This window comes from Pseudomonas sp. FW215-R2 (assembly GCF_058789255.1).
In genome coordinates, this window is record NZ_JBYTBO010000006.1 from 165,935 (window position 1) to 277,355 (window position 111,421).

The following is a 111,421-nucleotide window of genomic DNA, read 5'->3' on the forward strand; positions in this document are numbered from 1 at the left end:
GCGTGCTGCGTGCTGAGCGTCAGCGCAAGGTTGGCGAACTGATCCTCAGCCGCGAACCGCTGACCGGTCTCGACGAAAACGCCCGCAGTCAGGCACTGGTCAATCTGGTGCGGCGCAAGGGTCTGGAACTGCTGCCGTGGACCCCGGAGCTGCGCCAATGGCAGGCGCGAGTCGCGTTGCTGCGCCAGCTCGATCTGGACACCAAGGGCGACAGCCAATGGCCGGACGTCAGCGACGCCACACTACTGAAAACCCTTGAAGACTGGCTGATGCCTTATCTGGGCAAGGTCTCGCGGCTCAGCCATTTCGCCAACCTCGACCTGTCGAGCATCGTGCGCAATCTGCTGCCGTGGCCACTGCCGCAACAACTTGACGAACAGGCACCGCATCACCTGAGCGTGCCGTCGGGCTCGTCGATTCGCCTCGACTACAGCGAGCAGCCACCGATTCTCGCCGTGCGTTTGCAGGAGTTGTTCGGCCTCGCCGACACACCGCGCATTGCCGGCGGGCGGCAAGTGGTCAAGTTGCATCTTCTATCGCCAGCACGGCGGCCGGTGCAGGTGACGCAGGATCTGGCCAACTTCTGGCGCAGCACCTATGCGGAAGTGAAGAGGGATTTGAAGGGGCGGTATCCGAAGCATTACTGGCCGGATGATCCGCTGGTGGCTGAAGCCACTGCGCGGGCCAAACCGCGCGGTACGTGAGGTTCAGCGACTGGCCTTGGCGGTCAATTGTTCCCGGCAATAATCGGCAAACAACTGCGCAGGTTTGGTCAGTTGTCCGCGCTTGAGCCACGCCGCTACCAGCCCTGAACCGGTGACGTCTTCGACGATGTCCACGCACACGACTTTCTTGCCGTCGTAGGTGCATTCCGAGTGCGGGCGGGTGACCAGGATCGAGAAGCCGAAACCCTGGCCGACCATGCCGCGCACCATTTCGATCGACGGCGAGCTGAACTCGATGCGCGGCGAAAGCCCGAGCTCTTCGAACAGGCTGACGAAGTAGGTGCGGCTCGGTTGTACGTCGAGCAGGATCATCGGCTCCAGGCACAAGTCCCGCAGCGAAACCTGCTTGAGCTGGGCGAAGCGATGATCTGCCGGCAGCAAGGCGTAAGGCCGCTGGGCCGGCATCAAGGGTTCGGTTTCGATGGTGGCGTCGAGGTCGTGCTTGTACAGGATCGCGAGGTCGAAGGTGCCCGAGGTCAGGCCTTGCACCAGTTCCTGTTGTTCGCCGTCGCGGATGCGGATCTTCACCCCCGGATACAGCGCCGAGAAGCCGGCAATCAGTTGTGGCAAGTACAGCGGCGCGACGGTTTCGAAACAGCCGATATCGATCTGCCCGGCCACCACGTCGTTGTCGGCGAGGGCGTTCTGTTCGAACTCCTTGGCCATGCGCAGCAGTTCCTGGGCCTTGCGGAAGAACCGCGCGCCGCTCGGCGTCAGGGACACGCCCTGAGCGTGATGGCGGATCAACAGTTGCACGCCGAAGCTGTCTTCCAGCCCCTTGATCGCCGTGGAAATCGCCGGTTGCGCGATGTACAGCTTGCGCGAGGCTTCGGCGACGCTGCCGCATTCGACGGTGGTGATGAAGTATTTCAACTGACGCAGGTTGTAAGCGGCCACGGTGAACCTCAAAGCGAACGGATTCCACATCCAAGCAATTTGTACGCCGCCGGCCTCCGTTCTGTCGGCAGTTTTTTTGTCCCTGAACAATAGCCCCATACGCGCGCGAGGGGGCTATCGGCTGGTTACCTTTTTTATTGTCTGCGAAGACATTTTTACTGGTTTTAGCTCGCACGGGCCTGAGCGACTATCACTGCGCACTGTTCTCAAAAGAATAAAAGTCCAAGGAGCAACCACCGTGTTCGAGCTTGCAGACTGGCAGCGCAAGGCCGCTGAATTGAGTTTTCCTGATCAGGCCGTGATCGACGGCAAGTTGCGTTCAGCTCAGTTGGGGCAGACCTTTGCCGCGATCAACCCGGCCACCGGCCAGCTTCTGGCAAACGTCGCCGCGTGCGGTGAAGAAGATGTCGACGCGGCGGTGCGCAATGCGCGGCAGGTATTCGAGGCCGGCACCTGGGCCGGGCGTTCACCGACCGAGCGCAAGCAAGTCTTGTTGCGTCTGGCGGATCTGATTCTGGCCAATCGCGAAGAGCTGGCGCTGCTCGATTCGCTGAACATGGGCAAACCGGTGATGGACGCTTACAACATCGACGTGCCGGGCGCCGCCGGGGTGTTTCGCTGGTACGCCGAAAGCCTCGACAAACTCTACGATCAAGTCGCGCCGAGCGCTTCGAATGTGCTGGCGACCATCACCCGCGAAGCGCTGGGCGTGGTCGCCGCCGTGGTGCCTTGGAACTTCCCGCTGGACATGGCCGCGTGGAAACTCGCCCCGGCGCTGGCGGCGGGCAACTCGGTCATTCTCAAACCCGCCGAGCAATCACCTTTTTCCGCATTGCGTCTGGCCGAACTGGCGCTTGAAGCCGGGCTGCCGGCCGGTGTGTTGAACGTGCTGCCGGGGCTCGGCGAACAAACCGGTAAAGCCCTGGGCCTGCACCCGGATGTCGATTGCCTGGTGTTCACCGGCTCGACGCAGGTCGGCAAATATTTCATGCAGTACTCCGCGCAGTCGAACCTCAAGCAGGTGTGGCTGGAGTGCGGCGGCAAGAGCGCCAACCTAGTGTTCGCCGACTGCAAGGATCTGGATCTGGCGGCGCAGAAAGCCGCATTCGGGATCTTCTTCAATCAGGGCGAAGTCTGCTCGGCCAACTCGCGATTGCTGGTGGAGCGCTCGATTCATGATGAGTTCGTCGAGCGACTGAAGGCCCAGGCCGAACGCTGGCAGCCGGGCGATCCGCTGGATCCGGCGAGTGCGGCCGGGGCGATTGTCGAGACTCGTCAGACCGAAAGTATTCTGCGCTTCATCCATCAGGCAGAGCGCGAAGGTGCGACCCTCGTCTGCGGCGGGCGACAACTGAGTTTCAACGGTTCGGACAACTACGTTCAGCCGACGATTTTCACCGACGTGCAGCCGCACATGACCCTGTTTCGCGAAGAAGTGTTCGGCCCGGTGCTGGCGGTGATGCCGTTCGATGACGAGGCCCACGCCTTGCAACTGGCCAACGACAGCGTCTACGGTCTGGCGGCGTCGCTGTGGACGGATGATCTGCATCGCGCGCACCGGGTGGCGCGGCAATTGCGAGCCGGTACGGTGTCGGTCAACAGCGTCGATGCGCTGGACGTGACCGTGCCGTTCGGCGGCGGCAAGCAATCCGGTTTCGGCCGCGATCTGTCGCTGCACTCGTTCGACAAATACACCCAGTTGAAAACCACCTGGTTTCAACTGCGCTCATGACAGCCGCTCACAACAAAAAAGGAGATCCGGCGATGACCACCTCACGTGAAACCCGCGACTACCAGGCCGCCGATGCAGCGCACCACATTCATGCGTTCGTCGACCAGAAGGCCCTCAACGACGAGGGCCCACGGGTGATGGTGCGCGGCGACCGCCTGCACCTGTGGGACAACGACGGTCGGCGTTACCTCGACGGCATGTCCGGGCTGTGGTGCACCAACCTCGGCTACGGGCGCAAGGACCTGAACGCGGCGGCGAGTCGGCAACTGGAGCAGTTGCCGTACTACAACATGTTTTTCCACACCACTCACCCGCAGGTGATCGAGCTCTCCGAGCTACTGTTCAGCCTGCTGCCGGGGCACTACAGCCACGCGATCTACACCAACTCCGGCTCCGAGGCCAACGAGGTGTTGATCCGTACCGTGCGCCGTTACTGGCAGGTGCTGGGCAAGCCCGAGAAGAAAATCATGATCGGCCGCTGGAACGGCTACCACGGTTCGACCCTGGCCGCGACGGCGCTCGGCGGCATGAAGTTCATGCACGAAATGGGCGGGATGATTCCCGACATCGCGCACATCGACGAGCCGTACTTCTTCGCTCATGAAGGCAACCTGACCCCGGCGGAATTCGGCCTGCGGGCGGCGCAGCAACTGGAAGCGAAGATCCTCGAACTGGGCGCGGACAAGGTCGCAGGTTTCATCGCCGAGCCGTTCCAGGGCGCGGGCGGGATGATCTTCCCGCCGGAAAGCTACTGGCCGGAAATCCAGCGCATCTGCCGCAAATACGATGTGCTGTTGTGCGCCGATGAAGTGATCGGCGGCTTCGGTCGCACCGGCGAATGGTTTGCCCACGAATACTTCGGTTTCGAGCCGGACACTCTGTCCATCGCCAAGGGTTTGACCTCCGGTTACATCCCGATGGGTGGCCTGATCCTGTCGAAGAAAATGGCCGACGTGCTGGTGGAGCAGGGCGGCGTATTCGCCCACGGCCTGACCTATTCCGGGCACCCGGTGGCGGCGGCGGTGGCGATTGCCAACCTCAAGGCATTGCGCGATGAAGGCGTGGTGACGCGGGTCAAGGATGACATCGGGCCGTACCTGCAGCAGTGTCTGCGCGAGGTGTTCGGCAATCACCCGTTGGTGGGCGATATCCAGGGCACGGGCATGGTCGCGGCGCTGCAACTGGCCGAAGACGAGGCGACACGCAAGCGCTTCGCCAACGAGAACGACATCGCCTGGCGCTGCCGCACGATCGGTTTTGAAGAGGGGGTGATCATTCGCTCGACCCTGGGGCGAATGATCATGGCGCCGGCGCTGATTGCCAGCCGTGAAGAGATAGACGAGCTGGTGGGCAAGACGTTGAAAGCGCTGGATCGTACGGCGCAGGAATACGGCCGGCTCTAACTCCCAATATCGTTCCCACGTCGAGGCGTCGAACCGTCTGCGTGGGAACGCCTCAAGGGACGCTCCGCGTTCCAGCTCTCGAATGGGACGCAGAGCGTCCCGGGCTGCATTCCCACGCGGAGCGTGGGAACGATCTCCGCCAGACTTTTCCCAATCTGCACCCACCTCGGGCACCCCCGCCCGACGCGCCCTTTCGCGGTGCGCACTACCCAGTTTTTTCATCGTTCGCGTCTAACTATTTCCTCGTTTTCCTGACGCCAAGCCTGGGTCAACATCGATTTCGCCAGCCAAGGCATTGCCCGCCAGAGTCCAGCAGAGACCGCAGCGTGCAATCGCGACACCACGGCTGGCCGTACTGCCCATGACAACTAAATCAACAGCGTTGGGAGTGCTCCATGAACAAGTCCTTGTTTACCCGTCTTGCATGTCCTCTGGCGATTTCCGCCCTTTCAGTCACCGGCGCCCAGGCCGGCACCTTGTCGATCGGCCACACCACGTGGGTCGGTTACGGCACCCTGTATCTGGCCCAGGATCTGGGCTACTTCAAGGAAAACGGCCTGACCGTCGAATTGCCGGTGGTCGAAGAAGCCTCGATGTACATGGCCGCCCAGGCGTCCGGGCAATTGTCCGGCTCGGCCTCGACCATCGACGAAGTGCTCAAGTACCGCCCGCAGTTCTGCTTCAAGGCCGTGGCCGCGCTGGATGACAGCCATGGCGGCGACGGCGTGCTGGTCGGCAAGAACGTGAAGAGCCTGCAGGAACTCAAGGGCCAGGCCGTGGCCGTCAATGAAGGTTCGACCTCGCAGTTCTGGCTGTCGTACCTGCTGAAAAAGAACGGCATGAGCATGAGCGACATCACCGTGCAGAACATGACTGCCGACGATGCCGCCACGGCGTTCATCGCCGGTCGTGTGCCGGCCGCCGTGACTTGGGAACCGCATCTGTCGATGGTGCGCGACAAGCAGCAGGGCAAGGTGCTGATCGACAGCAGCAGTACGCCGGGGGTGATCGTCGATGTGGTGGCGCTCAACTGCACGGTGATCGAGAAGCAGCCGGAAGACGTCAAGGCGCTGGTCGCCGGCCTCTACAAAGCGGTGCAGTACACCAAGGACCATCCACAGAAAGCCTACGAAATCATGGCCAAGGGCGTCGGCGGTTACCTGTCCGATCCGAAGGAACTGGCCGCCGCCGCGCAAGGCGTGCGCTTCTACGATCAGGCCATGAGCGAGAAGCTGCTGGGCAAACCCGGCGCGCCGGGTGACAGCGCACCGCTGATCAAACTGGCCAACGAAACCGCCAGCGAATTGCAGGGCAAGCCCTACAACGTCAGCAACGACGATCTGGTGGATAACCGTTTCGTCAGCCCGCTCTAGGAGATTGGTCATGTTCAAGCGCAATTCATGGCTGAGCCGCTGCATCACGCCGAAGACCGGATTGCCGGTGCCGGTGGTGTGGAGCGCCAGCGGTCTGGCCTGGGTGTTGCTGGTCGGCCTGTGGGCCGGGTTGTCCTACGGCGGCATCGTGCCGGGGATGTTCCTGCCGACGCCCGGCGCGGTGGTTGAAGCCGCCGTGCGCCTGAGCCGCGACGGCACCCTCGGCCAGCATGTCTGGGCCAGTGTCGAAGTGGTGATGGTGGGCTTCATCGTGTCGTCGCTGGTGGCAGTGCCTCTGGGCTTGCTGATGGGCAGCTTCCGTATCGTCCAGGCGTTCCTCGAACCGCTGGTGAATTTCATCCGTTACCTGCCGGTGACCTCGTTCGTGCCGCTGTTCATCCTGTGGATCGGTATCGGTCTGGAGCAGCGGGTGTCGGTGATCATTTTCGGCGTGTTCTTCCAGCAACTGGTGATGGTCGCGGACGTGTCCAAAGGCATTTCCAAGGATTTGATCAACGCCTCTTACACCCTCGGTTCCAACCGGCGTGACGCGGTGCTGCATGTGATCGCCCCGGCGTCGTTGCCGGGTGTGCTCGACACCTTGCGGGTGACCATGGGCTGGGCCTGGACCTATCTGGTGGTCGCCGAACTGGTCGCCGCATCGAGTGGCCTCGGCTACTTGAGCCTCAAGGCCATGCGCGGCTTTCAGGTGGATGTGATTTTTCTCGCCATCGCGATCATCGGCCTGCTCGGCCTGGTCACCGATCAACTGTTCCGCTTCTTGCGTTTGAGGATTGCCGCATGGGCTCAGTAACCGCTGCCAACCGTCGTTTCATCGAGCCGGTCGCCGCACCGGCACTCGCCGCGCCAAGGTTGCAGGTGGACAAGGTCAGCCTGCGCTACAGCAAACCCGGCGGCGGAACATTCACTGCGCTTGAAGAAGTGTCGTTCGAAGTGCCGGATCAGCAATTCGCGGTGCTGGTCGGGCCGTCAGGCTGCGGCAAGTCGAGCCTGCTGTACCTCACCGCCGGCCTGGCCGAGCCGACATCCGGCGAGATCTACGTCGGCGGCCAGCAAGTGCAGGGCCCCGGCGCGGATCGCGGGATGGTGTTCCAGAGCTACACGCTGTTCCCATGGCTGACCGTGCGGCAAAACGTCGAGTTCGGCCTCAAGCGTCGGGGCATGCCGGCGGCGCGGCGCAAGGAGATCGTCGATCACTATGTGCATGAAGTCGGGCTGTCCGGGTTCGCCGACAACTACGCCAAGCAGTTGTCCGGCGGCATGATGCAGCGGGTGGCGATTGCCCGGGCGCTGGCCAACGACCCGCAGATCCTGCTGATGGACGAACCCTTCGGCGCCCTCGATAGCCAGACGCGCCTGCAAATGCAGCAGCTGTTGTTACGGGTGTGGGGCAACAGCAAGAAAACCGTGCTGTTCGTCACTCACGACATCGACGAAGCGATCCTGCTCGGCGATCGGGTGTATGTGATGGGCGCGCGGCCCGGGCGGATCAAGCAGATTCTCGATGTGCCGATCGAACGCCCGCGCACGCTGGACATGGTCATGGAGCGCTCGTTCATCGACATGAAACGGCAGATCTTCGGGCTGTTGCACGACGATCTCGAAGAGGCTCACTGAGATCAGTTGGGTGGCAGGAGGAACTTCGCAATCACCGGCAAATGATCGGAAATGCGCAACGTATCGTCCTGCCGCACTGTGGCTTCGACCCGTTTGATCTTCGGGCTGTAGAACAGGTAATCGACCGTGCGGTCCGGGCCGTTGAGGCCGGGGTCGTTGGGGTAATGGGTCAGCCACTTGGCGCGGTCGATGCCGCTGGCTTCGTTGTTGGTCGGGATCATCGGGTACTTGTCCCACAACAGATGCAGCGCACTGTCCACGGAGTAGGGCGTGCGCTGTTCGGTGGGCAGGCGCCGGTACTGGCCGAGCGGCAAGAGGTTGAAGTCACCCCCGATCAGCCACGGCGTGCCGTGGCTTTCGTGTTTGTCGAGAACCTTGGCCACCGCCGTCACTTGCGCCTGCAAGGTTTCGTCCGGCTGCATGGCGCGATCCAGATGCGTGTTGAACACCACCAGTTGCCCGCCATCGCTGAACGGCAGGGTGGTGGCGAGTAGGGCGTTTTTCGGCTGGAACTGACGGCTGATGATATTCAGCGGCTGCACCGGCAATTGCAGGCGTTCAGCGTGTTCGATGCGCAAGCGACTGAGGGTCGCGAGTTGCCGGCCGACGCTGCCGAAGACATGCGGATCCGGGACGAAATCGGCCTTCCAGTCGAAGGCATGGGCACTGCACGGGTAGAGGTCGGCGAGGCGTTCCTGCAGCAGTTTGAGCTGGTTCTGATAGTCGCTGGCCTTGGCGCCGTCATCCAGTTCCTGCAACAGCACCACGTCTGGCTGTTCGTCGCGGATCACCCGGGCCACTTCATCGAGGCTGAACGCCATGTCTTCCGGGGTGGGTGCTTCGTCGTCGCCTTGCGCCAGGTCATTCCAGAACACATAACGCTTGCCGGCCAGGTATTGCACGTTCCAGGTCATGACCTTCAGCGCCTGGCCGGGCACCAGCGTCGGCGGCTGCCCGGTGCAACTGACCGGCAGGGTCTCCCGGGCGTCGGGGCGCCAGGTCAGGCTGAAAATCATCACGCCGATCAGGGCGACGGCCAGCAGCACGGAGAGCAGGATGTAGCGCAGTAGACGGGTCATGGCTCGGCTTATAGCGATACGGAAGTGGTCCCGAGCATACCCGAGACCCGTCGCTCAGCCCAAGCGCAGAGCGGTCAGGCTATTCCGTCACGTTTGTCGGGTAATTCGCTGATCAACATGAACAGGCGGAACAGCACCACGCTGGTGAACAGTTGCAGGAAGCTGTGGCCACTGTCGATCAGCACGGCGATCAACGGATTCTGCGGATCGGGATAGACCTGCAAGGTCAGGCCCTTGAGCAGCCACAACGGCCCCATCACACAGAGGATGCACGCCAGAATCCGCAGGAAGTGCCCACGGCTCAGGCGCAGGCTTTCCTTCATCGCCTGCAACGGGCCGTAGCCGCGCAGCACCAGCAGGTATTCACCGAAGGCCAGGGTGACCATCAGCCACAGGCCTGGCAGGAAATACAGGGACAGGCCCAGCAGGATCAACATCGTGTTGAGCGCAGTGAGCACGGCGAAACGCGGCCACAGGCGCGCCGACATCGCCAGCAGATCGAGGGTTTGCGGGGATTCGCCGCGGGTGCGGGCGTCGAGAAACAGGATCAGCGCGGCGGTGTACAGCGGATAGACCAGCAGGCCGACGATCACGCTGATGGCCGAATAACCGTCCGGGTCGCTGGCACGATCGACCACTTGTTGCAGCGCGGCTTCGAAGATCACCAGCGGCAGACACAGCTGGACGATCCGCACCAGATTGCGTTTAAAGAAATACAGCGAGTCACGCAGCACATCGAAGGCATTCATCAGTCGGTATCGCAGGTCAAAAACAGTGGCTCACTTTAACCGATGATGTGCTGCCGGGCGCAAACGTAAACGTTCGGTAAAGACCATTGAAACATTCTGTCACTGCCTCCATTACAGAGCTGCGCCTCCTCCACTGTGGAGGAGGGCAACGTTATCCCCGGCAATCTACGAGGTCGCCATGAACAGCGAAGAGCAAACCCTGATCGATGGACTGTTTTCCCGGCTGCAGCAGGCCGAAACGGAGGCAGCCCCGCGTGACGCCCAGGCCGAGGCGCGGATCAAGGAACACCTGACGCGCCAGCCGGCCGCAGGCTATTTCATGACCCAGGCGATTCTGGTGCAGGAGGCCGCGATCAAGAGCCTCGACGAACAGAACAAACAACTGACTCAACAGGTTCAGCAACTGCAGGCCGAACTGCAATCGGCCAAGGCGCAAAGTGCTGCCTCGGCGCCGAGCGGTGGTGGTTTCCTGTCGAGCATCTTCGGTGGCAGCAGCCCGCGCCCGGCGCCGACCCAGAGCGCCCCGGCTTCTACTGGCGGCTGGCGTGAGCCGGCACCGCAGCAGAACTTCGCTGCACCCGCGCCACAACAGAACTTTGGCGCGCCACCACCGGGTTATGGCCAACAGCAAGCGGCCCCGGCGGCGGGCAGCAGCTTCCTCGGCGGCGCCCTGAAAACCGCGGCCGGTGTGGCCGGTGGCGTGATGCTGGCCCAAGGCATCAGCAGCCTGTTCCATCACAACCAGCAGCCGGAAGAAATCGTCGAAGTGATCAAGGAAGAGCCTGCGCAAGTGGCCGATCAGGGTAATAACGGTTGGGGCGATGACCAGCGCATGGCCAACAACGATTCCTTCGGCAACAACCAGGGTGGCTTCACCGACACCGACTACAGCGATGATAACTCATCGTTCTTCGATGACGACGATTCCTTCGTCTGATTCACCATTCGTCCGGGGCGCCTGAGCGCCCCGGGCCGATTATTCGCGGAACCTTCCTTCGGGCTGGCATACTGAGCGCCTTTTTCGGGCCTGGTGCCTGATCCGGCTCATGCGCGTCAGCGCTCACAGGAACTCCGGTGAAAAAAATCGCAGTGTTCGCCGATGTGCAGAACCTCTACTACACCGTCCGCCAGGCCTATGGTTGCCACTTCAACTACGCGGCGCTGTGGGCGGATGTCAGCCAGCACGGGCAGATCGTCGAGGCTTATGCCTATGCGATCGACCGGGGCGACAGCAAACAGCAGCAATTCCAGCAGATCCTGCGCAACCTCGGTTTCACCGTGAAACTCAAACCCTACATCCAGCGCAGCGACGGCTCGGCCAAGGGCGACTGGGACGTGGGCATCACCCTCGACATCATGGACGCCGCCGACCACGTCGACGAAATCGTCCTGGCCTCCGGTGATGGCGACTTCGACATGCTGCTCGAACGCATCATCAACAAACACGGCGTGCAAGCGGTGGCCTATGGCGTTCCCGGCTTGACCGCCAACTCGCTGATCCGCGCCGCCAGCCGTTATGTGCCGATTGAAGGCACGCTGTTGCTCAAGAATTGAACGGAGTTGAACCCGGTTTGGAACGCATTGCAGTCATCGACTTTGAAACCACCGGCATCTCGCCGAGCAGCAGCTGCCGGGCCACGGAAATCGCCGTGGTCATGCTGGAAAACGGCCGCATCGTCGAGCGTTACCAGAGCCTGATGAACGCCGGCGTACGCGTCCCGGCCTTCATCGAACAACTCACCGGCATCAGCAACGCCATGCTGCGCACCGCGCCCTCGGCCGAGCAAGTGATGAACGAAGTCAACGAATTCGTCGGCTGCACGCCCCTGCTGGCGCACAACGCCGCGTTCGACCAGAAGTTCTGGGACTTTGAACTGGGCCGGATCAAACGCACCCGCCTGCAGAACTTCGCTTGCTCGCTGCTGCTGGCCCGCCGCCTGATGCCAGCGGCGCCGAACCACAAGCTCGGCACGCTCACGACCTTCGCCCAACTGCCGCATACCGGCCAGGCCCACCGGGCGATGGCGGATGCGGAGATGGCGGCGAATTTGCTGGCGCATCTGGCGGATGAATTGCGGCGCAAGCACGGTGTGCGCGAGCTATCGCACGACCTGCTGTGCAAATTGCAGAAAGTCCCGGCTGCCAAGGTCGGCGAGCACCTGCAACGCTATCGCTGAATAAGCGTGGGAACGATCGGCGGTAGGTGTTAATGCTTCAGGGTTTTCCGTTGCCTTCGATATGCCCCAACGGCACCCGCTTCTCTATCGCACTCGACAACACGATCGACGTCTTGCTGAACCCGAATTTCGCCACCCGGTTGATCAGCTCTTCCAGCTCGGTCATCGAGCCCACGGCGGCCTGCATGATCACGCACGGGTCGCCGGTGACGCGGTGGCATTCGGTGAGTTGCGGAATTCTGATCAGTTCGTCGTACACCTTCGGGTTGCCGTGCTGGTTCAGGCGCAGTTCGATGACGCACTGGATCGGCAGGCCGAGCTTGGCCATGTCGACCTTGGCCGAGTAGCCGGTGATGACGCCGCTGGCCTCCAGTTTGGCCACGCGCTCGGCGACGGCGGGGGCGGAGAGGTTCACTTTGCGGGCGAGATCGGCGTAGGACGCGCGACCGTTTTCGAGCAGGGCGCTGAGCAGCATGCGGTCATATTTGTCCAAGGTCGGACTCCTGAAATTGCCAGACTTTCGAAATCGCGGTTTTGGCCGTCGATCTCCGTGTTTTCAAAAGTGTACCGGCGCTATAAACAGGTTTTGTAACTTATTTTTAGCGGTTGGCCTTTCTAGAATAACCAGTCTCCCTGCCTTGATGTCGAGTCGTCTCATGTCTGCCGTGCGCCGTTTTTCCTTGCCGCTGATCGCCGCGTTTTTTGCGTTGTACGTGATTTGGGGATCGACCTATCTGGTGATCCGCATCGGCGTCGAATACTGGCCGCCGCTGATGCTCGGCGGCGTGCGCTTCGTGATCGCCGGCAGCCTGATGTACGCGTTCCTGCGCTGGCGCGGGGCACCGGCGCCGACCTGGGCGCAGTGGAAAGCGGCGGGGATCATCGGGATTCTGTTGCTCAGTTTCGGCAATGGTGCGGTGACCCTGGCCGAACACAGCGGTGTGGCGTCGGGTGTTGCCGCACTGGCAGTGGCGACGGTGCCGCTGTTTACCTTGCTCTGCGGTTATTTCTGGGGCGCTCGCAACACGCGTCTGGAATGGGCCGGGGTGGCGATGGGGATTATCGGCATCGCGATGCTCAACATGGGTTCCAACCTGCAATCGAGCCCGCTGGGCGCGGCGTTGCTGATTTTCGCGGCGGCGAGCTGGGCGTTTGGTTCGGTGTGGAGCAAGCACCTGCCGTTGCCCCAGGGCGCAATGGCCAGTGCCGTGGAAATGCTGGTGGGCGGCGTGGTGCTGTTGATCGGCAGCGCGGCGAGCGGTGAACACCTGCAGGCCATGCCGCCACTGGAAGGCTGGCTGGCGCTGGCGTACCTGATCTTCTTCGGCTCGATCATCGCTTTCAACGCCTACATGTATCTGTTGAAAAACGTTCGCCCGGCGGCGGCCACCAGTTATGCCTATGTGAACCCGGCGGTGGCGGTGTTGCTGGGGATCGTGTTTGTCGGCGAGACCATCGGGATCGAAGAGGCGTTGGCGATGCTGGTGATCATCGGCGCGGTGGTGCTGATCGGTCTGCCGCAGTGGCGCCGCCCACGGCAGCTGCCGGTGGTCACCGAGCCGGCTGCCGCAACGAAGGCCATAGCGACGGAGCAGCGTGCGAATTAGGGTAAACTGCGCGCCATCGCACACTTTGCTCTGATTTTTCCTACGGTACTCCCATGACTTTCGCCACCCTTGGCCTGATCGAACCCTTGCTGCGCTCCCTCGAGAAGCTCGGCTACCAGACCCCGACGCCGGTGCAGGCGCAAGCCATTCCGGCCGTGCTGGCCGGTCGCGACCTGATGGCCGCAGCCCAGACCGGCACCGGCAAGACCGCCGGTTTCGCCTTGCCGCTGTTGCAGCTGCTGAGCATGGAAGGGCCGAAAGTCGCTGCCAACTCGGTCCGTGCATTGATCCTGGTACCGACCCGCGAGCTGGCCGAGCAAGTCCACGAAGCCGTGCGCCAGTACGCCGAAAACCTGCCGTTGCGCACTTACGCGGTGTACGGCGGCGTCAGCATCAACCCGCAGATGATGAAGCTGCGCGGCGGCGTCGATCTGCTGGTGGCAACCCCGGGCCGTTTGCTCGACCTGTTCCGCCAGAAGGCGCTGAAATTCAATCAGCTGCAAACCCTGGTGCTGGACGAAGCCGACCGCATGCTCGACCTGGGCTTTTCCGAGGAGCTGGCGAACATTTACCGCGCGCTGCCGAAGAAACGTCAGACGCTGCTGTTCTCCGCGACCTTCTCCGATGACATCCGCCTGCTGGCCGGGCAGATGCTCAACGATCCGCTGAGCATCGAAGTCAGCCCGCGCAACGTCGCCGCCAACACCGTCAAGCAATGGGTGGTGACGGTGGACAAGAAGCGCAAGCCGGAACTGTTCGTGCACCTGATGCGCAAGAACAAGTGGAAGCAGGTGCTGGTGTTCGCCAAGACCCGTAATGGTGTGGACGCGCTGGTCGAGAAGCTCCAGGGCCTGGGCGTGAATGCCGACGGCATCCACGGCGACAAGCCGCAAGCGACTCGGCAGCGGGCGCTGGACCGTTTCAAAATGAGCGAAGTGCAGATTCTGGTGGCCACCGACGTCGCCGCCCGTGGTCTGGATATCGAAGACCTGCCGTTGGTGGTCAACTTTGATCTGCCGATCGTTGCCGAGGATTACATCCACCGTATCGGCCGGACTGGCCGCGCAGGTGCGACCGGTGAGGCGATTTCGTTGGTGTGTGCCGATGAAGTGAACATGTTGTCGGCGATTGAAATGCTGACCCGCAGCACGTTGAAGCGCGAGATTGAGCCGGACTTCGTGCCGGAGCACCGTGTGCCAGACACCGATGCCAGTGGCCAGGTGATCAAGAAGCCGAAGAAACCGAAAAAGCCCAAGGCTTCCGGTGGCGGTGGCAAGCGCAATCTGGGCAAGTGGGTGGACAGCGGGGATACCCCGGCGCCGGAGGTGGCGATCAAGCCTGTGCGCAAGGTGCCGGTATTCAATACCGGGCCGCGCAAGCGTAAGCCTTAAGCGTCAGACAGGGTCGTTCCCGCGCAATGCGGGAACGATCAGTTACGCTGTTTCAACCAGTCCAGCATTCCAGCTCCGGCCGCCCGGCCACTGGCAAAACACGCCGTCAGCAAATACCCGCCAGTCGGCGCTTCCCAATCCAGCATCTCACCGGCACAGAACACCCCCGGCAACGCCTTGAGCATCAGCCGCTCATCCATCGCCTCGAACGTCACGCCACCGGCACTGCTGATCGCTTCGTCCAGCGGACGGGTTTTCACCAGCGTCAGCGGCAAGGCCTTGATCGCCCGGGCCAACAGCGCCGGATCGGCAAACGTCGCAGCATCAGTGAGTTCCCGCAACAGCGCCGCTTTCACCCCATCAATCCCGACCTGACTGTGCAGATGCTTGGCCATCGAGCGCGAACCCCGTGTTTTGCTCAATGCCGCCTGCAATTTATCCACAGGCCGGCCGGGCAGCAGGTCGATGTGAATTGTCGCTGCACCGTGCACATTGATCGCCTCACGAATCGGCGCCGACAGCGCATAGATCAGGCTGCCCTCGATCCCGGTCGCGGTGATCACGCATTCACCCAGACGCGGAACATCGTCGTTCAAACCGATGGAGATATTTTTCAGCGGCGCGCCGGCGAATTTGCTGACCAGCACTTCGCTCCAGGCCTGCACCTCGAAGCCGCAATTGCTCGGCTGCAACGGCGCCAGTCCTACACCGCGTTGCTCCAGCGGCAGCATCCACGCACCGTCGGAGCCCAGCCGCGACCAACTGCCACCGCCGAGGGCGAGCAGGGTGGCGTCGGGGTTGAGGGTTTTCTCGCCCTCCGGGCTGTCGATGCGCAACGCACCCTTTTCATCCCAGCCGAGCCAGCGGTGGCGGGTGTGGATAACCACGCCGCTGTCGCGCAGGCGCTTGAGCCAGGCACGGAGCAACGGCGCGGCTTTCATGTCGGTGGGGAATACCCGGCCGGAGCTGCCGATGAAGGTTTCAATGCCCAGTTCGTGAATCCAGCGGCACAGTGCATCGGCGTCGAACGCGCGCAGCAACGGGGCGATGTTCGGGGCGCGTTCGGCGTAGCGCGAGAGGAACGCCGGGTAGGCTTCGGAGTGAGTGATGTTCATGCCGCCGACCCCGGCCAGCAGGAACTTGCGGCCCACCGAGGGCATGCCGTCGTACAAATCGACGCGGACTCCGGCCTGGCTCAGCACTTCGGCGGCCATCAGGCCGGCGGGGCCACCGCCGATGATGGCGACGTGAGCGGAAGGGGCGGCGGAAGTCTGAGTCATGGCAGCGGCAATAGCGTGGCGGAATAAGCCGCGCATTCTAGCAGCAGCGGCCATCGTCAGGCCTGATCAAAAAACAACCAGCTTGCTGCAGGCCATGTTCAGCGTGGGCTGTAGTCCGTTTCGCTCAGGTTATCCACAGGCCGTTCCACAGCCATTGTGGGTAACGCAGCACAACTCAATGACAACCCGATGACTGCCAGACGCGCTGCGCACTGTGATGAAGGATGCCGTGACGGCGGGCCAAGGCCTGGCGATCCTTGCTGTAACCGCCGCCGATCACCCCGACCACCGGGATGTCGCGGCCCAGACAGTGGCGCATCACGCTTTCGTCGCGGGCGGCGACACCTTCGTCAGTCAGTTGCAGATAACCGAGGGCGTCGTCCTTGTGTACGTCGACACCGGCGTCGTACAGCACCAGATCCGGTTGATACAGCGGCAGCAGGTAGTTGAGCGCATCGTCGACCACTTTCAGGTAATCGGTATCGCCCATGCCGTTGGGCAGCGGAATGTCCCAGTCGCTTTCGGCTTTGCGTGCGGGAAAGTTCTTTTCGCAGTGCAGGGAAACGGTGATCGCTTCCGGGGTGTTGTGCAGAATCCGTGCAGTTCCGTCGCCCTGATGCACGTCGCAATCGAAGATCAGCACCCGGTTCACCCGGCCGCTTTGCAGCAGATAGTGGCTGATGATCGCCAGGTCATTGAAGATGCAGAACCCGGCGGGGTAGTCGTAGTGGGCGTGATGGGTGCCGCCGGCGAGGTGACAGGCCAGGCCATGCTCCAGCGCTTTCTCTGCCGCCAGAATCGAACCGCCGACGGCCCGCACCGTGCGCCGGGCCAGTGCTTCGTTCCATGGCAGGCCGAGACGCCGCTGGTCTTCACGGGACAACTCGCCACTCATGTAGCGTTCGATATAACCGCGGTCATGGGCCAGGGCGAGGATGTCGGCAGGGCACAGTTCAGGGCGCAGCAGGTCTTCGTCGCGGGTCAGACCGCTGTCCACCAGGTGATCGCGCAGCAGGCGGAACTTGTCCATGGGAAAGCGGTGATCCGCCGGAAACTCGGGGCTGTAGTCTTCGTGGTAGATCAACGGCAATGGCATGGCGGACTATTCATAAAGGCTGTAGGAAAGAGTGCAAAGCCTACCAGCGATGTAGACTTGCGGCATGGAAACGGAGGGGCACGATGGAGCCGATACTTGAGCTGGAAAGCGCGCGACTGCTGATGCGTCAGTGGCAGGACGCGGATTTGCCGGCATTTGCGGCGATGTGCGCCGATCCGCAGGTGATGCGCTACTTTCCCGCCCCCTTGAGTCGGCTGGAAAGCGCCGCGCTGATCGGCCGTGTACGCGGTCATTTCGCCGAACACGGCTTTGGCTTGTGGGCGCTGGAACGCAAGGACACCGGCGAATTCATCGGTTTTACCGGGCTCGGCGTGGTCGGTTTCGACGCGCCGTTCACCCCGGCGGTGGAAATCGGCTGGCGCCTGGCGAAAGAACACTGGGGCCTGGGATATGCCAGCGAGGCGGCGTGGACTGCGCTGCGTTGCGGCTTTGACCGGTTGGCCCTGAAGGAAATTGTGGCGTTCACTGCGCAGAGCAATCTGCCGTCGGAAAAGGTCATGCAGGCCATCGGCATGCATCACGACCCGGCCCATGATTTCGATCACCCGAAAGTGGCTGTCGATCACCCGTTGCGTCGACATCTGTTGTACCGCATCACCAGGGAGCAATGGCTGCAGACCCTGCATGGCTAAGCCGACACGGACGTTTACAATGGCGCGATCATGGCTCGCGCCAGAACCTGAATTGGCCGCCGCAGCCAAGACTGCGCGGCATAGCGTTGTGTGAGGAGAGTCTGAATGAGCCAAGTGTTGGAAGATCTGGTGGATCTGCTGACCCTCGAACCGATCGAGGAAAACCTGTTCCGTGGTCGCAGTCAGGATCTGGGCTTTCGCCAGTTGTTCGGCGGCCAGGTGCTCGGCCAGTCGCTGTCGGCGGCCAGTCAGACCGTTGAAGAAACGCGTCATGTACATTCGATGCACGGTTATTTCCTGCGCCCGGGCGATGCCAAGTTGCCGGTGGTCTACTCGGTTGATCGCGTACGCGACGGCGGCAGCTTCAGCACCCGTCGCGTGACCGCGATCCAGAAGGGCCACCCGATTTTCACTTGCAGCGCTTCGTTCCAGTACGACGAAGAAGGCTTCGAACACCAGAGTCAGATGCCGCAAGTGGTCGGCCCGGAAAACCTGCCGTCGGAGCTGGAACTGACCCAGCAACGCGCGCACCTGATCCCGGAACACATGCGTGAAAAGCTGTTGTGCCCGAAACCGATCGAAGTGCGCCCGGTCACTGAAAAAGACCCGTACAACCCGCAACCGGCGGACCCGATCAAGTACGTGTGGTTCCGTGCCGACGGTGCATTGGCCGACATCCCGGCGCTGCACAAATACCTGCTGGCCTACGCCTCGGACTTCGGTCTGCTGACCACGTCGATGCTGCCGCACGGCAAATCGGTCTGGCAGAAAGACATGCAGGTCGCCAGCCTCGACCACGCGCTGTGGTTCCACAACGACCTGCGCGCCGATGACTGGTTGCTCTACGCCATGGACAGCCCTTGGGCCGGCAACTCTCGCGGGTTCTCCCGTGGCAGCGTGTTCAACCGCGCCGGACAACTGGTGGCGTCGGTGACTCAGGAAGGCCTGATCCGTCATCGCAAGGATTGGGCATGAGTCTGGCGGATGTGCGGCACTGGGTGTTCGACATGGACGGCACCCTGACCGTCGCCGTGCATGATTTCGCGGCGATCCGCGTGGCACTGGCGATCCCGCCGGAGGACGACATCCTTACCCACCTCGCGGCGTTACCCGCCGAAGAAGCAGCGGCGAAGCATGCGTGGCTGCTGGAGCATGAGCGGGATCTGGCGCTTGGCTCGACCCCGGCAGTCGGCGCGGTGGAGCTGGTGCGTGATCTGCACGCGCGGGGCTATCGCCTCGGCATCCTGACCCGCAATGCGCGGGAGCTGGCCCATGTGACGCTGGAGGCCATCGGCCTTGCGGACTGCTTCGCGGTAGACGATGTACTGGGCCGCGATGAGGCGCCGCCGAAACCGCACCCGGGCGGTTTGCTGAAACTGGCCAAGGCCTGGCAAGTGCCGGCGAGCGAGATGGTGATGGTCGGTGATTACCGCTTCGACCTCGACTGCGGTCGGGCAGCGGGCACCCACACGGTGCTGGTGAACCTGCCGGATAATCCTTGGCCGGAGCTGACCGACTGGCATGCGAAGGATTGTGTGGAATTGCGGCGGATGTTGTTCGCTTGAAAAAAAAACGGGGGCTTCGGCCCCCGTTTTTTATTGGTCGAATATCGCTTTCTGGCCTTCCGGCGAGGTCAGCATGCCGTCGCCGTTGTGCCCGACGCCGGGCACTTCCACCAGCCGCTGATTCACCCCTTCCGGATGCCGACGCAGCAGATAGCTGAAGAACATTTTTCCGCGCACCAGGCGATAGGCGCCTTGCGCTTCGGCGGCGCAGCTCTTGTCCAGCGCCGGGTGTTGCGGGTCGGTGTCCTGCTGGCCGAGCAGATAAATCACCTCGCGTTTGACGTAACTGCCTTCAAGCTGCGCAGGCGTTTGCCCACCGGAGTAGATCGGCGGATCCACCAGACCGTACTTCCAGCGGTTGAAACCCGGGCACTGCGCGTGATCGAACGCCACCGGCCGTTGTTCATTGAAGTAGGCGTACGAGGACGGGTTAGCCACCACATAACGCAAGCGAATGCCTTCGGCCTTGAGCGCCGGTTGTTCGCGGGCGAGCAAGGCATAGCGCTGCACGACTTGGCCACCGCCGGAGTGGCCGAAGATCACGATCTGCTTCACGTCCGGAAACTGCTTGCGATCACTCAGCCGACCAATGATCTCGTCGAGAGCGGCATAGGAGCTGAGCGGGTTCGGCCCTGTGGATAAACCGCCGCCCATCCACTCATTGCCTTTCCAGCGCAGGACGCTGGCGGGCAACGAGTAGAGAGCGACATCGCTTTCGTTGAGAAACTGCGGGGCGATCACCAGGGTGTTGGCGGTTTGCCCGGCCAGTTCGGCGGCGCTCTCGCCACTCTTGCGATAGGTCTCGGCGTTGCGCAGCTTGCCATGAATGACGATCAGCACCCGCTCGATTTTCGCGGGTGCCGGGCCGATGCCCACCGCCATTTCGCCGGCCTGCAATTGCAGGCGTCCGGGGCTGATCGCGTCGACGCCGGCCGCTTGTGCGGTGCCGCCGATGAACAGTAAAGCCAACAGCCATTTATGCATTTACAGGTTTTTCGCCGCAAAGGTATCGCACTGGCCGACCTGGCCCTGGGCGAATCCGGTTTTGAACCAGCGCACCCTTTGCGCCGACGTACCGTGAGTGAACGAGTCCGGCACTACACGGCCCTGACCCTGTTGTTGCAAGCGATCATCACCGATGGCGTTCGCCGCGTTCAAGGCCTCTTCGATATCGCCCGGCTCCAGCCAGTTCAGACGTTTCTGGGCGTTGTAGGCCCAGACACCGGCCAGGCAATCCGCTTGCAGTTCCTGGCGCACCAGCAGACCGCCGTCGCCTTGCATCTGCCGACCTTGCTGGCGGGCGGCCTGGATTTTCGCCGAGACGCCCAGCAGCGTCTGCACATGGTGTCCGACTTCGTGAGCGATCACGTAGGCCTGGGCAAAGTCGCCAGCGGCTTTGAAGCGTTGCGACATTTCCTGGAAGAACGCCATGTCCAGATAGACCTTCTGGTCTGCCGGGCAATAGAACGGGCCGGTGGCCGAGGTGGCCATGCCGCAGGCCGAATTGACCCGGTTGCTGAACAGCACCAGGGTGGGGTCCTTATATTGGCGACCGGCCTGCTGGAAAATCGCGCCCCAAGTGTCTTCGGTGTCGCCGAGAATCGAGCGCACGAATTCAGCCTGTTCATCGTTGGCCGGTGGTGCCTGACGGGTTTGCGAAGTCGGTGCGGCTTGCTGGGTGCCTTGGCCGGTGAGCTGGCCGAGAATCTGTAGCGGGTCTTGCCCGGTGATCCAGCCGATACCGACTATCAACAGGATCGCCCCGAGGCTCAGGCCTTTGCCGCCACCGAAGCGCATGCCTCCACCGCCACCGCCCATGTCATCGCCACGGGCATCGACGACGTTGTCACTGCGTCGACCTTTTCTCCATAGCATGTGGGATTCCTCGTCTGTTCAGGTGGAAAGTGTGTGGTGATGAGTGTTGCTGGTGTGTGAGTGTGGCGCCAGTCCGGTCGTCCGTCCATTCGCACACAGACAAACAGGCCCGACCTCGCGTGATGAGGTCGGGCCTGTTATTGACGAGCGCGGGCGCCGGGAATTCAATCTGCTGGCGGATTTCTTTCGCCGGGTCAGGTATCAGCGGTCAAAGGCGTCCCACACCGGCGCGAAATCCGGGCTGACCTGACGTTCGCGCTTGGACAATGCGGCAATCAGTGCGCGGTCGTAATCGTCCAGTTCCACATTCAGTGAGGCCAGGTTGGCCAGTTGATTGGTCTTGCTGCTGGCCTTGGGAATCGCTGCGACATTGTCCTGATCCAGCAACCACTTCAGTGCGACCTGAGTCGGCAGCACGCCGTGTTTCTCGGCGATCTGTTGAATCTGCGCAATCTCAGAGACCTTGTTACGCGCCAATGGCGTGTAGGCCGTCAGCGCCAGATCGTGTTGACGGGCGTAGTCGAGCAAAGCGTTTTGTCCGAGCAGGACGTGGTACTCGACCTGAATGGCTGACAGAGGAATGCCATAGTCCTCGACGACTTTGCGCAGCAACGGCAGCGGAAAATTCGCCACACCGATGTTGCGAGCCAGACCTTGCTCCTTGAACGATGCGAGGGTTTCAAGAGTGCGCGGCAAGTCCCAGTCAGTAGTCGGCCAATGGATCATGAACAGGTCGACGTACTCACTGCGCAACGCCTTGAGGCTGCGATCCAGCGAGTGACGCATGGCATCCGGTTGCAACTGGTCCCACCAGACCTTGGTGGTGACGTGGATCTGCTCGCGGGGTGTCGGCGTATTCGCCAGTGCCTGTCCGACCGCGTCTTCATTGTTGTAGGCCGCCGCCGTGTCGATATGTCGGTAACCGAGTTCCAGCGCTTGCTCCACGGCGCGGGTGCATTCGTCGCCGAGCATCGGCCAGGTGCCGAGGCCGAGTTTGGGCAGGTTCAGTCCTTGTCTGTTGACGATGTGCTGCATGGTCGGCGCTTCCTGCATTGATGTAGTTTCGGAATTAGATTCCGAAAACTAAACAACGTCGGCCTGCATCAGCAACTCGTCAGCCGAGAAAGAGGGCGATTATCGAGCGGTCGGTTCCAGATTTCGCAATCGCTGATATGTATTTTAGAATCGGCAAAATTTCACTGGGATCGCACCATGGCCGGCAGTCAGATCGAACGGGTTTTCAGCGTACTGGAGAGCCTCACCCACGAGCCGCGCGGACTGCCGCTGCAAACCCTCGCCGAACAAATCGACATTCCGAAAAGTGCGACACATCGCTTGCTCGCCGAATTGTCCCGGCTGGGCTATGTCCGGCAGAACCCGGAAACCCTGCGTTATCACTTGTCGACCAAATTGGTGGCGATGGGTTTTCGTTACCTGTCGAGCAGCGGCGCCGACATCGTGCAGCCGGTGCTTGATCGACTGGCGCAGGAAACCGGCGAGCTGGTACGACTGGGCGTCACCGACGGCGAGCGCCAGACCTGGATCGCCAAGTCACAGGGCGCGCGCAGCGGATTGCGCTACGACCCGGACATGGGCCGCGATGCGCCGCTGTTCTACACCGCGTCCGGCCATGCGTGGCTGGCGAGCATGAGTGATGCCGAGGCCTTGTCGCGGGTTGAACGTCAGGCCGCCGAAATGCCGGCGGATATCGGGCCGAATGCACCGCGAACCAACATTGAATTGCTCGAGCATCTGCGCGTGGCGCGGGAGCAGGGTTACGCCTGTGTCGAAGAGAGTTCGGCGGTAGGCACATCGGCCATTGCCGCCGTGGTGCGGCATCCGGCAGATGGTCGAGTGATCGGGGTATTGAGCATTGCCGGACCGAGTGCGCGGATGCCGGGGGCGAGGTTGCATGAACTGGCGCCGCTGTTGTTGAGGTTTACCGAGGAGTTGTCGGCGGCGAGCCTGGCTTCGGAGCTGTTCGTCTAGCCGCGCAACGGAAGACGGGATCGGGTTGTCTGTAAAACTGTGCGTTGATCGCACAGAATTTGGCTTGAAGGGTGTGAGAATTTGGAACCTGGTTCTAAATTATCGCTGGAGGCTTTTTCCTCATTTTGATTTCCAGAGATCACCAATGACTGTCAGCACCCCGCTTTCCGGCATCAACCAACCCTTCAAGGGGATCTTGCTGATTGTCGTGGCGACGTTCCTGTTCTCCAGCCACGATGCGCTGTCGAAATACCTCTCGGGTTTTTATCCGATCATCATGGTGGTGTGGGCGCGATATCTGGTGCACACGCTGCTGATGGCGGGGATTTTTCTGCCGCAGTCCGGGTTGCGTGTTTTGCGCACCAAACGCCCGTTGTGGCAGTTGGCGCGGGCGTTGTGCCTGCTGGGCACCAGCCTGTTTTTCACTACGGCGCTGCTGTACATCCCGCTGGCCGAGGCCACAGCGGTCAACTTTCTCGCGCCGGTGCTGGTGACGGCGCTGTCGGTGCCGTTGCTCAAGGAGCGGGTGACCCGGGGCCAGTGGATCGCGGTGATCTGCGGGTTTATCGGCGTGCTGATCATCGTCCACCCCGGTGGTGAATTGTTCACCCCGGCGATTCTGTTGCCGTTCTGCTCGGCGCTGTTTTTCTGCTTCTATCAACTGCTCACCCGCAAGCTCAGCGAGATCGACAGCCCGACCACCAGCAACTTTTTCGCCGGGTTGTGCAACACGCTGGTGATGAGTGCGCTGGTGCCGTTCTTCTGGCAGGTGCCGAGCCTTGGGCACGCTTTCTTGATGCTGGCGCTGGGCACGTGCGGGATGACGGCGCACCTGTTTCTGACCCAGGCGTTTCGCCATGCCGCGCCAGCGTTGCTGGCGCCTTTCGGCTATTGCCAGATCGTGTTTGCGGGGTTGCTGGGCTGGCTGCTGTTTGCCCACACGCCGACCCTGATGACGGTGATCGGGATCGCGGTGATCTGTTGCAGCGGACTGGCGGCAGCGTGGCAGCAGAGCCGACGCTGAAGTCGTGACCGGCCTGAAATCAGGCCGGTCAGTGCAGGACGGTTATTCGGTGACGGTAGGAATCTTGCGCGGTGCCATGAAGTACATCCAGGTCAGTGCGATGAAGTACATCGCCGGAATCAGGGTGAACAGCACGGTGTAGTTGTTGTTGGTGACGGTGAGGATGTGGCCGACGATCTGGGTCATGAACATCCCGCCGATCGCCGCGCACATGCCGCCGAAACCGAACACCGTGCTCATCATGTGCTTGGGCGTGTAGTCCATCACCAGGCTCCAGATGTTCGCCGTCCAGGCCTGGTGCGCGCCGATGGCCAGGGAGATGGCCGCTACCGCAACCCACAGGTTGGCGGAACCGGCCGCCATGACCACACCGATGATGCAGCAGGCGAACAGGAACATCGACAGCAGCCGTGCCTTGATCGAATTCATGCCGCGACCGATCAGGAACGAAGACAGAATCCCGCCGCCCACGCTGCCGAAGTCGGCGGTGACGTAGATGATGATCAGCGGAATGCCCATCTGGGTGACGTTGATGCCCAGGTTGTATTGCTGATTGAGAAACGGCGGCAGCCAGTACAGGTAGAACCAGAACACCGGCGCAGTCAGCGAGTAGGCGAGGGCGAAGGCCCAGGTGCCGCGCATGCGCAGGATTCGCGAGAACGGTACGCGGGCCTGTTCCGGTTCGACTTCTTTCTGGATGTAGTCCAGCTCCGACTGTTTCACGCTCGGGTGATCTTCCGGGTTGAAATACTTCAGGCCCCAGAACAGCAACCAGATCCCGCCCAGTGCCGACATGCACAGGAACGCGGCCTGCCAGCCCCACACATGAAGAATCAGTGGCAGCAGCATCGGAGTGAACATCGCGCCGACGTTGGTGCCGGCGTTGAAGATGCCAGTGGCGACAGCACGTTCGCCGGCCGGGAACCACAGGCGCGTGGTTTTCACGCAGGCCGGGTAGTTGGCCGCTTCGGTCAGACCGAGGATGAACCGGCAGACCATGAAGCCCACCGCCGAGGTCGCCAGACCGTGGGCGCCGGTGGCCAGGCTCCAGAGCAGCACGGCGCAGAAGAACACCCGTTTTACGCCGACCCGGTCGATCAGTCGTCCTTGCAGCACGAAGCCGATGGCGTAGCCGACCTGAAACCAGAAGTTGATGTTGGCGTAGTCCATCGCCGTCCAGCTCATTTCCTTGGCGAGGATGGGCTGCATGACGCCGAGGGCCGCGCGGTCAATGTAATTGAGGGTGGTGGCGAAAAACACCAGCGCCAGCATGCCCCAACGGGTCTTGCCGACGGCCATGGCGCCGCGGATCTTGTCGCCGATGCCACCCGTGGCAGTGCTCATGGCCGGGGCCATGCGGGAAGTCTGTGAAGGAATCATGTGTTCCACCCGTTTTTGGATTTGTTATTTGGTGTGCTTTTTTTGTGCACGCTGCGACCGGTGGTTCAGATCCGGACTCAAGGTGAAAGGGATGTTGGGCAGTGGGCGAAAAATCGTCAATTCGCCAAACCGGCATTGTGTTCGATAATCGCACGCAAAACTAACCGGGTAGTACAGTTTAAATTGCTCAATGAAAAACCGGGACCAATAATTCGCTCACCTTATAAAAGCGGCGCAATCCTCGTAGCCGAAGTCTCCACCGGGAGTTGAAACATGCAGCGATCCATTGCCACCGTTTCCTTGAGCGGAACCCTGCCGGAAAAACTCGAAGCCATTGCCGCGGCCGGGTTCGACGGGGTGGAGATTTTCGAGAACGACCTTCTGTACTACGACGGCAGTCCCCGGGAAATCCGGCAGATGTGCGCCGACCTCGGGATTGCCATCACCCTGTTCCAGCCGTTTCGCGATTTCGAAGGCTGCCGCCGCGATCGTCTGGAGCGCAATCTGGAGCGGGCCGAACGCAAGTTCGACCTGATGCAGGAACTGGGCACCGACCTGGTGCTGGTGTGCAGCAACGCCTCCCCTGACAGTATCGGCGATCAACAGATCCTCATCGATGACCTGCGCCTGCTGGCCGAACACGCCGGCGCCCGTGGCTTGCGCATCGGTTATGAAGCGCTGGCCTGGGGTCGTCACGTCAATACTTATCAACAGGTCTGGGACATCGTGCGCCAAGCCGATCACCCAAGCCTCGGCGTGTTGCTCGACAGCTTTCACACCTTGTCGCTCAAGGGCGATCCACGGGCGATTGCCGAGATTCCCGGCGACAAGATTTTCTTCGTGCAAATGGCCGACGCGCCGATCCTGGCGATGGATGTGCTGGAGTGGAGCCGGCATTTCCGCTGCTTCCCGGGACAGGGTGAATTCGATCTGCCGGGCTTCCTCGCGCCAATCATCCAGAGCGGCTACACCGGGCCGCTGTCGCTGGAAATCTTCAACGACGGCTTCCGTGCCGCGCCGCCTCGGGCCAATGCGGCTGACGGTCTGCGTTCGCTGCTGTATCTGGAGGAGAAAACCCGCCAGCGTCTGGAGCAGGACATCCGCCCTGTGGATAACCGCGAAATCCTCTTCGAGACGCCGAAGGCCAGCGCCTACAACGGCATCGAGTTTCTTGAGTTTGCCGTCGACGAAGCGCTCGGCGCCAAACTGTCGAACTGGCTTGAGCGACTGGGTTTCGTCAAGGCCGGGCAGCATCGCTCCAAGAGCGTCAGCCTGCTGCGCCAGGGCGATATCAACCTGATCCTCAACTCCGAACCTTACTCGTTCGCCCACAGTTTCTTCGAGTCCCACGGCCCGTCGCTCTGCGCCACCGCCGTGCGGGTCAAGGACAGCGCCAGTGCGCTGGCCCGCGCCGTCGCCTATAAAGGTCAGCCGTATCGCGGACTGGTCGGCCCCAACGAGCTGGAACTGGCAGCGGTGCGTGCGCCGGATGGCAGCCTGATTTATCTGGTGGATGAAGAGGCGGATGTCTACGGCACCGACTTCAATCTGCTGCCGGATGCGGTGGCTCGCGGCGGCCTCAAGCGCATCGATCACATGGCCATGGCGCTGCCGGCAGACAGCCTCGACAGTTGGGTGCTGTTCTACAAAAGCCTGCTGGATTTCGAGGCCGACGACGAAGTGGTGCTGCCGGATCCGTACGGTCTGGTGAAGAGTCGCGCGCTGCGCAGTCGCGACAGTTCGATCCGCTTGCCGCTGAACATTTCCGAGAACCGCAACACCGCGATCTCACACGCGCTGTCGAGTTATCGCGGTTCCGGGGTGCATCACATCGCCTTCGACTGCGACGACATCTTTGATCAGGTCAGCCGTGCCAAAGAGGCGGGCGTACCGCTGCTGGATATCCCGCTCAACTATTACGATGATCTCGCGGCGCGTTTCGATTTCGATGACGAGTTTCTCAGCGAACTGGCGTACTACAACGTGCTCTACGACCGTGATGCCCAGGGCGGCGAGTTGTTCCACGTCTACACCGAGCCGTTCGAAGGGCGCTTCTTCTTCGAGATCATTCAGCGCAAGAACGGTTACGCCGGTTATGGCGCGGCCAACGTCGCGGTGCGACTGGCGGCAATGGCCAAAGCACGCAGTGGCGCTGTTCGCCAGGCGAAGTTGTAGGAAATTCGTAAACGCGGGATTAAACACGGGTCGCGCGGCTTCCTTCGCTGGGGCGCGCGGCCCATAATCGCCAGCCTGTGCAGTGATGGCCGTGAGCCCGCAATGACAATGACTTCAGAACTTTCCGCAGCCCCCGTTTTACCAGCGGTAGAGCCGCGCAAGAGTCGCAAGAACAACCCGGAAAAAACCCGCGAAAACATCCTCCAGGAAGCGATCGTCGAGTTCGTCCAGCAGGGCCTGTCGGGTGCTCGCGTGGACGCGATCGCCGAGCGTATCCACACCTCGAAGCGCATGATCTATTACTACTTCGGCAGCAAGGAGCAGTTGTACGTCGAGGTGCTGGAGAAGCTCTACGGCGATATCCGCAGCACCGAAAGCCGTCTGCACCTGGCCGAGCTGCCGCCGGTGGAAGCGATCCGGCGCCTGGTGGAATTCACCTTCGATCACCACGATCGCAACGTCGATTTCGTGCGCATCGTCTGCATCGAAAACATCCACAACGCTGAATACGTGAAGCGTTCCGATGCGATCAAGGCGATGAACAACACGATCCTCGATTCGCTGGGCGAGATCCTGGCGCGCGGTGCCGCTGAAGGTGTGTTCCGCGCCGGGCTCGACGCGCTGGACGTGCATCTGCTGATCAGTTCGTTCTGCTTCTATCGCGTGTCGAACCGCCACACGTTCGGTGAGATCTTTCAGATCGACCTGCCGGACGAAACCATCAAGCAGCGTCATCGCGAAATGATTTGCGAGTCGGTGCTGCGTTACCTGCAGGCCTGATCGGTATCGAGGGGGCGTCGCCCCCTCACGGTTTTATCCTTTCATGCTTTGAAAATGCGCCAGCATTCGCTGCGCATCCGGCGCTACGCCGCTGAACAGTTCAAACGCCTTCACGGCCTGAAACACCGCCATGTTGCCGCCATCCAGGGTTCGGCACCCCAGGGCGCGGGCATTGCGCAGCAGTTCGGTTTCCAGCGGGAAATACACGATCTCCGCCACCCACAACTCTGGGCGTAGCAATGCTGCCGGCACTGGCATGCCCGGTAGTTTGGCCATGCCCATTGGCGTGGTGTTCACCAGCCCGTCAGCGTGACTCAACGCACTCGGCAGATCATGTCCGGCCACGGCGCGGCCCGCGCCAAAATGCTGATTGAGGTTGTTGGCCAGGCTTTCGGCCCGCTCAATGTCCACATCAAAAATGCTCAGTTTTTGTACGCCTTCGCTCAACAAGGCGTGGGCCACCGCCGCACCGGCGCCACCGGCGCCCATCTGGACGACGTGCTCGCGGGCGACGTCTGGCAGGCCGCGACGAAATCCTTCGGCGAACCCCAGGCAGTCGGTGTTGTGGCCGACGCGTTTGCCGTCCTTCAACACCACGGTGTTGACCGCTCCGATGCCTCGGGCCTCGGGTGACAGTTCATCGAGCAGCGGGATGATTGCCTGCTTGCACGGGAAGGTGATGTTCAGTCCGGTGTAATTCATCCGCTCGGCGGCCAGCAGCAGGTCGGGCAGGGCGTTGCTGTCCAGTTGCAGTTGATCGAGATCGATCAAGCGGTACAGGTAACGCAGGCCCTGTTCGTCGCCTTCGTGTTCATGCAGCGCCGGGGTGCGAGACGCCTGGATGCCGGCGCCGATCAGCCCGGCCAGTATCACGTTGTTGCGGATCATGCGGTTCACCCCTTCAGACGCTGGCTGAAATGTTCCAGGGCCAGGCGATAACCGTGGCTGCCGAAGCCGCACATCACGGCCGTGGCGATGGCCGAGACGAACGAGTGATGACGGAACGGCTCGCGAGCGTGGACGTTGGACAGGTGGACTTCGATCACCGGCAATTCGCTGGCGACCAAGGCATCGCGGATCGCTACCGAAGTGTGGGTCCAGGCGGCCGGGTTGATCACGATGCCGGCGCAGCGCTGGCGGGCGCCGTGAATCCAGTCGAGCAGTTCGCCTTCGTGGTTGGTCTGGCGAAACTCCACGGCCAGGCCGAATTCTTCGGCGGCGCGCCCGCACAGGGCAGAGATGTCGGCCAGGGTTTCGTGACCGTAGGTCGCCGGTTCACGGGTGCCGAGCAGGTTCAGGTTCGGGCCGTTGAGCACCAGAACGATAGGGGGCATGGGGGCAAACTCCACTTATTGTTTTTGGCTTGGGTCGAGGGTTTCGACCTGTGGAGTTAAATTGTACTAGCTGGTTACTTTAATCAATTGCTCTACATCGACAGTCCTGTTTTGTGTGCGGTGATCGCACACTGGCAAGAATCAACGCGGCAATTGCTCCACCAGAAAATCAATGAAAGCCCTGACGCGCAGCGGCATGTGGCGATTCTGCGGGTACAGCAGGGTGAATGGCCGCGAGCGTCCGCTGTAGGGTTTGAGCACTTCCACCAGCGAGCCGTCGGCCAGTTCCTTTTCCACAATGAAGCGATAAGTCTGGAACAACCCGGCGCCATGTCTGGCCAGGGTCACGCCACCGAGTACGTCATCGGAACAGCAGAAATTGCCCTCGGCGAGGATTTCCCGTGGCGCGTCTTCGTCGTAAAACAGCCAGGTGATTCGCCGCCCGCTGCTGGGCAATTCGTACTGGATGCATTCGTGCTGTTCGAGGTCTTCGAGGGTCTGCGGCGTACCGGCGCGTTTCAGGTAATCGGGGCTGGCGACCATCACCAGCGCCGCATCTTCCAGGTGTCGGGCGATCAGGCCTGAGTCGGGAATGGCCCGCACGCGGATCGCCATGTCGTAACCCTCGCCGACGAAGTCGATGTTGCGATTGCTGATGTGCATGTCGACCTTCACCTGAGGAAAGCGCGCGCGAAACGCCGGCAGCAGCGGCAGGATCCGATGATGGGCGTAGGTTGTAGGAATACTGATGCGCAGGGTGCCGGACGGTTCCTGCTGCTGGCCCATGACTTCCCGTTGCGCCTCGACCAGTTGCGCCAGTGCCTGACGGCATTCTTCGTAGTAGCGCCGGCCGCTGTCGGTCAATTTCACACTGCGGGTGGTGCGCGCGAACAGCCGCACGCCCAGGCGTTCCTCCATGCGTGACACCGAGCGGCTCACGGCAGCCGGCGTCACCGAAGCCGCCTGCGCCGCGCCGGTGAAACTGCCGCACTCGGCGGCCAGGCAAAACAACTCGATGCTGCCCAGCTGAAGATCGTCGAAGTGTCGCTGCATGATTGATTACACCGGGGAATGAGTCTTCGTATGTAGCAAATGCGCGGCCGCTGCGAAAGAACTGCTTACCATTTTGCGCGGGGCTTTCCTGAATCCCGCACTAGGCTCGAAAACGTAATGACCATTGAAGGCAACAATGCCGATGGTCGGAATTGTCAGGGAATGGCAGTTTTCGAAACTCTTTAACCTAACGGATGGGTTAGCATGAAAGTGTGCAGTTACAAGGGATTGTCGGTGGTGATCATGCTGCGAGACGAACATTGTCCGCCCCATGCGCACGTAGATTCAGGTGCATGGAGTGCCCGCTTCAAATTCAGCTTCTGGCACAACGGCGTGGAGTTATGGGATGTGCTGCCGCTGTCGCGTCGGCCACCGATTGCAGTGCTTGAGGGGCTGCGCCAATCGCTCCGTGAAACCGTTCATCTGCGGCGGGCTCGCCGAATCTGGTGGACTCGTTTGCAGACGGCGTGTCTCGATAATCAATGGTGGGACGGGGACTCGAACGAAGTGGCCGTCATGCGCGAAGTCACCAATGCAACCTTCAGAATCGGATCGGCGTATTACGAGCCAGAAGAAAACAAAACCTTGCTGGCCCTGGTCGGTGCTCAGGAAGGTGTGGAGATCGAACTATGAAAACAGTAAAGGCCGGTTTGCATGCTGATCGACCGGTAACGGAAAAGCGCCTCGATGAAGCTGTCGATCGTGGGGGGCTGCGCCGACGCAGCAGCCTGCAAGCCGTATCGGTGTCCTTTCAGAAACCGTGCCTGGTCATTCACTTTGAAGACGACAGCGGCGTACTGCTGCCGGTGAATCTCTACCGGGAATTCGATGATTTCGAACCGGAAGACTTCACTGGGTTGAATGTCGGTTTTGCCGGCACTGCCCTTTGCCACGATGGCAAGGACCTGCAGGTTTCCATCGCCGGCATGATCTCGGCCAGTCAGCCATTGATGGCGATGGCGGCTTCAGTGATCGCCTCGCGCAACGGTCGCCAGAGCAGCGCTGCCAAGGCCGAGGCTGCCCGGGCCAACGGCAGGAAGGGCGGGCGCCCGCGCAAGATCGATCCCGTGTCATGAACAGGCACAAAAAAGCCGTCGGTCAGGACGGCTTTCTTGTTTCTGGCACCTGCGATCAACGCCGGGTCAACAGCACGCCGGATTCCATGTGGTGGGTCCACGGGAACTGGTCGAACAGCGCACAGCGGGTAATGCGATGCGTGTCGTGCAGTTGGGCGATGTTGGCCGCCAGGGTCTCCGGGTTGCAGGAGATGTACAGGATGTTGTCGAAGCGACGGGTCAGTTCGCAGGTGTCCGGGTCCATGCCGGCCCGTGGCGGGTCGACGAACACGCTGCCGAACTCGTAGCTCTTCAGGTCGATGCCGTGCAGGCGACGGAACGGGCGAACTTCGTTCAGGGCTTCGGTCAGCTCTTCGGCGGACAGACGCACCAGGGTGACGTTATCCACAGCGTTTTCGGCCAGATTGCTCAACGCAGCGTTGACCGACGTCTTGCTGATTTCCGTGGCCAGCACTTTGCGCACGCGGGTCGCCAGCGGCAGGGTGAAGTTGCCGTTGCCGCAGTACAGCTCCAGCAGATCGTCGCTGCGATCGCCCAGTGCTTCGTATGCCCAGTTGAGCATCTTCTGGTTCACGGTGCCGTTGGGCTGGGTGAACGCGCCTTCCGGCTGGCGATAGCTGAAAGTGCGACCGCCGACGTCGAGTTTCTCGACCACGTAATCGAGGCCGAGTACTTCGCGCTTGCCCTTGGAGCGACCGATGATGCTGACACCCAGGTCCGCCGAAAGCTTGGTGGCCGCCGCATGCCAGTGCTCGTCCAGCGGACGGTGATAGCACAGGGTGATCATCGCGTCGCCGGCCAGGGTGGTCAGAAACTCCACCTGGAACAGCTTGTGGCTCAGCGCCGCGCTGGCCTGCCATGCCGCTTTCAACTGTGGCATCAACTGGTTGATGCGCAGGCTGGCGATCGGGAACTCTTCGATCAGGATCGGCGTGCGTTTGTCATCCTGCGAGAACATCGCGTAATGCCGCTCACCGCCCTCGCGCCACAGGCGGAATTCGGCGCGCAGGCGGAAGTTCTGCAGCGGCGAGTCGAACACCGCTGGCTCCGGTGCGTCGAACGGGGCCAGCAGGTCACGCAGGCGCGTGACCTTGTCTTCGAGTTGTGCGGCGTAGGCCTGGGAATCAAAAGTCATGCGTTGAACCAACCCAGCTTGATCACGAACAGAATCGACAGGATCACCAGCGCCGGGTTCAGCTCACGGGCGCGGCCGGACAGCAGTTTGATTGCAGTCCAGGCGATGAAGCCGAAGGCGATGCCGTTGGCGATGGAATAGGTGAAGGGCATCGCCAGTGCGGTGACCACGACCGGCGCGGCGACGGTGATGTCGTCCCAGTCTATTTCCGCCAGGCCCGAAGTCATCAGCACGGCGACGAACAGCAGCGCTGGCGCGGTGGCGAAGGCCGGCACGCTGGCGGCCAGCGGCGAGAAGAACAGCGCCAGCAGGAACAGGATCGCGACGACGATGGCGGTCAGGCCGGTGCGGCCGCCGGCGCTCACGCCTGCAGCGGATTCGATGTAGCTGGTGGTGGTCGAGGTGCCCAGTAGCGAACCGGCCATTGCCGCCGTACTGTCGGCGATCAGTGCACGGCCCATTTTCGGCATGTGGCCGTCCTTGCCCATCAGGCCGGCGCGCTTGGCGACGCCGATCAGGGTGCCGGAGTTGTCGAACAGGTCAACGAACAGGAAGGCGAAGATCACGCTGACCAGACCGATGTCCAGTGCGCCCTTGATGTCCAGTTGCAGGAAGGTCGGGGCCAGCGAAGGTGGCATCGAAGTCACGCCGCCGAACGGGGTGAAGCCCATCACGATCGAGACGATGGTCACTGCCAGAATGCCGATCAGCACTGCGCCGCGTACTTTCAGGGCTTCAAGGGCGACGATCAGGGCGAAACCGAGGGTGGCGAGGATCGGTGCCGGTTGCTTCAGGTCACCGAGGCCGACCATGGTCGCCTGGTTACTGACCACGATACCGGCGTTGTGCAGGGCGATCAGTGCCAGGAACAGGCCGATACCGGCGGCAATCGCCGAACGCAGCGGCAGCGGGATACTGTTGATGATCCATTCACGGATGCGGAAGATCGACAGCAGGAAGAAGCACACGGCCGAGATGAACACTGCACCCAACGCCACTTGCCAGGTGTGGCCCATGTGCAGCACGACGGTGTAGGTGAAGAAGGCGTTCAGGCCCATGCCCGGCGCGAGGGCGATCGGGTAGTTGGCGATCAGGCCCATCACCGTGGAGCCGATGGCAGCCGCAAGGCACGTGGCGACGAACACCGCGCCTTTGTCCATGCCGGTCTCGCCGAGGATGCTCGGGTTGACGAACAGAATGTAGGCCATGGCCAGGAAGGTCGTGACGCCCGCCAGAATCTCGGTCCGCACGTTGGTGTTGTGTGCCTTGAGTTGAAACAGCCTTTCCAGCATGTCTGCTCCCCGTGGCGCGCGTGGCGCCGTGAATGTATCGACCTCAACAGCAAAGCACAGACCGTCGCAAGCGCCTGGAAAATTGTGGTGGGCCGGAAAAAGCCGCGCATCATACCAGCAGCGTGAGGAATATGGCGGATGTTGGTATCGATCGTCGGCGAAGTTTTGTGTCGCGGCCAAACCGGCCATACTGCGCGCTGATTTTTCGGGAATGGATCGCATGAACAAGCATTGGATGAAGGCCTGCGGGTTGATCGCACTGTTGCTGACCGGGGCACCCGCTGCATTCGCCGCATCGGCACCGCCGCTGAGCGAGGTGAAAGTCATCAAGGTTCAGTCGGCGTCCTGCGGGCTCGAAGACATTACCGATGGTCAGGTGCAGACCCGGTGCGATCACAGCGCGCCGGGCATCAAGGTTTATGTGCTGGAAATCGGCTATGGCCAGAGCCAGCCCCAGGCCGCACTGGACGGTTTTGAAGTGAACGGCACGCGAAGCCCGGTGTGTGCCTTTGATAACGGCAATCTGACCGAGTGCACGCCCGGCAGTAAAACCGTTGGTTCTCTCTATACCTTCGATCTGGCAGGCCGGCAGGAGGGCACTTTCACGTTCAGCAACACATCGATCAACGCCCCGCGCAACACGATGTCCACCCAGCTTTACATCAAGTAACGGCTGTCGCCGAACAGGGCAGGTCAAAGCTGACTACGCTTTAAAGATCACCCAGCGGATTGCACCCATGACCTTTAGAGCCCTGATTACCCTCGCCGAGGGCATCGATGATCTGCAATGCGTGACCCTGATCGACGTGCTGCGCCGCGCCGGCGTCGAAGTGGTGGCCGCCAGCATCGAAGGCCGGCGCATGCTGACCTGTGCCCGAGGCACGCGACTGACCGCCGACGGGATGCTCATTGATGTGCTGGCCCAGACCTTCGACCTGATCGTCCTGCCCGGTGGCATCGTCGGCGCTCAACATTTGGCGGCCCACCAGCCTTTACAGCAACTGCTCAAGGATCAGGCCAGCGCCGGGCGACTGTTCGCCGCCATCGCCGAATCCCCGGCGGTCGCACTGCAAAGCTTTGGTGTTTTGCGCCAAAGACGCATGACCTGTTTGCCCGCCACCAGCCATAACCTCTCCGGATGCACGTTTGTCGATCAAGCGGTGGTGGTCGACGGCAATTGCATCACTGCCCAGGGTTCCGGCGCAGCACTGGAGTTCGCCCTGACACTGGTTGAGCAACTGGCGGGCAAGGCCGCCAGATCGAAGGTGGCGGGAGAGTTACTGGCCTGAGATCGTCAGGCGTGAGCGGCGATTCGCTGGATGGCTGGCTGCTCACGATGCTCCGCTTGCCAAAGATCGTAATCGGTTTGAACCCCTAGCCACATGCGAGCCTTGCCAATCCCCGCTCGCTCCAGACGGACGGCCAGATCCGGGCTGATCGGTGCATGTCCGTGCAATACACGAGAAAGGTGAGGGCGGGCGAATCCGAGATGCCGAGCCAATTCGGTGACACTGATACCAAGCTCCGGCAATACATCCATCAGCAGCGTTTCACCGGGGTGTGGCGGGTTGTGCATGGGCATGAGCCTGCCTCCTGTCAGTGGTAATCCAGATAATCAACCAGTTCGATGTCCGACCCTGCAAATCGAAAGATAACCCGCCAGTTCCCGGACACGCTCAGTGACCAGTACTCGCAAAGTTCCCCTTTCAGTGGATGCAGACGCCAACCGGGAAGGTCCAGATCCCCGGGAACCGCTGCCCGATCCATGAACTGCAGCATACGCGACAGCCGTTTAGCGTGATCGGCGCGAATCCCGCGAGTCGAACCGTTTTCATAGAAGCCACGAAGGCCTTTGTGCTGAAAGGATTTGATCATGGGGCGAGTGTAAGGCGATACATTACACTCAATGCGGTATCTATGTACCGCATCTTTTCGAGCTGATTGTGCTTGGCGGGTTTATTCCGCAGGTGACAGCGGTGCAGCTAGGCCTTCACCTCTTCCACCGGCACATGCATCCGGTCGCGATTGGCCAGGGTCGGGAACAGTTTGATCCAGGTTCCGGTCACCACCAGCGTACCGATCCCGCCCATCACCACTGCCGGTACGGTGCCGAACCAGTGGGCGGTGAGGCCGGATTCGAATTCGCCCAACTGGTTCGAGGCGCCGATGAACAGGCCGTTCACCGCGCTGACCCGGCCGCGCATTTCGTCCGGGGTTTCCAGCTGCACGAACGAGGCGCGGATCACCATGCTGATCATGTCCGCCGCGCCCAGCACTACCAGTACCGCCAGCGAGAACCAGAAAGACGTCGACAGACCGAAGGCGATGGTGGCCACGCCGAATACACCGACGGCGGTGAACATCACCCGGCCGACGTTGCGTTCGACGGCGAAGCGCGCCAGGAACAGCGACATCATCAACGCCCCGACCGCCGGCGCCGAACGCAGCAACCCCAGGCCCCACGGCCCGGTCAGCAGGATGTCCTTGGCGAACACCGGCAACAATGCCGTGGCACCGCCGAGCAGTACGGCGAACAGGTCCAGCGAGATCGCCCCGAGGATGTCCGGGCGGCTGCGGATGAAACGAATCCCCGCCAGCAACGAGTCCAGCGTCGCCTTGCCCTTGTTCAGCGGGGTTTGTCGGGCAGGCAGGTTGAGCATCAAGGTGCAGGCGATGACGTACAGAATGACCGTCGGGCCATAGACCCACACGCTGCCGAAGGCGTAGAGCAGACCGCCCATCGCCGGGGCGACGATAGTGGCTGATTGCTGCGCCGATTGCGCGGCGGCGACCGCCCGCGGGAACAAAGCGCTGGGCACGATACTCGGCAGCAGCGCCTGGGTGGTCGGCATCTCGAAGGAGCGTGCTGCACCGAGCAGGAACGCGAGGATAAAGATCATTTCCCGGGTGACATGGTCGGTGGCGCTGCCGATGGCCAGTGCCAGGGCGATCAAGGCCTGCAACGACTGACAGATCGCCGCGACCTTGCGCCGGTCGTAGCGGTCGGCAACGTGGCCGGTGTGCAGCATGAACAACACGCGTGGGGCGAACTCCACCAAACCGACCAAGCCAAGATCGAGCACGTTGCCGGTCAGTTGATAGAGATTCCAGCCGATCGCCACGGTGAGCATCTGGAAACCGCTGGCGGTGAAGATCCGGGCAAACCAGAACGCAAGAAAGGGACGGTGGTGGCGTAACAGCAAGGGCTCTTGGCTGGGCATCTGCGGGCCGGTCTTGAACGAGGGGAACCGCGAGATTATCACCAGTCTGTAACAGGAAGTTGCTATGACAAAAAATTTAGTTAGCCAGACATCGATTTTTTGGCACCCCGACACCGAACCCGGCCAAGGATGTATTTCAGGGCTTTACCAAGACTCTGAGGCAACTTGTCACGCGGCAAAAGACCACGCGGTTCCCCGTCGGAAATGGGACTACTCTTTCAACGTTGATTGATCCAGATCAAGACCCTTCGCGGAACTGATCCGGGACCCGTCGGCAGACTCCCTGCGTCGCGATGCCTGTAAAAAGAAGAACGAATCCGAGTTCGCCGCACTCCATACCCGTGGGGGCAGTGGTTCAAGGCCGCCAGCCTTGGAACCGTTATCTGATAGAGGAAAGCTTATGTTCGGTTTAGAGGCACTAGATCTCGCCCGAATTCAGTTCGCGTTCACCATCTCGTTCCACATCCTGTTCCCGGCGATCACCATCGGTCTTGCGAGTTATCTCGCGGTGCTGGAAGGCCTGTGGCTGAAAACCGGCAACGACACCTACCGCGATCTCTACCATTTCTGGTCGAAGATCTTTGCCGTCAACTTCGGCATGGGGGTGGTCTCGGGCCTGGTCATGGCCTATCAGTTCGGCACCAACTGGAGCCGCTTCTCGGACTTCGCCGGTTCCGTCACCGGGCCTTTGCTCACGTATGAAGTGCTTACGGCTTTCTTCCTCGAAGCCGGTTTCCTGGGCGTCATGCTGTTCGGCTGGAACAAGGTCGGACGCAAGCTGCACTTCTTCGCCACGGTCATGGTGGCCATCGGCACGTTGATTTCGACGTTCTGGATTCTGGCTTCCAACAGCTGGATGCAGACCCCGCAGGGTTTCGAGATCGTCAACGGTCAGGTCATCCCGACCGACTGGCTGGCGATCATCTTCAACCCGTCGTTCCCGTATCGCCTGATGCACATGGCGACGGCGGCGTTCGTGGCGACTGCATTCTTCGTCGGCTCCTCTGCGGCCTGGCACCTGCTGCGCGGCAAGGACAACCCGGCGATCCGCACCATGTTGTCGATGGCGATGTGGATGGCGTTGATCGTTGCGCCGATCCAGGCGGTCATCGGCGACTTCCACGGCCTCAACACCCTCAAGCATCAGCCGGCGAAAATTGCCGCGATCGAAGGCCACTGGGAAAACCACGGCAATGAGGCGACGCCGCTGATCCTGTTCGGCTGGCCGGACATGAAGGAAGAGAAAACCAAGTACGCGGTGGAGATCCCGTACCTCGGCAGCCTGATCCTGACGCACTCGCTGGACAAGCAAGTTCCGGCGCTCAAGGAGTTTCCACCGGAAGACCGGCCGAATTCGACCATCGTGTTCTGGTCGTTCCGGATCATGGTCGGCCTCGGTTTCCTGATGATCTTCACCGGTCTCTGGAGCCTGTGGCTGCGCAAACGCGACACGCTCTACACCTCGCGGCCGTTCCTGTACCTGGCGTTGTGGATGGGCCCGTCCGGCCTGATCGCGATCCTGGCGGGCTGGTTCACCACTGAAATCGGTCGTCAGCCGTGGGTGGTCTACGGGCTGATGCGCACGGCGGATGCGTCCTCCAACCACAGCTTCATGCAGATGAGCATCACACTGATCATGTTCGTGGTGGTGTATTTCGCGCTGTTCGGTGCGGGTCTGGGCTACATGATGCGCCTGGTGCGCAAAGGGCCGAAGACCGACGAAGGCAAGGAAACCAACGACGGTGGTCCTGGCCAGAAACGCACACCGGCCCGTCCGTTGTCCGCTGCCGACGACGATGGCGCCGAACACGATCGCAGCCTGACCAAGGAGATTTGAATCATGGGTATTGATCTTCCGCTGATCTGGGCCGTGATCATCATCTTCGGCATCATGATGTACGTGGTCATGGACGGTTTCGACCTGGGGATCGGGATTCTTTTCCCGTTCATCCCCGGCAAGACTGACCGCGACGTGATGATGAACACTGTCGCCCCGGTATGGGACGGCAACGAAACGTGGCTGGTATTGGGGGGCGCTGCGTTGTTCGGCGCCTTCCCGCTGGCCTATTCGGTGGTGCTGTCGGCGCTGTACCTGCCGCTGATCTTCATGCTGATCGGGCTGATTTTCCGTGGCGTGGCGTTCGAGTTCCGCTTCAAGGCCAAGGACGACAAGCGTCACCTGTGGGACAAGGCGTTCATCGGTGGTTCGGTGGCGGCGACGTTCTTCCAGGGCGTGGCGCTTGGCGCATTCATCGATGGGCTGCCGGTGGTCAACCGGCAATACGCCGGCGGTTCACTGGACTGGCTGACGCCGTTCACGCTGTTCTGCGGCGCTGCGCTGGTGGTGGCGTATGCCTTGCTCGGTTGCACGTGGCTGATCATGAAGACCGAAGGCAAGCTTCAGGAGCAGATGCATGACCTGGCGCGCCCTCTGGCCTTCGTGCTGTTGGCGGTGATCGGCATCGTCAGTCTGTGGACGCCGCTGGCCCATCCGGAAATCGCGACGCGCTGGTTCAGCATGCCGAACCTGTTCTGGTTCATGCCGGTGCCGATTCTGGTGCTGGTGACGATGTACGGTCTGATCCGCGCGGTGGCGCGCAATGCCAACTACATGCCGTTCCTGCTGACCCTGGTGCTGATCTTCCTCGGCTACAGCGGACTGGGTATCAGCCTGTGGCCGAACATCGTGCCGCCGTCGATCTCGATCTGGGACGCCGCCGCACCGCCGCAAAGCCAGGGCTTCATGCTGGTCGGCACGCTGTTCATCATCCCGTTCATCCTGGGTTACACCTTCTGGAGCTATTACGTGTTCCGCGGCAAGGTCACCCATGAAGACGGCTATCACTAGGGGGGATCACGATGGCGCCGACAGCGGCGCCATCTCCCTCAACCGGAGGATGCAAGCATGACCGGCAAACATTCCCTGCACGACATTGAAGAAGCCGAAAAAAAGCCGCTGTGGCAGCGGCTCGGCTGGTTGGCCATGATCTGGGTCGGCAGCGTCGGTGCATTGTTCATCGTCGCCAGCCTGATGCGCATGTTCATGAACGCCGCAGGCCTGACTACACACTGAAACTTCCCATCCCGTCGCCTTGCGGCACGGATTTTTGACCCTCCGACCGGAGGGTTTTTTTTGCCCGGATTATTTACGCGCCTTGAGGATGACGAACTTCGGCGTGGCCGCGACTTGCTCGACGCCCCGGAACAGCCGCGCCAGTTTGCTGTGATAACCCAGGTGACGGTTGCCGACGATGTACAACGCACCGCCGACGACCAGCGCTTCACGAGCCTGCTGGAACATGCGCCAGGCGAGGAAGTCGCCGACCACCTGTTGTTGATGGAACGGCGGGTTGCACAGCACCACGTCGAGCGATTGCGCTTCCTGCCCGGCCAGACCGTCGCCGGCGCGAACGATCACCTCACGTTCACCCAACGCCGCGCGCCAGTTCTCGGCCGCCGATTGCACGGCCATGAACGACTCGTCCACCAGCGTGTAATGCGCATCAGGGTTTTGCAGGGCGCTGGCGATGGCCAGTACGCCGTTACCGCAACCGAGATCGGCAACCCGCGCCGCGCCGAGATTCTTCGGCAAGTGCGGAAGAAAGGCGCGAGTACCGATATCCAGCCCTTCGCGGCAGAACACGTTGGCGTGGTTGAGCAGTTCGATGGCCGGTTCGTCGAGGCGATAGCGGGTCGGATAAGGCGAGACGGCCGCAGCCTTGGCCTCAGGCGTGGCGATCAACAAGCGCGCCTTCTTCACGGCCAGCGAAGCCTGAACCGGGCCGATGTAGCGTTCCAGCAGATCACCGGCAGCGCGGGGCAAGTGTTTGACCATGGCTGCGGCTATCACCTGGGCACCGGGCGCCAATTGGCCTTGCAGGCGAATCAGTTGTTCTTCCAGCAGCGCCAGGGTTTTTGGAACGCGGATCAGTACCCGGTCGAATGGCCCGACCAACGGCTCGCTGGCCGGCGTGCCGCGCAGCGCATCGAATACCCGGCCATTGCGCAGCAGGTTTTTTTCAAGACCCTGAAACGCCAGGAACGAATCGCCGCTGCTGCTGACCTGCACTTTGCCGCAGAGGCTGATGGCCAGCGCGCCGAAGCTGTCGTTGAGCACCAATACCCGAGTGTTTGCCGCCGGGTTCTGCTCGGCCAGATGATTGAGCAGGTATTCGTCGGCCGCATCGAAAGCTTGCAGCGGTTCGTTCTGCTGTTCGGGCTGGCGGATCAGATCAAGCTGGGCGAAGGGCGTATCGAGCAAAGGCATGGGGCGGGGGACTCTGGGTAATCAACGGGTGTCCCGCGGCCCAGGGTGTTGTGCGGCGGAACCGTCCGAGTGGACAGCGGCGCGAAGTTTCGCGGCATCACTCAGGAAGGTCGCAAATGGTACTTTTTTTTCGACTGCATTACTTGCCTGATTTCGGGGATGCCGACTAGATGATCCCGGCCTTGGCGGCGGCGATGACTGCGGAGACCTTGTTGCAGACATTCAATTTCAGAATCACGTTTTGCACATGATAGTTAACGGTGCGTTCGCTAAGGCTCAGGATTCGGGCGGTTTCATAGGCGGTTTTACCGGATGCACACAGCTTCAACACCTCGACCTCCCGAGCGGACAGGCGAGGCGGTCGGGCCTTGGCCGGTCGCGTGGGAAGCGCTTGCGCGAACAACTCGGCCAGATGGCTGGTGACGTAAAACATGTAGCCAAAATGTTCATACAACTCGATTGCGCTGATCGGACAGTGAGGCCGAGCCAGGCTGAGAATGCTGCACAGGCCACTTTCTTCGTGATGAAACGATTGCGACCATCCGTATTGCAGTCCTTGTTCCTGTAACGCTTCCCACAACTTCGGAGTTTTTGAGAAGAGTTCCTTGTTCCAAGTAATTGGCAGCATTGACTGATTGCAGTGTGCTACTACCGGATCATCTTTGCAGTAACATTCCTCTTCGTATTGTTTGTTCCATGCTTCGGGGTAGTTATTGATATTCAAGGCTTTGGGTAGTATCTCTCGTTCAGTCGATGTGACTGAAATCCCACAGAATTTGAAGCCTATGTTTTTGGCAAATGTCAGCAGAATCGGGTAGGCGGTTTCAATTCTTGTGGCGAATGTCACCTGCTGTATCTGCCGCTCCTTCCACAGTTCCATTTGAAGAGTCTCCGAGAGTGTTTCGCTGGGGTGCGATCTTGGATCCAAGAGTCAGGCACGGAAACGAGTGTAGGACGCTTCTTGTATGGGTGTTTGGATTTTTTTGTTCTTAGAGGCTGCTCTGGATAGGAATATCGGATTTCAAGATAGGTAAAAGTTCAGGCCTTGAAGTGGGGTGAGTTGTACTCAAGGCGTCATTCAAAGTTTTGACTCAAAGGCTGTTTGGTCGTTGTTAACAATTCTGTTTTTCTTGAAAAATGATGGTGTTAAATACCACTACAAAACGTCGGTGTTTCAAAGCCTCTAATTGAGTGACACTGAAGCTCTTTGTCGAGGGAGCGCCGCATGACCGCCAGCGCAGAAAAATTCAGCCGCCAGACGCTGCTTGACGTGCAGCCTTTGACTCCAAGCCTGTTCACTTTGCGTACGACCCGTGACGCAGGCTTTCGCTTTCGCGCCGGGCAATTTGCCCGCCTTGGGGTGACCAAAGCCGACGGAAGCACGGTGTGGCGGGCCTATTCCATGGTGTCGTCACCGTTCGATGAGTTTCTTGAGTTCTTTTCCATCGTGGTACCCGGGGGTGAGTTCACCAGTGAGCTGAGCCGTCTGAAGGCAGGTGACACCTTGCTGGTGGATCGCCAGGCCTTCGGGTATCTGACGCTGGATCGTTTTGTCGAGGGTCGGGATCTCTGGCTGTTATCCACAGGCACCGGCGTGGCGCCGTTTCTGTCGATCCTGCAGGACTTTGAAGTGTGGGAGAAATTCGAGCGAATCATCCTCGTCTACAGCGTGCGTGAGGCGCGGGAGCTGGCTTATCAACAGTTGATTGCCGAGTTGACGCAGCGTGACTATCTGGCCGAGTACGCTCACAAGTTCCAGTTCATTCCTGTGGTGACGCGTGAGCCCTGTTTGGGGGCCCTCAACGGGCGCATTACCACGCTCATCGAAAACGGGGAGCTGGAGCAGACGGCAGGTGTTGAACTTGATCCGGCCCATTCGCGGGTGATGCTCTGCGGTAATCCGCAGATGATCGACGACACCCGGGCCCTGCTCAAGCAGCGGGGCATGAGCCTCAGCCTGACGCGGCGGCCAGGGCAGGTGGCGGTGGAAAACTACTGGTGAAGAAACGGCGCCTTCAGGCGCCGTTCATGGGGTTCAGGACCGATTGTTCTGGGCCTTGAGCAGATCGCGGATCTCACCCAGCAGTTCTTCTTCCTTGGTTGGCACTGGTGGCAAGGTCGGAGCGACGGCTTCTTCGCGTTTCAGGCGGTTGATGGCTTTGACGCCCATGAAAATCGCGAAGGCGACGATGATGAAGTCCAGAATGCTCTGGATGAACTTGCCGTAGGCCATCACGACCGCAGGGGCGCTGCCCTCGGCGGCTTTCAGGGTTATCGCCAGGTCACTGAAGTCCACCCCGCCGATCAGCAGGCCGATTGGCGGCATGATGACGTCCCCGACAAACGACGAAACGATTTTGCCGAAGGCCGCACCGATGATGATACCGACGGCCATGTCGACCACATTGCCTTTGACCGCGAAGGCCTTGAACTCGCTGAGCACGCCCATAGTTATTTCCTTGTTACAGATGAGTTTGGTGTACGCAGTGTAAATCAGCAAAACGCGTCCTGCGCGAAACACCTTCTTACAATGCTCGTTTTTATCGACACATCAATTCGCGATTAGTTTGCAAAGTGCCACTAATCGCGCGCGAATTACTCCGCAAGGCTCTGATCGAGAAGCTATTTTTCTCAATCGATGGAGTGTGGATTTTCTATTTATGTTCGCCGTCGTGACTCTCTAGCCTCTGGTTGGCGCACCTGGATGCGCCTCAAACAACAGAGGAACCTGAAATGAATTCCACACTTGGTTCAGGGGTATTGCCCCTTCGCCGTACCGTCGGCGTATTGGCCGCCAGCCTGCTGACCTTTTCCGTGAACGCCGCGCCCCTGACCCGGGATAACGGTGCGGCGGTTGGCGACAACCAGAACTCGCAAACCGCCGGCGCCAATGGCCCGGTGCTGTTGCAGGACGTGCAACTGATCCAGAAACTGCAGCGCTTCGACCGCGAGCGTATTCCCGAGCGCGTCGTGCATGCCCGTGGCACCGGTGCTCATGGCACGTTCACCGTCACCAACGATCTCAGTGATCTGAGCAAAGCCAAGGTGTTCGCTGCCGGTCAGGTCACACCGGTGTTCGTACGTTTCTCCGCTGTGGTTCATGGCAATCATTCCCCGGAAACGTTGCGTGACCCACGGGGCTTCGCGACCAAGTTCTACACCGCTGACGGTAACTGGGATCTGGTCGGTAACAACTTCCCGACGTTCTTCATCCGCGACGCCATCAAGTTCCCGGACATGGTGCATGCTTTCAAGCCTGATCCGCGCACTAACCTGGACGACGACTCGCGCCGTTTCGACTTCTTCTCTCATGTACCGGAAGCCACTCGTACATTGACCGAGCTGTATTCCAACTCAGGGACACCCGCCAGTTATCGGGAGATGGATGGCAACGGTGTGCACGCCTACAAGTTGGTCAACGACAAGGGTGAAGTGCACTATGTGAAGTTTCACTGGAAAAGTTTGCAGGGGATCAAGAATCTCGATCCTGAACAAGTCGCAAAAGTTCAGGGTCGTGACTACAGTCACATGACCAATGACTTGGTAACTAATATCAACAAGGGCAATTTTCCGAAGTGGGACTTGTACATTCAGGTCCTGAATCCGCAAGATTTGTCCAAGTTTGATTTCGATCCATTGGACGCAACCAAGATCTGGCCCAATGTTCCCGAACGGAAAGTTGGACAAATGGTCTTGAACCGCAATCCGGCAAATGTCTTCCAGGAAACTGAACAGGTGGCCATGGCGCCGGCCAATATTGTTCCCGGTATCGAACCTTCGGAAGATCGCTTGTTACAAGGCCGAGTGTTCTCCTATGCCGATACTCAAATGTATCGCCTGGGTGCCAATGCCCTGCAACTCCCCATCAACGCTCCAAAAGTTGCGGTGAACAATGGTAATCAGGATGGCGCGATGAACTTCGGCGCCAGCAATACGGGCGTGAACTACCAGCCGAGTCGCTTGCACCCGCGTGAGGAGCCACAAGGCGCACGGTACAGCCAGACGTCCCTGCAAGGCAGCACTCAGCAGGCGAAAATCCAGCGTGAGCAGAACTTCAAGCAAGCCGGTGATCTGTATCGATCCTTCAGCAAGAAGGAACGTCAGGACCTGATCGAGAGCTTTGGCGGTTCGCTGGCGAGCACCGATGACGAGAGCAAGCACATCATCCTGTCCTTCCTCTATAAGGCCGATCCGGAGTACGGCGCCGGCGTGACCAAGGTGGCCAAGGGTGACCTGGATCGGGTCAAGGCCCTGGCGGCCAAACTGGTCGACTAAGAACGATCGCGGGGCCCGAAAGGGCTCCGTTTCCCTTCAAGGAGGTGACTCATGCGGTTCTATCTTTCGCTGTTGCTGGGCTGTCTGTCGTTCGCGACCATGGCTGCACCGGCCGAACAGGACCCTGATGTGCTCAAGGCGCAATTGCAGGACTACTACTTCAATGCCGCCCGTGAGGGCGATATCGCCGTACTCGACACCTTCATCGAGGCGGGCTATTCCCTGGATACCCGAGATGCCAAGGGTTACACCGCGCTGATGCTCGCGGCCTACCACGGCGAAGGTGACGCGGTGGACAAGTTGCTGGCTGCCGGGGCGAATGCCTGTGCCCAGGATCAGCGCGGAAACACCGCCCTGATGGGGGCCATATTCAAAGGGGAATTGCAGATCGCCCGTCGACTCATGGCTACCGACTGCAACCCGGACCAACGCAACGGGGCGGGTCAGACCGCTGCGATGTACGCAGGGCTGTTCAAGCGTGAGGCCTTGCTCGACGCCCTCAAGGCCAGGGGCGCCGATCTGAACGCGCAAGATCCGTTGGGCAACAGCGCCGCGCGTCTGGCCAGCGGGGAAATCCGTACCGCCGCGCCGCGCTGATCGGCGACGGCTGCGTTATCATCGCGGTTTTTGCCGGGGGTTCAGATGGCCAAGGCCAAGCGCATGTACGGCTGCACCGAGTGCGGCGCAACCTTTCCCAAGTGGGCCGGGCAGTGCGGCGAATGCGGCGCGTGGAACACCCTGACCGAAACCATGGTCGAGAGCGGTGGTGCCGCCGCCCCGAGCGGGCGCACCGGCTGGGCCGGACAGCAGGCGCAGATCAAGACCCTGGCCGAAGTCAGCATCGAAGAGATTCCGCGTTTTTCCACGGCCTCCGGCGAGCTGGACCGAGTGCTCGGCGGCGGTCTGGTGGACGGCTCGGTGGTGCTGATCGGCGGCGATCCGGGTATCGGCAAGTCGACGATTCTGTTGCAGACCCTGTGCAACCTCGCCAAGACCATGCCGGCGCTGTACGTCACCGGTGAGGAATCCCAGCAACAAGTGGCGATGCGTGCACGCCGCCTGGGGTTGCCACAGGATCAACTGCGGGTCATGACCGAAACCTGCATCGAAACCATCATCGCCACCGCCCGCCAGGAAAAACCCAAGGTGATGGTGATCGACTCGATCCAGACGATTTTCACCGAACAACTGCAATCGGCACCGGGCGGCGTGTCCCAGGTACGCGAAAGTGCGGCGTTGCTGGTGCGTTACGCCAAGCAAAGCGGCACGGCGATTTTCCTGGTCGGCCACGTCACCAAGGAAGGCGCACTGGCCGGCCCGCGCGTTCTGGAGCACATGGTCGACACTGTGCTGTATTTCGAAGGCGAGTCCGATGGCCGGTTGCGCCTGCTACGGGCGGTGAAAAACCGTTTCGGCGCCGTCAACGAGCTGGGCGTGTTCGGCATGACCGACAAGGGCCTGAAAGAAGTCTCCAACCCTTCGGCTATTTTTCTCACACGCGCTCAGGAAGAAGTCCCGGGCAGTGTGGTAATGGCAACGTGGGAAGGCACCCGGCCGATGCTGGTGGAAGTCCAGGCGCTGGTGGATGACAGTCATCTGGCCAACCCGCGTCGGGTCACCCTTGGCCTGGATCAGAACCGTCTGGCGATGTTGCTGGCGGTGTTGCACCGGCATGGCGGCATTCCGACTCACGATCAGGACGTGTTCCTCAACGTGGTCGGCGGGGTGAAGGTGCTGGAAACCGCATCCGACCTGGCGCTGATGGCCGCCGTCATGTCGAGCCTGCGCAACCGTCCGTTGCCCCACGATCTGCTGGTGTTCGGCGAAGTCGGCCTGTCCGGCGAAGTGCGTCCAGTGCCGAGCGGTCAGGAGCGTTTGAAGGAAGCGGCCAAGCACGGCTTCAAGCGCGCGATCGTGCCCAAGGGCAACGCGCCGAAGGAAGCGCCTCCAGGCTTGCAGATCATTGCAGTGACGCGTCTGGAACAGGCGCTGGATTCACTCTTCGAGTAATCAGAGCTCCATCAACGCGCCAAGCTCTCGTTCGAGCTCGGCCTCATCCCCGAGGTTGAGCTCGATCAGGCGGCGCAGGCGCTGGATCGATTCCAGGCTGATGTGCCGGCACTGGAAACCCAGTTGGCCATGATCGTCGTGCGCCAGTTGCACATCCATCTGGATGTCGGTGTCGTCGCTCAGGTGAATGTCGACGTTGAAGTCCTGCGTTTCATCCCCCAGCCACGGCTCCGGCCGCTCGATCAACAATCCCTTGAGCGACAGGTCGATCAGCTTCACCGGCCAGATGTATTCACCCTGGCTCAATTCGGTTCTGGCATCGAACGCGATACGTTTGAAGCGGCGACGCTCGGACGGGTGCTCGCTCATGGCGCAATCCTCTGGACGGTTCGCTGACTATAGACCCGCCACGTCGAGTGTTGCCAGTCAGGCAGGGCGTCCGACCAATGTCGGGGTATGGCCTTTGCCGCCAGTAGCGCTAAACTCGGGGTGGCTGTCTTTCTTGTCCACCCTGGCTGGAATAATAAAATGAAAAATAATAATAGCCTGCTGCGCCACTTACCCTGGCTAGTGCTGGCAATCGTAGGAGCGTGCGCCCTGGGCGTAGTGGCATTGCGCCGAGGCGAGGCGATCAACGCCTTGTGGATCGTGGTCGCCGCCGTGGCCATTTATCTGGTTGCGTACCGTTACTACAGTCTGTTCATCGCTAACAATGTGATGCAACTCGATCCACGCCGGGCCACCCCCGCCGTGCTCAACAACGACGGTCTGGACTACGTTCCGACCAACAAACACATTCTCTTCGGACACCACTTCGCGGCCATCGCCGGCGCGGGGCCTCTGGTCGGTCCGGTACTGGCTGCGCAGATGGGCTACCTGCCCGGCACGCTGTGGCTGATTGCCGGCGTAGTGCTGGCGGGCGCGGTGCAGGACTTCATGGTCCTGTTCATGTCTACCCGTCGCAACGGCCGCTCCCTGGGCGACATGGTGCGTGAAGAAATGGGCCGTATCCCCGGCACCATCGCGCTGTTCGGCTGCTTCCTGATCATGATCATCATCCTCGCGGTGCTGGCGCTGATCGTCGTCAAAGCCTTGGCCGAGAGCCCTTGGGGCATCTTCACCGTGATGGCGACCATCCCGATCGCGATGTTCATGGGCATCTACATGCGCTACATCCGTCCGGGCCGCATCGGCGAGATCTCGGTGATCGGCGTGATTCTGCTGCTCGGTTCGATCTGGCTGGGCGGGCAGATTGCCGCTGACCCGGTGTGGGCCAAGGCCTTCAGCTTCACCGGCGTGCAAATCACCTGGATGCTGATCGGTTACGGCTTCGTTGCCGCTGTGTTGCCGGTCTGGCTGATCCTCGCGCCACGTGACTATCTGTCCACGTTCCTCAAGATCGGTACCATCATCGCCCTGGCGATCGGCATTTTGGTCACCATGCCCGAGCTGAAAATGCCGGCCCTGACCCAGTTCGTCGACGGCACCGGCCCGGTGTGGAAGGGCGGCCTGTTCCCGTTCCTGTTCATCACCATCGCTTGCGGTGCGGTATCGGGCTTCCACGCACTGATCTCGTCCGGCACCACGCCGAAACTGCTGGATAACGAAACCAACGCCCGCTACATCGGTTACGGCGGCATGCTGATGGAATCGTTCGTGGCCATCATGGCCATGGTTGCCGCTTCGGTGATCGAGCCTGGCGTGTACTTCGCCATGAACAGCCCGGCCGCAGTGGTGGGTGGTGATGTGGTGGCTGTTGCGACCGCTGTCAGCAACTGGGGCTTTGCGATTACGCCTGAGGCGCTGCAAGCCGTGGCGCATGACATCGGCGAAACCACCATCCTGGCCCGTGCCGGTGGTGCACCGACCCTGGCGGTCGGTATCGCGCAGATCCTGCACAGTGTCCTGCCGGGTGAAAACACCATGGCGTTCTGGTACCACTTCGCGATCCTGTTCGAAGCGCTGTTCATCCTGACCGCTGTGGACGCCGGCACCCGTGCCGGGCGCTTCATGCTGCAGGATCTGCTCGGCTCCTTCGTGCCGGCGCTGAAACGTACCGAATCCTGGACCGCCAACCTGATCGCCACCGCCGGTTGTGTGGCGATGTGGGGCTGGTTGCTGTATCAGGGCGTGATCGATCCGCTGGGTGGCATCAACACCTTGTGGCCGCTGTTCGGTATCTCCAACCAGATGCTGGCCGGTATCGCGCTGATGCTCGGCACCGTGGTCCTGATCAAGATGAAGCGTCAGCGCTACATCTGGGTCACTCTGCTGCCGGCTGCCTGGCTACTGATCTGCACCACGACTGCAGGCTTCATCAAGTTGTTCGACGCCAACCCGGCTGTCGGCTTCCTGTCGCTGGCCAAGAAGTACAGCGATGCACTGGCCGCAGGCCAGGTGATCGCACCGGCCAAGAGCGTCGAGCAGATGCAGCACGTGATCTTCAACGCTTACACCAACGCAACGCTGACCGCGCTGTTCCTGTTCGTGGTATTCAGCATCCTGTTCTATGCGCTCAAGGTCGGCATCGCCGCCTGGGGCAAAAAAGAGCGTACGGATAAAGAATCGCCGTTCCAGGCCCTGCCGGACGCGTAACCAGAGGATTGCACCATGTTCAATGACCTGAGTCGCCTCGGTAAATACCTCGGTCAGGCCGCGCGCCTGATGGTCGGCATGCCCGACTACGACACGTACGTCGAGCATATGCAAACCAAACACCCGGACAAACCGGTGATGAGCTACGAGATGTTCTTTCGCGAACGTCAGGAAGCCCGTTACGGTGGCAAGGGTGGGCCGAAGTGCTGTTGAGCCGCTGATCGCGGTTCATCAGAGGTGAGGTGGGAGCAGGTCTTTCGGCCTGCTCCCATTTTTATTTGTGCAATTGAAGGAGATCGAGTTTGTCTTCTCCCATCCCGGTCACGGTGCTCAGCGGTTTCCTCGGCGCCGGCAAGACCACCTTGCTGCGCCATCTGTTGAAAGCCGAGCACGGCCTGAAAATCGCCGTGATCGAAAACGAATTCAGCGACGCCGGTATCGACACCCAGTTGCTGGGCGACGAGCCGGTGCAAGTCATGACCCTGGCCAACGGCTGCGTCTGCTGCACCATCCACACCGACCTGACCAAAGCCCTGTACTTGCTGCTCGAACGGCTGGACAGCGGCGAAATCGCCTTCGATCGGCTGGTCATCGAGTGCACTGGTCTGGCCGACCCGGCGCCAGTGGCACAGACCTTTTTCATCGACGAAGAACTGCGTGAGCGTTACCTGCTGGACGGCATCATCACCCTCGTCGACGCGGCCCACGCCGAGCTGCACCTGACCCAGACCATCGCCCAGGCGCAGATCGGTTTCGCCGACCGCTTGCTGGTGAGCAAGACCGATCTGGTGGACGAGGCTGCGTTCACCGCACTCAGCGAACGCCTGACCCGTATCAACCGCCGTGCGCCGATTCGCGTGGTCGAACACGGCAACATCGATCTGGCTGAATTGCTAGATGTGCGTGGCTTCAACCTGAATGCCGATCTCGGTGGCGGGGTGAGTCTGCGCCCGGTCAGCAAGGCGCCGTCCATCGACCGGATTTCCAGTCTGGTGCTGCGTACCGATCAGCCACTGGATATCGATCAGCTCAGCGAGTTCATGAACGAATTGCTGGAAGAGCACGGCAAGCAATTGCTGCGTTATAAGGGCGTGCTGAACATTGCGGGCGAAGATCGTCGGTTGGTGTTCCAGGGCGTGCTGAAACTCTACGGCTTCGATTGGGACACCGAGTGGGCCGAGGGCGAGGCGCGGGAGAGCGTGATCGTGTTTATCGCCGATGATCTGCCGGAAGAGAAGATCCGGGCGGGGTTTGCCAAGGTGGCGGCGAACTGAGTTCGCCGCTGTCTCAGTGTGTGGAACCGCTGAGAATCGTCTGTTCCAGATGATCCAGATGACGGTTCATCAGCGACACGGCCTCGGCGGCGTCATCACGCTCGATCGCCTCGACGATCCGGGCGTGATCCTGCCAGCCGCAACAGCTGTGCGTGCTTTCAGTGCAACGCGCAATCGCTAGTGAGGTCAGCGGCACCAGCGTGCCGAGAAAATGCGCCAACGGTGCATTCCCGGCCATTTTCGCCAACTGCAAATGAAACTCCCCGGACAGGCGAATCGCCGCGCCGCGTCGATCTTTATCCACAGCCTGGCGTTCACGTTCGATCAAGGCGCGCAGGCGTTTCAAGTCTTCAGCCTGCGCATGCTGGCAAGCCAGTCGCACCAGCGTGTTCTCGGCCAGGCGCCGGGCGTGCAAGGCCTGACGTGTCTGCTCGGCGTCCGGCGCGGCTATGCGCGGTCGATGGTTGGCCCGCAGCACGATGATCTGTTCGTGGGACAGTTGGGTCAGCGCCCGACGCACATCCGCGCGGCTGACACCGAACATGTGCTTGAGACTCTCTTCGGTGAAGCGGCTGGCGGCATCGAGGCGTTGTTCGAGGATTGCGTCGAACAGTCGCGGATACAGCTCGTCCACCGGCGTCTGCAGGCGGGAGAAGGGCAGGGCCGCCGAGGTCTGGCGAGGGTGCGACGGCGTGGCAAGACTGTTCATGGCCGGTCTCCAGTGTGAGGCGTTTCAGTGGCTCAGGTTGTCATCCGGGATATTCAGCTCGATCCCCATGCGTTGGCCTTCACGCAGGATGTGCCGGCGCATTTCGGCACTGGCCTGAGCGCTGTTCTTGCTGCGGATTGCGCGCACCACGGCCTCGTTTTCCTCAAGGCGTTCGGCCAGGTGCTCCGGCGAATTGCGCAGCACTTCGGCGCTCTGTTTGAGGGCGTTGCTGGTCTGTTGCACCACGCTCTGGAAAATCGGGTTCGAGGTCAGGGTGAACAGCTCTTCGTGAAACGCGATGTAAGCGCTGACGCCGGCCTCGCTGTCACCTGCCTCGAGGGCTTCGCGCATGTCCATCAAGGTCAGGCGCAGTTGCCCGACTTCCTTGCTGCTGATCGACTGCGCCACCAGACCTACGATGAACGGTTCGAGGGTGTAGCGCAGTTGCAGCACGTCTTCGAGGCTGGCGCCGGCCACTGCGCTGTCGTGGCTTTGGCTGTCACTGGCCTGGGCGTCGAGCACCACCACACCTTTGCCCGGCATCGAACGCACCAGACCGAGGGTTTCCAGCACGATCACCGCTTCGCGCAGGCTCGGGCGGCTGATGCCCAGTTGCTCGGCCAGTTCGCGCTGGCCCGGCAGCATCTCGCCGGAGCGCCACTGGCCACGGGCGAGGGCGGCCCGGAGTTTTTCTACCACTGAGTTGACGACGGTGGATGTAGTAATCACGTGTTCGCTCCATGAGCCGTGCCTGCATGTGCGCAGGCACGGCGGTCATTCAGAATTCTTTGGCCGCCGCTTGAGCGACCGTTTTTCTCGGCTGAAAGTTATAGCCCTGCTCGCCGTTGAGCACCTTGTTCGCCCGTTGCACATCGATATCCTTTTCCCAGCGGGCGATGGCTACGGTAGCGACGCAGTTGCCGATCAGGTTGGTCAGCGCCCGGCCGATGCCCATGAACCAGTCCACCGCCAGCACCAGCACCAGACCCACAACCGGAATCGCCGGGATGGCCGTCAGCGTGGCCGCCAGAATCACCAGCGCCGATCCCGGAATGCCGTGGGCACCTTTGGAGGTAATCAGCGACACCAGCAAAATCGTCAAGAGATCGGTCATGGCCAGCGGTGTGCCGGTGGCGTTGGCAATGAACACGATGGCCAGGGTCAGGTAGATCGAAAAACCATCGAGGTTGAACGAGTAACCGGTGGGAATCACCAGCCCGACGGTCGAGCTGCCGATGCCCAGATGTTCCAGCTTGCGCATGATCTGCGGCAACACGGCGTCGGAGGAGGCGGTGCCCATGACGATCAGCAGTTCTTCGCGCAGGTACTTGAGCAGCGGCCACATACGCAGGCCGGACAGACGCATTACCAGACCGAGAATCAGCGCGACGAAGGCGATGCAGGTCAGGTAGAACAAGCCGACCAGACTGCCCAGGTGTTGCAGCGAATCCAGGCCGTATTTGCTGGTGGTGAAGGCGATGGCACCGAACACGCCGATCGGCGCCAGACGCACGATCATGCCCATGATGCGGAAGATCACATGGCTCAATTCGTTGATCAGCCGCGAGATCCCGGAAGCCGCTTCGCCCACCAGATTCAACGCACTGCCGAACAGCACCGAGAACAACAGAACTTGCAGGATGTTGTTGTCGGCAAAGGCGCCGAGTACCGAGGTCGGGATCAGGTCCATCAGGAACTGGGTGGTGGTGTGCATGTGCTGGCCGCGCTCGGCGATGTCGCCCATGTCGGCGGCGGACAGCTGCTCCAGATGGATGTTGGCGCCGCTGCCGATTCCGGTGCTGAACGCGAATACCAGACCGATCACCAGGGCGATGGTGGTCAGCACTTCGAAGTAGATCACTGACTTGAGGCCGATGCGCCCGACCTTCTTCAGGTCGCCGGCGCCGCTGATGCCGCTGACCACCACGCAGAACACGATCAGGCCGATGAGCATCTTGATCAGTTTGATGAAACCGTCGCCGAGCGGTTTGAGCTGGGCCGAGTATTCAGGAAGGGTCAGCCCGCAGACGATGCCGAGCACCAGTCCGAGAACCACTTGGAGGAAGATTGAACGCGAGCACCATCTGAGCATGGGAGGAATCCTGGTCGGTGTCCTGGCTGCCGTACGCGGGGCGTATCAGATTCAGGACTTAATTATTGTGGTCTTACCGGTATGTCCAGTGCGGGTGCAGTCTAGGCGCTGATTTTGGCGGATCGCAAGTGAAAAATGACGAATTGGCATGACCGGTCTGACCAGTTGGGCGCAATGCCCCGACCTTGAGCCATTTGGCATTCGAAACTTTTTTGCGGACGAAAAAAAACCGGCCAATCACTTGGCCGGTTTTTCATGCTGCGGTTTTAGCGTCGCAATTAAGCGCCGTATACCGGCAGTTTCTTGCAGATGGCTTTGACTTTCTCACGAACGGCGTCGATCACCGCTTCGTTGTTCAGGTCAGCCAGGATGTCGCAGATCCAGCCAGCCAGCTCTTTGCACTCAGCCTCTTTGAAGCCACGAGTGGTCACAGCCGGAGTACCGAAGCGCAGACCGGAGGTGACGAACGGGGAGCGTGGGTCGTTTGGCACGGAGTTCTTGTTCACGGTGATGAACGCTTTGCCCAGAGCGGCGTCGGCGTCTTTACCGGAGATTTCCTGCTTGATCAGCGACAGCAGGAACAGGTGGTTTTCAGTACCGCCGGAAACCACGTCGAAACCGCGCTCGATGAACACGCCGGCCATGGCCTGGGCGTTTTTCACCACTTGTTGCTGGTAAGCCTTGAACTCAGGCTGCAGTGCTTCCTTGAAGCAGATCGCTTTGGCGGCGATCACGTGCTCCAGCGGGCCACCCTGGGCGCCCGGGAATACGGCGGAGTTCAGCTTCTTCTCGATGTCGGCGTTGGCGCGAGCCAGGATCAGGCCACCACGTGGACCGCGCAGGGTCTTGTGGGTGGTGGTGGTCACGACGTCAGCGAACGGAACCGGGTTCGGGTAGACGCCAGCGGCGACCAGACCGGCCACGTGAGCCATGTCGACGAACAGGTAGGCGCCAACCTTGTCGGCGATTTCGCGGAAACGCGGGAAGTCCAGGATCTGCGAGTAGGCAGAGAAACCGGCCACGATCATTTTCGGCTTGTGCTCGACCGCCAGACGCTCGACTTCGTCGTAGTCGATCAGGCCGTTGGCGTCGATGCCGTACTGGATGGCGTTGTACAGCTTGCCGGAGGAGGAAACGCTGGCGCCGTGGGTCAGGTGACCGCCGTGAGCCAGGCTCATGCCCAGGATGGTGTCACCGGCCGACAGCAGGGCCAGGTAGACAGCGGCGTTGGCTTGCGAGCCGGCGTGCGGCTGAACGTTGGCGTAGTCGGCGCCGAACAGCTCTTTGGCGCGGTCGATGGCCAGTTGCTCAACAACGTCGACGTACTCGCAACCACCGTAGTAGCGCTTGCCCGGGTAGCCTTCGGCGTACTTGTTGGTCAGAACCGAGCCTTGAGCTTCCATCACCGCTGGGCTGGTGTAGTTCTCCGAAGCGATCAGCTCGATGTGTTCTTCCTGGCGCTGGGCTTCTTGCTCCATGGCGGCAAAAAGATCGGCGTCGTACTTGGCAATAGTCAAATCACGGCTGAACATGGCGGTCCTCAAGGATCGGGGGCAGAAAAGGGGGGCATTCTAACCCATCGGGTTTTGGATGGCATATGAAACGACATCATGTCGCAGACAAGTGGCGTTCATGACCAGATATGTGGCGTCCGTGCCGGCCTTTTCGCTGACCAGCCGGTTCGCACAATAACCGAGGCCGGCCCACGATTGTGTGATCGACATCAATCCCTGTGGAAGCGGGCTCGCTCGCGAAGGCCGCGCCGCCGATCTTCAGTCGAACATGAACAGCGCATCATTGCTGAACTGCGCCTCGAAGCGGGTGGCCGGCATCGGCCGCCCGAACAGATAACCCTGAACCTCGTCGCAACCATGCTCGCGCAGGAAGTCCAGCTGCTCGTGGGTTTCCACGCCCTCGGCGATCACCGCCAGATTGAGGCTGTGGGCCATGGCGATGATTGCCCGGGCAATCTGCGCGTCCTGCTCGCCGGAGGGCAGGCCGTCGACGAAGGTGCGGTCGATCTTCAGCACGTCGATCGGGAATTGCTTGAGGTAGTTCAGCGATGAGTAACCGGTGCCGAAGTCGTCGACCGCGATGCTCAGGCCGAGGTTCTTCAAGCCGGCAAGGATCTGCATCGCCTCGCTGACTTCGCGCATCAGGATACTTTCGGTCAGTTCCAGCTCCAGGCACGCCGGCGGCAGGCCGGTTTCCTTGAGGATGGTGGCGATCCGCGTGCCGAGCTGGCCGTCGGAGAACTGCCGGGCGGAAATGTTCACCGAGACTTTCGGCACGCGCACGCGGCTTTGGTGCCAGGTCTTGAGCTGACGGCAGGCTTCGCTGATCACCCAGTCGCCGACGTCTACCACCAGCCCGAGTTCTTCGAGCACCGGAATGAAATCCCCCGGCGGCACCAGCCCGCGACGCGGATGACGCCAGCGCAGCAGGGCTTCGGCGCCGGTCAGGCGTTTGCCGTCACCGCTGAACTGCGGCTGGTAATACAGCACGAATTCATTCTGCTCGAGGGCGTGGCGCAGGTCGCTTTCCAGCTCCAGACGCTCCAGCGCACTGGCGTTCATGTCGGCCTGATAGAACTGGAAGTTGTTCTTGCCGCGCTCCTTGGCATGGTACATCGCGGTGTCGGCGTTCTTCATCAGCTGACTGAGTTCGTTGCCGTCCTGCGGGCTCAGGGCGATGCCGATACTGGCCGTGACGAAGAACTCGCGACCCTCCAGCACAAACGGCCGCACCAGGCTGCCAAGAATCTGCTCGGCCACATGGATCGCACGGTTCAGTGCCATTTCGCGGCTGGAGCGGTGTTGCAGCAGCAAAGTGAATTCGTCGCCGCCCATCCGCGCCACGGTGTCGTCATCGTCGACGCAGGCCAGCAGCCGGGTGGCCATGTCCTTGAGCATGCGGTCGCCGGCGGCGTGGCCGAGAGAGTCGTTGATCGGTTTGAAACGGTCGAGGTCGAGGAACATCAGCACCACCCACGACTTCTGCCGGTCGGCCGATTGCAGCGCAGTGTGCAGGCGATCCTGGAACAGCGTGCGGTTCGGCAGATGGGTCAGGGCGTCGTAGTAGGCGAGGCGGTGAATCCGTTGTTCGCTGGCCTTGCGCTCGCTGATGTCGCTGAAGAAGCACACGTAACTGGCCAGGTCGCCTTCGTCATCGAGCACCGCAGTGATGCCGACCCACGCCGGGTAATGCTCGCCATTGCGGCGCTTGAGCCAGACTTCGCCTTCCCAGGTGCTGTGCTGATGCAATTGCTTGAGCACGTAACGCAGGTGCGCGTCCTGTTGTTCGTCGACGGTGAGCATGTTCGGCAACTGGTCGAGCACTTCGCTCACCGCGTAGCCGCTGACCCGACTGAACGCTTCGTTGGCCTGAACGATGTAACCGGCCGGGTCGGTGATCAGGATCGCCGAAGTCGAATGCTCGAATACCGTGGCCGCCATGCGCAGGTCTTTCTCGGCACGGCGCTGCTGGCTGATGTCGCGACCGACCCCGAGCACGCCTTCGAAGGCGCCGTGTTCGTCCCACACCAGCACCAGGCGCAGTTCGATCGGGATCTTGCGGCCATCGGCGCGCAGGCAGTCGAACAGGAACATCTGGGTCTGTACCTGACTGCGCAGGATTGCCAGTTGTTCGGGCTTGTCCAGGGCTTTGCTGACCCGGTCCATCAGGTGATAGATGCCGCTCAGTTGCTGCGGGTTGGCGATGGTCGACTGCCAGCCATTCTGGAAAATCCATTCGGCGTCGTAGCCAAGCACGGCTTGCACCGACGGGCTGACGTAGTTGAGCGACAGCTTGCTGTCGGTGGAGAAGATCACGTCGCTGATGCTTTCGGCGAGCATCCGGTAGCGCTGCTCGCTGTCTCGCAGGGATTCGCTGGCTTCGATCTGCTCGGTGATGTCCTTGGCCACGCCGATGATCCGCGTGACCTGATCGTGCTTGTCCCGGGCCAGCGCCTGTTCGCGGATATCGAAGCGCCGCCACTTGCCGTCGCGGTGACGGAAGCGTAACTGGCATTGCAGCAACTGGCTGTAACCGGCGTGACGCTGCATCTGCCGCGAGCGGTGGTAATAGTCGGCGTCTTCCGGGTGCAGGAGGATTTCCCAGAAGTACTCGCCCATCTGATGCAGCTCGGTACGGTTGTACCCGAGGGTCTGGCCGAGGTGGTGGTTGCTGAAAATCATCCGCTGACTGATCACATCCTGCACGTACAGGTGATCCGGCACGGTGCGCACCACGTCCGACCAGAAGCCTTCGCGCTCCAGCAGCGACAGCTCGATCAGCTTGCGGCTGGTGATGTCGTTGATGCTCAGGATCACAGCCTTGTAGTCGTGCTGTTCCTGCGGCAGGCGCAGCACCAGCCACAGGTGCTGGTCGCGGCCGTTGATGTCCGGCAGTTTGATTTCCAGTTCCAGCTGCTTTTGCTGCTGGAGCACGGCATCGAGCACTTGATTACCGATGGCGCACTGGCTGTGCGGATGACCGTCGATCAGCAGTTGCCAGGCGTGGTCGCAGGAATTGACGTTGAGCAGTTGCAGCGCCACCTGGTTGACCTCGGTGACCCGCAGCTCCTGGAGCAGTTGCTGGCGCTGTTGCGGTTGGTCGAGCCAGGCCTTGAGCTGGTCGCTGGTCTGGATCTGGGCCTTTTCGAAAACCTGCTTGAGCCCCGAAAGATCGAGCACGCACAGGGCCACACCAGTGCCTTCGAAAATATCCTGATAACGACGACGTCCTTCATGTACCTGACGCTGGCGGCGGCGCATGTTGAGCAACGCGATAAATGGCAACAGCGAGAACGCCAGACCCAGCAGGCATTTGCCGATGAACGCGGGCAGCAATTCTTCCAGTACATGTTGCCGATCGAACAGTCCGCGCAGTTGCCAGTCGCTGCTGCTCAGCGGCACGGTCAGCACGCTGTTGGCCAGATCGTCGGGCGTCAGGGTGCTGGTCTTGGTAGAGGGCAGGGCTTCGTCGCGACTGATGATCTGATGGTTGATGCGGTTTTCCACCAGCCACAAAGGGCGGATGCCGCTGTCACCCTGTTTGGTCAGCGAGGCAAAGAAGGTCGGGGTCAGGCGCAGTGCCCAATAGCCGCGGGTGCTGCCGCTGGCCTGATGCAGCAGCAGATGCACCACCGAGCCGTCGTCGGCATTGCTGAAATAATGGGCCTGGGCGTGGCTGCGGCGGACCAGATCGCTGAGGTAGTCGGCGTCCTGGCTGTCAGTGGCGCTGTCGCTGAGGATTTTTCCGGAGGGGCTGAGCAAGGCCAGGCTGCGCAGGTCCGGCAGCGATTGCTGCAACTTGCGCAGCAGCGCCTGCTGATCGTCGGTGGACTGCGGCTGTTCGACGATCGGTAGCAGATTGAGTGCGATCTGCGCGTTCAGCGACATGTTGAGGCTGACTTGCGAAGCGAGATCGGCGGTGTAGTCGATGGTGTACTGGCGCTGGTTTTTCTGGGTTTCACGCAGTTGATCGAGCAGTTGCCAGAACAGCAACGCCAGCAGCAACAGCACCAAAGTCGCCAGCGCGCCTTTCAATGTCCCACGCAGGGACGAGCCGGGCGCCGGTGGGGTGCTGCTCACAGAAGTAGGCGGAGTGACATTGGACAAGCTGTAATCCTGCGGTTTGGCTGGACTGGCGCGACGTGCACTATAAGCCGGACGCCCAAAGGGCGGCTAGCATGCCTTGAGTTGTGGCGAAGTGCCAGCCCCGCTCGGCTGGACTGCCACCGGTCATTCAGGTAGCTTTGCCGGTTACGCGGGAGCGTTCCAGCTCCTAGAATCAGACTTTTTTCAGCGCGCACGCATTGATCACCATCAAGTGAACGACGCGCATGGTCTGGCCGGGCATCGCCTGCGCTCCAATCATTCATCTGTCACTGACCCAAGGTTCTCCATGGCTCAATACGTCTTCACCATGCATCGGCTGGGCAAAGTTGTTCCGCCGAAGCGGGAAATCCTGAAAAACATTTCTCTGTCCTTCTTCCCGGGCGCCAAGATCGGCGTACTCGGCCTCAACGGTTCGGGCAAGTCCACGCTGCTGAAAATCATGGCCGGCGTCGACACCGAATTCGAAGGCGAAGCGCGCCCGATGCCGGAACTGAACATCGGTTATCTGCCGCAAGAGCCGCAACTCGATCCGACCAAGACCGTGCGTGAAGTGGTCGAGGAAGCGGTCAGCGTGATCAAGGACGCTCAGGCCCGCCTGGACGAGGTCTACGCCGCTTACGCCGATCCGGATGCCGACTTCGACAAGCTGGCCGCCGAACAGGCCAAGCTCGAAGCGATCCTGCAGGCCAGCGACGGTCACAACCTGGAGCGCCAGCTGGAAGTCGCCGCCGATGCGCTGCGTCTGCCGGCCTGGGACGCGAAAGTGGAACACCTGTCCGGTGGTGAAAAACGTCGTGTGGCCCTGTGCCGTCTGCTGCTGTCCGCCCCGGACATGCTGCTGCTCGACGAACCGACCAACCACCTGGACGCCGACTCCGTTGCGTGGCTCGAACACTTCCTGCACGACTTCCCGGGCACTGTGGTCGCGATCACGCACGACCGTTACTTCCTGGACAACGTTGCCGGCTGGATTCTGGAACTCGACCGCGGCGCGGGCATTCCGTACGAAGGCAACTACTCGGGCTGGCTGGAAGCCAAGTCCGATCGTCTGGCGGCCGAATCCAAGCAGCAATCGGCTCACGAAAAAGCCATGAAGGAAGAACTGGAGTGGGTGCGCAAAGGCGCCAAGGCCCGCCAGTCGAAATCCAAGGCTCGTCTGCAACGCTTCGAAGAAATGCAATCGCAGGAATTCCAGAAGCGTTCGGAAACCAACGAGATCTACATCCCGGCCGGTCCGCGCCTGGGCGACAAGGTCATCGAATTCAAGAACGTCACCAAGGGCTACGGCGATCGCGTACTGATCGACAACCTGTCGTTCTCGATGCCGAAAGGCGCCATCGTCGGCGTGATCGGTGGTAACGGTGCCGGTAAATCGACCCTGTTCCGCATGCTGATGGGCAAGGAAACCCCGGATTCCGGCACCATCGAAGTCGGCGAAACCGTGCAACTGGCCTGTGTGGACCAGAGCCGCGAAGACCTCGACGGCAGCAAGACCGTGTTCCAGCAGATCTCCGACGGTTCCGACCAGATCCGCATCGGCAACTACGAGATCCCGTCGCGTACCTACGTCGGTCGCTTCAACTTCAAGGGCGGCGATCAGCAGAAGTTCGTCAAGGACCTGTCCGGTGGTGAGCGCGGTCGTCTGCACCTGGCGCTGACCCTGAAGGAGGGCGGCAACGTTCTGCTGCTCGACGAACCGTCCAACGACCTCGACGTTGAAACCCTGCGTTCCCTGGAAGAAGCCCTGCTGGACTTCCCGGGCGCCGCCATTGTGATCTCTCACGATCGGTGGTTCCTTGACCGCGTCGCGACCCACATCCTGGCGTACGAAGACGACTCGCAAGCGGTGTTCTTCGAAGGCAACTACACCGAGTACGAAGCCGATCGCAAAAAGCGTCTCGGCGAAGCAGCGGCCCAGCCACACCGGGTACGCCACAAGAAACTGGCCTGATCACAGGTTGGTTGCATGAAAAAGCGGAGCCTTCGGGTTCCGCTTTTTTTGCCTGAAATTCAGACTGATTTATAGCGTGTGTACTATTTGTTTTCATAAATGCGACATTTTTGTCTGTTGCTGTGTACATATCGTTTGTTACAGTCCGGCTCAATCTCTTCCAACGACAACAAATTTGCCGAGACTTTTCCCATGATCGAATCCGTCGAATCCTTCCTCGCCCGTCTGAAAAAACGCGATCCGGATCAACCCGAATTCCACCAGGCCGTCGAAGAAGTCCTGCGCAGCCTGTGGCCGTTTCTCGAAGCCCATCCGCACTATCTGACCACGGGAATTCTGGAGCGCATCTGCGAGCCGGAGCGGGCGGTGGTGTTCCGCGTGTCGTGGGTCGACGATCAGGGCAAGGTGCAGGTCAATCGCGGATTCCGCATCCAGATGAACAGCGCCATCGGTCCGTACAAGGGCGGTTTGCGCTTCCATCCTTCGGTGAATATGGGCGTGCTGAAATTCCTCGCCTTCGAACAGACCTTCAAGAACTCCCTGACCTCGTTGCCCATGGGCGGCGGCAAGGGCGGTTCGGACTTCGACCCGAAGGGCAAGAGCGACGCCGAAGTCATGCGTTTCTGCCAGGCATTCATGAGTGAGTTGTACCGCCACATCGGTGCCGACGTGGACGTGCCGGCCGGCGATATTGGTGTCGGCGCGCGGGAGATCGGTTTCCTGTTCGGCCAGTACAAACGCCTGAGCAACCAGTTCACCAGCGTGCTGACCGGCAAGGGCATGACCTACGGCGGCAGCCTGATCCGCCCGGAAGCCACCGGTTTCGGTTGTGTTTATTTCGCCGAAGAAATGCTCAAGCGTCGCGAGCAGACCGTCGAAGGCAAGCGCGTGGCGATCTCCGGTTCCGGCAACGTTGCCCAGTACGCGGCCCGCAAAGTGATGGATCTGGGCGGCAAGGTGATTTCCCTGTCCGATTCCGAAGGCACGTTGTACTGCGAGGCAGGCCTGAGCGAAGAACAGTGGCTGGCGCTGCTGGAACTGAAGAACGTCAAGCGCGGGCGGATCAGCGAACTGGCGGCGGCATTCGGCCTGGAGTTCCGCGCCGGTCAGTTGCCATGGTCGTTGCCGTGCGACATCGCACTGCCATGCGCCACCCAGAACGAACTCGACGCCGAAGCCGCCCGCACCTTGCTGCGTAACGGCTGCGTGTGTGTGGCCGAAGGCGCGAACATGCCGACCACCCTTGAGGCTGTGGATATCTTTATCGAGGCCGGCATCCTGTTCGCGCCGGGCAAGGCCTCGAATGCCGGCGGCGTGGCGGTCAGCGGTCTGGAGATGTCGCAGAACGCCATGCGCCTGCTGTGGACGGCGGGCGAGGTGGACAGCAAGCTGCACGCGATCATGCAGTCGATCCACCACGCTTGTGTGCATTACGGTGAGGAAAACGGGCGGATCAACTACGTCAAAGGCGCGAATATCGCCGGCTTCGTCAAAGTCGCCGACGCGATGCTGGCGCAAGGCGTGGTTTAAGGCAGATCGATGCGGATCACTTCGATCAGTTGATTGCCGGCCGGGCGCTGCCACAGCACTTCGTCGTTGAGCCGGGCGCCGAGCAGTGCGCGGCCCAGCGGTGAGGCCCAGTTGATCAGGCCGTTGGCCGCATCGGCCTGATCTTCACCGACCAGTTGCACACGGCGCTCGGTGGCGTGTTCATCGGCGTATGTCACCCAGCTGCCGATCTGCACCTTGTCGGTCGAGGTCGGGGCGAGCGCGACCTGGGCGCTGCCGACCCGCTGATTGAAATAACGTAAATCCCGTTCGAGATCGGCCAGGCGCTGTTTGTCGGCCTGCTCGCCCATGGCCGCCTGTTCAGCATGCAGGGTTTGCAGTTCGGCGACTTTCGCCTGCAACTGGGCAAGCCCCTGTGGCGTGACGTAATTGGGCTGGGTGCTGACCTGCCGTTCGACCGGCTGGTCGGCCTGCGCGGCGGCATTGTCTTCGTTGACGAAAGCACGGCTCATGGTGACCTCCTGTGACAACCGTTGGGCCATGGTCGCAGGCAATGAGTTTCACTGGATGTCTGGAAACGACCTACTGCGAGCGATAAGCCCGCGCGGCGCCCTGATCCTTCTGTTGCTGCCAGGCCCGTTCGCGCTCGTCCCAATGTTCGTTGCGATAGTCTTCGCGGTCCTTGTTTTCCAGCATCGCCTGACACTGACGGAAGCCGTCGCTCCAGCCTTCGGCGTATTGTTTGTCCTTGAGATAGCGCGGCACGTTCTTGCGAAACTCGCCGCTGATCGAACCGGCCGCCTGACGACCGCTGATGCAACCGTCATCGAAACCGTCGGCGAACGCCGGTGGATAACCCTTGGCGATCAGGTCTTCGTGGGTGCTCTGACAGCCACCCAGCAACAGCAACACGCCCACAAAACCCGCACACCGCCACATCACACTCTCCTGCGCCGTTATCCGGCTGATAGGGAAAGTCTAGAAGCGGATTCGTCGATGAGGCGTGAAAGAAAGATCAAAACCTCAGTAGTGATACCACTTCACCTCAAGCATCACTTCGGTCTCCGGCGTTGCCAGATGGCTGAACTCACGCTGGGCGCTGAGGCGCAGGCCGAGGTTGCGGGATAACTCCCACTGCTGGTTCAGGCTCAGGCTGCGGCGCACTTCGCCATTGAAGAAGTAATCGCCTTTGGCCTCCACACTGAGATTGCCCAACGGGTTTTTCCACAGCACACCGGTATTGAAACCACCTGCGGGGGAAACGAACCCGGCGAAATCATTGTTGTGTTCAACACGCACGGTGCCGAGCGCAAACCCCAGTACATCATCACCCAGCGCCCAAGTGCCGCCACCGCCACCGTTGACATGGCTGACCAGGGTTTCGTCGTCATGCTTGCCCGGCACTCGCTCCAGACCGCCGGTGACTTGCCACGACAGCGGCTGCAACAGCGCATTGCGCGGCGTCAGCGAGCGGATGGTCGCCAGATCCAGCTGCTGGAACTGCCAGTGATTGCCTTCGTACTGGCGCAGCTTCATTTGCAGGATTTCGATCTGCGCGCCGAGGGGGAAACTCTCGGCGTTGTCGTTGAGATCGTGGTAGGCCATACGCAAGCCGTACTCGCCGAACGCGCGGTCACCGCGAGTGCCGAGACCGGCCTGCCAGGTGCGGGATTCGTGGCCGTCCTCGGGCAGGCCCGGCTGCGGGATTTGCAGCTCCGGCGCCGGGTTCTTGTTGATTGCCCGCAGCAGTTCGAAACTGCGCTGCGCTCGCTGTGGATCACGCTCCTGGCCGTTGGCGCGGTAGCGTTCCAGCCGATACGCGGCGTCGATGATCAGCGCCTGCCGGTCGCGGGGCAGGGACTTGAAGGCCGGATCCTGTAATTGCTGTTGGTCGGCGCTGACTTTCAGCACCTGGTCCTGTTCCTCGCCGGTCAGGGGCTCGGCGCGGCTGAGCAATTCACGCTCGCGGGACGGGCGGTATTCGATGTGCTCCACCAGTCCGGCTTCCTTCACCGCTTTGACCGTGTCGGTGGGGATCGCGGTCAGCGGGAATTGCTCGGTCAGGCGCAGACTCGGACGCGCGACCTGCAACAGTTCGAGCAGGCGATAGGAGCAGTTTTCGTCGAAGAAGAAGTAGTCGAACTGAATCTGCTTCAACTCCCACACATGCTCGACCATCCGTGCGGTTTCGGCTTGCGTCAGGTTGAGCCGGTATTCCCACAGGTCGCGGTTTTCCAGGCTGCGGTATTCCGAGAGTTTTTCCTGATAGGGCACCAGCGCGAACAGTCCCGGATATCCGCCCATCAGGCCTTTCCAGGCATACAGGATGCTGTTGTCCGAACCTTCGATGTAGGCGCCGAAGTTGATCGCGTAGCTGAGCAGCGAGGTCTTGTCGCTTTGCACGTCAGCCTGGTCGATGCGCAGCAGGGTGTGACCGAACATCGACGACGGGCTGTTGAGGTAGGCCGCCGGGAAAATCATCACCGCGCTGTGAGGCGAGACGTCCTTGAACCATTTCTTGAAGTCGGTGCAGTCCGGCGTTGGCAGGTCGCTCAGGTTGAGTTGATCTTTCAGCCAGCGCGTGCGCGCCGGGTAGACGCACTGCGCGTGTTGCTCGCCGAGACTGGCCGGGGCGTACAGCGCCTGGACGGTGGCGGCCAGTTCGTGGTCGGGGTGCTCGTTGCCGTCGGCGGCGAGGAAGAACTTCTTGTCGCTGACGTAACTGCGCCAGCCGCCGAGTTTGGCGGTTTCGTAATGGCCGAGGGAAATCCAGAAACGATCGTTGGCCAGTTGCTGCAAACGTTGAGGGTCGATGTGGGGCGCGGCGGACAGCGGGGCGCAGACACACAGCGCCAGCCAGGCAAGGCGTTTGAGCATAGGTGGCAACTTAAGTCGAAAAAAACAAAAGACCCAAAGAGGGGCGGGCCGAAAAAACAAAACCCGCTTCCCGAAAGAAGCGGGTGGGGTCGAGCTTAAGCCTGAGTCGCGTACTTGGCCAGACGAGGGTCTGCTTTCAGGACGGCCAGGGTGTTGGTATGCACGTCTTCGGCGGTCACGTCAGCCTTGCTGAAGATCTGCTGGAAGTGCTCGTGAGTGACGGCGGCGAAGTGCGCACGGTCTTCCGGCGCTACGCCCAATACCACGGCATAGGTCGTCAGCGCTTCGCCGTTGCCTTTTGCCATGTCTTCGGACAGCTCGTTCATCATGCCATTCATGGCAAACCAGGATTTGCCGCCATAGGTCAGCGACGCGTTGGTGGAGCAACCGTTGGTGCCGGAAGTCATGCCGAACGTCGCGTTGCCGGAGGTGCCGTTAGTGGTGGATGCCAGGAAGTGAGCCGGGGTGCCACGCTGACCTTCGAACAGCATGTTGCCCCAACCGCAATCCGGACCGCCTGGCGCCTGAGCCATGGCGTTGAGTGATACAACGGTGAAGAGAGTACCGAGAAGAATCCGTTTCATAGCTTTGTTCTCTTTGTGTGCATACCAATGGACAGGGTTCTGGCCCCGCTCTCTACCGAAAAACGCCGCTTGGCGATTTTTCGTACAGACCTTGTGGCGCCAGTGGGCCGGTATTAGTTCCAGCCGCGCAGTTTGGAGTTTAGGCACGTTCCGGCGGTTCCGTGATTTTTTGCACAATATTTGGAATAAACCCCGGTTCCATGGGCCCGGCCGCGGGGATGACCGGTTGTCTATGCTTTGTCGTGTGGCGCGCCTTGCCAGTGGGGCACGGGCAGCGCCAGAATGCCGCTATCTGCCCCGCCTGATTGTTAAGGAAGCCCGATGCCTGATCCTGTTGCTGCCAGCTTGCGTCTAGCGCCCGAAGCGCTGACCCGTCCGTTTTCCGCTGAACAGTTCAGCTTCACTACCACCAATGATCTGGAGCCCTTTCGCGGTGTGCTTGGCCAGGAACGTGCGGTCGAAGCCTTGCAGTTCGGTGTGGCCATGCCACGCCCCGGTTACAACGTATTCGTCATGGGCGAGCCCGGCACCGGCCGTTTCTCGTTCGTCAAACGCTACCTGAAGGCCGAAGGCAAACGCCTGCAGACCCCGGCGGACTGGGTCTACGTCAACAATTTCGATGAACCGCGCGAACCTCGCGCCCTGGAGTTGCCGTCGGGCACTGCCGCTGCGTTCATCGGTGACATCAACGGCTTGATCGACAACTTGCTGTCGACTTTTCCCGCCGTGTTCGAACACCCGTCCTACCAGCAGAAGAAAAGTGCCATCGACCGCGCCTTCAACCAGCGCTACGACAAGGCGCTGGACATCATCGAGCGTCTGGCCCTGGAAAAAGACGTCGCCCTGTACCGCGACAGCAGCAACATCGCGTTCACGCCGATGCTCGAAGGCAAGGCGCTGGACGAGGCCGAATTCGCCCAGTTGCCGGAAGCCGAGCGCGAGCGTTTTCACGAGGACATTTCCGGCCTCGAAGAACGCTTGAACGAAGAACTCGCGAGCCTGCCGCAATGGAAGCGCGAGTCGAGCAACCAGCTGCGCCAGCTCAACGAAGAAACCATCACGTTGGCCCTGCAACCATTGCTTTCGCCGCTGTCGGAAAAGTACGCGGAAAATGCGGCGGTCTGCGGTTACCTGCAAGCCGTGCAGGTTTACCTGCTGAAAACCGTGGTCGAGCAACTGGTCGATGACAGCAAGACCGATGCGGTCGCACGCAAGCTGCTGGAAGAGCAATACGCGCCGAGCCTGGTGGTCGGGCATCCGAGCAGCGGCGGTGCGCCGGTGGTGTTCGAGCCGCATCCGACGTATGAAAACCTGTTCGGTCGTATCGAATACACCACCGATCAGGGCGCGCTTTACACCACGTATCGCCAGTTGCGTCCGGGTGCGCTGCACCGCGCCAACGGTGGTTTCCTGATCCTTGAAGCGGAAAAAATGCTCGGCGAGCCGTTCGTGTGGGATGCGCTCAAGCGCGCCCTGCAATCGCGCAAGCTGAAAATGGAATCGCCACTGGGCGAGATGGGCCGTTTCGCCACCGTGACGCTCAATCCGCAGTTCATTCCGTTGAATGTCAAAGTCATCATCATCGGTGCGCGGTCGCTGTACTACACGTTGCAGGACCTCGATCCGGACTTCCAGGAGATGTTCCGCGTCCTGGTGGATTTCGACGAAGACATCCCGATGGTCGACGAAAGCCTGGAGCAGTTTGCCCAGTTGCTGAAAACCCGTACTTCGGAAGAAGGCATGGCGCCGCTGACCGCCGACGCGGTGGCGCGTCTGGCGACCTACAGTGCGCGTCTGGCCGAGCACCAGGGGCGTTTGTCGGCGCGTATCGGTGATCTGTTCCAACTGGTCAGCGAGGCGGATTTCATTCGGCATCTGGCCAACGATGAAATGACCGACGCCGGCCACATCGAGCGCGCCCTGAAGGCCAAGGCCACTCGCACCGGGCGTGTGTCGGCGCGAATTCTCGACGACATGCTGGCGGGGATCATCCTGATCGACACCGACGGTGCGGCGGTCGGCAAGTGCAACGGCCTGACGGTGCTCGAAGTCGGCGACTCGGCGTTCGGTGTGCCGGCGCGGATTTCCGCCACGGTGTACCCGGGCGGCAGCGGCATCGTCGACATCGAGCGTGAGGTCAACCTCGGTCAGCCGATCCACTCCAAGGGCGTGATGATCCTCACCGGGTATCTGGGCAGCCGTTACGCCCAGGAATTCCCGCTGGCGATTTCCGCGAGCATCGCGCTGGAGCAATCCTACGGTTACGTCGATGGCGACAGTGCGTCGCTGGGCGAGGCGTGCACGTTGATTTCGGCCTTGTCGAAAACCCCGCTCAAGCAATGCTTTGCGATCACCGGTTCGATCAACCAGTTCGGTGAGGTGCAGGCGGTGGGCGGGGTCAACGAGAAAATCGAAGGCTTCTTCCGCCTCTGCGAAGCACGCGGGCTGACGGGCGAGCAGGGCGCGATCATTCCGCAAGCCAACGTGGCCACGCTGATGCTTGATGAAAAGGTGTTGGCGGCGGTGCGCGCAGGGCAGTTCCACGTTTATGCGGTGCGTCAGGCCGACGAAGCGTTGAGCTTGTTGGTGGGCGAGCCTGCCGGTGAGCCGAATGAAGAGGGCGAATTCCCGGAAGGCAGCGTCAACGCGCGGGTGGTGGAGCGTCTGCGGGTGATTGCCGAGATGATCAGCGAAGAAGACCTGAAAGAAGCCGAGAAGGAACTGGCGCAGGAGGCGCTGGCCGAGGCCAAACCAGCTTAAGTCAGACTGCAGTCAAAAAATGGGAGCCTTGTGCTCCCATTTTGTTTTGTCGCGAACGTCGGCAAAAGTGCCATCACTCTGGCGTCAATATTCACACAATGACCATTCGGCGCCTTCTGGTTCTGTGCGGCTTGCGCGGCGGACTTTTCTTCTATTCTCTGCTCAAGGACATCGACAGTATCACGGGATCGAAACAGCCCTTCAGCAAGGGCTGAACACCGGCTTTACCGAGGGTCGCCGCCATGTCGCGCAACCTCTGTCTTACCCGTCAGTGCCTGGGTCTTGTGACCCGTATCGAATGCGCCATCAAGCCGTTGGCCGGCGATAACGGCATGTGGACATTGCTCTTCGCCGCCGGCATGGCCGGTGAACAACCTTCCGCCATCAAGGCTCAGGGCCCGTTTCATGGGCCGATCGCCGCCGAATCGATCCTCGATACCATCGTCGAAAGCCTGACGATGCACGGCTACGAGCTGGCCAATGATCCGCAGATCTGGTCCTTGCACCTGCAAGCCCAGCTACGGCAGATCAACGGTGGACGTGGGCGCAGCATCGGCGTTTTTGACCACTAGCTAGCGCCGATCATGGCGCAGCACCTTGTGTGTGGGCCTTGTCGAGTTTGACCTCAAAGCCGTACTGCACGGTGGCGAGGTCGGTTCGCTGATAGGTTTCCACGTGCGTCGGGCGGCCGTAGAAATAATGCACGCCGAACAGCGCCGGGCCTTCTGCGCTCGTGTCGTGGCTGACCGAAAGAATCTGTTTCAGGTAGTTGCCACTGTCGTCCTTGACGAAGAATCGCCATTCGTTGGCCGGGAACAGTTTCAGATCCACCACCAGTGCGTTGTTCCTGATTTCCAGGCCTTTGGGCAACGCCTTGGCTTCGAAGGCCTGCTTCTCCACCGTGGCCAGAAACAGCGGCATCGAGCCGACGGCAATCGCCGGGGTTTCCGGGAACAGGTTCAAGTCATAGGTGATGGTCGCCTGCAGCGGGTCCACCTGATAGGCCTCGGCCGGCAGTTCGATCGGTTCGTTGAGTTTGCCGCTGGTTTTTTCGGTGAAGAACGTCACCGGGCTTTCGCCGGGGGCCAGGTCGTCGCCCAGCAGTTCGTCATTGAAGGTTTTGCGGTGATCGAACTCGATGCGCGCGGCACTGGGCTCCTCCACTGACTGGCGGATATGGATGCCTTTTTTCAGCTCGTCCTCGGTCAGTGACGCACCTTTGAGCCAGTTGGGCGCCTGGTCGTCGTAGACGGTGATCGCCAGATCCAGCGGTTGCACGGTTTTCGCCGTGGTGTGCGAGTCGAACTCGCGGACCGGCAGGTCCAGTGGCTTGCGGGTGACGGTGGCTTCGGAAAAGTCCAGAACGCTGACTTCGAGGGTATCGATCGGGCCGTTGAAGTAGACCTTGTTGTAGCGGCGCGGATGCTGTTGCTCGAAGGCGTGCTGGTCGTCGTTCAATTGTTTTTCCAGTGCTTCGCTCCAGGCTTTTTGCTGTTGCAGGTGCACCAGTTGTTTTTGATAGAAGCCGACCTGCTCGGGGCTCTCGTTGATGGCGCCGGCGCGCACCAGGTACTGGCCGGTCGTGTCACGGGCCTGGACGATCAGCGGATTGAGCGGGGTGTTGGCGACTTCCGGGGCGAGCGGCAGGCTGTTGCTGAACTCGACTTCGGCGTAGTTCTTTTCCAGCTTCAGCAGGGTCACGCTGAGGTTGGCGTCAGTTCGGGTCTGGCCGATGTCCTTTTTGCCCAGATCGAAACTGTGCAGGCGTTTCGGGGCGATGACTTCAACCTGGCCTTGCAGGCTCACGGGGCGCGGCCGGGTTTTCTTGTCGACATCCAGGCCTTCGATGAACGGGTAGGTCACGGTCAGGTCATCGGGGTTGGTGACGTTGGAACTGGACGGGCTCAACTGAATGCCCGGATCGGTTTCCGACCATTCCGGCTGGTAGGCGATCACCCGCTTGTTGCTCAACGTCACCGATTGCCATTCCACGCCGTGGGGGAACAGGAACCCGCCGGGAATGTTGAGGTTGAAGGGGAACACCGGTTGCAGGTCGGTGAGGTAATCGGAGCTGGCATCCTTGTGCAGCACGAACAGGCCGTTGATGAAGGTGTCGACCAGCGCCTGAGGCGTCGGGTAATGCTTGAGCACGCCGAGGGCGTCTTCGCCGTATTCGGTTCTGGGCGGTTTGTTGTCGAGTCGTTGCTGCGCGCGCTCCAGCAGCAGTAACGAGCCGCCAAGTTCGGTCACGGCATCCTTGAGTTTCGGGTCGGTGATCGCGTCCAGGGACTGTTCGAACTGTGCAGTCTTTTCTTCGAGGCTGAGCGGGTGTTTTTCCTCACCGGGCGAGCAGCCGCCGATCATCAGGGCGAAGCAAATTCCGGCAGTCGTTAACGGCAATCGCACATCCATTTCCAGTCGTCCTGTCCACTGTCGCTGGGCTGTCAATGGTTTGGACACTAGCAGAAAAACTTTGTCACACACACGCAGGTAGCGGATTTCCGGGCGGTTTCTGGCTGTCATGGGGGACTGGTATACTCGCCGCCGATTACAACCCCCCTTGTGTGAGAGTCAATGGAACGCTTTATCGAAAATGCAATGTACGCCTCGCGCTGGCTGCTGGCGCCGATCTATATCGGGCTGTCTCTCGGGCTGCTGGCGCTGGCATTGAAATTCTTCCAGGAAGTGTTTCATGTCATTCCCAACGTGTTCTCCATGGCCGAGTCCGAGCTGATTCTGGTGCTGCTGTCGCTGATCGACATGGCGCTGGTGGGCGGTTTGCTGGTGATGGTGATGATTTCCGGCTACGAGAACTTCGTGTCCGAGCTGAACATCGACGAAGGCAAAGAGAAGCTCAGCTGGCTGGGCACCATGGACTCCTCGTCGCTGAAGATGAAAGTGGCGGCGTCGATCGTGGCGATTTCCTCGATCCATCTGCTGCGGATCTTCATGGATGCCAAGAACGTCGATCCCGAGCATCTGATGTGGTACGTGATCATCCACATGACCTTCGTGATCTCGGCGTTTGCCATGGGTTACCTGGACAAGCTCACCAAGCACTGATGAGTTGTCGTTCGCTGTAACAAAACCGCCCGTCTGTTGCGAAACAGACGGGCGGTGTCGTTTATGGCTTGTGCTTTGTAGCGCCGAAGCATATCCCTGTAGGCGTCCCGGCTCGCCACTGCGTGAGGTGCGTTCATGAACCTGCAAGAATTGAATGCGTTTGCCATCGCCAAGAAGGTCGATGAGTTGAACCTGATCTCCATGGAGGGCGGCATCTATCTGCTCGAGGCGCGCATGCATGGCGCGGCGTACCCGCTGAGTGATCCACAGGGCAAGATGCTGATGTTGCGCTCGGTGGAGCATGCGCGGGATGTACTCCACAGCTTTCCGGTGCTGCCGTTCAACCTTGTGCACACCTCGGTGCACGATGAAATGTGCGGTCTGGGCGCCAGCGGTGAAGAAAGCCTGAAAGTCCCGCTGGCCTGGCGCTCGGCACTGTAGGCCCGAGGGTCTGATCAATGCCGGAACAACTGTGCTAGTCTGCTCGCCCTTTTGGTTCCGGGCGCGCCGGGACGCGCTGTGCACGCACGGCATGTCCTGAGGCCGTCCGCACAGCGGAGCAGTGTCATGTCCGAAGTAAATCTGTCCACCGACGAAACCCGCGTCAGCTACGGTATCGGCCGTCAGCTGGGTGACCAGCTGCGCGACAACCCGCCACCGGGTGTCAGCCTGGACGCCATCCTGGCCGGTCTGACCGACGCATTCGCCGGCAAGCCAAGCCGTGTGGGTCAGGACGAATTGTCCGCCAGCTTCAAAGTGATCCGCGAAATCATGCAAGCCGAAGCCGCTGCCAAGGCTGAAGCCGCCGCTGGCGAAGGTCGTGCGTTCCTGGCTGAAAACGCCAAGAAGGACGGCATCACCACTCTGGCTTCCGGTCTGCAATTCGAAGTGCTGACTCAGGGCGAAGGCGCCAAGCCATCCCGTGAAGACACCGTGCGTACTCACTACCACGGCACGCTGATCGACGGCACCGTATTCGACAGCTCCTACGAGCGTGGCCAGCCTGCTGAATTCCCGGTTGGCGGCGTAATCGCCGGCTGGACCGAAGCCCTGCAACTGATGAATGCCGGCAGCAAATGGCGTCTGTACGTGCCGAGCGAACTGGCTTACGGCGCTCAAGGCGTTGGCAGCATCCCGCCGCACAGCGTTCTGGTGTTCGACGTCGAGCTGCTCGACGTTCTGTAATCCCGTTACCCTGCACAAGCGTGGCTTGTGCAGGGTTTCTCCGCCGTTCTCATACTTCGATCTTGTGATGCAGCTCACTGGTCGGGCGCAACGCCCGGGCATAGCAGAACAGGAACAGATTGCGCACCAGCTCCTTGAGCACCAACGGTTCACTGGAACTCAGGCCGCTGACGTCCAGATCCCCTTGATCCTGCAACTCGTGCAGGGCTTCTTCTTCCAGCACCGCGCAGACTTCACCGGTTTCCCGATGCAGAATCCTGAGGTACGGGTGCGGGCGATCCAGCCAGGCGTCGATCAAATAAGTCATGGTTCTCATCTCCATTGAAAGGGTTTCAATGAGAATAATTCTTATTCGTCAAATAGCAAGCGTCTATTGGCGGTTTGTGATTTTTTACGGGTAAAGATTGCGTAAGGTCAAAACGACTGGCGTTTGGCTACTGCGAGGATTTGCTGGCGAGGCGGAAGGGAGGGTGAAGCTCCATCCCGCGACGGGCGCGGGATGGAAGACAGCATATTCAGACTTTTCTGACGAACTCGGATTTGAGTTTCATCGGGCCGATGCCGTCGATCTTGCAGTCGATGTCGTGGTCGCCGTCACACAGGCGGATGTTCTTGACCTTGGTGCCGACCTTGACCACCAGCGAAGTGCCCTTGACCTTCAGGTCCTTGATCACGGTGATGGTGTCGCCGTCCTGCAGGACGTTGCCGACCGAGTCTTTCTTCACGGCATCATCGGACGCCACTTCGGCTTCGCCGCCGGCAGACCACTCGTGGGCGCACTCCGGGCACACCAGTTGGGTGCCGTCTTCGTAGGTGTATTCGGAATTGCATTTCGGGCAGGGTGGCAACGTGCTCACTAAGGCTCCTTGGAGAGGGGGTCGTTAAAAGTCGCACATTGTATAAGGTTTTAGCTGCAGATGGCAGGCAACAAAAAACCGCAGGCTCCGACGGAGGCTGCGGTTTCTTGATGACAAGGCGTTGATCAGTGCGTGCGGGCGACCGCGAACTCGCTCAATTCAACCAGTGCATCGCGGTATTCGCTGGCCGGCAGCGTTTCGAGGCACTTGATCGCACGGGCCACATAGTCACGGGCCAGTTGTGCGGTGTATTCCAGAGAGCCGGACGCTTCCACGGCGATGCGGATGCTTTCCAGGTCTTCGATTCCGCCTTTCTGGATCGCCTGGCGTACCAGTGCGGCTTGCTCCGGCGTGCCTTCGCGCATGGTGTAGATCAGCGGCAGGGTCGGCTTGCCTTCGGCCAGATCGTCACCGACGTTCTTGCCCAGGGTTTCGGCGTCGCCCTTGTAGTCGAGCAGGTCGTCGACCAGCTGGAACGCCACGCCCAGGTGATCACCGAAGGTGCGCAGGGCTTCGCTCTGCTCGGCGGTCGCACCGGCCAGTGCCGCGGCGCTGTGGGTCGACGCTTCGAAAAGCATCGCGGTCTTGCCGCGGATGACTTCCATGTAGGTTTCTTCGGTGGTGCTGGCGTCGCGAACCTTGGACAACTGCAGCACTTCGCCTTCGGCGATGATGCGCGTGGCCTGGGACAGGATCTTCATCACCGGCATCGAACCCAGTTCGACCATCATTTCGAACGAGCGCGAATACAGGAAATCGCCGACCAGCACGCTCGGGGCGTTGCCCCACATGGCGTTGGCGGTCGAACGGCCACGGCGCATGCCGGACATGTCGACCACGTCGTCATGCAGCAGGGTGGCGGTGTGCAGGAATTCGATGGTGGCGGCCAGCAGGCGCATGTCGTCGCCTTCGCGACCCAGGGCCTTGCCACACAGCAGCACCAATAAAGGACGCAGGCGTTTTCCGCCGGCCGACGTGATGTAATCGCCGATTTTCGATACCAGCGGCACTCGGGAAGTCAGCTGCTTCTTGATGATGCCGTCGACGGCGCTAAAATCGTCCGCCACCGCGCGGTAGAAAGCTTGGGGTTGCATCAGCGACAGGTGCTCCAGAAGGGTTGCGCGGCATGCTAGGACCCACGTCCGGGCCTGTCAAGGCGCGATGGACGGCCACTTGCATGACTCTTGTAGCTTGCGTACAATCGCGCACCCTGAACTTCCTGGGCAGCACCTGCCTTACGCAATTGCAATCGGGCCTCCAGCCCAATGCAGCCATGCCAGCCAATACCTCTTCTTATAAAGAGCTGGGTGAGCAGGATTATCGGAGAAATACCATGTCTTATGCAGTAATCGTTACTGGTGGCAAGCAGTACAAAGTTGCACCAGGTGAATACCTGAAGATCGAAAAACTGGAAGTCGCTACTGGCGAATCCGTAACTTTTGATCGCGTTCTGTTGGTTGCCAATGGCGACGACGTGAATATCGGCGCTCCAGTTGTTGCTGGCGCTACCGTTGTGGCTGAAGTGATCTCCCAAGGTCGTCACGATAAAGTTCGCATCATCAAGTTCCGTCGTCGTAAGCACCACATGAAGCGTATGGGCCACCGCCAGTGGTACACCGAGATCAAAATCACCGGTATTCAGGCTTAATTTCAGCCTAATTCCTCACTAGGAGAATTGACTCATGGCACACAAAAAAGCTGGTGGTAGTACCCGTAACGGTCGCGACTCAGAAGCCAAACGCCTTGGCGTGAAGATGTATGGCGGCCAGGTCATCAAGGCCGGCAACATCATCGTGCGTCAGCGCGGCACCCAATTCCACGCTGGCTACGGCGTTGGCATGGGTAAAGATCACACCCTCTTCGCGAAAATCGAAGGCGTGATCAAGTTTGAAGTAAAAGGCGCCTTCGGTCGTCGTTACGTGAGCGTAATCGCAGCCTAACTGCGAGAGTGCTGGAGAAGCCCTGTCTTGCGACGGGGCTTTTTCGTTTGTGGGGTGAGTCTCTTGCAAAGCTGTTTGTATGGGCTGCCGGCGTGCGATGCAGGTCGTGGATTGGGGTCGCTGCGCTCATTTTTGCAAGAGTCTTATGTCTTGATTGTTTTTCGGCTCGTCCGTACGGCGAGAGGCGTTGGTTATGAAGTTTGTTGATGAAGTATCGATTCGCGTAAAAGCTGGCGACGGTGGCAATGGCGCCATGAGTTTCCGTCGGGAAAAATTCATTGAAAACGGTGGCCCGAACGGCGGTGACGGCGGTGACGGCGGTTCCATCTTCATGATGGCCGACGAAAACCTGAACACCCTGGTGGACTACCGCTACACCCGGCATTTCGACGCCGAGCGTGGTTCCAACGGCGGCAGCACCGACTGCACCGGCAAGAAGGGTGAAGACTTGATCCTGCGCGTGCCGGTCGGCACCACGGTGATCGACTCCGCCACTCAGGAAGTCATCGGTGACCTGACCAAGGCCGGTCAGAAACTGATGGTGGTTCAGGGCGGCTGGCACGGTCTGGGCAACACTCGTTTCAAATCCAGTACCAACCGTGCGCCGCGTCAGACCACGCCGGGCAAGCCGGGCGAGCAGCGCGACCTGAAACTGGAAATGAAGGTTCTGGCCGACGTCGGTCTGCTGGGCCTGCCGAACGCCGGTAAAAGTACCTTTATCCGTTCGGTATCGGCTGCCAAGCCGAAAGTCGCCGATTACCCGTTCACCACGCTGGTGCCAAACCTGGGTGTGGTCAGCGTCGATCGCTGGAAAAGCTTCGTCATTGCCGACATTCCGGGTCTGATCGAAGGTGCTTCCGACGGTGCCGGTCTCGGTATCCGCTTCCTCAAGCACTTGGCGCGTACCCGTCTGTTGCTGCACCTCGTGGATATGGCGCCGCTGGATGATGCCAGCGCTCCGGATGCTGCTGAAGTGATCGTCAACGAGCTGATCAAGTTCAGCCCGTCGCTGGCTGAGCGTGATCGCTGGCTGGTGCTGAACAAGTGCGACCAGATCCTTGAAGAAGAGCACGATGCTCGCGTCAAGGAAATCGTCGATCGTCTGGAATGGACCGGTCCGGTCTACGTGATCTCGGCCATCTCCAAGCTGGGTACCGAGCGTCTTTGCCACGACATCATGCGTTACATGGAAGATCGTGCCGATCGTCTGGCCAATGACCCGGCCTACAAGGAAGAGCTGGCCGATCTCGATCAGCGCATCGAAGACGAAGCCCGTGCTCAGTTGCAGGCGCTGGATGACAAGCGTGCCCTGCGTCGCAGCGGCGTGAAGTCGGTCCACGATATCGGCGACGATGACTGGGACGAAGAAGATGTGGATGACGAAGACGGTCCGGAAATCATTTACGTGCGTGACTGATTCGTTGAAGTAAACTTAAGCGCCGCTCAATCGAGCGGCGTTTTAGTATCTGGAAATCGATCGTTGGTCACGAATAACCACGAATAATGTCATGGGCAGTGCCAGGTCGCGCTGCCCTCAAGCTAAGGTTGAAGATGATGCGGAGCAAGGTGACGGGTGCGCAGCGTTGGGTCGTGAAGATCGGCAGCGCTTTGCTGACAGCGGATGGCAAAGGGCTCGATCGTGCGGCAATGGGTGTCTGGGTCGAGCAGATGGTGGCCTTGCATGAGGCTGGCGTCGAGTTGGTGCTGGTGTCCTCCGGGGCGGTGGCGGCCGGCATGAGCCGTTTGGGCTGGACCACGCGACCCAGTGCGATGCACGAGCTCCAGGCCGCTGCTGCAATCGGTCAGATGGGCTTGGTGCAGGCCTGGGAATCGAGTTTTGCCGAGCATGGCCGGCACACCGCGCAGATTCTCCTGACCCACGACGACCTGTCCGATCGCAAGCGCTACCTGAACGCCCGCAGCACCTTGCGTGCGCTGGTCGAGCTGAAAGTCATCCCGGTGATCAACGAAAACGACACTGTGGTCACTGACGAAATCCGTTTCGGCGACAACGACACGCTCGCTGCGCTGGTGGCCAACCTGGTCGAGGCTGATCTGCTGGTGATCCTGACGGATCGCGACGGCATGTTCGATGCTGATCCGCGCAACAATCCTGACGCACAGCTGATTTACGAGGCGCGCGCCGATGATCCGAGCCTGGATGCGGTGGCGGGTGGTACCGGCGGCGCGCTGGGTCGTGGCGGCATGCAGACCAAGTTGCGCGCGGCGCGTCTGGCGGCCCGTTCCGGGGCGCACACCATTATTGTCGGTGGGCGTCTGGAGCGAGTGCTCGATCGTCTGAAAGCGGGCGAGCGAATCGGTACGTTGCTGTCGCCTGAGCGCGGGATGCTGGCGGCACGCAAGCAGTGGCTGGCCGGGCATCTTCAAACCCGTGGCACGCTGGTGTTGGATGATGGTGCGGTTTCCGCGTTGTCCCAGGGCAACAAAAGCTTGCTGCCGGTCGGCGTCAAGTTGGTGCAGGGCAGTTTCCGTCGCGGCGAAATGGTGGTTTGCGTGGCGCCGGACGGTCGAGAAATCGCCCGTGGCCTGGCCAACTACAGCGCGCTGGAAGCACAAAAAATCATCGGTCAGTCGTCAGATGCGATTGTCGGTTTGCTGGGTTACATGGCTGAGCCGGAACTGGTTCACCGTGACAACCTGATTCTTGTTTGAGGAAACGCGCAATGCGCATGGCAAAAGGATTGTTGGGCTTGCTGATGGCGTTGCCATTGCTGGCCTCGGCCGAGGAAATCGGCCAGGTATCGACGGTGTTCAAGTTTGTCGGGCCGAACGACCGGATTGTGGTCGAGGCGTTCGATGATCCGAAAGTCGAGGGTGTGACGTGCTATCTGTCGCGCGCCAAGACTGGTGGCGTGAAGGGTGGTTTGGGGTTGGCCGAGGATCGTGCCGAGGCGTCCATTGCTTGTCGTCAGGTGGGTTCTATCAACTTCAAGGGTGAGTTGAAGGATGGCGAAGAGGTGTTCAAGGAGCGTACTTCGCTGGTGTTCAAGACCATGCAGGTGGTGCGTTTCCTCGACAAGAAGCGCAATACGCTGGTTTATCTGGTCTATAGCGATCGCCTGATCGAGGGTAGTCCGCAGAATGCGGTGACAGCGATCCCGATTCTGCCGTGGGCGCCAGTCCATTAATTTGGACGTAAATAAAAAGGGGAGCCGGTTGGCTCCTCTTTTTTTTTGCGTTGTTTTCAGCAAATCGCAGGCAATAAAAAACCGACCCTGAGGTCGGTTTTTTAATGACTACGTCGCTTAGGCAGCTTCTTTCAGTGCCTTGACGTGGCCATTCAGACGGCTCTTATGACGAGCAGCCTTGTTCTTGTGGATGATGCCTTTATCGGCCATACGGTCGATAACTGGCACAGCCAGAACGTATGCAGCTTGAGCTTTTTCAGCGTCTTTTGCGTCGATGGCTTTAACTACATTCTTGATGTAGGTACGAACCATGGAACGCAGGCTGGCGTTGTGGCTGCGACGCTTCTCAGCCTGTTTTGCACGTTTTTTGGCGGAAGGTGAGTTGGCCACCGTCGAGCTCCTCGAAAGACTTTTTAGGAAATAGCAAACAAAATAGGCCGCGAATCATGCCGATGAGTTGAAGTCTTGTCAAGGGCGCTTGAAACGTTCCGCTAAGTGGTAGGTGTGGTGCGACGGGATATTTCTTTCCGGCGTGTGACCTGTAAACTCGCGAGCTTTGGCTCTGTGCTGTTGCGGCGCGGAGTATCGCACAAGTAGGCGCATTGTTCGCCTGCTGTTTATCGACAGGCACAAATTCCTTCAATGAATCTGCTCAAATCGTTGGCCGCCGTCAGCTCTATCACGATGCTTTCCCGGATTCTCGGGTTTGTCCGCGACACGCTCATTGCGCGTACATTCGGCGCCGGAATGGCGACAGACGCCTTCTTCATCGCCTTCAAACTGCCCAATCTGCTGCGGCGAATCTTCGCCGAGGGTGCATTTTCACAGGCGTTTGTGCCGATTCTTGCCGAATACAAAAGTCAGAAGGGGGAGGAGGCGACTCGTACCTTTATTGCCTATGTGACGGGACTTCTGACGCTGGTTCTGGCGCTGGTGACGGCGCTGGGCATGATTGCCGCGCCCTGGGTGATCTGGGCCACCGCCCCCGGTTTTGCCAACACACCGGAAAAATTCCAGCTGACCTCTGACCTGCTGCGAGTGACCTTCCCCTATATATTGCTGATCTCCCTGTCGTCTCTGGCGGGTGCGATTCTCAATACCTGGAACCGTTTCTCGGTGCCGGCGTTCGTGCCGACCCTGCTCAACGTCAGCATGATCGTGTTTTCGCTGTTCCTGACGCCGTACTTCGATCCACCGGTCATGGCGCTCGGCTGGGCGGTGCTGGTTGGCGGTCTGGCGCAGTTGCTTTACCAACTGCCGCACCTGAAAAAGATCGGCATGCTGGTGCTGCCACGCCTGAATCTGCGCGATACCGGTGTCTGGCGGGTGATGAAGCAGATGTTGCCGGCGATCATCGGTGTCTCGGTCAGCCAGATTTCCCTGATCATCAACACCATCTTCGCCTCGTTTCTGGTGGCGGGCTCGGTGTCGTGGATGTACTACGCCGATCGTCTGATGGAGTTGCCGTCCGGCGTGCTGGGTGTGGCGCTGGGCACGATTCTGCTGCCGACATTGGCCAAGACCTACGCCAGCAAGGACCGTCACGAGTACTCGCGGATTCTCGACTGGGGCCTGCGCCTGTGCTTCGTACTGGTGTTGCCGTGTGCGTTGGCGCTGGGGATTCTGGCCGAGCCGTTGACGGTTTCGCTGTTCCAGTACGGCCAGTTCAGCGGGTTTGACGCCGCCATGACCCAGCGCGCGTTGATTGCCTACTCTGTCGGTCTGCTCGGCATTATCGTGATCAAAGTGCTGGCGCCGGGCTTCTATGCGCAACAGAACATCCGCACACCGGTAAAAATTGCAATCTTCACCCTGGTGGTCACGCAGTTGTTCAATCTGGTGCTGATCGGTCCGCTGGCGCACGCCGGGCTGGCGTTGGCGATCAGCGCCGGCGCCTGTCTGAACGCCGGGCTGCTGTTCTATCAACTGCGCAAGCAGCAGATGTATCAACCGCAGCCGGGCTGGCTGAAGTTCGGTTTCAAGCTGGTGGTCGCCGTGGCGGTGATGTCGGCGGTGCTGTTGATCGGCATGCATTTCATGCCCGCGTGGGATCAGGGCCACATGCTGGAACGCTTCGTGCGCCTGGGCGCCTTGGTGGTTGCCGGCGTGGTGGCGTATTTCGGCATGTTGCTGCTGCTCGGTTTCCGCCTGCGCGACTTCAATCGCAAGGCGTTGAGCTGAGGTTTTACCCCTGAAAAACGGGCGCGAGCCGGCAGTTTTGTCGGCTCGATCACTTTGGGTTACGGTGTTGCCTGTCGTCTGCCGCCGGGTGTGGTTATAATCGGCCACTTTATGAGCAAGAAGCGCGTTATGCAGCTGGTTCGAGGCCTTCACAACTTGCGCCCCCAGCATCGGGGCTGCGTCGCCACTATTGGCAACTTTGACGGTGTTCACCGTGGTCACCAGGCTATCCTGGCCCGACTGCGTGAGCGTGCGCTCGAGTTGGGCGTACCCAGCTGCGTGGTGATTTTCGAGCCGCAGCCACGGGAATTCTTTGCCCCGGAGACCGCGCCGGCGCGTCTGGCCCGGTTGCGCGACAAGCTGCAACTGCTGGCCGCCGAAGGCGTCGATCGGGTCCTGTGCCTGGCCTTCAACCAGCGCTTGAGCAAGCTCAGTGCCAGTGAATTCGTCGACACCATCCTCGTTGATGGCCTCGGCGTGCAGCATCTGGAAGTCGGTGACGATTTCCGTTTCGGCTGCGACCGTCTCGGCGATTTCGATTTTCTGTTGCAGGCCGGGCAGGTTCACGGTTTTACCGTGGAAGCCGCGCAAACCGTCGAGCTGGACGGCATTCGTGTCAGCAGCACTCAGGTGCGCAATGCGTTGGCCGCCGCCGATTTTGCTTTGGCTGAGCGTCTGCTCGGTCGCCCGTACCGGATTGCCGGTCGCGTGCTGCATGGCCAGAAACTGGCCCGCCAACTGGGTACGCCCACGGCGAACATTCAACTGAAGCGCCGTCGCGTGCCGTTCACCGGGGTTTACCTGGTCGACGTCGACATCGACGGCAAGACCTGGCCCGGCGTCGCCAATATCGGCGTGCGGCCCACGGTGCAAGGTGATGGCAAGGCCCACCTTGAAGTCCATCTTTTAGATTTTGCCGGCGATCTGTATGACCGGCGTTTGACGGTGGTTTTCCACCAGAAGCTGCGTGAAGAGCAGCGTTTCGCCTCCCTGGAGGCATTGAAAACGGCGATCAGCGCGGATGTCGCCGCCGCCCGTGCACTAGCCGCACCTAGCGCCCATCGCTAATGAAGAGCCTTAAATGACCGACTATAAAGCCACGCTAAACCTTCCGGACACCGCCTTCCCAATGAAGGCCGGCCTGCCACAGCGCGAACCGCAGATCCTGCAGCGCTGGGACAGTATTGGCCTGTACGGAAAGTTGCGCGAGATTGGCAAGGATCGTCCGAAGTTCGTCCTGCACGACGGCCCTCCGTACGCCAACGGCACGATCCACATCGGTCACGCTCTGAACAAGATTCTCAAGGACATGATCATCCGTTCGAAGACCCTGTCGGGCTTCGACGCGCCGTATGTCCCGGGCTGGGATTGCCACGGCCTGCCGATCGAGCACAAGGTTGAAGTGACCCACGGCAAGAACCTGGGCGCGGACAAGACCCGCGAACTGTGCCGTGCCTACGCCACCGAGCAGATCGAAGGGCAGAAGACCGAATTCATCCGTCTCGGCGTGCTGGGCGACTTCGCCAACCCGTACAAGACCATGGACTTCAAGAACGAGGCTGGTGAAATCCGTGCCCTCGCCGAAATCGTCAAGGGCGGTTTCGTGTTCAAGGGCCTGAAGCCTGTGAACTGGTGCTTCGATTGCGGTTCGGCCCTGGCCGAGGCGGAAGTCGAGTACGAGAACAAGAAGTCCTCGACCATCGACGTCGCGTTCCCGATCGCTGACGAGGCCAAACTGGCCGCTGCGTTCGGTCTGCCGTCGTTGAGCAAACCAGCTTCGATCGTGATCTGGACCACCACTCCGTGGACCATCCCGGCCAACCAGGCGCTGAACGTTCACCCTGAATTCACCTACGCCCTGGTCGATATCGGCGACAAGCTGCTGGTGCTGGCTGAAGAACTGGTCGAATCCTGCCTGACCCGTTACGGCGTCGAAGGCACTGTATTGGCGACCGCTCCGGGTTCGGCGCTGGAACTGATCAATTTCCGTCACCCGTTCTACGACCGTCTGTCGCCGGTGTACCTGGCCGACTACGTGGAACTGGGCGCCGGCACCGGCGTGGTTCACTCCGCCCCGGCCTACGGCGTGGATGACTTCGTGACCTGCAAGAAGTACGGCATGGTCAACGACGATATCCTCAACCCGGTACAGAGCAACGGCGTTTACGTGCCGTCGCTGGAGTTCTTCGGCGGCCAGTTCATCTGGAAGGCCAACCCGGCCATCGTCGACAAACTGACCGAAGTCGGTGCGTTGCTGCACACCACCGTCATCGAACACAGCTACATGCACTGCTGGCGTCACAAGACCCCGCTGATCTACCGCGCTACTGCGCAGTGGTTCATCGGCATGGACAAAGAGCCGGTCAGCGGCGACACCCTGCGTGTGCGCTCGCTCAAAGCCATCGAAGAAACCAAGTTCGTTCCGGCCTGGGGCCAGGCGCGCCTGCACTCGATGATCGCCAACCGTCCGGACTGGTGCATCTCCCGTCAGCGCAACTGGGGCGTGCCGATCCCGTTCTTCCTGAACAAGGAAAGCGGCGAGCTGCACCCACGTACCGTCGAGCTGATGGAAGAAGTCGCCAAGCGCGTTGAAGTCGAAGGTATCGAAGCCTGGTTCAAGCTCGACGCTGCCGAACTGCTGGGTGATGAAGCGCCGCAGTACGACAAGATCAGCGACACCCTCGACGTCTGGTTCGACTCGGGCACCACGCACTGGCACGTCCTGCGCGGTTCGCACCCGATGGGCCACGAGACCGGCCCGCGCGCCGACCTGTACCTGGAAGGTTCGGACCAGCACCGTGGCTGGTTCCACTCGTCCTTGCTGACCGGTTGCGCCATCGACAACCACGCGCCGTACCGCGAACTGCTGACCCACGGTTTCACCGTGGACGAGTCCGGCCGCAAGATGTCCAAGTCCCTGGGCAACGTGATCGCGCCACAGAAAGTCAACGACACCCTGGGCGCCGACATCATGCGTCTGTGGGTCGCTTCGACCGACTACTCGGGCGAAATGGCCGTGTCCGAGCAGATCCTGCAGCGCAGTGCGGACGCCTATCGTCGTATCCGTAACACCGCGCGCTTCCTGCTTTCCAACCTGACCGGTTTCAACCCGGCTACCGACCTGCTGCCAGCCGAAGACATGCTGGCGCTGGATCGCTGGGCGGTGGATCGCACCCTGCTGCTGCAACGCGAGTTGCAAGAGCACTACGGCGAATACCGTTTCTGGAACGTCTACTCGAAGATCCACAACTTCTGTGTTCAGGAGCTGGGTGGTTTCTACCTCGACATCATCAAGGATCGCCAGTACACCACCGGCGCCGACAGCAAGGCCCGTCGCTCGTGCCAGACCGCGCTGTTCCACATCTCCGAAGCGCTGGTGCGCTGGATCGCGCCGATCCTGGCCTTCACCGCCGACGAACTGTGGCAATACCTGCCGGGCGAGCGCAACGAATCGGTGATGCTCAACACCTGGTACGAAGGCCTGACCGAGTTGCCGGAAGGCTTCGAACTGGGTCGCGCCTACTGGGATCGCATCATGGAAGTGAAGGTGGCGGTCAACAAAGAGATGGAAATCCAGCGCGCGGCCAAGGCTGTCGGTGGCAACCTGCAAGCCGAAGTGACGCTGTTCGCCGAAGACGCTCTGACCGCTGACCTGGCCAAGCTGAGCAACGAGCTGCGCTTCGTTCTGATCACTTCGACCGCCAGCGTTGCGCCGTTCGTGCAGGCTCCTGCCGATGCAGTGGCTACTGAAGTCAGCGGCCTGAAGCTGAAGATCGTCAAATCGGCCTTCCCGAAATGCGCCCGTTGCTGGCACTGCCGTGAAGACGTCGGCGTGAACCCGGAGCATCCGGAAATCTGCGGCCGTTGCGTGGACAACATCGATGGCACCGGCGAGGTTCGTCACTATGCCTAATGCCGTTGGCCGTTTCGGACGGCTGAGCTGGCTCTGGTTGAGCTTGCTGGTTCTGGTCATTGACCAGGCCAGCAAGTTTTACTTCGAAGGCAAGCTCGAGATGTACCAGCAGATCGTGATCATTCCCGATTACTTCAGCTGGACCCTGGCCTACAACACGGGCGCGGCATTCAGCTTCCTGGCTGACAGCTCCGGCTGGCAGCGCTGGCTGTTTGCGCTGATCGCGGTCGTGGTCAGTGCGGTGCTGGTGGTCTGGCTCAAACGCCTGGGCCGCAACGAAACCTGGCTGGCCGTCGCACTGGCATTGGTGCTGGGCGGCGCGCTGGGCAATCTGTATGACCGCATCGCCCTGGGGCATGTGATCGATTTCATTCTGGTGCACTGGCAGAACCGCTGGTACTTCCCGGCGTTCAACTTCGCCGACAGCGCCATCACCGTGGGTGCGGTGATGCTGGCACTGGATATGTTCAAATCCAAGAAATCCGGAGAAACCGTTCATGACTGAACAGGTATTGGCTGAGCAACGCATTGGCCAGAACACGGAAGTCACCTTGCACTTTGCATTGCGCCTGGAGAACGGCGACACGGTCGACAGCACTTTCGACAAGGCACCGGCGACCTTCAAGGTCGGCGACGGCAACCTGCTGCCGGGCTTCGAGGCGGCGTTGTTCGGCTTCAAGGCGGGTGACAAGCGGACTCTGACCGTCGAGCCGGAAAACGCGTTCGGCCAGCCGAACCCGCAGAACGTGCAGGTCATTCCACGTTCGCAGTTTGCGGACATGGAACTGTCACCGGGTCTGCTGGTGATCTTCAACGATGCGGCCAATACTGAGCTGCCGGGTGTGGTGAAAGAATTCGACGACGCGCAAGTGACCGTCGACTTCAACCACCCGCTGGCCGGCAAGACGCTGACCTTTGACGTGGAAATCTTCTCCGTCAAAGCGTTGTAAACGCTGTTCTGCAGGGGCCGCACCGGCTCCTGCATTGATCTGAATTTTCGCGCGCAAGACACGAGGCACAGCATGCAAATCAAACTCGCCAACCCCCGTGGCTTCTGCGCTGGCGTGGACCGGGCGATCGAAATCGTCAACCGCGCCCTGGAAGTCTTCGGGCCGCCGATCTATGTGCGTCATGAAGTGGTGCACAACAAGTTCGTCGTCGAGGACCTGCGCAGTCGTGGCGCGATCTTCGTCGAAGAGCTGGATCAGGTGCCGGACGACGTCATCGTGATCTTCAGTGCCCATGGCGTCTCGCAAGCCGTGCGCACCGAAGCCGCCGGTCGTGGCCTGAAAGTGTTCGACGCCACCTGCCCGCTGGTGACCAAGGTGCACATCGAAGTCGCCAAATACAGCCGCGACGGCCGTGAATGCATCCTGATCGGCCACGCCGGTCACCCGGAAGTCGAAGGCACCATGGGCCAGTACGACGCCAGCAATGGCGGTGCAATCTACCTCGTCGAAGACGAGAAGGATGTTGCCGAACTGCAGGTACATGACCCGGAAAAACTGGCCTTCGTGACCCAGACTACCTTGTCGATGGACGACACCAGTCGAGTCATCGACGCGTTGCGCTCCCGTTTCCCGGCCATCGGTGGCCCGCGCAAGGACGATATCTGCTACGCCACGCAGAACCGTCAGGACGCGGTCAAGCAACTGGCCGACGAATGCGACGTGGTGTTGGTGGTCGGCAGCCCGAACAGCTCCAACTCCAACCGTCTGCGCGAGCTGGCCGAACGCATGGCCACGCCGGCGTACCTGATCGACGGTGCAGAAGATCTGCAAAAGAGCTGGTTCGATGGCGTCGAGCGCATCGGTATCACCGCCGGGGCCTCCGCACCGGAAGTGCTGGTACGTGGCGTGATCCAGCAATTGCAGGCCTGGGGTGCTACCGGTGCCGACGAACTGGCCGGGCGAGAAGAGAACATCACATTCTCGATGCCTAAAGAGCTGCGCGTACGTTCGATCTGACCGCTTTATCCTTTCGACACAGCGCCTGTTCAGCCTTTTCGCTGGCCAGGCGCACGCGGCCGGTCGCCGCCAGCACCAGTTGAAGTTGGCTGACCGGCTCGCGGGTCGAACAGATATGTAGTTTTCCTGCCTGAAACGCCCGCCCGGGCATCAGCGGTTGGCCCAGACTGCTGAACCGTATGTACCGACTGACGAACCAGTTGCCGACAATGGGTATTCGCCCATCACTGGCGTGCTCGACCAGCAGCGGATTGCTGCTGTCCTCCGCACCCTTGCCACTGACATCCAGAATGATCCGCCAGCCCTGGCCCCAATCTCCGTTGATGCCATGAATCACCACGCTCTGATTGCGCGTGATCGCCTGGGTGCGGGCAGTGCGGATCCCGCTGATCAGCGATTCTGCGGCCTGCTGTCGGTGGTTTGACTCTGTCAGCGTTGCAAACGCCGGGCTGACCAGTGACAGAACAATTGCGCCGATCGCCAGTCCCATAAGCAGTTCGACCAGGCTGAAACCCCGTTGCGGCATGTGTATTCCCTCCGTGGGGCAGGGTGTCCGACGCGATCCGTGCACCGGGCAGGGCAAATCAACCGACGTAACCCGGTCGAATGTTCTAGGTTTGTAGAGCAGGTATAGCCGACGGCAACGGAGGGCATCGATGGATCATCGTACAAAAGGTTTCACGCTGATCGAGCTGTTGGTGGCGGTCGCGTTGTTTGTGATCCTGATCACGATGGCCGTGCCGGCGTTTACCCGTTCGATACAGGGCAGCAAGGCCGACACCGAAGTCGGCGACCTGCAACGGGCGCTCAACTACGCCCGTCTGGAAGCCATCGATCGCGGGACGACCATTCGCTTGCGGCCGACCGCCGGGGGCAGCGTCTGGACTGGCGAATTGTCGGTCTACGACAGTACTGGCAATTCGGCCAATGTATTGCGGGTTGTTCCAGCGATGAGCAGTGGTGCGACTCTGACGCTAACCTCAGGAGTGACCGCGCTGGATTTCAACAATCTGGGCGGCCTGGCAGCACCGTCCACGGCGGTGGTGTTCAGTTACACGCTGGGCACGCAAAGCAGGACGCTGAACGTGTGTCTGAACGGACGAATTCAATCGGGTGGAAGCTGCGGATGAGGGCAGGGAGCAAAGGTGCACAGGAAGGCATGTCGCTGATCGAAATCCTGGTCGCGTTGCTGATTCTGACGGTCGGGTTGCTGGGGGCGGCGGCGGTTCAGCTCAATGCGCTGAAGTACACCGACAGCTCGCGCATGACCAGTCAGGCCAGCTTCATCGCCTACGACATGATGGACCGCATCCGCGCCAACGCCGGGGCCGACTACACCGTCACGCCGCCGACCTCGGGCAACCTGAATGTCACTCGGGATCAGGATCTCTACGACTTCACCACCAACATCGTCAATTTCGGCGGGCCGAGCGCCACCGGCAGCATCACCCTCAATCAGCGCGTGTACACCATCACCATCAACTGGAGTGACGCGCGAGCCGCCAACACCGCGAGCGCCCCGCGCAGTTTTGTCCTGACCAGCCGCGTCGCGGTCGACCCGGTGGCCACGCCATGAAGCGGCATAACCAGGGTTTCGGCCTGATCGAAATGCTCATCGCGTTGGCGCTGGGGCTGATCATCGTGCTGGGCGTCGTACAAACCTTTCTCGCGGCGAAGAACACCTACGTCAGCCAGAACACCTCGGCTGCCATGCAGGAAGATGCGCGGTTTGTGTTGAGCAAGATGATTCAGGAATTGCGCATGGTCGGGATGTTCGGCTGCCTGGGGACCATTACCGATTCCAGTAGCAGCGGCGACTTCAATGCCGCCCAGATCACGCCGATCAGTTGGGACAACACCAACCTCAAACTGACACTGGTTACCGCCGACGTCGGTGGTGCGGGCGGGACGCCGACCTGGACAGTGGTGTCTGACTGCCGCAACAGTTCAACGGCCTATACGGGTGTGCGAGCACCGGCGACCGGGCAAATCGCGTTTCCGATCCGGCGTCTGGTCTACAGCTTCAGCAACAACCAGATCCTGATGGGCACCGGCAGCGGTACGCCGACCCAGCAAGTGCTGGTGAGCAATGTTAGTGCGTTCACCGTCCTGTTTGGCCTGGCCAGTACCGCGACCGATGTGGCTGCTTCGACTTACAGCAGCAACCCCAGCGATCCTGCACGCATCCGCAGCGTACGCCTGAGCCTGACCCTCACTGATCCGAACAACCGGATCGCCAATCAAACCTTCAATGTGGTTGCCGCGCTGCGCAACCGCTTGCAGTGAGGGCCGGTCGATGAATATTTCTCTTCATCAGCGACGAAGCCAGCGCGGCATGGTGTTGTTGGTCAGTCTGGTGTTTCTGTTGCTTCTGACCGTGATCGGTCTTTCTTCGATGCAGAGCGCCAATCTGCAGGAAAAAATGGCCGGTAGCGTTAGCCTGCGCAACCAATCGTTCCAGACCGCCGAGGCGGCGCTGCGCATCGGCGAAAGCGCGGTGCAACTGGACAGCTATGCACTGGCGGTGTGTGCCAATACCACGCAATGCGCGCCGCCGGCGGAGTCGTCGGTGGTCAGCGCGGCGGGGCTCAACTCGACGTCGGGCGTTACCTGGGTCGCTGCAGGCAGCGGCTTCTACGGGGTGCAGAACATCGGTACCACCCTGACGGCGGTGAACGTGCCGAGCAATACCTCGGCGACGCTGTACCGGGTCACGGCTGTCGGCATCGTCGGCAGCTCACGCAGTGTGGTGGAGAGCGTTTATGCGAAGTACTGAGCGACGCTCTGGCGGGTGGTCCGGGTTCATGGGTCTGTTATTGGGCCTGTATCTGGCGGCGCCAGCGTATGCCTTCACCCCGTCCGACTCGCCACTGTTGAGCGCGGCGGCAGTACCGCCGAATGTCATGCTGTTGATCGACGATTCGGGAAGCATGAACAGCATCATTTATGCCGCCGGTTTTGATCCGGCGGTGACTCGTACGCCGGCCCGCCAGTGCAACGCAGTGCTTGGTTTGTGCCTGTCTTCGACGGCGATCACCGGTGATCCGGTGTTTCTGTCGAGCCTGCCGACCTCCGGCTGCTCCGGCGGTGCCTATGCGTTCTACAACAACAGCCTGACGCCGCTGTGCCTGAAACTGCCGGACCCGGTGGGCGGCGGAAACACCCGCTATTACGGGGATTACATCGCCTACGTGGTCGGCCTCGCCATCAATAACGGTACGCGTGATTTCACCACCGGGGCCATTCCCAATGACTACCGGATCAACGTCGCACGCAACGTTTCCACGGCGCTGGTGACCAGCAACCGCAATCTGCGCATCGGTCTGTCGACGTTCAACCCGGCCACCAGCAACAACCCGGGCAATGGCGGGTACATCGCCCGTTCCATCAGTGACCTGTCACCGGTGAGCGGCAGCGTGACCCAGGGCCAGGCCGACACCAACTACAACGCCCTGATTTCGTCGATCAATGGCCTGAGCGCCGTGGCCAACACGCCATTGGCGGAAACCTATTACGAAATCACCCGCTACATGCGCGGCATGGCGCCGTACTACAACAGCACGCCAAACACCTACACCAGCCCGATCCAGTACCGCTGCCAGAAAAACTACGGGGTGGTGATCACCGACGGCCTGCCGACCTACGACCGTACATTCCCCAACAATGATCCCCTCGGGGGCAGTCGCCTGCCGAACTGGGACGGGGTCAACAATGACGGCAACAACCTCAACGGTGATAACGAGGGCGACACGCTGTACCTGGACGACATCGCCAAGTTTGCCTTCGACATCGACATGCGTTCGACCGGCGTCGATGCGGCCGGCAAGAGCTGGAGTTCGGCAGACTTTCCCAAGCAGAACATGAACACCTACACCGTTGGCTTCACCGCCGATAACGATATGTTGTCGGACGCGGCGGCGTACGGGCAGGGCAGGTATTACCAGGCCACCGACAGCGCCGGCCTCAACACAGCATTGTCGGCAGCATTGAGCGACATCACCTCCAAGGCGGGTTCCGGCGGTAGCGGTGTCACCAGCGGCACCACGCTGGCGAGCGGCAGCAGTTATTTCCAGACCAGTTACGACCCCAGGGACTGGCGCGGCACCATCAAGTCGTTCGGTTTCACTTCGGCCGGGACGGTGAACACCTCGACGGTGCTGTGGACAACCGACACCGCCATCGTTCCCGGTGCTGCGGCACCGACCTACCAATCGTGGAATACCGCGAACAACGCGGCGGTCACCCTTGCCTACGGTAGCTTCTCGGCAACCCAGCAGACTTCGCTCAGCCAGAGCCTGCCCTCCGGCATCAGCGGCAGCGATCTGGTGGAGTGGAGCAAAGGCACCAACAAGACCGGGCTCAAGGTTCGCAGCGTGCTGTTGGGCGACATCATCAACTCGCCGCTGGTGCTGGCCTCGCCCTCGGACAAGACCGCTTCCGACCTGTCGGGTGATAGCACCTACACCAGCTACCTGACCACCAAAGCCGCGAACATGAACGCCAGCCTGGTGGTGAATGGCAACGACGGTTTCGTCAGCGTCATCAACTCGGCCAACGGCACCCGGCGCTATGCCTACATGCCATCGAGCGTGTTGCCGTCATTGCGGCTGATCGCCGACCCGAACTACATCAACGGCGTCAGCCACAAGTTTCTGGTGGACGGGCAGGTCGGTGTCTACGACGTGCAGTTCGGCAGCGCCTGGAAAACCCTGGCCATCGGCGGCACCGGGGCCGGTGGCAAGACGTTCTATGCGCTGCAACTGTTCGACGCATCGGCGGGGAACATTCTCAATGCGCTGTGGGAAGTCAGCGCTCCGGCGACTGCCAACACGGCCAACACTTTCAATGATCTGGGTTATGCCTACGCCCGGCCGGAAGTGGCACGCTTGGCCGATGGTCGATGGGCGGCCTTCATCGCCAACGGTTACGGCAGCAACTCGGGAGTGGCGGCGTTGTATGTGCTGGATGTGCGCGATGGTTCGTTGATCAAGAAAATCGTCATCGACAGCACGGAAACCACCAATGGCTTGTCCTCGGTAAAGCTCAAGGTCAATTCGCAGAATGTGGTGCAGGCCGCGTATGGCGGCGATTTGAAGGGGCGCCTGTGGAAGTTCGACCTGAGCGCGACCACCACCGACGGCTGGGGTGTGGCGTTTTCCGGCAAGCCGCTGTTCACGACGGCGGGCGGGGCGACTCAACCGATCACTGCGCAACCGCTGCTGGCGGATAATTCATTGGGCGGCAAACAGATATTCGTCGGCACCGGCAAGTTCAACGAAACCGCCGACAAGACCAACAAGGATCTGCAGGCGTTCTATTCGGTGTGGGATGCCGACGGCGGTTCGGGTCAGCTCACGGTCAGCAGTTTGCAGGCGCAGGCCATCACCGGTGTGTTTTCCGGCAGTTCGGGGCAGTTCGTCACCACCACCCAGAACGACACGACGTATCCGGCGGAGAAGGGCTGGTACCTGCCGCTGGTGTACAACAACGTATTGACGGGGGAACGGGTGATCAATCAGGCCAGCCTGGTGCTCGGGCGCATCGTATTCACCACGGCCAGTGTCGATACCACTGACCCGTGCTCCAGTTTCGGCACCGGCAAACTGGTCGAACTCGATGCGTTCAGCGGTAAGATGCTCAACTATGCGGTGCTCGACACCAACGCCGACGGCGTGGTCGACAGCAACGACACGATTTCCAGCGGCGTGGTATTCAGCGGCGGCATTCCCACCCTGAACGCCATCGTCAATGGCGCAACGCGCAAGATCGTGAACGATTCCAGTGGCGGTATCACCACCCTGGTGGAAAAATCCGGCGGCGGCAGCCGTCGTATCATGTGGCGACAAATACAGTAAGCGAGAGTTGAGGCATGCGCAGATCCATCCGAGGATTCACCCTGATCGAAATCATGATCGTGATTGCGATTATCGGGATCATCATCACCATTGCCGCACCGAGCTATACCGAGTACTTGAAAAAGGGTCGTCGCGCCGAGGTGGTATCGCTGCTGTCGGAGCAGGCGCAGACGCTCGAGCGCTTCTACACCAAAAACAACGTTTACACAGGCATCACCGGTCTCAGCGCGGGCAATGATTTCTACACGATCACCCCGACCATCGCTGACCAGACCTTTCTGCTGACCGCGACCCGCAAGGCCGGTACGACCATGGCCGGCGACAAGTGCGGGGACTTCACCCTCACCAACACCGGGGTGCGCAGCATGAACAACGCGACAACCGGGCTGACCTCCAAGGATTGCTGGGGCCGCTGAGCCGCATTTATTCGGGTGCCTTTTGTGCCCACTGTCTTTTTTACGGTTGGATCAAACATGACCAGGCAACAGCAAGTGGTGATTGTCGGTGGCGGGGTGATTGGCCTGCTCACCGCGTACAACCTCGCCTCCGAGGTGCGCAGCGTGGTGCTGCTGGATCGCTCGAATGTCGGCCAGGAATCGTCTTGGGCCGGTGGCGGCATCGTTTCTCCGTTGTATCCGTGGCGCTATAGCCCGGCCGTCACGGCACTGGCGCACTGGTCACAGGATTTTTATCCACAGCTGGGCGAGCGCCTGTTTGCCGACACCGGCGTTGATCCCGAAGTGCACACCACCGGCCTGTACTGGCTGGATCTGGATGACGAAGCCGAAGCGCTGGCCTGGGCCGAGCGGGAAAACCGTCCGCTGCGGGCTGTGGATATCTCGGCGGCCCATGATGCGGTGCCGGTACTCGGCGGCGGATTTTCCCGGGCGATCTACATGGCCGACGTGGCCAACGTGCGTAACCCACGGCTGGTGAAGTCATTGAAAGCGGCGTTGCAGTCGCTGCCGAACGTGACGATTCACGAGCACTGCGAGGTCAGCGGGTTTGTCCGTGACGGTGAGCGCGTCGTGGGCGTACAGACCCCGCAAGGCGTGATCAACGGCGACCAGGTGGTGCTGACTGCCGGTGCTTGGAGCGGCGAGCTGCTCAACACCCTGAATCTTTCGCTGCCGGTGGAGCCGGTCAAAGGCCAGATGATTCTCTACAAGTGCGCGGCGGATTTTCTGCCGAGCATGGTGCTGGCCAAGGGGCGTTATGCGATCCCGCGCCGCGACGGGCATATTCTGATCGGTAGCACGCTGGAGCACGAAGGCTTCGACAAGACGCCGACCGACAATGCGCTGGAAAGTCTCAAGGCCTCGGCGGTGGAATTGCTGCCAGCGCTGGCAGACGCCGAAGTGGTGGGGCACTGGGCCGGGTTGCGTCCAGGCTCACCGGAAGGGATTCCCTACATTGGCCGGGTGCCGGGGTTTGATGGCCTGTGGCTCAATTGCGGGCATTACCGCAACGGGCTGGTGCTGGCGCCCGCATCCTGTCAGCTGTTTGCCGATGTGATGCTGGGACGGGCGCCGATCATCGATCCAGCGCCGTATGCACCGGAAGGCCGGCTCTGAAGCCAGATCAAAGATCGCAGCCTGTGGGCTGCGATCTTTGAATGACTCAGTCCAGGCCCAGTTTCTTCAATCGATAGCGCATCGAGCGAAACGATAGATTCAGCCGCTGCGCCGCCGCCGTGCGGTTCCAGCGGGTTTCCTCCAGCGCCTGCAGAATCAGTTTGCGCTCGACGTTCTCCAGATAGTCTTCCAGGTTGTCGATCTGCGTGAGATCGGCGATGCCGCCCTCGGCCGCGCAGTTGCCTTCGCTCAGGCGCAGGTCGTCGGCTTCGATCATGCGGTTTTCGCACAACGTGTGCGCGCGTTCGAGGACGTTCTCAAGCTCCCGGACATTTCCCGGGAAGCGGTAGTTCTTCAAGGCTTCAAGCGCTTGCGGATGCAGGCGGGTCGAAGGCTGGCCAGTGCCGTGGGCCAGGCGCTTGAGCATATGGGCGGCCAGCGCTTCGATATCATCACGGCGTTCGCGCAGGGAAGGGACGCGCAGTTCGATCACGTTCAGCCGGTAATACAGATCCTGCCGAAAGCGCTCGGCGGCAACTTCCGCGTCCAGGTCCTTGTGGGTCGCGCAGAGAATGCGCACATCGACCACGGTTTCCTGCTGGCCGCCGACGCTGCGCACGGCTTTTTCCTGGATCGCCCGCAGCAACTTGACCTGCATCGATAGCGGCAAGTCCGCCACTTCATCAAGAAACAGCGTGCCGCCATGGGCTGCCTGGAACAGACCCGGTTTGTCCTCCACCGCGCCGGTGAAACTGCCTTTGCGATGGCCGAAGAACTCGCTTTCCATCAACTCTGACGGAATGGCCCCGCAGTTCACCGGCACGAACGGCTGGCTGGCGCGGGGGCCTTGCTCGTGAATCAGGCGGGCGACCAGTTCCTTGCCGCTGCCGGACTCGCCGCTGATGTAGACCGGCGCCTGACTGCGGGCCAGTTTGTCGATCTGTTTGCGCAGATCGCGCATCGGCTGCGAGTCACCGAGCAGGCGCCGGTCGATCGATGTGCAGACTCCACCGGTCGCGGGCATGCGCAGTGCCGTGGCGACCAGTTCACGCAACCGCGTGAGGTCCACCGGTTTGGTCAGGAAGTCGAAAGCCCCGGCCTTCAGCGCGTTGATCGCCGTTTCCAGGCTGCCATAAGCCGTGATCATCGCCACCGGCAATTGCGGGTAGCGTTGTTGAATGTGCTGGACCAGTTCCAGCCCGGTGCCGTCGGGCAGACGCATGTCGGTCAGGCACAGGTCGAAGGTGTCGCGGTGCAGCAATGCCTGGGCTTCGCCGAGATTGCGTGCGCTGAAAGTGTCGAGTTTCATCCGTCCCAGGGTGATTTCCAGGAGTTCGCGGATATCCGGTTCGTCGTCGACGATGAGGATTTTTTGCCGTGGGCTCGTGTTCAACTTTGTTTCCGTCCGTGAGCAAAGGTGATGCGAAAGCAGCCGCCGCCTTGGCGTGGTTTGAAGTCTAGGCGGGCCTGGTTGCTTTCGCACAGCTCACGGGACAGATAAAGCCCAAGGCCGGTGCCCTGGCTGCTGGTGGTAAAGAAGGGTTCGAACAGGTGGGCCTGCTGATCCAGCGCCACGCCGGGGCCGTTGTCCTGCACTTCGAGCACGGCCAGCTGGCTTTCGGGGTCGATGAACAGCCGCAGCCAGACCTCGGCAGGATCGTGCAGCAGGGCGCTGTGCCGCCAGCCGTTGCGCAACAGATTGTCGAGAATTTGCGTCAGTTGGCCCGGGTCCATCAGGGTGCGGAAATCCCCGGATTCGATGTTCAGATGAATTCGTTGGCGCTCGCTGGCCTGTTCCCGGCTTTCCTCGACGAACTGCACAAGCCACGGTTCGAGATCGAGTCGCTGCGGGGCGCTCTGCTGCCGACGGGAGAGTTGCAGGACATTTTCAATGACTCGGTTCATGCGCTGGGAGTGATCCTGGATGATCTGCGTCAGACGCCGATCCGCACCGTCGAGTTCCTCGGATTCCTGCAACAGCTGCGCGGCATGACTGATGGCGCCCAGCGGATTGCGGATCTCGTGGGCGATGCCGGCGGTCAGGCGCCCGAGTGCGGCGAGCTTCAGTTGCTGAGCTTGCTGGGCGATCTGGGCGAGGTCTTCGAGAAACACCAGGGTCTGGCGGTTCGGGCTCTGTTCCAGGGCGATGAAGCTCGGTTGCAGTTCCAGGCCGTTGGTGGCGATTTTCAGGCTCTGCGGTCGCAGTGTCGGGTTGTTCAGCCACAGGTGCAGACGCTCGACCAGCGCGGTCGAGTAGTCGTCGATCAAATGGCCCTCAAGGGGCGATTGCGCCAGCAGAGTCCGGGCGCTGTGGTTGGCCAGTTGTACCCGGCGTTGCTCGTCGAGGACCAGAATGCCGGTGCGCATGCGTTGCAGGATCAAAGCGTTGAGGGCTTCGAGGCTGACCACTTCGCTGGCCCGTTGTTCGGCCAGGGTCTCGCTGACTTCGAGCCGACGGACCAAGCCTTGCACCAGCAGCGCCCCGGCAAAACACAGGGCGCCGAGGGTGCCTGCTTGCAGGTATTCGTTGGCGCTGAGGGGATGGCTGAAGCTCAGCAGGAAGCTGAGGCCGACAATACCGAGTGCGCCGATGGCTGCAATCAGCACACCGATACGGCGTCGCAACAGGGTATTGCTGATGGCTACCGAGACGATCAGCAGATTGCCGATCGGGCTGGCCACGCCACCGGCGGCATAAAACAGCCCGCACAACAGCAGGATGTCGAGGAGGGCCAGCCCGAACAACTGGGCCGGGCGGCGGATGTTCTCCAGGAACACCACCAGCAGGATATTCAGCACCAGGTACAACCAGCTGCCATTGCGCAGCAGATCGTCGTCGGCCGACGTCAGCAGGCGGTTGTCCATGTTGCTGGAAATCAGCAACACCAGGGTGATGCCGACGCTTAAACGGTAGAGATGATAGAGGCGCAGCAGTCGCTGTGCCTGTTTGCGAGTGGCGTTGGTGGCCTCAGCGATCACTGGAACCGGGGCCTTGCTCGAGGTGAGCCTGGCTGCAATACCACTGTTGTCGAAGGCTCAGCGCACGGTCGCGCGGCAGGTGCACGCCGCAATGGGCGCAACGCACCATGGGCGCGGCATCCTGTTCGCGAGGGGATTGTGTCGGCGCGGCAGGGGCCTTGAATTTGCGCCACAACCAGACGGCGGCGGCGATCAGGGCGATCCAGAACAGTAAACGAAGCATGATGGGCGGCTTTTTGGCTGATGATCCGGCAGTTTAGCCAAGGACCCGGCAGGCGCACAGCTCAATAAAACGCGGCAATAAAAAAGGGAGATCCGAAGATCTCCCTTTTTGGCATCACCGAAGTGATCAGTCGAACAGACCGAAGGTCATGTAGCTGAAAATGGAGCGGTCGCTGTTGCTGGACTCCGGTTCCGGCGCTTCGATCACGTCGCCGTTTTCGTCTTTAGGCTTGAGCTCGTTCGGGATCGCGTCTTTCGCGTCCTGGAACTGCTTCTGCACGTCCTGGTTGGCGCGGGTTTCTCCCGGCGGCAGCGGTGGACGGGATTCGATCAGGCCCAAAGTTGCCTTGCTCAGGAACGAACGGTTGTCGGCTTCCGCGACCGAAGGTACGAACTGACCGTCTTTCAGGCTCGGGTGGTTCGGGTAGTTGAGCTTCAGGGTTTCCAGGCTCGAGGCTGCCAGTTCGTCCAGGTGCAGACGCTGGTAGGCTTCGGTCATCACCGCCAGGCCGTCACCGACCGATGGGGTTTCCTGGAAGTTTTCCACGACGTAACGGCCACGGTTGGCGGCAGCGACGTAGGCCTGACGGGTCAGGTAGTAGTCGGCCACGTGGATTTCGTAGGCTGCCAGCAGGTTGCGCAGGTAGATCATGCGCTGCTTGGCGTCCGGCGCGTAGCGGCTGTTCGGGTAGCGGCTGGTCAGCTGGGCGAACTCGTTGTAGGAGTCGCGGGCAGCGCCCGGGTCACGCTTGGTCATGTCCAGCGGCAGGAAGCGCGCCAGCAGGCCGACGTCCTGGTCGAACGAGGTCAGGCCCTTGAGGTAATAGGCGTAATCGACGTTCGGGTGCTGTGGGTGCAGACGAATGAAGCGCTCGGCGGCGGACTTTGCAGCTTCCGGCTCCGAGTTCTTGTAGTTGGCGTAGATCAGTTCCAGCTGCGCCTGATCCGCGTAGCGACCGAACGGATAGCGCGACTCCAGAGCCTTCAGCTTGGCTGTGGCGCTGGTATAGCTGTTGTTGTCCAGGTCCTGTTGAGCCTGCTGGTACAGCTCGGCTTCACTCAGGTTTTCGTCTACGACTTCCTTCGATGAGCAAGCAGCGGTCAATGCGAGGATGGCGATCAGCAGCAGGTGTTTCACTTGCATGGCGGCTTGCGTCCCTATGACGGCCGCTGTCTTGGGCGGGGCCGTCCTGTTATGATGAGCGCCCCGTTGAAAAGCCCCGGGGCAAAAGACGCCGTATTTAACCACAAGCGCGCAGCCGAAACCAAAGGCTGTAGCCGACGCCCAGTCCGAGCATGTCCGATAAAATTGAACTTCGCGCAGAGGTGCCGTCCGAATTGGGCGGCCAACGCCTCGATCAAGTCGCCGCCCAACTCTTCGCAGAGCACTCACGCTCGCGCCTTTCCGCCTGGATCAAAGAAGGTCGCCTGACTGTGGACGGGGCGGTCATCCGCCCGCGCGACATCGTTCATGGCGGTGCCATTCTTGAGCTGACCGCCGAGCAGGAGGCCCAGGGTGAATGGGTCGCTCAGGACATCGAGCTCGACATCGTCTATGAAGACGACGACATCCTGGTGATCAACAAGCCTGCGGGCCTGGTGGTGCACCCGGCTGCCGGTCACGCCGATGGCACCTTGCTCAACGCCTTGCTGCACCACGTGCCGGACATTATCAATGTCCCGCGCGCCGGTATCGTGCATCGCCTGGACAAGGACACCACCGGTCTGATGGTGGTGGCCAAGACCATTCAGGCGCAGACCAAACTGGTCGCTCAGCTGCAAAGCCGCAGCGTCAGCCGGATCTACGAGTGCATCGTGATCGGCGTGGTGACGGCCGGTGGCAAGATCAACGCCCCGATCGGTCGCCATGGCCAGCAGCGCCAGCGCATGGCGGTGATGGAAGGTGGCAAGCCTGCCGTCAGCCACTATCGCGTGCTGGAGCGTTTCCGTTCGCACACCCACGTAAGGGTGAAGCTGGAAACCGGTCGTACCCACCAGATCCGCGTGCACATGGCGCACATCAACTTCCCGTTGGTCGGCGACCCGGCGTACGGCGGTCGTTTCCGCATTCCGCCGGCGGCGAACCCGACCATGGTCGAATCGCTCAAGCACTTCCCGCGTCAGGCGCTGCACGCACGGTTCCTGGAGCTGGATCATCCGACCACCGGTGTGCGCATGAGCTGGGAATCGCCGTTGCCGGAAGACTTCGTCTGGCTGCTGACCCTGCTCAAGCAGGATCGCGAGGCATTCGTCGGATGAACTGGCTGACGCCGGACTGGCCCGCGCCGGCCAGCGTCAAGGCCTGTGTCACCACCCGCGAGGGCGGCGTCAGCGAGGCGCCGTTCGACAGCCTCAATCTGGGCGATCATGTCGACGACCGCCCTGAGGCCGTCGCCGAAAACCGTCGGCGTCTGACCGAACACTTCTCTATAAAGCCTGCCTGGTTGCAGCAAGTGCACGGGATTGCCGTGGCGCATGCTGATCCGTCCGTGGTGGCCACGGCGGATGCCAGCTGGACTGCAACACCCGGTATTGCTTGTTCAGCGATGACCGCCGATTGTCTGCCAGCGTTGTTTTGCGACCGTGCCGGTACACGTGTGGCAGCGGCTCATGCCGGTTGGCGTGGACTGGCGGCCGGCGTGCTGGAGGCCACCCTCGACAGCCTGGCCGTCGATCCGAAAGACATTCTGGTCTGGCTCGGCCCGGCCATCGGCCCGCAGGCCTTTGAAGTCGGCCCGGAAGTCCGGGAAGTCTTCATCAATCAATTGCCCGAAGCCGCGACAGCCTTTGTCCCGAGCCACAATGCCGGCAAGTTCATGGCCGACATCTATAAGCTCGCGCGACTGCGTCTGGCGGTCCGGGGTGTCACCGCTGTTTATGGCGGCGGTTTCTGTACCGTGACCGATCCGCGCTTCTTTTCCTACCGCCGTGCGCCACGCACCGGTCGCTTTGCTTCTCTAGTCTGGCTCACCCGCTAAGCTTGTCTGACCTGTATCAACTCCCTGACGCTTGAATCTTCCAGAATCGACCGCATCTATAGCGGTATCTGGCAGGTTTCTTTATTCAGGATGGTTTTTTAGGTCCGGCCTGCTCAAAAGGAAGGTGACCCATGCGTATAGACCGTTTAACCAGCAAATTACAGTTGGCGTTGTCCGATGCCCAATCCCTGGCTGTCGGCCACGATCATCCGGCCATCGAGCCGGCGCATTTGATGCAAGCCATGCTTGAGCAGCAGGGTGGTTCGATCAAACCCCTGTTGATGCAGGTGGGCTTCGACGTCAACAGCTTGCGTAAAGAGCTGACCAAAGAGCTCGATCAATTACCGAAAATCCAGAACCCGACCGGCGATGTGAACATGTCGCAGGATCTGGCGCGTCTGCTCAACCAGGCCGACCGTCTGGCGCAGCAGAAGGGCGATCAGTTCATTTCCAGCGAGCTGGTGCTGCTCGCCGCGATGGACGAGAACAGCAAGCTCGGCAAGTTGCTGCTCGGCCAGGGCGTGAGCAAAAAGGCGCTGGAAAACGCCATCAACAACCTGCGCGGTGGTGAAGCGGTCAACGACGCCAACCACGAAGAATCGCGTCAGGCACTGGATAAATACACCGTCGACCTGACCAAGCGCGCCGAAGACGGCAAGCTCGATCCGGTGATCGGCCGTGACGACGAAATCCGTCGCACCATTCAGGTTCTGCAGCGCCGCACCAAGAACAACCCGGTGCTGATCGGTGAGCCGGGCGTGGGTAAAACCGCGATTGCCGAAGGTCTGGCCCAGCGCATCATCAACGGCGAAGTGCCGGATGGCCTCAAGGGCAAGCGTCTGCTGTCTCTCGATATGGGCGCGCTGATTGCCGGTGCCAAGTATCGCGGTGAGTTCGAAGAGCGCCTGAAATCCCTGCTCAACGAGCTGTCGAAGCAGGAAGGGCAGATCATTCTGTTCATTGACGAACTGCACACCATGGTCGGTGCCGGTAAAGGCGAAGGCTCGATGGACGCCGGCAACATGCTCAAACCGGCTTTGGCCCGTGGCGAGCTGCACTGCGTCGGCGCGACCACGCTCAACGAGTACCGCCAATATATAGAGAAGGACGCAGCCCTCGAGCGGCGCTTCCAGAAAGTGCTGGTGGACGAGCCGAGTGAAGAAGACACCATCGCGATCCTGCGTGGCCTCAAGGAGCGTTACGAGGTTCACCACAAGGTCGCGATCACCGACGGTGCGATCATCGCCGCGGCCAAACTCAGCCATCGCTACATCACTGATCGGCAATTGCCGGACAAGGCGATCGACCTGATCGACGAAGCGGCCAGCCGCATCCGTATGGAGATCGACTCCAAACCGGAAGTGCTGGATCGTCTGGAGCGTCGCCTGATTCAGTTGAAGGTGGAATCCCAGGCACTGAAGAAAGAAAGCGACGAGGCAGCGATGAAGCGCCTGGAAAAACTCCAGGAAGAAATCGTCCGCCACGAGCGTGAGTATTCGGACCTGGAAGAAATCTGGAACTCGGAAAAAGCTGAGGTGCAGGGTTCTGCGCAGATTCAGCAGAAGATCGAACAGTCCCGTCAGGAGCTGGAAGCCGCGCGCCGCAAAGGCGACCTGAACCGCATGGCAGAGTTGCAGTACGGGGTGATCCCGGATCTGGAGCGCAGCCTGCAAATGGTCGACCAGCACGGCAAGAGCGAGAACCAGTTGCTGCGCAGCAAGGTGACCGAAGAGGAAATCGCCGAAGTCGTCTCGAAGTGGACCGGTATCCCCGTGTCGAAAATGCTCGAAGGCGAGCGCGACAAGCTGATGAAGATGGAAAGCCTGTTGCACCAGCGTGTGATCGGCCAGGACGAAGCAGTGGTCGCAGTGGCCAATGCGGTGCGGCGTTCCCGTGCCGGGTTGTCCGACCCGAATCGCCCGAGCGGCTCGTTCATGTTCCTCGGCCCGACCGGTGTCGGTAAAACCGAGCTGTGCAAGGCGCTGGCCGAATTCCTCTTTGATACGGAAGAGGCGATGGTGCGGATCGACATGTCCGAGTTCATGGAGAAACATTCCGTGGCGCGGCTGATCGGTGCGCCACCAGGCTACGTGGGTTATGAAGAGGGCGGTTACCTGACCGAAGCGGTACGGCGCAAGCCTTACTCGGTGATCCTGCTGGACGAAGTCGAGAAGGCGCACCCGGACGTGTTCAACATCCTGCTGCAAGTGCTGGAGGATGGTCGTCTGACCGACAGCCACGGCCGTACGGTGGATTTCCGCAATACCGTGATTGTCATGACTTCCAACCTCGGTTCGATGCAGATCCAGGAACTGGTCGGTGACCGTGAGGCGCAACGTGCAGCGGTGATGGATGCGATTTCCACCCACTTCCGTCCGGAGTTCATCAACCGGGTCGACGAAGTGGTGATCTTCGAGCCATTGGCGCGGGATCAGATCGCGGGCATTACCGAGATCCAGCTGGGTCGTCTGCGCAGTCGTCTGGCCGAGCGCGAGCTGAAGCTGGAACTGAGCCCGGAGGCGATGGACAAGCTGATTGCCGTCGGCTACGACCCGGTCTATGGCGCACGGCCGCTGAAACGGGCGATCCAGCGCTGGATCGAGAACCCGCTGGCGCAGTTGATCCTGTCGGGACGCTTCCTGCCGGGCGAGACCGCGACCGGTGTCGTGGAGAACGACGAGATCACGTTCAACTGACACCTGAAGGTGGTGAAGTAAGGAAGGCCTCGCACTGCGAGGCCTTTTTTTTCGTTAGGCTGTTGAACTCAAAGGAAAAGGCTTGTAAAGTGCGCCCCGCAGTCAGTCACCAACACGGTTTCAGCTCACTGGGCAGAAATCTGAAATAAGTTGCAAATCATTAACTTGAAAGCAATTTAGGGGGTTGACAGAGGTGTTCTAGGTTGTAGAATAGCGCGCCTCAGACACACGAACGCAGCGATGCGAAAACGGTGTCGAGAAGCTGCAAGTTTCACCGTAGTAAATTGAAATATGTAGTTCCGTGATAGCTCAGTCGGTAGAGCAAATGACTGTTAATCATTGGGTCCCAGGTTCGAGTCCTGGTCACGGAGCCAATTTCAAGCCGGGGTATAGCGCAGTCCGGTAGCGCGCCTGCTTTGGGAGCAGGATGTCAGGAGTTCGAATCCCCTTACCCCGACCATTTTTGGGTCGTTAGCTCAGTTGGTAGAGCAGTTGGCTTTTAACCAATTGGTCGTAGGTTCGAATCCCACACGACCCACCATTTTTGAAACCAGTTAACGCTGGGATCGAATCTTAAGATCAGAGGCCAAAAGCGCTGATCGAAGAAGGCGATCTTTGAAAGGTCGCCTTTTTTTTACCGGGGTATAGCGCAGTCCGGTAGCGCGCCTGCTTTGGGAGCAGGATGTCAGGAGTTCGAATCCCCTTACCCCGACCATATTAAAAATCCTCGTATCGAAAGATACGGGGATTTTTTTTGTCCTCCAGAAATGTTTCATTCAAGTCATCGTACAACTTGCCGATAGCCCGCTAACGAAAGGGGTCTGCCGTCGATCGCCCCTTGAATCCGGCCAATACAAGAAAAAGGGCGTTCGTCATGTTGCTTCGTCAGTTGAATATTGCTCCCCGTGCCGCCCTGGGCTTTGCCCTGATTGCTGTGCTGGTAGCGTTGCTCGGCGTGTTTGCCCTGGGCCAGATGTCGAGCATCCGCGAGAGCGAAGTCGCCGTGGAGAATCAATGGCTGCCGAGCATTCGTGGCGGTGACGAGATCCGCGAAATCATGCTGCGTATCCGCACCATCTCCCTGCGCATGGCGCTGGATCAGGACCCGAACAACGTCGCCACCTACCGCAGCCAGATGGACACCCGCGACAAGGAACTGAGCGAGAAAATCGCCGCGTACGACCGACTGGTCACCACCCCGGAAGGCCAGCAGTTATACGATCAGTTCAAGAAAACCTTCGCGGCCTACCGCGCCGGCATCACTCAATCGTTCGCACTGGCCGAGCAAGGCAAGCGTGACGAGCTGACCAAACTGCTGCTGGTCGACATGAAAACCGTGGTCGACGGCTCCGGCAAGCAACTCAATGACCTGGCGGACCTGTTCGCCAAACAGGTCGCCGCAGAAAGCCGTAACTCCGCCGCGCACTACGAAACCTCACGCACCATCGTCAGCCTGTTCATCGCACTGGCAGCATTGGCGACCGTGGCCCTGGCGATGCTGCTGACGCGCAGCATCGTTCGCCCCCTGAGCGCCGCTGTGGATGCTGCGGAAAACGTCGCAAGAGGGGATCTGACGCGGCCGATCGAGACCGATGGCAATGATGAGGTCAGCCGTTTGCTCAAGGCGCTGGCGACCATGCAACAAAACCTGCGTGAAACCCTGCAAGGCATCAACGGTTCAGCCACGCAACTGGCGACTGCGGCCGACGAACTCAACGTCGTCACGCTCGACAGCACCCAAGGCCTGCAACAACAGAACAACGAAATCGAACAGGCCGCCACCGCCGTCAACGAAATGACCACGGCGGTCGAGGAAGTCGCACGCAATGCAGTGTCGACCTCCGACGCGACGCGCCAGTCCAGCGAATCGGCGCATCTGGGGCAAGAGCGGGTCAGTGAAACCGCCAGCGCCATCAACGCGCTGGCCAGTGAGGTGCAACACACCGGCGAGTTGGTGCAATCACTGGCCAATCAATCTCAAGACATCGGCAAGGTGCTGGACGTGATCCGGGCGATCGCCGAGCAGACCAACCTGCTGGCGCTCAATGCCGCCATCGAAGCGGCGCGGGCAGGGGAGAGCGGACGCGGGTTCGCGGTGGTTGCTGACGAGGTCCGCGCGCTGGCCTATCGCACGCAGCAATCGACCCAGGAAATCGAGCAGATGGTGCAAGGCATGCGCAACGGTTCAAGCCTGGCGCTGGAGTCGATGCAGGCCAGTGCCTCGCGTGCGTCCACCACGCTGGTGCTGGCCGAACGGGCCGGTGAGGCGCTGCAAACCATCACCGCGTCGGTGCATGAGATCCACGAACGCAACCTGGTGATCGCCAGCGCCGCCGAAGAGCAGGCGCAGGTGGCGCGGGAAGTGGATCGCAACCTGGTGAATATTCGTGACCTGTCGGTGCGTTCGGCGGCCGGCGCCGATCAAACCAGCGCTTCCAGTCATGAGCTATCGAAACTGGCCAATGCATTGCAGGGCATGGTGCGGCGCTTCCAGCTGTAATCCGTGCAGATATAAAAAAGCCGCGCTCCTCGTGAGAGAAAGCGCGGCTTTGTTTTGTCGGGACAGAATGAAAATCAGGCACCGTCCTGGTCTTTCAGGTGTTCGAACAGGCCTTTCGGCATTTTCTTGCCGTTGGCTTCGAAGTTGGCTTTGACGTTGTTGTAAGCCTCTTGCTCGTCGATGAAGCCGTCATGGTTGGTGTCGATCTTGTCGAAGTCAGATTTCGGCGCGACCTTCAGGAACTCGGCGCGCGAGACTTTGCCGTCGCCATCGGTGTCGGTCTTGGCCATCGACGCGTCGCCGCATTTGCCTTCACCGCATTTGCCTTCCGGGGTTTTCACCGAGGTTTCAGCCGAGGCAACCATGTAGCCCTGGGCCAGCGGTTGTGCGGCGAACACCGAGCCGGACAGCATCAGGCCGCCAGCCAGTACGGCACCGACCAGGCCAAGGGAGGTTTTGCCAATTTTCGAAGTGCGGGTCATTTCATTCTCCTTCGGTTGCACTGCGCAACCACACGTTAAGGGCGATCAGCCGGAGCAGGTGTGCTCGGGTGTGGCCATTAAGCGGTGGCGGTGTATCGCGTCTGTGTCGAGGAGCGGGGCGTTTGTAAGCGAAGGTGAGGAAAGCGCGGGCAGATACAGTAAAAGACAAAACCCTGTGGGAGCGAGCAGGCCCGCCCCCACAGCGTTTTACATCAGTGCAGCTTCAGGCGCGGCTCGGTGCCGCGTCCGATCTTGCTGCCCAGCATCAGCATGGCGGTGCGGAACGGGCCGTACAGCGCCATCTGGTGCATGCGGTACAGCGACACGTAAAACATCCGCGCCAGCCAGCCTTCGAGCATCACGCTGCCGGTCAGGTTGCCCATCAAGTTACCCACAGCCGAAAAACGCGACAGCGAAATCAGCGAGCCGTAGTCGGTGTACTTGTACTCCGGCAGGGTCTTGCCTTCGATCCGCAGTTTCAGCGACTTGGCCAGCAGCGACGCCTGTTGGTGCGCAGCCTGGGCCCGTGGCGGAACGTTGCGATCCGAGCCCGGTTGCGGGCAGGCGGCGCAGTCACCGAAGGCGAAAATGTTTTCGTCGCGGGTGGTCTGCAAGGTCGGCAGCACTTGCAGCTGGTTGATGCGGTTGGTTTCCAGGCCATCGATGTCCTTGAGGAAACCTGGTGCGCGGATCCCGGCAGCCCAGACTTTCAGGCTGGCCTTGATCTCGTTGCCATCGGCGGTGATCAGGCTGTCGGCGGTGACCTGGCTGACCGACGCGTTGGTCATCACATTGACCCCGAGTTTTTCCAGGGTCTTGTGCACCGGCCCGCTGATACGCTCCGGCAGGGCTGGCAGCACCCGTGGCCCGGCTTCGATCAGGGTGATGTGCATGTTTTCCGGTTTGATCCGGTCCAGACCGTAGGCCGCCAGCTCATGAGCGGCGTTGTGCAGCTCGGCCGCCAGTTCGACGCCCGTGGCGCCGGCGCCGACGATGGCCACGCTGATCTGCTGGACCACATCGGTTTGCCCGGCGTGAGCACGCAGATAGTGATTGAGCAATTGCTGGTGGAAACGCTCGGCCTGTTTGCGGGTGTCGAGGAACAGGCAGTGCTGCGCTGCGCCCTGGGTACCGAAATCGTTGGTGGTGCTGCCGACCGAGATCACCAGCGAGTCATAAGGCACTTCCCGCGCCGGAACCAGTTCCACGCCGTTTTCGTCGTAGGTGGCGGCGAGCTGAATCTTCTTCTGCTCACGATCGAGCCCGCTCATGCGCCCCAGCTGGAACTCGAAGTGGTTCCATTTGGCCTGGGCGACATAGTTGAGTTCGTCTTCGGAGGAGTTCAGCGATCCGGCGGCCACTTCGTGCAACAGCGGTTTCCAGATGTGCGTGAGGTTCGCGTCGACCAGCATGATGCTGGCAGTGCCGCGTTTACCCAGAGTCTTACCCAGACGGGTAGCCAACTCCAGACCGCCGGCGCCGCCGCCGACAATGACAATACGATGGGACATGGGAATAGCTCGCAAGGTTTTTAAAGGAAATCGGTGCGGTTACCCGAGCGAGCGCGATGCAGCTCATAGCGTCAGGTAACTGATAAATCGGCTCAACAGGCCCAGACCAATGGTCACTGCCAGCACCACCACCAGGAGCATCCACGGCCGGAATGGCCGGCGCTCGACACGGTGTTGGGACAACTGCAGGTACTCTTCGACATGCTTCTGGTCATCGGGGTTCAGGCGGCTGGTCATATGAGGCCTCGTCAGGGATAGACGTTGCTGAATGCGCAGACGTTACAGCGGTTTGCCTGCGAGCGTTGAACGGCGCATGTCATCCGGGCGAATGATTGCGCTTTTGTAACATCCGGCCAGTGTTTGCGCCATCCTGCTTAGGGATTACAGGCTGATCCCGACATCGAACACGATGCTGCGACCCAGGTTGCTGCGCAGGAAATCCGGTGCATCGGGGTGGGCGAACAGCACGCGGGCGAACGTCGGCCCGACCAGTGACAGCGAGCGCCAGCCCTGTCGCAAGTATTCGGTGGGCGGTGGAAAGTGGCTGTTGAGGTCGAGCACTTCGCGTTTGAGGCTGGCGAAGGCGATGATGTCCAGCTCCCCCAGATCCATGCCGCGTTCCTTGTAGTTGTGCGCTTTCTTGCGCAAGGTCGGCGCCAGTCTCAGCAGAAACTCATTGGCCGGAATCCGCCGTGGCTTGGCCTCGCGGCGCACCAGTTGGCTCAGGGAAAACGCACTGCGCCGACGTTGCAGCTCATCGCGCCATTCATCGTTGAGGCGGCGGCCTTCGTCGAGGACGAAAAACACCTCGAAGTTGGCATCGCGAAACAACACATCCGGTGGCTCGCCGGCCGGGGCGAATTCGTCGGCGCGATACGGAATATTCAGGCCTTGCAGCAGGCGCTGGCAGACCCAACGCTCACGCTCCCATTTGCGGGCATTGGACAGGAACGCGTTGGCTTGCTCGGCCGCGATGGTCAGCAGGCGTAAATAATCTGAGTCATCCATAGGCCCAAGCTTAGCGTTCAATTGCGACAAGCAGAAAGCTTTGCATCGGCAGTTTCACCAAGGTGGCGGTGTAGACTTCGACACAGGAGCGCCAATCAAAGGAGTCTGCGGTGCGAATGAAGGTGATGGGATCATGATCGGGGCAGAACTGCTGTCATCGACAAGTCTGACCCTTGGCTGGCTGATTTACCTGCCGGTGCTGCTCTGGGCGATCTGCCGGGCACCGTGGGTCGAATTGTTCAGCGACAGCCGTCGTCAGCACTTGCTGTTCGGCACCGTGTTCGCGCTGTTTCTGTTGTGGATGGTGCGCAGGGATTTCGACACGGGTGTGTCGTATCACTTCATTGGCATGACCGCCGTGACGTTGCTGCTCGACTGGCCGTTGGCAATCGTGGGCGGGCTGGTGGCGCAGATCGGTCTGGTCCTGCTGGGACGCCAGGATCTGGCGGCGGTCGGGGTCAACGGTGCGTTGCTGATCCTGCTGCCAGTGCTGATCACCGAAGGCGTGGCGATCCTGGTCGAGCGGGCGCAACCGCGTAATCCGTTTGTGTATATCTTCTGCTCCGGCTTCTTCGCCGCAGCATTGTCGGCGTTGGCGTGTCTGGTACTGAGCCTGACCTTGCTCTGGTACGACGGTCTCTTCGCCATGCCCGAATGGCTGGAAGATTTCATCGGTTACCTGTGGCTGCTGATTTTTCCGGAAGCGTTCATCAATGGCATGGTGATCAGCGCACTGGTGGTGTTCAGCCCGGAATGGCTGGAGACCTTCAACCGCACCCGTTACCTTTCGGCGCCCTGGAAGGATGACGATCCCAAGTCTTGATCCACATCAAATCCACCCCGTGCGCGGCATTTCATGCTCGGCCAAATCCCTTCAGGAGCAGCGGCATGAGTGTTTACGAGTGGGCGAGGCAGGAAACCCGGCAAAGTCTGGAGATGGCGCAGGAGGTGGGGTTCGATCCTGGATTGAGTCTGCGCGCCTTGCTCAGTGCCGTGGTGCAGCAGAGCAAGGCGGTGCGCAACGCCGAAGACCTGGCCGACGAGTTGCGCTTTCTGGCAGAAAACCTCGACGACAATCAGGACTACGGCTTCATGCGGCCCTGATCAGAGGATCAGTGGCGCGGGTCGAAGTCGCCGG

Annotated in this window: 109 protein-coding genes and 4 tRNA genes (2 of these 113 cut by a window edge); 67 read left to right on the forward strand and 46 right to left on the reverse strand. The window is 60.7% G+C overall.

The features are described from left to right. Window positions 1–704 carry the 3' end of an ATP-dependent helicase HrpB gene (hrpB, locus tag AC3WRD_RS10900; RefSeq protein ID WP_102620836.1) on the forward strand. The gene continues 1,816 nt to the left of window position 1, outside the view, so only the last 704 of its 2,520 coding nucleotides appear in the window; the start codon falls outside the window, past its left edge; the stop codon is at window positions 702–704. A gap of 3 nt (window positions 705–707) precedes the next feature. Here hrpB and AC3WRD_RS10905 read toward each other — a convergent pair whose 3' ends face one another. Next, the gene (locus AC3WRD_RS10905) at window positions 708–1,622 is read right to left on the reverse strand and encodes a LysR family transcriptional regulator (protein ID WP_007958716.1); all 915 of its coding nucleotides are present in this window, start codon (window positions 1,620–1,622) and stop codon (window positions 708–710) included. 238 nt (window positions 1,623–1,860) lie between these two features. Here AC3WRD_RS10905 and AC3WRD_RS10910 point away from each other — a divergent pair, with 238 nt between their 5' ends. The 5 genes from AC3WRD_RS10910 to AC3WRD_RS10930 all read left to right on the forward strand — a co-directional run bounded on the left by AC3WRD_RS10910 (window position 1,861) and on the right by AC3WRD_RS10930 (window position 7,768). Then, window positions 1,861–3,354 (forward strand): aldehyde dehydrogenase, encoded by a 1,494-nt coding sequence (locus AC3WRD_RS10910; RefSeq protein WP_102620835.1) that lies wholly within the window; start codon window positions 1,861–1,863, stop codon window positions 3,352–3,354. Between the two features lie 32 nt (window positions 3,355–3,386). Next, a complete protein-coding gene (locus AC3WRD_RS10915) occupies window positions 3,387–4,757 on the forward strand; it encodes an aspartate aminotransferase family protein (RefSeq protein WP_102620834.1) in 1,371 nt (456 codons plus the stop codon). 395 nt (window positions 4,758–5,152) lie between these two features. Beyond that, window positions 5,153–6,130 (forward strand): ABC transporter substrate-binding protein, encoded by a 978-nt coding sequence (locus AC3WRD_RS10920; protein ID WP_096820810.1) that lies wholly within the window; start codon window positions 5,153–5,155, stop codon window positions 6,128–6,130. A 10-nt stretch (window positions 6,131–6,140) separates the two neighbouring features. Continuing rightward, a complete protein-coding gene (locus AC3WRD_RS10925) occupies window positions 6,141–6,944 on the forward strand; it encodes an ABC transporter permease (RefSeq protein ID WP_085732919.1) in 804 nt (267 codons plus the stop codon). Next, window positions 6,932–7,768: an ABC transporter ATP-binding protein gene (locus AC3WRD_RS10930; RefSeq protein ID WP_064382153.1), complete on the forward strand. Its 837-nt coding sequence runs from the start codon at window positions 6,932–6,934 to the stop codon at window positions 7,766–7,768. Before AC3WRD_RS10925 ends, AC3WRD_RS10930 begins: the two co-directional genes overlap by 13 nt. Before the next feature lie 2 nt (window positions 7,769–7,770). On the opposite strand, the gene AC3WRD_RS10935 is transcribed toward AC3WRD_RS10930, so the two are convergent. Beyond that, a complete protein-coding gene (locus tag AC3WRD_RS10935; protein ID WP_096820811.1) occupies window positions 7,771–8,847 on the reverse strand; it encodes an endonuclease/exonuclease/phosphatase family protein in 1,077 nt (358 codons plus the stop codon). 74 nt (window positions 8,848–8,921) lie between these two features. Next, window positions 8,922–9,596 (reverse strand): YciC family protein, encoded by a 675-nt coding sequence (locus tag AC3WRD_RS10940; RefSeq protein ID WP_102620832.1) that lies wholly within the window; start codon window positions 9,594–9,596, stop codon window positions 8,922–8,924. A gap of 178 nt (window positions 9,597–9,774) precedes the next feature. Here AC3WRD_RS10940 and AC3WRD_RS10945 point away from each other — a divergent pair, with 178 nt between their 5' ends. From AC3WRD_RS10945 to AC3WRD_RS10955, 3 genes are all read left to right on the forward strand, one after another. Continuing rightward, a complete protein-coding gene (locus tag AC3WRD_RS10945) occupies window positions 9,775–10,533 on the forward strand; it encodes a DUF2076 domain-containing protein (RefSeq protein ID WP_102620831.1) in 759 nt (252 codons plus the stop codon). 137 nt (window positions 10,534–10,670) lie between these two features. Then, a complete protein-coding gene (locus AC3WRD_RS10950; RefSeq protein ID WP_096820814.1) occupies window positions 10,671–11,150 on the forward strand; it encodes an NYN domain-containing protein in 480 nt (159 codons plus the stop codon). A 17-nt stretch (window positions 11,151–11,167) separates the two neighbouring features. Continuing rightward, the gene (locus AC3WRD_RS10955; protein WP_039771802.1) at window positions 11,168–11,773 is read left to right on the forward strand and encodes a 3'-5' exonuclease; all 606 of its coding nucleotides are present in this window, start codon (window positions 11,168–11,170) and stop codon (window positions 11,771–11,773) included. Window positions 11,774–11,810: 37 nt separating this feature from the next. Here the strand turns inward: AC3WRD_RS10955 and AC3WRD_RS10960 are convergent, their stop codons facing one another. After that, window positions 11,811–12,266, reverse strand: coding sequence for an Lrp/AsnC family transcriptional regulator (locus AC3WRD_RS10960; protein WP_102621133.1), 456 nt, complete (start codon window positions 12,264–12,266; stop codon window positions 11,811–11,813). Window positions 12,267–12,429: 163 nt separating this feature from the next. Between AC3WRD_RS10960 and yedA the strand changes: the two genes are divergently transcribed. After that, window positions 12,430–13,380, forward strand: coding sequence for a drug/metabolite exporter YedA (yedA, locus tag AC3WRD_RS10965; RefSeq protein WP_096820816.1), 951 nt, complete (start codon window positions 12,430–12,432; stop codon window positions 13,378–13,380). Between the two features lie 53 nt (window positions 13,381–13,433). Next, window positions 13,434–14,771: an RNA helicase RhlE1 gene (gene rhlE1, locus AC3WRD_RS10970; protein ID WP_096820817.1), complete on the forward strand. Its 1,338-nt coding sequence runs from the start codon at window positions 13,434–13,436 to the stop codon at window positions 14,769–14,771. A gap of 38 nt (window positions 14,772–14,809) precedes the next feature. On the opposite strand, the gene AC3WRD_RS10975 is transcribed toward rhlE1, so the two are convergent. Next, on the reverse strand, window positions 14,810–16,051 hold the full coding sequence (locus AC3WRD_RS10975) for a TIGR03862 family flavoprotein (protein WP_102621132.1): 1,242 nt from the start codon (window positions 16,049–16,051) through the stop codon (window positions 14,810–14,812). 175 nt (window positions 16,052–16,226) lie between these two features. Further along, a complete protein-coding gene (locus AC3WRD_RS10980; RefSeq protein WP_102621131.1) occupies window positions 16,227–17,147 on the reverse strand; it encodes a histone deacetylase family protein in 921 nt (306 codons plus the stop codon). Window positions 17,148–17,230: 83 nt separating this feature from the next. On the opposite strand from AC3WRD_RS10980, the gene AC3WRD_RS10985 reads away from it, so the two are divergent. The 3 genes from AC3WRD_RS10985 to AC3WRD_RS10995 all read left to right on the forward strand — a co-directional run bounded on the left by AC3WRD_RS10985 (window position 17,231) and on the right by AC3WRD_RS10995 (window position 19,365). Further along, complete coding sequence (locus AC3WRD_RS10985; protein ID WP_102621130.1) at window positions 17,231–17,800, forward strand: GNAT family N-acetyltransferase; 570 nt, start codon at window positions 17,231–17,233, stop codon at window positions 17,798–17,800. Window positions 17,801–17,905: 105 nt separating this feature from the next. Further along, complete coding sequence (gene tesB, locus AC3WRD_RS10990) at window positions 17,906–18,775, forward strand: acyl-CoA thioesterase II (RefSeq protein WP_085712241.1); 870 nt, start codon at window positions 17,906–17,908, stop codon at window positions 18,773–18,775. Next, the gene (locus tag AC3WRD_RS10995) at window positions 18,772–19,365 is read left to right on the forward strand and encodes an HAD family hydrolase (protein WP_096820821.1); all 594 of its coding nucleotides are present in this window, start codon (window positions 18,772–18,774) and stop codon (window positions 19,363–19,365) included. The genes tesB and AC3WRD_RS10995 overlap by 4 nt, the downstream gene beginning before the upstream one ends. A gap of 30 nt (window positions 19,366–19,395) precedes the next feature. On the opposite strand, the gene AC3WRD_RS11000 is transcribed toward AC3WRD_RS10995, so the two are convergent. From AC3WRD_RS11000 to AC3WRD_RS11010, 3 genes are all read right to left on the reverse strand, one after another. Further along, window positions 19,396–20,349, reverse strand: a complete 954-nt coding sequence (locus AC3WRD_RS11000; protein ID WP_102621129.1) for a S49 family peptidase domain-containing protein — start codon at window positions 20,347–20,349, stop codon at window positions 19,396–19,398. Then, window positions 20,350–21,240 (reverse strand): KPN_02809 family neutral zinc metallopeptidase, encoded by an 891-nt coding sequence (gene ypfJ / locus AC3WRD_RS11005; RefSeq protein ID WP_102621128.1) that lies wholly within the window; start codon window positions 21,238–21,240, stop codon window positions 20,350–20,352. It abuts the gene before it with no gap. 201 nt (window positions 21,241–21,441) lie between these two features. After that, the gene (locus tag AC3WRD_RS11010) at window positions 21,442–22,275 is read right to left on the reverse strand and encodes an aldo/keto reductase (RefSeq protein ID WP_102621127.1); all 834 of its coding nucleotides are present in this window, start codon (window positions 22,273–22,275) and stop codon (window positions 21,442–21,444) included. Window positions 22,276–22,452: 177 nt separating this feature from the next. Between AC3WRD_RS11010 and AC3WRD_RS11015 the strand changes: the two genes are divergently transcribed. Continuing rightward, window positions 22,453–23,229, forward strand: a complete 777-nt coding sequence (locus AC3WRD_RS11015; RefSeq protein WP_096820824.1) for an IclR family transcriptional regulator — start codon at window positions 22,453–22,455, stop codon at window positions 23,227–23,229. 145 nt (window positions 23,230–23,374) lie between these two features. Continuing rightward, window positions 23,375–24,253: a DMT family transporter gene (locus AC3WRD_RS11020; RefSeq protein WP_102621126.1), complete on the forward strand. Its 879-nt coding sequence runs from the start codon at window positions 23,375–23,377 to the stop codon at window positions 24,251–24,253. 42 nt (window positions 24,254–24,295) lie between these two features. Here the strand turns inward: AC3WRD_RS11020 and AC3WRD_RS11025 are convergent, their stop codons facing one another. Then, on the reverse strand, window positions 24,296–25,633 hold the full coding sequence (locus AC3WRD_RS11025) for an MFS transporter (protein ID WP_096820826.1): 1,338 nt from the start codon (window positions 25,631–25,633) through the stop codon (window positions 24,296–24,298). Between the two features lie 273 nt (window positions 25,634–25,906). Between AC3WRD_RS11025 and quiC the strand changes: the two genes are divergently transcribed. Together quiC and AC3WRD_RS11035 are read left to right on the forward strand one after the other, a co-directional pair. Further along, on the forward strand, window positions 25,907–27,808 hold the full coding sequence (quiC, locus tag AC3WRD_RS11030) for a 3-dehydroshikimate dehydratase QuiC (protein WP_102621125.1): 1,902 nt from the start codon (window positions 25,907–25,909) through the stop codon (window positions 27,806–27,808). A 102-nt stretch (window positions 27,809–27,910) separates the two neighbouring features. After that, entirely contained in the window at window positions 27,911–28,588 is a 678-nt protein-coding gene (locus tag AC3WRD_RS11035; protein ID WP_096820828.1) for a TetR/AcrR family transcriptional regulator, read from the forward strand. A gap of 33 nt (window positions 28,589–28,621) precedes the next feature. Here the strand turns inward: AC3WRD_RS11035 and AC3WRD_RS11040 are convergent, their stop codons facing one another. The 3 genes from AC3WRD_RS11040 to AC3WRD_RS11050 form a co-directional block, all read right to left on the reverse strand. Continuing rightward, entirely contained in the window at window positions 28,622–29,476 is an 855-nt protein-coding gene (locus tag AC3WRD_RS11040) for a shikimate dehydrogenase (RefSeq protein ID WP_102621124.1), read from the reverse strand. 5 nt (window positions 29,477–29,481) lie between these two features. Next, window positions 29,482–29,922, reverse strand: a complete 441-nt coding sequence (gene aroQ / locus AC3WRD_RS11045) for a type II 3-dehydroquinate dehydratase (RefSeq protein WP_011336043.1) — start codon at window positions 29,920–29,922, stop codon at window positions 29,482–29,484. A 141-nt stretch (window positions 29,923–30,063) separates the two neighbouring features. Next, entirely contained in the window at window positions 30,064–30,975 is a 912-nt protein-coding gene (locus AC3WRD_RS11050) for a LysR family transcriptional regulator (RefSeq protein WP_102621123.1), read from the reverse strand. A gap of 204 nt (window positions 30,976–31,179) precedes the next feature. Here AC3WRD_RS11050 and AC3WRD_RS11055 point away from each other — a divergent pair, with 204 nt between their 5' ends. Both AC3WRD_RS11055 and AC3WRD_RS11060 read left to right on the forward strand, forming a co-directional pair. Beyond that, the gene (locus AC3WRD_RS11055) at window positions 31,180–31,608 is read left to right on the forward strand and encodes a DUF4160 domain-containing protein (protein ID WP_102621122.1); all 429 of its coding nucleotides are present in this window, start codon (window positions 31,180–31,182) and stop codon (window positions 31,606–31,608) included. After that, the gene (locus AC3WRD_RS11060; protein ID WP_102621121.1) at window positions 31,605–32,051 is read left to right on the forward strand and encodes a hypothetical protein; all 447 of its coding nucleotides are present in this window, start codon (window positions 31,605–31,607) and stop codon (window positions 32,049–32,051) included. The genes AC3WRD_RS11055 and AC3WRD_RS11060 overlap by 4 nt, the downstream gene beginning before the upstream one ends. Before the next feature lie 55 nt (window positions 32,052–32,106). Here the strand turns inward: AC3WRD_RS11060 and trmA are convergent, their stop codons facing one another. Together trmA and AC3WRD_RS11070 are read right to left on the reverse strand one after the other, a co-directional pair. Continuing rightward, window positions 32,107–33,186, reverse strand: a complete 1,080-nt coding sequence (trmA, locus tag AC3WRD_RS11065) for a tRNA (uridine(54)-C5)-methyltransferase TrmA (RefSeq protein ID WP_085703145.1) — start codon at window positions 33,184–33,186, stop codon at window positions 32,107–32,109. Then, entirely contained in the window at window positions 33,183–34,478 is a 1,296-nt protein-coding gene (locus AC3WRD_RS11070; RefSeq protein WP_096820834.1) for an NCS2 family permease, read from the reverse strand. Before AC3WRD_RS11070 ends, trmA begins: the two co-directional genes overlap by 4 nt. 220 nt (window positions 34,479–34,698) lie before the next feature. On the opposite strand from AC3WRD_RS11070, the gene AC3WRD_RS11075 reads away from it, so the two are divergent. Further along, on the forward strand, window positions 34,699–35,148 hold the full coding sequence (locus AC3WRD_RS11075; RefSeq protein WP_102621120.1) for a DUF4879 domain-containing protein: 450 nt from the start codon (window positions 34,699–34,701) through the stop codon (window positions 35,146–35,148). 67 nt (window positions 35,149–35,215) lie between these two features. Beyond that, window positions 35,216–35,767, forward strand: a complete 552-nt coding sequence (locus AC3WRD_RS11080) for a DJ-1 family glyoxalase III (RefSeq protein WP_102621119.1) — start codon at window positions 35,216–35,218, stop codon at window positions 35,765–35,767. 5 nt (window positions 35,768–35,772) lie between these two features. On the opposite strand, the gene AC3WRD_RS11085 is transcribed toward AC3WRD_RS11080, so the two are convergent. From AC3WRD_RS11085 to AC3WRD_RS11095, 3 genes are all read right to left on the reverse strand, one after another. Beyond that, complete coding sequence (locus AC3WRD_RS11085) at window positions 35,773–36,060, reverse strand: HigA family addiction module antitoxin (protein ID WP_102621118.1); 288 nt, start codon at window positions 36,058–36,060, stop codon at window positions 35,773–35,775. A gap of 14 nt (window positions 36,061–36,074) precedes the next feature. Beyond that, window positions 36,075–36,353: a type II toxin-antitoxin system RelE/ParE family toxin gene (locus AC3WRD_RS11090; RefSeq protein WP_102621117.1), complete on the reverse strand. Its 279-nt coding sequence runs from the start codon at window positions 36,351–36,353 to the stop codon at window positions 36,075–36,077. A 107-nt stretch (window positions 36,354–36,460) separates the two neighbouring features. Then, window positions 36,461–37,699, reverse strand: a complete 1,239-nt coding sequence (locus AC3WRD_RS11095) for an MFS transporter (RefSeq protein WP_102621116.1) — start codon at window positions 37,697–37,699, stop codon at window positions 36,461–36,463. A 400-nt stretch (window positions 37,700–38,099) separates the two neighbouring features. Between AC3WRD_RS11095 and AC3WRD_RS11100 the strand changes: the two genes are divergently transcribed. Genes AC3WRD_RS11100 through AC3WRD_RS11110 form a run of 3 tightly spaced genes read left to right on the forward strand, consistent with a single transcriptional unit; the run spans window position 38,100 to window position 40,772 of the window. Beyond that, on the forward strand, window positions 38,100–39,536 hold the full coding sequence (locus tag AC3WRD_RS11100) for a cytochrome ubiquinol oxidase subunit I (RefSeq protein WP_096820838.1): 1,437 nt from the start codon (window positions 38,100–38,102) through the stop codon (window positions 39,534–39,536). A gap of 3 nt (window positions 39,537–39,539) precedes the next feature. Then, the gene (gene cydB, locus AC3WRD_RS11105) at window positions 39,540–40,547 is read left to right on the forward strand and encodes a cytochrome d ubiquinol oxidase subunit II (protein ID WP_085697554.1); all 1,008 of its coding nucleotides are present in this window, start codon (window positions 39,540–39,542) and stop codon (window positions 40,545–40,547) included. Between the two features lie 57 nt (window positions 40,548–40,604). Continuing rightward, entirely contained in the window at window positions 40,605–40,772 is a 168-nt protein-coding gene (locus AC3WRD_RS11110; RefSeq protein ID WP_007950992.1) for a DUF2474 domain-containing protein, read from the forward strand. 69 nt (window positions 40,773–40,841) lie between these two features. Here AC3WRD_RS11110 and AC3WRD_RS11115 read toward each other — a convergent pair whose 3' ends face one another. Both AC3WRD_RS11115 and AC3WRD_RS11120 read right to left on the reverse strand, forming a co-directional pair. Continuing rightward, on the reverse strand, window positions 40,842–41,966 hold the full coding sequence (locus AC3WRD_RS11115; RefSeq protein WP_102621115.1) for a methyltransferase: 1,125 nt from the start codon (window positions 41,964–41,966) through the stop codon (window positions 40,842–40,844). A gap of 166 nt (window positions 41,967–42,132) precedes the next feature. Further along, complete coding sequence (locus tag AC3WRD_RS11120) at window positions 42,133–42,846, reverse strand: autoinducer binding domain-containing protein (protein ID WP_102621114.1); 714 nt, start codon at window positions 42,844–42,846, stop codon at window positions 42,133–42,135. A 345-nt stretch (window positions 42,847–43,191) separates the two neighbouring features. Here AC3WRD_RS11120 and AC3WRD_RS11125 point away from each other — a divergent pair, with 345 nt between their 5' ends. Further along, window positions 43,192–43,968, forward strand: a complete 777-nt coding sequence (locus AC3WRD_RS11125; RefSeq protein WP_102621113.1) for a ferredoxin--NADP reductase — start codon at window positions 43,192–43,194, stop codon at window positions 43,966–43,968. A gap of 33 nt (window positions 43,969–44,001) precedes the next feature. On the opposite strand, the gene mscL is transcribed toward AC3WRD_RS11125, so the two are convergent. After that, window positions 44,002–44,415, reverse strand: a complete 414-nt coding sequence (gene mscL / locus AC3WRD_RS11130) for a large-conductance mechanosensitive channel protein MscL (protein WP_102621112.1) — start codon at window positions 44,413–44,415, stop codon at window positions 44,002–44,004. A gap of 284 nt (window positions 44,416–44,699) precedes the next feature. Between mscL and katB the strand changes: the two genes are divergently transcribed. From katB to radA, 3 genes are read left to right on the forward strand one after another with little or no spacing between them, the layout of a single operon-like run. Then, on the forward strand, window positions 44,700–46,241 hold the full coding sequence (gene katB / locus AC3WRD_RS11135; RefSeq protein WP_102621111.1) for a catalase KatB: 1,542 nt from the start codon (window positions 44,700–44,702) through the stop codon (window positions 46,239–46,241). 51 nt (window positions 46,242–46,292) lie between these two features. Next, window positions 46,293–46,838, forward strand: a complete 546-nt coding sequence (locus AC3WRD_RS11140) for an ankyrin repeat domain-containing protein (protein WP_096820843.1) — start codon at window positions 46,293–46,295, stop codon at window positions 46,836–46,838. A 45-nt stretch (window positions 46,839–46,883) separates the two neighbouring features. Then, window positions 46,884–48,251 (forward strand): DNA repair protein RadA, encoded by a 1,368-nt coding sequence (gene radA / locus AC3WRD_RS11145; protein ID WP_039771749.1) that lies wholly within the window; start codon window positions 46,884–46,886, stop codon window positions 48,249–48,251. On the opposite strand, the gene AC3WRD_RS11150 is transcribed toward radA, so the two are convergent. Continuing rightward, the gene (locus tag AC3WRD_RS11150) at window positions 48,252–48,620 is read right to left on the reverse strand and encodes a PilZ domain-containing protein (RefSeq protein WP_085712214.1); all 369 of its coding nucleotides are present in this window, start codon (window positions 48,618–48,620) and stop codon (window positions 48,252–48,254) included. 159 nt (window positions 48,621–48,779) lie between these two features. Here AC3WRD_RS11150 and AC3WRD_RS11155 point away from each other — a divergent pair, with 159 nt between their 5' ends. The 3 genes from AC3WRD_RS11155 (at window position 48,780) to yjiA (ending at window position 52,120) form a co-directional block, all read left to right on the forward strand. Continuing rightward, window positions 48,780–50,846 carry a carbon starvation CstA family protein gene (locus tag AC3WRD_RS11155; protein ID WP_102621110.1) on the forward strand — a complete coding sequence of 689 codons (2,067 nt, stop codon included), beginning with the start codon at window positions 48,780–48,782 and terminating at the stop codon, window positions 50,844–50,846. Window positions 50,847–50,861: 15 nt separating this feature from the next. Next, entirely contained in the window at window positions 50,862–51,059 is a 198-nt protein-coding gene (locus AC3WRD_RS11160) for a YbdD/YjiX family protein (RefSeq protein ID WP_003228401.1), read from the forward strand. Window positions 51,060–51,148: 89 nt separating this feature from the next. Next, window positions 51,149–52,120 (forward strand): GTPase, encoded by a 972-nt coding sequence (gene yjiA, locus AC3WRD_RS11165; protein WP_045121631.1) that lies wholly within the window; start codon window positions 51,149–51,151, stop codon window positions 52,118–52,120. Between the two features lie 13 nt (window positions 52,121–52,133). On the opposite strand, the gene AC3WRD_RS11170 is transcribed toward yjiA, so the two are convergent. From AC3WRD_RS11170 to AC3WRD_RS11190, 5 genes are all read right to left on the reverse strand, one after another. Next, window positions 52,134–52,829, reverse strand: a complete 696-nt coding sequence (locus AC3WRD_RS11170; RefSeq protein WP_102621109.1) for a GntR family transcriptional regulator — start codon at window positions 52,827–52,829, stop codon at window positions 52,134–52,136. Window positions 52,830–52,853: 24 nt separating this feature from the next. Continuing rightward, the gene (locus AC3WRD_RS11175) at window positions 52,854–53,558 is read right to left on the reverse strand and encodes a FadR/GntR family transcriptional regulator (protein ID WP_007950980.1); all 705 of its coding nucleotides are present in this window, start codon (window positions 53,556–53,558) and stop codon (window positions 52,854–52,856) included. Between the two features lie 49 nt (window positions 53,559–53,607). Beyond that, window positions 53,608–54,921 carry a C4-dicarboxylate transporter DctA gene (locus AC3WRD_RS11180; protein ID WP_085608708.1) on the reverse strand — a complete coding sequence of 438 codons (1,314 nt, stop codon included), beginning with the start codon at window positions 54,919–54,921 and terminating at the stop codon, window positions 53,608–53,610. A 278-nt stretch (window positions 54,922–55,199) separates the two neighbouring features. Next, the gene (gene glyA, locus AC3WRD_RS11185) at window positions 55,200–56,453 is read right to left on the reverse strand and encodes a serine hydroxymethyltransferase (RefSeq protein WP_096820849.1); all 1,254 of its coding nucleotides are present in this window, start codon (window positions 56,451–56,453) and stop codon (window positions 55,200–55,202) included. A gap of 240 nt (window positions 56,454–56,693) precedes the next feature. Then, window positions 56,694–60,542 carry a bifunctional diguanylate cyclase/phosphodiesterase gene (locus tag AC3WRD_RS11190; protein WP_102621108.1) on the reverse strand — a complete coding sequence of 1,283 codons (3,849 nt, stop codon included), beginning with the start codon at window positions 60,540–60,542 and terminating at the stop codon, window positions 56,694–56,696. A 286-nt stretch (window positions 60,543–60,828) separates the two neighbouring features. Between AC3WRD_RS11190 and ettA the strand changes: the two genes are divergently transcribed. Then, window positions 60,829–62,493 (forward strand): energy-dependent translational throttle protein EttA, encoded by a 1,665-nt coding sequence (ettA, locus tag AC3WRD_RS11195; RefSeq protein WP_096820851.1) that lies wholly within the window; start codon window positions 60,829–60,831, stop codon window positions 62,491–62,493. A gap of 192 nt (window positions 62,494–62,685) precedes the next feature. Continuing rightward, entirely contained in the window at window positions 62,686–64,023 is a 1,338-nt protein-coding gene (gene gdhA, locus AC3WRD_RS11200; RefSeq protein WP_102621107.1) for an NADP-specific glutamate dehydrogenase, read from the forward strand. Here the strand turns inward: gdhA and AC3WRD_RS11205 are convergent. From AC3WRD_RS11205 to AC3WRD_RS11220, 4 genes are all read right to left on the reverse strand, one after another. Then, on the reverse strand, window positions 64,020–64,514 hold the full coding sequence (locus AC3WRD_RS11205; RefSeq protein ID WP_096820853.1) for a GreA/GreB family elongation factor: 495 nt from the start codon (window positions 64,512–64,514) through the stop codon (window positions 64,020–64,022). The genes gdhA and AC3WRD_RS11205 overlap by 4 nt on opposite strands. 70 nt (window positions 64,515–64,584) lie before the next feature. Beyond that, complete coding sequence (locus AC3WRD_RS11210) at window positions 64,585–64,941, reverse strand: hypothetical protein (protein WP_096820854.1); 357 nt, start codon at window positions 64,939–64,941, stop codon at window positions 64,585–64,587. A gap of 84 nt (window positions 64,942–65,025) precedes the next feature. Continuing rightward, window positions 65,026–66,879, reverse strand: a complete 1,854-nt coding sequence (locus AC3WRD_RS11215; RefSeq protein ID WP_102621106.1) for an Lnb N-terminal periplasmic domain-containing protein — start codon at window positions 66,877–66,879, stop codon at window positions 65,026–65,028. A 95-nt stretch (window positions 66,880–66,974) separates the two neighbouring features. Next, entirely contained in the window at window positions 66,975–67,463 is a 489-nt protein-coding gene (locus tag AC3WRD_RS11220) for a DUF3015 domain-containing protein (protein WP_025108775.1), read from the reverse strand. 321 nt (window positions 67,464–67,784) lie between these two features. Here AC3WRD_RS11220 and AC3WRD_RS11225 point away from each other — a divergent pair, with 321 nt between their 5' ends. Then, on the forward strand, window positions 67,785–70,223 hold the full coding sequence (locus AC3WRD_RS11225; protein WP_096820856.1) for a Lon protease family protein: 2,439 nt from the start codon (window positions 67,785–67,787) through the stop codon (window positions 70,221–70,223). A gap of 242 nt (window positions 70,224–70,465) precedes the next feature. After that, the gene (locus tag AC3WRD_RS11230; protein ID WP_085732860.1) at window positions 70,466–70,795 is read left to right on the forward strand and encodes a PA4575 family protein; all 330 of its coding nucleotides are present in this window, start codon (window positions 70,466–70,468) and stop codon (window positions 70,793–70,795) included. Window positions 70,796–70,805: 10 nt separating this feature from the next. On the opposite strand, the gene AC3WRD_RS11235 is transcribed toward AC3WRD_RS11230, so the two are convergent. Continuing rightward, window positions 70,806–72,635 (reverse strand): hypothetical protein, encoded by a 1,830-nt coding sequence (locus AC3WRD_RS11235; RefSeq protein WP_102621105.1) that lies wholly within the window; start codon window positions 72,633–72,635, stop codon window positions 70,806–70,808. Window positions 72,636–72,797: 162 nt separating this feature from the next. On the opposite strand from AC3WRD_RS11235, the gene AC3WRD_RS11240 reads away from it, so the two are divergent. From AC3WRD_RS11240 to bamJ, 3 genes are all read left to right on the forward strand, one after another. After that, on the forward strand, window positions 72,798–73,286 hold the full coding sequence (locus tag AC3WRD_RS11240) for a TIGR00645 family protein (RefSeq protein ID WP_096820858.1): 489 nt from the start codon (window positions 72,798–72,800) through the stop codon (window positions 73,284–73,286). Between the two features lie 135 nt (window positions 73,287–73,421). Then, a complete protein-coding gene (locus AC3WRD_RS11245; RefSeq protein ID WP_096820859.1) occupies window positions 73,422–73,727 on the forward strand; it encodes a DUF6482 family protein in 306 nt (101 codons plus the stop codon). 126 nt (window positions 73,728–73,853) lie between these two features. Next, window positions 73,854–74,471 carry a BamJ family beta-barrel-assembly machinery protein gene (gene bamJ, locus AC3WRD_RS11250; protein WP_096820860.1) on the forward strand — a complete coding sequence of 206 codons (618 nt, stop codon included), beginning with the start codon at window positions 73,854–73,856 and terminating at the stop codon, window positions 74,469–74,471. A gap of 49 nt (window positions 74,472–74,520) precedes the next feature. On the opposite strand, the gene AC3WRD_RS11255 is transcribed toward bamJ, so the two are convergent. The 3 genes from AC3WRD_RS11255 to AC3WRD_RS11265 form a co-directional block, all read right to left on the reverse strand. Continuing rightward, the gene (locus tag AC3WRD_RS11255; protein ID WP_039771721.1) at window positions 74,521–74,778 is read right to left on the reverse strand and encodes a PA4570 family protein; all 258 of its coding nucleotides are present in this window, start codon (window positions 74,776–74,778) and stop codon (window positions 74,521–74,523) included. Between the two features lie 208 nt (window positions 74,779–74,986). After that, window positions 74,987–75,328, reverse strand: a complete 342-nt coding sequence (locus AC3WRD_RS11260) for a zinc ribbon domain-containing protein YjdM (RefSeq protein ID WP_007950963.1) — start codon at window positions 75,326–75,328, stop codon at window positions 74,987–74,989. A 125-nt stretch (window positions 75,329–75,453) separates the two neighbouring features. Continuing rightward, complete coding sequence (locus AC3WRD_RS11265; protein ID WP_102621104.1) at window positions 75,454–76,422, reverse strand: polyprenyl synthetase family protein; 969 nt, start codon at window positions 76,420–76,422, stop codon at window positions 75,454–75,456. A gap of 239 nt (window positions 76,423–76,661) precedes the next feature. On the opposite strand from AC3WRD_RS11265, the gene rplU reads away from it, so the two are divergent. The 5 genes from rplU (at window position 76,662) to AC3WRD_RS11290 (ending at window position 80,417) form a co-directional block, all read left to right on the forward strand. Then, window positions 76,662–76,976 (forward strand): 50S ribosomal protein L21, encoded by a 315-nt coding sequence (rplU, locus tag AC3WRD_RS11270; protein ID WP_007950961.1) that lies wholly within the window; start codon window positions 76,662–76,664, stop codon window positions 76,974–76,976. A 34-nt stretch (window positions 76,977–77,010) separates the two neighbouring features. Then, window positions 77,011–77,268, forward strand: coding sequence for a 50S ribosomal protein L27 (rpmA, locus tag AC3WRD_RS11275; RefSeq protein WP_016773121.1), 258 nt, complete (start codon window positions 77,011–77,013; stop codon window positions 77,266–77,268). Between the two features lie 193 nt (window positions 77,269–77,461). Then, a complete protein-coding gene (gene cgtA / locus AC3WRD_RS11280; protein WP_096820862.1) occupies window positions 77,462–78,685 on the forward strand; it encodes an Obg family GTPase CgtA in 1,224 nt (407 codons plus the stop codon). Between the two features lie 137 nt (window positions 78,686–78,822). Beyond that, on the forward strand, window positions 78,823–79,941 hold the full coding sequence (gene proB / locus AC3WRD_RS11285) for a glutamate 5-kinase (RefSeq protein ID WP_102621103.1): 1,119 nt from the start codon (window positions 78,823–78,825) through the stop codon (window positions 79,939–79,941). An 11-nt stretch (window positions 79,942–79,952) separates the two neighbouring features. After that, a complete protein-coding gene (locus tag AC3WRD_RS11290) occupies window positions 79,953–80,417 on the forward strand; it encodes a CreA family protein (RefSeq protein WP_102621102.1) in 465 nt (154 codons plus the stop codon). 117 nt (window positions 80,418–80,534) lie between these two features. On the opposite strand, the gene rpsT is transcribed toward AC3WRD_RS11290, so the two are convergent. Continuing rightward, a complete protein-coding gene (rpsT, locus tag AC3WRD_RS11295; RefSeq protein WP_003228351.1) occupies window positions 80,535–80,807 on the reverse strand; it encodes a 30S ribosomal protein S20 in 273 nt (90 codons plus the stop codon). Between the two features lie 252 nt (window positions 80,808–81,059). Between rpsT and murJ the strand changes: the two genes are divergently transcribed. From murJ to ispH, 6 genes are all read left to right on the forward strand, one after another. Further along, the gene (gene murJ, locus AC3WRD_RS11300) at window positions 81,060–82,598 is read left to right on the forward strand and encodes a murein biosynthesis integral membrane protein MurJ (RefSeq protein WP_102621101.1); all 1,539 of its coding nucleotides are present in this window, start codon (window positions 81,060–81,062) and stop codon (window positions 82,596–82,598) included. A 129-nt stretch (window positions 82,599–82,727) separates the two neighbouring features. Beyond that, window positions 82,728–83,666, forward strand: a complete 939-nt coding sequence (gene ribF, locus AC3WRD_RS11305; RefSeq protein WP_007959537.1) for a bifunctional riboflavin kinase/FAD synthetase — start codon at window positions 82,728–82,730, stop codon at window positions 83,664–83,666. A gap of 13 nt (window positions 83,667–83,679) precedes the next feature. Then, window positions 83,680–86,511 carry an isoleucine--tRNA ligase gene (gene ileS, locus AC3WRD_RS11310; protein WP_102621100.1) on the forward strand — a complete coding sequence of 944 codons (2,832 nt, stop codon included), beginning with the start codon at window positions 83,680–83,682 and terminating at the stop codon, window positions 86,509–86,511. Further along, entirely contained in the window at window positions 86,504–87,016 is a 513-nt protein-coding gene (gene lspA / locus AC3WRD_RS11315) for a signal peptidase II (protein ID WP_096820866.1), read from the forward strand. The genes ileS and lspA overlap by 8 nt, the downstream gene beginning before the upstream one ends. Window positions 87,017–87,023: 7 nt before the next feature. After that, the gene (fkpB, locus tag AC3WRD_RS11320; protein ID WP_173861359.1) at window positions 87,024–87,461 is read left to right on the forward strand and encodes an FKBP-type peptidyl-prolyl cis-trans isomerase; all 438 of its coding nucleotides are present in this window, start codon (window positions 87,024–87,026) and stop codon (window positions 87,459–87,461) included. Window positions 87,462–87,533: 72 nt separating this feature from the next. Further along, entirely contained in the window at window positions 87,534–88,478 is a 945-nt protein-coding gene (gene ispH / locus AC3WRD_RS11325; RefSeq protein ID WP_096820867.1) for a 4-hydroxy-3-methylbut-2-enyl diphosphate reductase, read from the forward strand. Here the strand turns inward: ispH and AC3WRD_RS11330 are convergent. Then, window positions 88,450–89,004 carry a GspH/FimT family pseudopilin gene (locus AC3WRD_RS11330; RefSeq protein WP_102621099.1) on the reverse strand — a complete coding sequence of 185 codons (555 nt, stop codon included), beginning with the start codon at window positions 89,002–89,004 and terminating at the stop codon, window positions 88,450–88,452. The genes ispH and AC3WRD_RS11330 overlap by 29 nt on opposite strands. A gap of 130 nt (window positions 89,005–89,134) precedes the next feature. On the opposite strand from AC3WRD_RS11330, the gene AC3WRD_RS11335 reads away from it, so the two are divergent. The 7 genes from AC3WRD_RS11335 to thiO are packed head-to-tail and all read left to right on the forward strand — an operon-like array spanning window position 89,135 to window position 95,907. Beyond that, window positions 89,135–89,608, forward strand: a complete 474-nt coding sequence (locus AC3WRD_RS11335) for a GspH/FimT family pseudopilin (RefSeq protein ID WP_102621098.1) — start codon at window positions 89,135–89,137, stop codon at window positions 89,606–89,608. Further along, entirely contained in the window at window positions 89,605–90,054 is a 450-nt protein-coding gene (gene pilV, locus AC3WRD_RS11340) for a type IV pilus modification protein PilV (protein ID WP_102621097.1), read from the forward strand. Before AC3WRD_RS11335 ends, pilV begins: the two co-directional genes overlap by 4 nt. Further along, on the forward strand, window positions 90,051–90,764 hold the full coding sequence (locus tag AC3WRD_RS11345; RefSeq protein ID WP_096820871.1) for a PilW family protein: 714 nt from the start codon (window positions 90,051–90,053) through the stop codon (window positions 90,762–90,764). Before pilV ends, AC3WRD_RS11345 begins: the two co-directional genes overlap by 4 nt. A gap of 10 nt (window positions 90,765–90,774) precedes the next feature. Then, a complete protein-coding gene (locus AC3WRD_RS11350; RefSeq protein ID WP_096820872.1) occupies window positions 90,775–91,254 on the forward strand; it encodes a pilus assembly PilX family protein in 480 nt (159 codons plus the stop codon). Then, complete coding sequence (locus AC3WRD_RS11355; RefSeq protein WP_102621096.1) at window positions 91,241–94,333, forward strand: pilus assembly protein; 3,093 nt, start codon at window positions 91,241–91,243, stop codon at window positions 94,331–94,333. The genes AC3WRD_RS11350 and AC3WRD_RS11355 overlap by 14 nt, the downstream gene beginning before the upstream one ends. A 14-nt stretch (window positions 94,334–94,347) precedes the next feature. Then, window positions 94,348–94,749, forward strand: coding sequence for a type IV pilin protein (locus AC3WRD_RS11360; protein ID WP_096820874.1), 402 nt, complete (start codon window positions 94,348–94,350; stop codon window positions 94,747–94,749). A 57-nt stretch (window positions 94,750–94,806) separates the two neighbouring features. Next, window positions 94,807–95,907, forward strand: coding sequence for a glycine oxidase ThiO (thiO, locus tag AC3WRD_RS11365; protein ID WP_102621095.1), 1,101 nt, complete (start codon window positions 94,807–94,809; stop codon window positions 95,905–95,907). A 46-nt stretch (window positions 95,908–95,953) separates the two neighbouring features. On the opposite strand, the gene AC3WRD_RS11370 is transcribed toward thiO, so the two are convergent. The 4 genes from AC3WRD_RS11370 to AC3WRD_RS11385 all read right to left on the reverse strand — a co-directional run bounded on the left by AC3WRD_RS11370 (window position 95,954) and on the right by AC3WRD_RS11385 (window position 100,252). After that, the gene (locus AC3WRD_RS11370; protein WP_102621094.1) at window positions 95,954–97,300 is read right to left on the reverse strand and encodes a sigma-54-dependent transcriptional regulator; all 1,347 of its coding nucleotides are present in this window, start codon (window positions 97,298–97,300) and stop codon (window positions 95,954–95,956) included. Beyond that, window positions 97,297–98,886 (reverse strand): sensor histidine kinase, encoded by a 1,590-nt coding sequence (locus AC3WRD_RS11375; RefSeq protein ID WP_102621093.1) that lies wholly within the window; start codon window positions 98,884–98,886, stop codon window positions 97,297–97,299. Before AC3WRD_RS11375 ends, AC3WRD_RS11370 begins: the two co-directional genes overlap by 4 nt. Further along, window positions 98,876–99,109, reverse strand: coding sequence for a PP0621 family protein (locus tag AC3WRD_RS11380; RefSeq protein WP_096820878.1), 234 nt, complete (start codon window positions 99,107–99,109; stop codon window positions 98,876–98,878). Before AC3WRD_RS11380 ends, AC3WRD_RS11375 begins: the two co-directional genes overlap by 11 nt. A gap of 126 nt (window positions 99,110–99,235) precedes the next feature. Beyond that, entirely contained in the window at window positions 99,236–100,252 is a 1,017-nt protein-coding gene (locus AC3WRD_RS11385) for an outer membrane protein assembly factor BamD (RefSeq protein ID WP_096820879.1), read from the reverse strand. Between the two features lie 152 nt (window positions 100,253–100,404). Here AC3WRD_RS11385 and rluD point away from each other — a divergent pair, with 152 nt between their 5' ends. The 8 genes from rluD to AC3WRD_RS11425 all read left to right on the forward strand — a co-directional run bounded on the left by rluD (window position 100,405) and on the right by AC3WRD_RS11425 (window position 107,282). Then, window positions 100,405–101,367 carry a 23S rRNA pseudouridine(1911/1915/1917) synthase RluD gene (rluD, locus tag AC3WRD_RS11390; RefSeq protein ID WP_096820880.1) on the forward strand — a complete coding sequence of 321 codons (963 nt, stop codon included), beginning with the start codon at window positions 100,405–100,407 and terminating at the stop codon, window positions 101,365–101,367. Beyond that, a complete protein-coding gene (gene pgeF / locus AC3WRD_RS11395) occupies window positions 101,364–102,086 on the forward strand; it encodes a peptidoglycan editing factor PgeF (RefSeq protein WP_096820881.1) in 723 nt (240 codons plus the stop codon). The genes rluD and pgeF overlap by 4 nt, the downstream gene beginning before the upstream one ends. A 131-nt stretch (window positions 102,087–102,217) precedes the next feature. After that, the gene (gene clpB / locus AC3WRD_RS11400) at window positions 102,218–104,782 is read left to right on the forward strand and encodes an ATP-dependent chaperone ClpB (protein ID WP_096820882.1); all 2,565 of its coding nucleotides are present in this window, start codon (window positions 102,218–102,220) and stop codon (window positions 104,780–104,782) included. Window positions 104,783–105,080: 298 nt separating this feature from the next. Next, window positions 105,081–105,156 (forward strand) — tRNA-Asn (locus AC3WRD_RS11405). Window positions 105,157–105,165: 9 nt separating this feature from the next. Continuing rightward, window positions 105,166–105,242, forward strand: a tRNA-Pro gene (locus AC3WRD_RS11410). A 5-nt stretch (window positions 105,243–105,247) separates the two neighbouring features. Beyond that, window positions 105,248–105,323, forward strand: a tRNA-Lys gene (locus AC3WRD_RS11415). Window positions 105,324–105,420: 97 nt separating this feature from the next. Further along, window positions 105,421–105,497 (forward strand) — tRNA-Pro (locus AC3WRD_RS11420). 159 nt (window positions 105,498–105,656) lie between these two features. After that, window positions 105,657–107,282 carry a methyl-accepting chemotaxis protein gene (locus tag AC3WRD_RS11425; RefSeq protein WP_102621092.1) on the forward strand — a complete coding sequence of 542 codons (1,626 nt, stop codon included), beginning with the start codon at window positions 105,657–105,659 and terminating at the stop codon, window positions 107,280–107,282. Between the two features lie 74 nt (window positions 107,283–107,356). Here the strand turns inward: AC3WRD_RS11425 and AC3WRD_RS11430 are convergent, their stop codons facing one another. From AC3WRD_RS11430 to AC3WRD_RS11445, 4 genes are all read right to left on the reverse strand, one after another. Then, the gene (locus AC3WRD_RS11430; RefSeq protein WP_096820884.1) at window positions 107,357–107,764 is read right to left on the reverse strand and encodes an HvfA family oxazolone/thioamide-modified RiPP metallophore; all 408 of its coding nucleotides are present in this window, start codon (window positions 107,762–107,764) and stop codon (window positions 107,357–107,359) included. A gap of 212 nt (window positions 107,765–107,976) precedes the next feature. Continuing rightward, the gene (locus tag AC3WRD_RS11435; RefSeq protein ID WP_096820885.1) at window positions 107,977–109,275 is read right to left on the reverse strand and encodes an NAD(P)/FAD-dependent oxidoreductase; all 1,299 of its coding nucleotides are present in this window, start codon (window positions 109,273–109,275) and stop codon (window positions 107,977–107,979) included. 63 nt (window positions 109,276–109,338) lie between these two features. After that, window positions 109,339–109,512: a DUF3094 domain-containing protein gene (locus AC3WRD_RS11440; protein WP_096820886.1), complete on the reverse strand. Its 174-nt coding sequence runs from the start codon at window positions 109,510–109,512 to the stop codon at window positions 109,339–109,341. Window positions 109,513–109,656: 144 nt separating this feature from the next. Beyond that, a complete protein-coding gene (locus AC3WRD_RS11445) occupies window positions 109,657–110,283 on the reverse strand; it encodes a DUF1780 domain-containing protein (protein ID WP_003228301.1) in 627 nt (208 codons plus the stop codon). A gap of 133 nt (window positions 110,284–110,416) precedes the next feature. On the opposite strand from AC3WRD_RS11445, the gene AC3WRD_RS11450 reads away from it, so the two are divergent. Together AC3WRD_RS11450 and AC3WRD_RS11455 are read left to right on the forward strand one after the other, a co-directional pair. After that, a complete protein-coding gene (locus AC3WRD_RS11450) occupies window positions 110,417–111,106 on the forward strand; it encodes an energy-coupling factor ABC transporter permease (protein WP_102621091.1) in 690 nt (229 codons plus the stop codon). Between the two features lie 65 nt (window positions 111,107–111,171). Then, window positions 111,172–111,387 (forward strand): hypothetical protein, encoded by a 216-nt coding sequence (locus AC3WRD_RS11455; RefSeq protein ID WP_096820888.1) that lies wholly within the window; start codon window positions 111,172–111,174, stop codon window positions 111,385–111,387. 8 nt (window positions 111,388–111,395) lie between these two features. Here AC3WRD_RS11455 and yacG read toward each other — a convergent pair whose 3' ends face one another. Continuing rightward, window positions 111,396–111,421, reverse strand: the end of a protein-coding gene (yacG, locus tag AC3WRD_RS11460; RefSeq protein WP_096820889.1) for a DNA gyrase inhibitor YacG. 175 nt of this gene lie beyond the right edge of the window; only the last 26 of its 201 coding nucleotides appear in the window; the start codon falls outside the window, past its right edge; the stop codon is at window positions 111,396–111,398.

Excerpts from the sequence above, each read along its gene's own strand:
- AC3WRD_RS11090 (WP_102621117.1), bottom strand. The coding sequence starts at position 36,353 with ATGATCAAATCCTTTCAGCACAAAGGCCTTCGTGGCTTCTATGAAAAC.
- AC3WRD_RS10940 (WP_102620832.1), bottom strand. The coding sequence starts at position 9,596 with ATGAATGCCTTCGATGTGCTGCGTGACTCGCTGTATTTCTTTAAACGC.
- AC3WRD_RS10945 (WP_102620831.1), top strand. The coding sequence starts at position 9,775 with ATGAACAGCGAAGAGCAAACCCTGATCGATGGACTGTTTTCCCGGCTG.
- AC3WRD_RS11055 (WP_102621122.1), top strand. The coding sequence starts at position 31,180 with ATGAAAGTGTGCAGTTACAAGGGATTGTCGGTGGTGATCATGCTGCGA.
- proB (WP_102621103.1), top strand. The coding sequence starts at position 78,823 with ATGCGGAGCAAGGTGACGGGTGCGCAGCGTTGGGTCGTGAAGATCGGC.
- AC3WRD_RS11330 (WP_102621099.1), bottom strand. The coding sequence starts at position 89,004 with ATGCCGCAACGGGGTTTCAGCCTGGTCGAACTGCTTATGGGACTGGCG.
- AC3WRD_RS11430 (WP_096820884.1), bottom strand. The coding sequence starts at position 107,764 with ATGACCCGCACTTCGAAAATTGGCAAAACCTCCCTTGGCCTGGTCGGT.
- AC3WRD_RS11235 (WP_102621105.1), bottom strand. The coding sequence starts at position 72,635 with ATGGATGTGCGATTGCCGTTAACGACTGCCGGAATTTGCTTCGCCCTG.
- ribF (WP_007959537.1), top strand. The coding sequence starts at position 82,728 with ATGCAGCTGGTTCGAGGCCTTCACAACTTGCGCCCCCAGCATCGGGGC.
- rluD (WP_096820880.1), top strand. The coding sequence starts at position 100,405 with ATGTCCGATAAAATTGAACTTCGCGCAGAGGTGCCGTCCGAATTGGGC.
- AC3WRD_RS11385 (WP_096820879.1), bottom strand. The coding sequence starts at position 100,252 with ATGCAAGTGAAACACCTGCTGCTGATCGCCATCCTCGCATTGACCGCT.
- bamJ (WP_096820860.1), top strand. The coding sequence starts at position 73,854 with ATGTCCGAAGTAAATCTGTCCACCGACGAAACCCGCGTCAGCTACGGT.
- AC3WRD_RS11080 (WP_102621119.1), top strand. The coding sequence starts at position 35,216 with ATGACCTTTAGAGCCCTGATTACCCTCGCCGAGGGCATCGATGATCTG.
- AC3WRD_RS11125 (WP_102621113.1), top strand. The coding sequence starts at position 43,192 with ATGACCGCCAGCGCAGAAAAATTCAGCCGCCAGACGCTGCTTGACGTG.
- AC3WRD_RS10920 (WP_096820810.1), top strand. The coding sequence starts at position 5,153 with ATGAACAAGTCCTTGTTTACCCGTCTTGCATGTCCTCTGGCGATTTCC.
- AC3WRD_RS11290 (WP_102621102.1), top strand. The coding sequence starts at position 79,953 with ATGCGCATGGCAAAAGGATTGTTGGGCTTGCTGATGGCGTTGCCATTG.
- radA (WP_039771749.1), top strand. The coding sequence starts at position 46,884 with ATGGCCAAGGCCAAGCGCATGTACGGCTGCACCGAGTGCGGCGCAACC.
- AC3WRD_RS11115 (WP_102621115.1), bottom strand. The coding sequence starts at position 41,966 with ATGCCTTTGCTCGATACGCCCTTCGCCCAGCTTGATCTGATCCGCCAG.
- AC3WRD_RS11240 (WP_096820858.1), top strand. The coding sequence starts at position 72,798 with ATGGAACGCTTTATCGAAAATGCAATGTACGCCTCGCGCTGGCTGCTG.
- AC3WRD_RS11015 (WP_096820824.1), top strand. The coding sequence starts at position 22,453 with ATGGCCGGCAGTCAGATCGAACGGGTTTTCAGCGTACTGGAGAGCCTC.
- clpB (WP_096820882.1), top strand. The coding sequence starts at position 102,218 with ATGCGTATAGACCGTTTAACCAGCAAATTACAGTTGGCGTTGTCCGAT.
- rhlE1 (WP_096820817.1), top strand. The coding sequence starts at position 13,434 with ATGACTTTCGCCACCCTTGGCCTGATCGAACCCTTGCTGCGCTCCCTC.
- AC3WRD_RS11380 (WP_096820878.1), bottom strand. The coding sequence starts at position 99,109 with ATGCTTCGTTTACTGTTCTGGATCGCCCTGATCGCCGCCGCCGTCTGG.
- AC3WRD_RS11435 (WP_096820885.1), bottom strand. The coding sequence starts at position 109,275 with ATGTCCCATCGTATTGTCATTGTCGGCGGCGGCGCCGGCGGTCTGGAG.
- AC3WRD_RS11255 (WP_039771721.1), bottom strand. The coding sequence starts at position 74,778 with ATGACTTATTTGATCGACGCCTGGCTGGATCGCCCGCACCCGTACCTC.
- AC3WRD_RS11110 (WP_007950992.1), top strand. The coding sequence starts at position 40,605 with ATGACCGGCAAACATTCCCTGCACGACATTGAAGAAGCCGAAAAAAAG.
- AC3WRD_RS10985 (WP_102621130.1), top strand. The coding sequence starts at position 17,231 with ATGGAGCCGATACTTGAGCTGGAAAGCGCGCGACTGCTGATGCGTCAG.
- AC3WRD_RS10975 (WP_102621132.1), bottom strand. The coding sequence starts at position 16,051 with ATGACTCAGACTTCCGCCGCCCCTTCCGCTCACGTCGCCATCATCGGC.
- quiC (WP_102621125.1), top strand. The coding sequence starts at position 25,907 with ATGCAGCGATCCATTGCCACCGTTTCCTTGAGCGGAACCCTGCCGGAA.
- AC3WRD_RS11150 (WP_085712214.1), bottom strand. The coding sequence starts at position 48,620 with ATGAGCGAGCACCCGTCCGAGCGTCGCCGCTTCAAACGTATCGCGTTC.
- trmA (WP_085703145.1), bottom strand. The coding sequence starts at position 33,186 with ATGACTTTTGATTCCCAGGCCTACGCCGCACAACTCGAAGACAAGGTC.
- AC3WRD_RS11095 (WP_102621116.1), bottom strand. The coding sequence starts at position 37,699 with ATGCCCAGCCAAGAGCCCTTGCTGTTACGCCACCACCGTCCCTTTCTT.
- AC3WRD_RS11445 (WP_003228301.1), bottom strand. The coding sequence starts at position 110,283 with ATGGATGACTCAGATTATTTACGCCTGCTGACCATCGCGGCCGAGCAA.
- mscL (WP_102621112.1), bottom strand. The coding sequence starts at position 44,415 with ATGGGCGTGCTCAGCGAGTTCAAGGCCTTCGCGGTCAAAGGCAATGTG.
- ettA (WP_096820851.1), top strand. The coding sequence starts at position 60,829 with ATGGCTCAATACGTCTTCACCATGCATCGGCTGGGCAAAGTTGTTCCG.
- AC3WRD_RS11155 (WP_102621110.1), top strand. The coding sequence starts at position 48,780 with ATGAAAAATAATAATAGCCTGCTGCGCCACTTACCCTGGCTAGTGCTG.
- ileS (WP_102621100.1), top strand. The coding sequence starts at position 83,680 with ATGACCGACTATAAAGCCACGCTAAACCTTCCGGACACCGCCTTCCCA.
- AC3WRD_RS11025 (WP_096820826.1), bottom strand. The coding sequence starts at position 25,633 with ATGATTCCTTCACAGACTTCCCGCATGGCCCCGGCCATGAGCACTGCC.
- cydB (WP_085697554.1), top strand. The coding sequence starts at position 39,540 with ATGGGTATTGATCTTCCGCTGATCTGGGCCGTGATCATCATCTTCGGC.
- pilV (WP_102621097.1), top strand. The coding sequence starts at position 89,605 with ATGAGGGCAGGGAGCAAAGGTGCACAGGAAGGCATGTCGCTGATCGAA.
- AC3WRD_RS11070 (WP_096820834.1), bottom strand. The coding sequence starts at position 34,478 with ATGCTGGAAAGGCTGTTTCAACTCAAGGCACACAACACCAACGTGCGG.
- AC3WRD_RS11085 (WP_102621118.1), bottom strand. The coding sequence starts at position 36,060 with ATGCCCATGCACAACCCGCCACACCCCGGTGAAACGCTGCTGATGGAT.
- AC3WRD_RS11020 (WP_102621126.1), top strand. The coding sequence starts at position 23,375 with ATGACTGTCAGCACCCCGCTTTCCGGCATCAACCAACCCTTCAAGGGG.
- AC3WRD_RS11450 (WP_102621091.1), top strand. The coding sequence starts at position 110,417 with ATGATCGGGGCAGAACTGCTGTCATCGACAAGTCTGACCCTTGGCTGG.
- tesB (WP_085712241.1), top strand. The coding sequence starts at position 17,906 with ATGAGCCAAGTGTTGGAAGATCTGGTGGATCTGCTGACCCTCGAACCG.
- rplU (WP_007950961.1), top strand. The coding sequence starts at position 76,662 with ATGTCTTATGCAGTAATCGTTACTGGTGGCAAGCAGTACAAAGTTGCA.
- AC3WRD_RS11000 (WP_102621129.1), bottom strand. The coding sequence starts at position 20,349 with ATGCATAAATGGCTGTTGGCTTTACTGTTCATCGGCGGCACCGCACAA.
- cgtA (WP_096820862.1), top strand. The coding sequence starts at position 77,462 with ATGAAGTTTGTTGATGAAGTATCGATTCGCGTAAAAGCTGGCGACGGT.
- AC3WRD_RS11210 (WP_096820854.1), bottom strand. The coding sequence starts at position 64,941 with ATGTGGCGGTGTGCGGGTTTTGTGGGCGTGTTGCTGTTGCTGGGTGGC.
- AC3WRD_RS10980 (WP_102621131.1), bottom strand. The coding sequence starts at position 17,147 with ATGCCATTGCCGTTGATCTACCACGAAGACTACAGCCCCGAGTTTCCG.
- aroQ (WP_011336043.1), bottom strand. The coding sequence starts at position 29,922 with ATGCCCCCTATCGTTCTGGTGCTCAACGGCCCGAACCTGAACCTGCTC.
- AC3WRD_RS11170 (WP_102621109.1), bottom strand. The coding sequence starts at position 52,829 with ATGAACAGTCTTGCCACGCCGTCGCACCCTCGCCAGACCTCGGCGGCC.
- AC3WRD_RS11355 (WP_102621096.1), top strand. The coding sequence starts at position 91,241 with ATGCGAAGTACTGAGCGACGCTCTGGCGGGTGGTCCGGGTTCATGGGT.
- AC3WRD_RS11160 (WP_003228401.1), top strand. The coding sequence starts at position 50,862 with ATGTTCAATGACCTGAGTCGCCTCGGTAAATACCTCGGTCAGGCCGCG.
- lspA (WP_096820866.1), top strand. The coding sequence starts at position 86,504 with ATGCCTAATGCCGTTGGCCGTTTCGGACGGCTGAGCTGGCTCTGGTTG.
- AC3WRD_RS11265 (WP_102621104.1), bottom strand. The coding sequence starts at position 76,422 with ATGCAACCCCAAGCTTTCTACCGCGCGGTGGCGGACGATTTTAGCGCC.
- AC3WRD_RS11120 (WP_102621114.1), bottom strand. The coding sequence starts at position 42,846 with ATGGAACTGTGGAAGGAGCGGCAGATACAGCAGGTGACATTCGCCACA.
- glyA (WP_096820849.1), bottom strand. The coding sequence starts at position 56,453 with ATGTTCAGCCGTGATTTGACTATTGCCAAGTACGACGCCGATCTTTTT.
- AC3WRD_RS10925 (WP_085732919.1), top strand. The coding sequence starts at position 6,141 with ATGTTCAAGCGCAATTCATGGCTGAGCCGCTGCATCACGCCGAAGACC.
- AC3WRD_RS11225 (WP_096820856.1), top strand. The coding sequence starts at position 67,785 with ATGCCTGATCCTGTTGCTGCCAGCTTGCGTCTAGCGCCCGAAGCGCTG.
- AC3WRD_RS11215 (WP_102621106.1), bottom strand. The coding sequence starts at position 66,879 with ATGCTCAAACGCCTTGCCTGGCTGGCGCTGTGTGTCTGCGCCCCGCTG.
- AC3WRD_RS11350 (WP_096820872.1), top strand. The coding sequence starts at position 90,775 with ATGAATATTTCTCTTCATCAGCGACGAAGCCAGCGCGGCATGGTGTTG.
- AC3WRD_RS11455 (WP_096820888.1), top strand. The coding sequence starts at position 111,172 with ATGAGTGTTTACGAGTGGGCGAGGCAGGAAACCCGGCAAAGTCTGGAG.
- ispH (WP_096820867.1), top strand. The coding sequence starts at position 87,534 with ATGCAAATCAAACTCGCCAACCCCCGTGGCTTCTGCGCTGGCGTGGAC.
- AC3WRD_RS11425 (WP_102621092.1), top strand. The coding sequence starts at position 105,657 with ATGTTGCTTCGTCAGTTGAATATTGCTCCCCGTGCCGCCCTGGGCTTT.
- AC3WRD_RS11010 (WP_102621127.1), bottom strand. The coding sequence starts at position 22,275 with ATGCAGCACATCGTCAACAGACAAGGACTGAACCTGCCCAAACTCGGC.
- AC3WRD_RS11345 (WP_096820871.1), top strand. The coding sequence starts at position 90,051 with ATGAAGCGGCATAACCAGGGTTTCGGCCTGATCGAAATGCTCATCGCG.
- rpmA (WP_016773121.1), top strand. The coding sequence starts at position 77,011 with ATGGCACACAAAAAAGCTGGTGGTAGTACCCGTAACGGTCGCGACTCA.
- ypfJ (WP_102621128.1), bottom strand. The coding sequence starts at position 21,240 with ATGCTATGGAGAAAAGGTCGACGCAGTGACAACGTCGTCGATGCCCGT.
- AC3WRD_RS10935 (WP_096820811.1), bottom strand. The coding sequence starts at position 8,847 with ATGACCCGTCTACTGCGCTACATCCTGCTCTCCGTGCTGCTGGCCGTC.
- AC3WRD_RS10915 (WP_102620834.1), top strand. The coding sequence starts at position 3,387 with ATGACCACCTCACGTGAAACCCGCGACTACCAGGCCGCCGATGCAGCG.
- pgeF (WP_096820881.1), top strand. The coding sequence starts at position 101,364 with ATGAACTGGCTGACGCCGGACTGGCCCGCGCCGGCCAGCGTCAAGGCC.
- AC3WRD_RS11360 (WP_096820874.1), top strand. The coding sequence starts at position 94,348 with ATGCGCAGATCCATCCGAGGATTCACCCTGATCGAAATCATGATCGTG.
- yedA (WP_096820816.1), top strand. The coding sequence starts at position 12,430 with ATGTCTGCCGTGCGCCGTTTTTCCTTGCCGCTGATCGCCGCGTTTTTT.
- AC3WRD_RS11035 (WP_096820828.1), top strand. The coding sequence starts at position 27,911 with ATGACAATGACTTCAGAACTTTCCGCAGCCCCCGTTTTACCAGCGGTA.
- AC3WRD_RS10995 (WP_096820821.1), top strand. The coding sequence starts at position 18,772 with ATGAGTCTGGCGGATGTGCGGCACTGGGTGTTCGACATGGACGGCACC.
- AC3WRD_RS11335 (WP_102621098.1), top strand. The coding sequence starts at position 89,135 with ATGGATCATCGTACAAAAGGTTTCACGCTGATCGAGCTGTTGGTGGCG.
- AC3WRD_RS11205 (WP_096820853.1), bottom strand. The coding sequence starts at position 64,514 with ATGAGCCGTGCTTTCGTCAACGAAGACAATGCCGCCGCGCAGGCCGAC.
- AC3WRD_RS11140 (WP_096820843.1), top strand. The coding sequence starts at position 46,293 with ATGCGGTTCTATCTTTCGCTGTTGCTGGGCTGTCTGTCGTTCGCGACC.
- AC3WRD_RS11230 (WP_085732860.1), top strand. The coding sequence starts at position 70,466 with ATGTCGCGCAACCTCTGTCTTACCCGTCAGTGCCTGGGTCTTGTGACC.
- AC3WRD_RS11245 (WP_096820859.1), top strand. The coding sequence starts at position 73,422 with ATGAACCTGCAAGAATTGAATGCGTTTGCCATCGCCAAGAAGGTCGAT.
- AC3WRD_RS11180 (WP_085608708.1), bottom strand. The coding sequence starts at position 54,921 with ATGCTCAGATGGTGCTCGCGTTCAATCTTCCTCCAAGTGGTTCTCGGA.
- AC3WRD_RS11100 (WP_096820838.1), top strand. The coding sequence starts at position 38,100 with ATGTTCGGTTTAGAGGCACTAGATCTCGCCCGAATTCAGTTCGCGTTC.
- AC3WRD_RS11050 (WP_102621123.1), bottom strand. The coding sequence starts at position 30,975 with ATGCAGCGACACTTCGACGATCTTCAGCTGGGCAGCATCGAGTTGTTT.
- murJ (WP_102621101.1), top strand. The coding sequence starts at position 81,060 with ATGAATCTGCTCAAATCGTTGGCCGCCGTCAGCTCTATCACGATGCTT.
- AC3WRD_RS10930 (WP_064382153.1), top strand. The coding sequence starts at position 6,932 with ATGGGCTCAGTAACCGCTGCCAACCGTCGTTTCATCGAGCCGGTCGCC.
- AC3WRD_RS11075 (WP_102621120.1), top strand. The coding sequence starts at position 34,699 with ATGAACAAGCATTGGATGAAGGCCTGCGGGTTGATCGCACTGTTGCTG.
- AC3WRD_RS11440 (WP_096820886.1), bottom strand. The coding sequence starts at position 109,512 with ATGACCAGCCGCCTGAACCCCGATGACCAGAAGCATGTCGAAGAGTAC.
- gdhA (WP_102621107.1), top strand. The coding sequence starts at position 62,686 with ATGATCGAATCCGTCGAATCCTTCCTCGCCCGTCTGAAAAAACGCGAT.
- AC3WRD_RS11060 (WP_102621121.1), top strand. The coding sequence starts at position 31,605 with ATGAAAACAGTAAAGGCCGGTTTGCATGCTGATCGACCGGTAACGGAA.
- katB (WP_102621111.1), top strand. The coding sequence starts at position 44,700 with ATGAATTCCACACTTGGTTCAGGGGTATTGCCCCTTCGCCGTACCGTC.
- AC3WRD_RS11040 (WP_102621124.1), bottom strand. The coding sequence starts at position 29,476 with ATGATCCGCAACAACGTGATACTGGCCGGGCTGATCGGCGCCGGCATC.
- AC3WRD_RS11220 (WP_025108775.1), bottom strand. The coding sequence starts at position 67,463 with ATGAAACGGATTCTTCTCGGTACTCTCTTCACCGTTGTATCACTCAAC.
- thiO (WP_102621095.1), top strand. The coding sequence starts at position 94,807 with ATGACCAGGCAACAGCAAGTGGTGATTGTCGGTGGCGGGGTGATTGGC.